Origin of the sequence: Pseudomonas cyclaminis (assembly GCF_015163715.1) — a bacterium.
Classification (GTDB): Bacteria; Pseudomonadota; Gammaproteobacteria; order Pseudomonadales; family Pseudomonadaceae; genus Aquipseudomonas; species Aquipseudomonas cyclaminis.
Genome location: NZ_JADDUM010000137.1, coordinates 1 through 85,711 on the forward strand (window position 1 = coordinate 1; position 85,711 = coordinate 85,711).

Below are 85,711 nucleotides of genomic sequence, written 5' to 3' on the forward strand. Positions count from 1 at the left end.
GGCAAGCCCGCTCACTACGGAAACCATGCCGCGTCAGACGGTGATGTTGTGCCTGGCCAGGAAGGCTACGAAGGCTTCTTCGTCCAGCACCTTGAGGCCCAGCTCGCTGGCCTTGGCCAACTTCGAACCCGCGCCCGGCCCCGCCACCACGCAGTGGGTTTTCGCCGAGACGGAACCGGCCACCTTGGCGCCGAGGCTTTCGAGTTTTTCCTTGGCCACGTCGCGGCTCATCAGCTCCAGGGAGCCGGTGAGGACCCAGGTGTGTCCAGCCTCCGGCAAACCTTCGACGACCTTTTTCTCGCTTTGCCAGTGCATGCCGAAGTCCTTGAGCTGCTGCTCGATGGCCAGGGCATGGTTCGCGTTGTCCGGGTTGTCGAAGAAGTCGCGCACAGCCTTGGCCTGCTTCTCGGGCAGCGCCTGGCGCATGTCCAGCCAGTCGGCCTTGATCACGCCCTCCAGGGTGCCGAACTTGTCCGCCAGTTTCTGCGCGGCGCCAGGGCCCACGGACGGTACGTGCAGTTTGTCGAGCAAGCCGCCCAGTGTGGTGCTGGCGGCGAACTCGGCACTGAGGTCGCCCTGATCCTGCAATTGCAGGCCACACTCGTCCGGCGACAGCAATGCGCCGATCACCTGCTGGTTGTGACTGTCTTCAAAGAAGCTGTGGATCTCGTGCGCCACTTCCAGGCCCACGTCAGGCAAGTACGTGAGCACTTCCGGCAAGGCCTGCTGCACGCGCTCCAGAGAAGCCAGGGAGCGCGCCAGCACCTTGGCGGTCTCCTCGCCCACGTCGGGGATGCCCAGGGCGTAGATAAAGCGCGCCAGAGTCGGCGCCTTGCTGTTTTCGATGGCGGCGATCAGCTTCTTGCTGGAAATATCGGCGAAGCCTTCCAGGTCGATGATCTGCTCGTACTTGAGCTTGTAGAGGTCGGCTGGCGAACCGATGAGTTTTTCATCCACCAGCTGCTCGATGGTCTTGTCGCCCAGGCCGTCAATGTCCATGGCCCGGCGCGAGACGAAATGAATGATCGCCTGCTTGAGCTGCGCCCCACAGGCCAGGCGCCCGACGCAGCGGTACACCGCGCCTTCACTGATGGTTTCCTTGCCCTTGCTGCGCTTGACCAGTTGCGTGCGCTCCACGTGGGAGCCGCACACCGGGCAACGCTCGGGGATCGGCACCGCGCGGGCATCGGCCGGACGGCGCTCAAGCACCACGGACACCACTTGCGGGATCACATCACCGGCGCGGCGGATGATCACCGTATCGCCGATCATCACACCCAGGCGCGCCACTTCGTCCATGTTGTGCAAAGTGGCGTTGGACACGGTCACACCGGCGACCTTGACCGGCTTCAGGCGTGCCACCGGGGTGACGGCACCGGTGCGGCCGACCTGGAATTCCACGTCGAGCAACTCGGTGAGTTCTTCCAGGGCCGGGAATTTATGGGCGATGGCCCAGCGCGGTTCACGGGCACGGAAACCCAGCTCACGCTGGGCAGCAATGCTGTTGACCTTGAAGACAACGCCGTCGATTTCATAGGGCAGGCTGTTACGCCGCTCGCCGATATCCCGGTAGTAGTCGAGGCAGTCCTGAATACCCTTGGCCAGCTTCAACTCGTGGCTGATCGGCATGCCCCATTTCTGCAACTGTTGCAGGTTGCCAATATGGGTGTCGCTGATGTCCGTGGTGACGCCATAGCAGCAGAATTCCAGGGGGCGGCTGGCGGTGATCTTCGAATCCAACTGACGCAGGCTGCCGGCGGCGGCGTTGCGCGGGTTGGCGAAGGTCTTGCCCCCCACTTCCAGCTGCGAGGCATTGAGCCGCTCGAAACCGGCCTTGGACATGAACACTTCGCCGCGCACTTCCAGGGTCGCCGGCCAGCCGGTGCCATGCAGCTTCAGCGGGATGTTGCGCACCGTGCGCACGTTGACGCTGATGTCCTCGCCCGTGGTGCCATCGCCACGGGTGGCGCCGCGTACCAGCTCGCCATCCTGATACAGCAGGCTGACCGCCAGGCCGTCCAGCTTGGGTTCACAGCTGTATTCCACCTCGGCACCGGCGCCAAACAGGTCGCCCACCGGCAGGTCGAGACCCTCGGTGACCCGGCGATCAAACTCCAGCATGGTGGTTTCATCAAAGGCGTTGCCCAGGCTGAGCATCGGAATCTCGTGCTTGACCTGAGTGAACGCCGACAACGCAGCGCTGCCGACCCGCTGCGTCGGCGAATCCCGCGTGACCAGGTCCGGATGCTCGGCTTCCAGGGCCTTGAGCTCGTGGAACAGCCGGTCGTACTCGGCGTCCGGAATGCTCGGCTCGTCGAGGACGTGGTAACGGTAGTTGTGCTGATCCAGTTCAGCGCGCAGTTCGAGGATGCGGGTATGGGCGGCGGTCATGGGTGTTCTCTCATAAAGCAAAAGAGCAGCCGAAGCTGCTCAATATGTTAGTGCACGGATTCTACAGACAACGCTTAAGATCGAACCTCAGCGTTTCTGTGTCAGGGCGCGACGCTCGAACTCGACGATGCGCTGACGGTAGTGTTCGATGGTCTGGGCAGTCAGGACGCTGCGTTGGTCGTCCTTGAGCTCGCCATTGAGTTCCTGGGACAGCTTGCGGGCTGCGGCCACCATCACGTCGAACGCTTGTTTCGGGTGACGCGGGCCTGGCAGGCCAAGGAAGAAGCTCACCGCCGGCGTGCTGAACAGGTCGATGTCGTCCAGATCGAAAGTGCCCGGCTTGACCGCGTTGGCCATGGAGAACAGCACTTCGCCGTTGCCGGCCATGCTTTCGTGCCGGTGGAAGATATCCATCTCGCCAAAACGCAGGCCGCTTTCGAGGATGTTCTGCAACAGCGCGGGGCCTTTGAAGCCGGCGGCGTCGCGGCAGATCACGCTGATCACCAGGACTTCTTCGGCGGCCGGCTGATCATTGACCGACTGGCGTGCGGCGCTGCTGGTCTTGCCGACGTTTTCGTCCGGGAAATCATCGTCGCGGCTGCTGAAGCTCGGGCCTTCGTCGACGTCGAGGTTCAGGTCACCCTGATGGGGCTCGGCCACACCGGCGTTGGCACGTTTGCCACGCTTGGAAGACGGTTCCCGGGCTTCACGCAACGGCGCGCTCATCGACGGCAAGTCGTGTTCGTCCAGTTGCGGCTCTTTATGGGTATCCAGCACACGGGGCGGCCCCAGCAGCTCGGCGCTGCCGTCGTCATCGGGCAAGTTGGACAGGTTGCGGTCCAGACGGAACTTGAGCTTGCCCTTGCCACCGCGCATGCGGCGCCAGCCATCAAAAAGAATACCGGCAATGACAATAATGCCGATGACGATCAGCCACTCGCGCAGACCGATTTCCATGTAATCCCGTGCCTCTAATAAAAAATGCTGAAAAATAAGGGGTTTAGCACCGTGCAAACCGCTTTAAAACGTGGCGCCAACTCTATGTTCTGACTGACGTTTTGCCCACGCACACGAAAAATTGACATTAAACTAGCACGACCAAAGATAACTTTACACCGTCTGTCAAAATGCCTTGAACAAATATGTCCATTTGCCACTTTCCCTAGACCAGTAAATCACCCTTCAACGCGCTGAAAACTTTCTGTGAAGGCGTAACTCAAGATTCCACCATCGCCATCGCTTCTTCGACATCCACCGCGACCAAACGCGAACAGCCCGGTTCATGCATCGTCACCCCCATCAACTGATCAGCCATTTCCATGGCGATCTTGTTGTGGGTGATATAGATGAACTGCACGGTCTGGGACATCTCTTTGACCAGTCGTGCGTAGCGTCCAACGTTAGCGTCATCCAACGGTGCGTCAACTTCGTCGAGCATGCAGAAGGCGCCGGGTTCAACTTGAAGATGGCAAATACCAGGGCCAATGCGGTCAGGGCTTTTTCGCCGCCGGACAACAAATGGATGGTGCTGTTCTTCTTGCCCGGAGGCCGCGCCATGATCGTTACCCCTGTATCGAGTAGATCTTCGCCCGTCAGTTCCAAGTAAGCGCTGCCACCGCCGAAAACTTTTGGGAATAACGCCTGTAAACCGCTATTAATCTGATCAAAGGTATCTTTGAAGCGGTTACGGGTTTCCTTGTCGATCTTGCGGATCACGTTTTCCAGGGTGTCCAGGGCTTCGACCAGATCAGCGTCCTGGGCATCCAGATAACGTTTACGCTCGGACTGCTGCTGATATTCATCGATGGCCGCGAGGTTGATCGCGCCCAGGCGCTGGATACGTGCAGCAATGCGCTCAAGTTCCTCTTCAGCGTCTTTCTCGTTGGCCTGGGCGGTCAGGGTGTTGAGCACGCCGTGCAGGTCGTAGCCGTCTTCCAGCAACTGGTCTTGCAGGGTTTTGCGGCGCACGGTCAGGGCTTGCCATTCCATGCGCTGTTGTTCGAGCTGGCCGCGGATCAGTTGGGATTGCTGCTCGGCCTGGGTCCGACGCTTTTCCGCATCGCGCAATTCGCGGTCGGCGTCTTCCAGGGCGATCTGCGCGGTCTTGAGTTCTTCGTCGACGGTCATGCGCTTGTCGAGCAACTCTTCGAGCTTGAGGCGCAGCTCTTCCAGCGGCGCCTCGCCCTCCTCCAGATTAAGGCTCAATTGCTCGCGCTTTTCGGTGAGGCGTTCGGATTGCATCTCCAGGCGCTCAAGGGCCTGGCGTGTCGAATCGTGCTGGGCACGCAGCGAGCCGAGGCGTACCGCCAGTTGGTGCGCGTGATCCTTGTGCTGCCGGGCTTCCTGGCGCACGCGGTCAAGGCGTTCGCGCAGGCTGTCGCGCTGGGCCAACAGCAGTTCGCGCTGCTCGGTGTCGAGGGCCATGCTGTCGAGGGCTTCCTGCAAGTGCAGGCGCGCTTCGCCGATCTGTTCGTGTTCCAGGGCGCGTTGCTCGCCCATCTCGGCGACTTCTTCATCAAGACGGGTGCGGCGCAGGGTCAGTTGCTCGGCTTTGGCTTTGCTCGCCGACAGTTGCGCCTTGAGTTCGCCTTGCTGGCGCGCCTCGTCCTGCAATAGACGGCGCAGGTGTTCGCGGCCGGTCTCTTGCTGGCGCTGGGTGGCGCGCAGGGTCTGCAATTCAGTTTCCAGGCGCTCGAGGGTGGCTTCGCGCTCTTCGCGCTCGGCGATCAGGCTGACGATTTCCTGACCACGGGCCAGAACACCGCTCTCTGCTTCACTGGCGCGGCGCACCCGCAAAAAGTGCCGGCCGACCCAGTAGCCATCGCGGCTGATCAGGCTTTCGCCGGCCGCCAACTGACCGCGCTGGGCCAGGGCCTGCTCCAGGGAATCCACCGGTTTGACCTGACCCAGCCATGGCGACAGGTCAATCGCCGCCTCGACCTTATCCAGCAGGCTGCCCGGCACACGCGTGCCATCGGCGGCGGGGCTGAGCAATCGCAGATCGCCCTGGGCGAACCCGGCCAGGTCAAAACCGCCGAAGTCATCCACCAGCACTGCTTGCAGATCGGCACCGAGCACGGTTTCCACCGCCAGTTCCCAACCGGCTTCGACCTTCAGGCCTTCCGCCAGGCGTGGGCGCTCGGCCAGATGCTGCTCGCGCAGCCATTCGGCGGTGCCGGTGCCTGGGTCCAGCGCGGCTTGCTGCAGGGCTTCAAGGGACGCCAGCCGTCCGTTGAGCCGTTGCAAATCGCCCTGGGCCTGTTGCTGCGCCTGGGTCGCCTGTTGCAGCTGCTGACGCAATTGCTCCAGGCGCTCCACTTGCTGTTCTTCACTGGCTTCCAGCTCTTCGAGGGTCATCTCGCTTTCGGCGAGCTGCTCGCTGAGGTCCATGATCGCCGCGTCTTCCGGGTCGGCGGCGAGCAGCACACGCTCTTCCTGCAGACGACGCTGACGCTCGGCCAGGCGCTCCATGCTGGTCTCCAGTTGCTGGATGCGCGACTGCTGCACCTCGGCCTGGCGACGCGGTTCGGCCGATTGCAGGTTGAAAGCGTCCCACTGCTCCTGCCAGCCGTGCATGGTGGTTTCGGATTCTTCCAGTGCGGCGGCGGCCTCTTCGGCGGCGGCGCTGGTGATTTCCTGCTCGGGGGTGAGCATGTCCAGCTCTTCGCCCAGCGTCAGCAGCAAAGTGCGGTCGTGGCCCAGGTGGGATTCAGTCTCCAGGCGCGCGCGTTCGGCTTCCTTGAGATCATCCTGCAACTGGCGCAGGCGCTGCTGGCCGTGCTGGATGCTTTGCTCGACGCGGGCGATATCGCCGCCCACCGAATAGAAGCGGCCTTGCACCAGATTGAAGCGTTCGGACAGATCATGGTGCCCGTCGCGCAGGCGCTCGATGCTCGCGTCTGCGTTGCGCTGCTCGGCCACCAGTGCTTCGAAACTGATTTCCTGGGTGCCGATGATCGCTTCACGCTGCCCCACTTGCTCATTCAGCGCCTGCCAGCGCAGGGCCGAGAGTTGCGCCTTGAGCTGGCGTTCTTCGCCTTTGTATTCCTGATACTTTTCGGCCGCCTGGGCCTGGCGGTGCAGGCGTTCCAGCTGACGCTCCAGCTCATCACGCAGGTCGGTGAGGCGGGCGAGGTTTTCATGGGTACGGCGGATGCGGTTTTCGGTCTCGCGGCGGCGCTCCTTGTACTTGGAGATGCCGGCCGCTTCTTCGATAAAGTTACGCAAATCTTCGGGCTTGGCTTCGATCAGCTTGGAGATCATGCCCTGCTCGATGATCGAGTAGCTGCGTGGGCCCAGGCCGGTGCCGAGGAAGATATCGGTGATGTCGCGTCGACGGCACTTGGTGCCGTTGAGGAAGTAGCTGTTCTGGCTGTCACGCGTGACTTTGCGGCGGATGGAGATTTCCGCGTAGGCCGCGTATTCGCCAATCAGGGTGCCGTCGGAGTTATCGAACACCAGCTCGATACTGGCCTGGCTCACCGGCTTGCGGCTGGTGGAGCCGTTGAAGATGACGTCGGTCATCGACTCGCCGCGCAGGTTTTTGGCCGAGCTCTCGCCCATCACCCAACGTACGGCGTCGATGATGTTCGACTTGCCGCAACCATTGGGCCCGACCACCGCCGCCATGTTACTGGGGAAGTTCACCGTGGTCGGGTCGACGAAGGATTTGAACCCCGCCAGCTTGATGCACTTGAGCCGCACGCTTAGGCGTCCGCCAACGCTGCGATGACCAGCGAGCTGCTGCGCTGGCAGTAAGCCGACAGCACCTGGCGAATCTGCGGCACGTCACGGGCCAGTACGGCGGCGAGCAGTTGCTCGAACAGCGCCAGGTACTCGCTCATGGACGCCTTGCGCTGATCCAGGGCCAGGTAATAGGCGCGGTTCATCGCCGGTTGCAGGTTCTCGACGGTTTCCTGCAGGTACGGGTTATTGGCAAAGGGGTACGCGGCGCGCATCACGTTGAAGCATTCTTCGACGAAGGCGCGGATGTCCTCACGCTCGAAATTGGTCACCAGGCGCTGTTGGATCTGCACGAACGGCGCCATGTCGGCCTGGGTCTGCCAGCCTTCAGCGACGGCATTGCCGAGCAGGATGTACAGCTCGCTCATCAGCGTGCACAGGCTCTGGACCTTGTGTGCGGTGAGTTCGGTCACGTGGGCACCACGGCGCGGCAGGATCGCGATGAGGTGGCGCCGTTCGAGGATCAGCAAGGCTTCGCGCACGGACCCACGGCTGACATTCAGCGCCAGCGTGACTTTCTGTTCCTGGATGCGTTCCCCAGGCTTGAGATCGCCGCGAATGATGCGTTCGGCGAGGTGGTGAGCGATTTGCTCGGCGAGACTGTCCGGCGCCTTGAACGTCATGTTTTCCCTTCAAAATCTTCTATCGGTACAAGCGCGGCAGTGTAGCGCATTGGCTGGCTGATGGCGCTACGCCCACCGTGGCGAATTTGGCATGAAACAAGCAGCGGTTGAGCAGCGCCAGCCCGCAAAAAACGCCGGTTCTAGAAGACTGGACCATAATTGAATGTGTTGTGATCGCATTTTCTTGACCCTTAGGTCAGAAAACCATTGACCGAAAAGTCAGACATGACTAGATTCGGCGCAAAGCGGTTAACAACAATAATGAGTCTGCGAGGCCTTCCGTGATCCAGTTTTTACTCAACCAGGAACTCCGTAACGAGCACGCCCTGGACCCCAACCTGACCGTGCTCAACTATCTGCGCGAGCACGTGGGCAAATCCGGTACCAAGGAAGGCTGCGCCAGCGGCGACTGTGGTGCGTGCACCGTGGTGGTCGGCGAGTTGCATCGCGACGATCAAGGCGTCGAGCAGATTCGTTACCGCAGCCTTAACTCGTGCCTGACCTTTGTGTCGTCGCTGCACGGCAAGCAACTGATCAGTGTCGAAGACCTCAAGCACCAGGGCCAACTGCACAGCGTGCAGCAGGCCATGGTCGAGTGCCACGGTTCGCAGTGCGGCTTTTGCACTCCCGGGTTTGTGATGTCGCTGTTCGCCCTGCAAAAGAACAGCGCGCCCCAGACAGCCAAAAAGCCCACGAAGCCCTGGCCGGCAACCTGTGCCGCTGCACCGGCTACCGTCCGATTCTGGCCGCCGCCGAACAGGCCTGCTGCAACAAACCCGTGGATCAGTTCGACAGCCGCCAGGCCGAGACCATCGCGCGCCTCAAAGCCATTGCGCCGACCCAGACCGGCGAACTCAACAGCGGCGACAAACGCTGCCTGGTGCCACTGACCGTGGCCGACCTGGCCGACCTCTATGACGCCTACCCCCAGGCCCGCCTGCTGGCCGGCGGCACCGACCTGGCGCTGGAAGTCACCCAGTTCCATCGCACGCTGCCGGTGATGATCTATGTCGGCAACATTGAAGAAATGAAGCGCATCGAAGCCTTCGACGACCGCCTGGAAATCGGCGCCGCCACCGCCCTGTCCGACTGCTACACCGCGCTGCACCACGAATACCCGGACTTCGGCGAGTTGCTGCACCGCTTCGCGTCCCTGCAAATCCGCAACCAGGGCACCTTGGGGGGCAATATCGGCAACGCCTCGCCCATCGGCGATTCGCCGCCGCTGCTGATCGCCCTCGGCGCGCAGATCGTGCTGTGCAAAGGCGATGTGCGCCGCACCCTGGCCCTGGAAGACTACTTCATCGATTACCGCGTGACCGCACGTCAGGACAGCGAATTCATCGAGAAAATCATCGTGCCGAAGGGCCACGCGCTGTTCCGGGCGTACAAGGTTTCCAAGCGCCTGGACGATGATATTTCCGCCGTGTGCGCAGCCTTCAACCTGAAGCTCGACAACGGTGTGATCCGCGAAGCACGCGTGGCCTTCGGCGGTATGGCCGCCACGCCAAAACGTGCCAAGAGCTGCGAAGCCGCATTGGTCGGCGCCACCTGGAACGCTGCCACCGTGGAAAAAGCCTGCGCCGCCCTGGCCGAGGATTTCACCCCGCTGTCGGACTTCCGCGCCAGCAAGGAATACCGCCTGCTCAGCGCGCAGAACCTGCTGCGCAAATACTTCATTGAGCTGCAAACGCCGCACATCGAGACTCGGGTGACCGCTTATGTCTAACCATCACACCGTGGAAAAAACCCAGGCCGAACTCGCCGCGCTGTTCGCCCAGGACCTGACCTCCGGAGTCGGTCGCAGCGTCAAGCATGACAGCGCCGCCAAGCACGTCAGCGGTGAGGCGCAGTACATCGATGACCGCCTGGAATTCCCCAACCAGTTGCACCTGTATGCGCGCATGTCCGACCGCGCCCACGCCCGAATCATCAGCATCGACACCGCGCCCTGCTACGCCTTCGAAGGCGTGCGCATCGCCATCACCCACGAAGACGTGCCGGGCCTGAAAGACATCGGCCCGCTGATGCCCGGCGACCCGCTGCTGGCCATCGACACGGTGCAGTTTGTCGGCCAAGTGGTGCTCGCCGTAGCCGCCCGGGATTTGGACACCGCACGCAAGGCCGCCATGGCCGCCGTGATCGAATACGAAGACCTGGAGCCGGTGCTGGATGTGGTCGAGGCGTACCGCAACAAACACTTCGTGCTCGACAGCCACACACACCAGCGCGGCGATTCGGCCGGCGCACTGGCCACGGCGAAAAACCGTATCCAGGGCACCCTGCACATCGGTGGCCAGGAGCACTTCTACCTGGAAACCCAGATTTCCTCGGTGATGCCCACCGAAGACGGCGGCATGATCGTCTACTGCTCCACGCAAAACCCCACCGAAGTGCAGAAACTGGTGGCCGAAGTGCTGGATGTGTCGATGAACAAAATCGTCGTCGACATGCGCCGCATGGGCGGTGGTTTCGGCGGCAAGGAAACCCAGGCCGCGAGCCCGGCGTGCCTGTGTGCCGTCGTGGCGCGCCTTACCGGCCAGCCGACCAAGATGCGCCTGCCGCGCGTGGAAGACATGCTGATGACCGGCAAGCGCCACCCCTTCTATATCGAATACGACGTGGGCTTCGACGACAGCGGCCGCCTGCATGGGATCAACCTGGAGCTGGCCGGTAACTGCGGCTGCTCGCCGGACCTGTCCAACTCGATTGTCGACCGAGCCATGTTCCACGCCGACAACTCGTATTACCTGGGCGACGCCACGGTCAATGGCCATCGCTGCAAGACCAACACCGCGTCCAACACCGCCTACCGTGGTTTCGGCGGTCCCCAGGGCATGGTCGCCATCGAAGAAGTGATGGACGCCATCGCCCGCCATCTGGCGCTGGACCCGCTGGCGGTGCGCAAGGCCAACTACTACGGCAAGACCGAGCGCAACGTCACCCACTACTACCAGACTGTCGAGCACAACATGCTCGAAGAGATGACCGCCGAACTGGAAGCCAGCAGCCAATACGCCGAGCGCCGCGAAGCGATCCGCCTGTACAACGCCCACAGCCCGATCCTGAAAAAAGGCCTGGCACTGACGCCGGTGAAATTCGGCATCTCGTTCACCGCCAGTTTTCTCAACCAGGCCGGTGCGCTGATCCATATCTATACCGACGGCAGCATCCACCTGAACCACGGCGGCACCGAGATGGGCCAGGGTTTGAACATCAAGGTCGCGCAAGTGGTGGCTGAAGTGTTCCAGGTGGAAATCGACCGCGTACAGATCACCGCCACCAACACCGACAAGGTGCCCAACACCTCGCCGACCGCGGCCTCCAGCGGTGCCGACCTGAACGGCAAGGCTGCACAGAATGCCGCCGAAACCATCAAGCAGCGGCTGGTGGAGTTTGCAGCGCGCAAGTACGACGTGAGTGAGGCGGACGTGGAATTCCACAACGGCCATGTGCGCGTGCGCGACCAGATCCTGACCTTTGAGGCGTTGATTCAACAGGCGTATTTCGCCCAGGTCTCGCTGTCGAGCACCGGCTTCTACAAAACCCCGAAAATCTTCTACGACCGCAGCCAGTCACGCGGGCGGCCGTTCTATTACTTCGCATTCGGCGCGGCCTGCTGCGAAGTGATCGTCGACACCCTCACCGGCGAATACAAAATGCTGCGCACCGACATCCTGCATGACGTGGGCGCCTCGCTGAACCCGGCCATCGACATCGGCCAGGTGGAAGGCGGCTTTATCCAGGGCATGGGCTGGCTGACCATGGAAGAGTTGGTGTGGAACAACAAGGGCAAGCTGATGACCAACGGCCCGGCCAGTTACAAGATCCCGGCGGTGGCGGACATGCCGTTGGACCTGCGGGTGAAGCTGGTGGAAAACCGCAAGAACCCGGAAGACACGGTGTTCCATTCCAAGGCTGTGGGTGAGCCGCCGTTCATGCTCGGGATTGCGTCGTGGTGTGCAATCAAGGATGCGGTGGCGAGCCTGGGTGACTATCGCCATCAACCGAAGATTGATGCGCCAGCGACGCCGGAGCGGGTGTTGTGGGGGTGTGAGCAGATGCGCAAGTTGCAGGCGGTCGTGCCGGTTGAAACCGAAACCGAGATGGCTCCGCTTTAGGACCGAGGCGCTGCCATCGGAGGCAAGCCTCCTCCCACATTTTGAGATGTGAATACCATCAAATGTGGGAGGGGGCTTGCCCCCGATGACGGCCTGACAGACACCACAAGAGGTGACTATGAACAACTGGATCAGCGCCCTCGCCGACCTGCAAAACCAGGGCGAACCCTGCGTACTCGTCACCATCATCGAGGAGCTCGGCTCCACGCCGCGCAATGCCGGTTCGAAGATGGTGATCAGCGCCGCGCAGACCTTCGACACCATCGGCGGTGGGCACCTGGAATACAAGGCGATGCAGATCGCCCGGGACATGCTCGTGCGCGGCCAGCAGAACACCCATCTGGAGCGCTTCAGCCTCGGCGCCAGCCTGGGCCAGTGCTGCGGTGGCGTGACCGTGCTGCTGTTCGAACCCATGGGCCAGGTGCAGGCACAGATTGCGGTATTTGGCGCCGGCCACGTAGGCCGCGCACTGGTGCCACTGCTGGCGAGCCTGCCGTGCCGCGTGCGCTGGATCGATTCCCGTGATCAGGAGTTCCCGGAACATATCCCCCAGGGCGTGCGTAAAATCGTCAGCGAAGAACCGGTCGACGAAATAGCCGACTTGCCCGCGGGCAGTTACTGCATCGTCATGACCCACAATCACGCGCTGGACCTGGAACTCACCGCCGCCCTGCTCAAGCGCAACGATTTCGCTTATTTCGGCCTGATCGGCTCCAAGACCAAACGCGTCAAATTCGAACATCGCCTGCGTGACCGTGGCTTCAATGCCGCGCAATTGCAACGCATGCGCTGCCCCATGGGCCTCACTGAGGTGAAGGGCAAATTGCCAGTGGAGATTGCCATCTCCATCGCCGGCGAAATCATCGCCACCTATAACGCCAATTTCGGCCAGCACACCGCGAGCGCCGAACCGATTGCCAAACTGCTGCCGGTGTCACGCCGCAGCCAAGCCACGAATTGAGATCACCATGCCTTTGACTCGCAAAGCCTACCGCGCCGCCATCCTGCACAGCATCGCCGACCCCGCCATCGTTGGGATCGAAGCGTCCTATGAGTATTTCGAAGACGGCCTGCTGGTGATCGACAACGGCCGGATCAGCGCCGTCGGCCATGCTGGCGACCTGCTGCCGACCTTGGCCGCCGACATCGAAGTCACCCATTATCAGGACGCGCTGATCACCCCCGGCCTGATCGACACCCATATCCACCTACCGCAAACCGGCATGGTCGGCGCCTATGGCGAGCAACTGCTGGACTGGCTCAACACCTACACCTTCCCGTGTGAACGCCAATTCGCCGACAAGGCCCACGCCGAGGAAGTCGCGGATATTTTCATCAAGGAACTGCTGCGCAACGGCACCACCACGGCGTTGGTGTTCGGCAGTGTGCATCCGCAGTCGGTGAACTCGTTCTTCGAAGCGGCCGAGAAACTCGACCTGCGCATGATCGCCGGCAAAGTGATGATGGACCGCAACGCGCCGGACTACCTCACCGACACCGCCGAGACCAGCTACCAGGAAAGCAAGGCGCTGATCGAACGCTGGCACGGCAAGGGCCGTCTGCACTATGCCGTCACGCCCCGCTTTGCGCCGACCAGTACGCCGGAACAACTGGCGCTGGCCGGGCAACTGCTGGGGGAATACCCGGACCTGTACATGCAGACTCATATCAGTGAGAACAAGCAGGAAGTCGAGTGGGTTAAAGAGTTGTTCCCGGAACGCAACGGCTATCTGGATGTGTACGACCACTACAAATTACTGGGCGAGCGCTCGGTGTTTGCCCATGGGGTACACCTGTGTGATGACGAGTGCGCACGGTTGGCGGAGACCGGCTCGGCGGTGGCTTTCTGCCCGACGTCGAACCTCTTCCTCGGCAGCGGGTTGTTCAACCTGCCGATGGCCGAAAAGCATCAGTTGAATGTTGGCCTGGGTACGGACGTGGGCGGCGGCACCAGTTTCTCGCTGCTGCAAACGCTGAACGAAGCGTACAAGGTCATGCAGTTGCAGGGTGCGCGGTTGAGCCCGTTCAAGTCACTGTACCTGGCGACACTGGGTGGTGCGCGGGCGCTGCGCCTGGAGGACAAGATCGGTACGTTGCAGCCTGGGACGGATGCGGACTTTTTGGTGCTGGACTACAACGCTACGCCGCTGCTGAGCTATCGCTTGAAGCAGGCGAACAACATCGCCGAGACGTTGTTTGTGCTGATGACCCTGGGAGACGATCGGACGGTGTTGCAGACGTATGCGGCGGGGCAACTGGTGCACCAACGCTAAAACAAATGTGGGAGGGGGCTTGCCCCCTCCCGCATTTGATTGGGTTTACAACTTTATAGAAGAGCGCCCCGGCTTCTTGGTCTGCAACAAATGCGAAAACACTGCATGCAGATCATCCGACGCACTTTCCTCATCGAGGTTGAGCTTGCTGTCGATGTGATCCATGTGATGCATCATCAAATTCACCGCCAGTGTCTCGTCCCGCGCTTCAATCGCGTCGATCAACTGGGTGTGCTCATCGTAGGAGCAGTGCGAGCGGTTGCCGCTTTCGTACTGGGCGATGATCAATGACGTCTGGGACACCAGGCTGCGCTGGAAGCTGATCAGCGGCGCGTTCTTCGCCGCCTCGGCCAGCTTGAGGTGGAATTCGCCGGAGAGGCGGATACCCGCACCGCGATCACCACGGGAGAAACTGTCGCGCTCGTCGTTGACCATCTGGCGCAGCTCGGCCAGTTGTTCGGCGGTAGCATGCTGTACCGCCAACTCCGTGATCGCCCGCTCCACCAGGCGCCGGGCCAGGAATACCTGGCGTGCTTCCTCGACGCTTGGACTCGCCACCACCGCACCGCGATTGGGCCGCAGCAGCACCACGCCTTCATGGGCCAGGCGCGACAGGGCGCGACGAATGATGGTGCGGCTCACGCCGAAGATTTCGCCCAGTGCCTCTTCGCTCAATTTGGTGCCGGGCGCCAGGCGTTGTTCGAGGATGGCCTCGAAGATATGCGCATAGACAATATCGTCCTGGGTTCCGCTGCGACCGGCCTTGCCGGCTCGCGGTTGTTTCTTGAGAGGTTGCAACTGTTCGTTCATGGGCACTCGGGTTTGGAGAACGGCGGCGAATTAACGGTAATACGGCAAGCGAGGGTCGCTGGCAAGTATCACCTAAAAACAGGGCACATTGTACACAACCGAATGCGCCAACACACTGTACGGCTGTTTGCGCCGGCGGCTGTATTGCAATGAGTCGTTACCTTTGAGTTTAGGCTTGAATCTGCGCCTTCACCGGCAAACACCCAGGTAAAAGGAACACCTCTCCATGACCGACGCCACCCAAGCGCCTTTGCGCCCACTGGCCGACACTTCTCCCTCGGCCATCGTCGCAGGCTTTATCGCGATGATGACCGGCTACACCAGCTCATTGGTGCTGATGTTCCAGGCCGGCCAGGCGGCCGGCTTGACCACCGCACAGATTTCCTCGTGGATCTGGGCGATCTCCATCGGCATGGCGGTATGCAGCATCGGCCTGTCCCTGCGCTATCGCACCCCGATCACCATTGCCTGGTCCACGCCGGGCGCGGCGCTGTTGATCACCAGCCTGGGCGGCGTGAGTTATGGCGAGGCCATCGGTGCCTACATCACCTGCGCGGTACTGGTGACGCTCTGCGGGCTGACCGGCAGCTTTGAAAAGCTGGTCAAGCGCATTCCTGCCTCACTGGCGGCAGCCTTGCTGGCGGGGATCCTGTTCAAGATCGGCAGCGAGATTTTCGTCGCGGCGCAGCATCGCACCGGCCTGGTGCTGGGGATGTTCTTCACCTACCTGATCATCAAACGCCTGTCGCCACGGTATGCGGTGCTGGCCGCGCTGGTGATCGGCACCGCGCTGTCAGGGCTGATGGGGTTGCTGGATTTCAGCGGCTTCCACCTGGAAGTGGCGACGCCGGTCTGGACCACGCCGCACTTCTCGCTGGCGGCGACGATCAGCATCGGTATTCCGCTGTTCGTGGTGGCGATGACCTCGCAGAACATGCCTGGCGTCGCGGTACTGCGCGCCGACGGCTATAACGTGCCCGCCTCGCCACTGATCACGGCCACCGGCCTGGCCTCGCTGGTGCTGGCACCGTTCGGCTCCCACGGCATCAACCTGGCGGCGATCAGCGCCGCGATCTGCACCGGGCCCCATGCCCACGAAGACCGCAACAAACGCTACACCGCCGCCGTGTGGTGCGGGGTTTTCTACGGGATTGCAGGCGTGTTCGGCGCCACATTGGCGGCATTGTTCGCAGCACTGCCCAAGGAACTGGTGCTGTCGATTGCGCCTTGGCATTGTTTGGCTCGATCATCAATGGCTTGAGTATCGCCATGAATGAGCCGAAGGAACGGGAAGCGGCGCTGATCACCTTTATGGTCACCGCGTCAGGCTTGACGTTGTTTTCCATCGGGTCGGCGTTCTGGGGGATTGTGGCGGGGGTGTTGACGCTGCTGATTCTGAACTGGCGCAAGGCATAAAAAAACGCGACCCTCAGGTCGCCGTTTTTTTCAGTATCACTTAGCCGCGTTGATCGGCTTTTCCGGATACCACACGTCCAGCAACGGGCTGACTTCAGCCTTGGTCAGCTCGGAACGGGTTTTCAACCAGGCTTCGACGGCAGCACGCTGCTCTTCGGAGACCGAGCCACGCTTCTGCAGGCAAACCAGACCGAAGTCATCGCCGCCAACATAGCCAAGACCGTTGGCTTCCATGGCTTCTTTGATGAATGCTTCGAGGAAAGCGTCGATAGCTTCTTCACTCAGGCCTTCGTTGAAGTCCAGGTTCAGTTCGAAACCCAGCTCTTGAAATTCATCAACGCACAGTTTTTTGCGCAGACGCTGGGAACGGTTAGTCGCCATTGGAACAATCCTCATAAGTAATAACGGGCGGCACTTTAGCAGTTTAAGGCGGCGATTGCCCGACTCTCTGGGACAGGCGGTGCAATGCCTGCAAAAAAACGCCGATTTCCAGCGATGGTTCAGCTACAAGTGCGCTCACCTTGGGGCATAATGCCGACACTTTCATGACCAATGAGGGATTTTTCTTATTTACCCCTCGCCTTTTTCACCCTCCTCAGCAGTAGGGTTTTACTTCTTATGATCAAATCTTTGCGTTCAGTATTTTTTGCCGGTTTTATTCTGCCACTGGCTTTTTCCGTCTCCGCCGCCCCCGTCAACACCACCCTGCCGCCAAATGTCCAGCAGGCACTTGCCAAAGCCAAGCTGCAAAACACCGCCTTGTCCCTGGTCATGATTCCTCTGAATGGCCCCGGCACCCCCACGGTTTTCAATGCTGACGTCTCGGTGAACCCCGCCTCGACCATGAAGCTGGTCACCACCTACGCGGCCCTGGAAATGCTCGGCCCCAACCACCAGTGGAAAACCGAGTTCTACACCGACGGCACCCTCAGTGGTGGCGTGTTGCACGGCAACCTGTACCTCAAGGGCGGCGGTGACCCCAAGCTGAACATGGAAAAACTCTGGCTGCTGATGCGTGACCTGCGCGCCAATGGCGTGCAGCAGGTCACCGGCGACCTGGTGCTCGACCGCAGCTTCTTCAACCAACCGCAATTGCCTGAATTCAATGACGATGGTAACGACGAGAACAAACCGTTCCTGGTCAAGCCGGACGCGCTGCTGGTCAACCTCAAGGCGCTGCGCTTTGTGACCCGCAACGACTCGGGCCGCGTGATCGTGTCGGTCGAGCCACCCATTGCCAGCATCCGCATCGACAACCAGGTCAAAGTCTCCAACGCCAAGCAGTGCACCGGCGACGTGCGCTACAACCCGGTCACTGCCGCCGATGGCAGCATGACAGTGACCGTCAGCGGACAGTTGGCCGAAGGCTGCAGCTCGCAGACATACCTGTCGCTGCTCGACCATGCCACCTATACCGCCGGCGCCGTGCGGGCAATCTGGCAGGAACTGGGCGGCAGCATCCAGGGTCGTGATATCCAGGCACCCGTGCCCAAGGATGCCAAGGTGTTAGCCCGCGCCTTCTCGCCGGACCTGGCGGAAATCATCCGCGACATCAACAAGTACAGTAACAACACCATGGCCCAGCAGCTGTTCTTGAGCCTCGGCGCGCAGTTTCGCAACGATGCCGACGGTGATGATGCCAAGGCCGCGCAGCGTGTAGTGCGCCAATGGCTGGCGAAAAAAGGCATTACTGCGCCGCATCTGGTGATGGAGAACGGCTCCGGCCTGTCCCGTGCCGAACGGGTCAGCGCCCGTGAGATGGCTGCCATGCTGCAAGCCGCCTGGAGGAGCCCTTACGCGGCGGAATACATCAGTTCGATGCCAATTGCCGGCACCGACGGCACCATGCGCAAACGCCTGAAGACCACGGCCATGCGCGGCGAAGCCCACGTCAAGACCGGCACGCTGAACACCGTGCGCGCCATTGCCGGATTCAGCCGCGACAACAACGGCAATACCTGGGCGGTGGTGGCGATTCTCAACGATCCGAAGCCATGGGGTGCCTCGTCGGTGCTGGATCAGGTGCTGCTGGACCTGTATCGCCAGCCTAAACTGGCAGCGGCTGCGCCTGTGCTCTAAATAACGACATCGATCCAATGTGGGAGCTGGCTTACCTGAAAGCCCCTGTTAATCAAGCCCGAAGCCGCTCCGCTTCTACCCGATCCCTGCCCGCCTGCTTGGCCACATACACAGCCGAGTCGGCGCGCAGCAACAACCCGTCAATACCTTCATCGATCCGCCAACTGGCCACGCCAAAGCTGGCGGTGACGATGCCCACCGTTTCCATTGACTCGTTGCGCAGTGACTGCCACAACTCCATCGCCAAGCTATAGGCCTGCTCCCCATCCGTGTGGGGGCACAGCACCATGAACTCCTCACCACCCAGCCGGCAGAACACATCGGTGCGGCGCAAGCGTTCGCTGATGCGCTTGCACAACTCCTGTAACACCGTATCGCCGACCGCGTGGCCATGCTTGTCGTTGATGCGCTTGAAGTGGTCAATATCGAGCATGATCACCGACAACGCCCCATTGGTCCGATTGAGTCGCACCATTTCGGCCCTAAGGCGGTCCTGGAAGTAGCGGCGGTTGTGGATCCCGGTCAGTGAGTCAGTGATGGACAGCGCACGCAACTCCTCTTCAACCCGCTTCAAATCGGAAATGTCCGACACATAGCCATGCCACAGCGTACCGCCACCCGGTAATTCTTCCGGCGTGGCCTCGCCGCGAATCCAGCGCAACCCCCGTTGCGGCAACAGCACCCGGTATTCTTCGCGCCAATGGCTCAACTGCAACGCCGACAGGCGAATCGAGGCGCGTACCCGCTCCACGTCCAGCGGGTGGATGCGCTCGAAGGCCTTCTTCGCGTCCTGCTGCAACACCCCGGTTTCGATTTCATAAATGTCGCGCATGCCATCGCTGGCATAGATAAACCGCCAGTTTTCCTGGGGTTCAAGGGTGAACTGAAAGATCCCGCCGGGCACATGGGCGCTGAGTTTCTTGAGCAGCCGGTCGCGGGCCGCCAACGCTTCGTAAACCCGTTTCTGCTCGGTAATGTCCAGGTAGATCGCCAGGTGCCCGATCCACAAACCGTGATCATCCAGCAGCACAGTGGCCAGCATGTTCACGGTCAATTGGCTGCGATCCTCGCGCACCAAGGTCCATTCGCGGGCTTCGTGCAGGTTGTCGGGGCTCTCCACCAGCATCGCCTGGCTGGCAGGGATTCGCTTGCCCAGGGCCACGCTCAGGCTGGCAGCACGGGCTTCCAGTTCCGGCGCCAGGTGCAGGCTTTCCAGGGTCAATTTGCCCACAACCTGCTCGGCGCAGAACCCGAGCATCTGCTCGGCACCGGCGTTGAAGGTATTGATAACACCGCGCAAGTCGGTGGCAATGATTGCCACCTGGGTCGCAGCATTCAGCACGCTGCGCAATTGGCCGTGGGCAGCGCGCAACTCCTGCTCACGCACACGCAACTGCACAGTGCGCTGCTCCACCAGCTTCACGGCGCGCTGACGCTGACTGACCAGCACATAGAGCAAGGCGCTGAGCAACAGGCTGAGCAAGCCGCCCATGGTCAGGACGGTGGTCAGGGAGGAATGGTTGGACTGGTCGAACACCTGGCTCGGACGCAGGGTCAGGGCATACACATGGTCACCCAGGGTAAGGCGCCGCGCACCGAGCAGGTCGCTGCTTCCCACGGTATTGCCGGACTCATAGAGCACGCGCTTCTGCAGGTCGGAAGTGTCGACGATCTGCATCACCAGGTTGTCCCGTTCCGGCTTGGGCAAACCATCGGCCACTAACTGGCGCATGCTGATCACCGCCATCACGTAGCCAAAGGGCTCATTCTGGGACTGATCGGAAGTGGGCAGGTGGCTGACCGGCGCCACCAGCAACACACCGGTGGCGTAGGCAGGCTCGACGCCGACCAGTTGCATGGGCTGGGACACCGCCAGCTTGCCGCTCTTTTGTGCACGTTCAAGGGCTGAACGCCGCAGGGGTTGGGCCAGCAGATCAAACCCCAGGGGCGAACCCAGCAGGCTTTGGGTCTGACTGTAGAGCACCGGCACGTATTCATCGCGTTCGAGCGCCGGAGCCAGCTCACCGGCAGTATTCAATTCACGGATGACAAAAGACACGCCGCGCTGCTGGGACACCTCGTGTTCAAACTGGCTGCGCTGCTCGCGAAACACCCGCGGCGCCCAGGAGTAGGCACGGGTGCGCAACAGTAAAGGCTGGGCGAAACCATCGAACTCTTCGCGAGACACGTCGTCGGAATTGACGAAAAACCGCCGAAGGCTGTTGAGGCGCTGCTCCTGATCTTCGAAGCGTTCCTGCAGACGGGTATAGCGCTCGTTGACCAACAACTGAAAACGCTGGCGCACCTGTTGTTGATAGAGGTCCGAGGCCGCCCAGGCGACAATGAGCGTCAGCGCAGCGCCGGCCAGAAACACCACCAATGCCACCAGCCAAGCCGACGCCTGTTCACTGATAAAACCTAGTATTTTCGGGCGAACGGCTTGCATCGGCATAAGCAACACTCACAACGCCAGCGTGCGGGGGTGTCACTTTGGCTAGGCCTTAAGTTATAGCCATCGGCCCAGGGTTTGACCAGCGCAAAAAAGCCGCAAGACCGGAATAAACCAGGCTTGCGGCTTTAGGCTGTTGGTTATCCGCGAGCCGTGATTTTCCAGGCGCGGTGGATCTTGGCGTTGCGCGCAAAATCCGGGTCGAGGGTCTTGTCGCTGATTTCCTCGACGGCGTAGCGTTCGCTGAGGTTGTCTTCCAACACAAACTTGCGGAAGTTGTTGGAGAAATACAGCACGCCACCCGGGGCCAGGCGCGCCATGGCCAGGTCCAACAACTGCACGTGGTCACGCTGCACGTCGAAGATACCTTCCATGCGCTTGGAGTTGGAGAAGGTCGGCGGATCGATGAAGATCAGATCGAACTCATCACGACTGGCTTCCAGCCACGCCATCACGTCGCCCTGCTCCAGGCGGTTCTTGTCGGAGAAACCGTTGAGAGAGAAGTTGCGACGCGCCCAGTCCAGGTAGGTCTTGGACAGGTCGACGCTGGTGGTGCTGCGGGCGCCACCCTTGGCTGCGTGCACGCTGGCGGTAGCGGTGTAGCAATACAGGTTGAGGAAGCGCTTGCCGGCCGCTTCCTTCTGAATACGCATGCGCATCGGGCGGTGGTCGAGGAACAGGCCGGTGTCCAGGTAATCGGTGAGGTTGACCAGCAGCTTCACGCCACCTTCACTGACTTCAGTGAACTTGCCTTGGGCGCTCTGGCGCTCGTACTGCTTGGTGCCGCTCTGGCGCTCGCGACGCTTGACCACCACACGGCTCTTGTCGATGTTCAGCGCCTGGGGAATAGCCGCCAGGGCATCGAACATGCGTGCGGAGGCTTTTTCCGGGTCGATGGACTTCGGCGCGGCGTATTCCTGTACGTGCACCCAATCGTGGTAGAGGTCGATGGCCATGGAGTATTCCGGCATGTCGGCGTCGTACACACGGTAGCAATCCACGCCTTCACGCTTGGCCCACTTGCCCAGCAGCTTGAGGTTCTTCTGCAGGCGGTTGGCGAACATCTGCCCGCCTTCGCTCAGGCGCGCCTGCTCGACCACGGGGGCCGGGGCTGGCTTGATCGGATTGCCGTTCTTGTTGTACTGGCGCTCTTGTGGCTCGACCGGGGCCTGATCGTAAGCGGCTTGCTCACGTTCGGCCTGGCGCTGCTCCGGGGTGCGGCGCTCGCCGGTGACAAACTGGTCTGGGTTGACCTTGATCAGCAGCAGTTTGCACGGCAAGGCGCCGTTCCAGAACGAATACTGCTTGTGGCTGCGGATGCCCATGCGCTTGCCCAGGTCCGGCGCGCCGGTGAACACCGCCGCCTCCCAACCCATGCACGCCTGGCGCAGACGCTCGCCGAGGTTCTGGTAGAGGTACAACAGGCTGGCTTCGTCACCCAGGCGCTCGCCGTAGGGTGGGTTGCAGATCACCAGGCCTTTCTGGTTCTGGTCCGGGCGCGGCTCGAAAGTGCCGACTTCGCCTTGGTACACCTTGATCCAATGGCTCAGGCCAGCACGCTCGATGTTATTGCGCGCAGGCTGGATCAGCCGTGGATCAGCTTCGTAGCCACGCACCCACAGCGGGGTTTTGTTCATGCCGATGGCGGCACGTTCAGTGGCCTCGGTGTGCAGTTTCTTCCACAGCGCCGGCACGTGGCCGAGCCAGGTGGTGAAGCCCCACAGTTCGCGGTTGAGGTTGGGCGCCATGTCGGCGGCAATCATCGCGCCTTCGACCAGGAACGTGCCCACGCCGCACATCGGGTCGGTCAGCGCGCCGCCTTCGGCAGCGATGCGCGGCCAGCCGGCACGGATCAGGATCGCGGCCGCCAGGTTTTCCTTCAGCGGTGCTGCGCCCTGCTGCAGGCGGTAGCCGCGCTGGTGCAGGCTGTGGCCGGAAAGGTCGAGGGAGAGAATCGCTTCGCCACGGTCCAGGCGCAGGTGGATGCGCAGGTCCGGGTTGATCTTGTCGATGGACGGGCGCTCGCCGGTCGGGGTGCGCAGCTTGTCGACGATTGCATCCTTGACCTTCAGCGCGCCGAAGTGGGTGTTGTCGATGCCCGAGCCGTGACCGCTGAATTCCACGGCCAGGGTGCCGTCGCTGACCATATGGTCGGCCCACTCGATATCCAGCACGCCATGGTAAAGGTCTTCGGCGTCCTTCATCGGGAAGCGCTTGAGCACCAGCAGCACACGGTTGGCCAGGCGCGACCAGAGGCACAGGCGGTAGGCGGTTTCCATGTCGGCCATGCCGCGCACGGCCGAGGTGTGCTCGCGGGCTTCCTCAAGGCCAAGCCCGACGGCTTCCTCGATCAGCAGGCCTTCGAGGCCCTTGGGGCAGGTGAGGAAGAGTTCAAAACGGTCCGACATGGGGCAATCCAAGCTTTTCAGCAATAAATGAACGGGCGACGCATCGCCGGCTCGGTTTTCAATCAAGCACTTTTCTTGAAGAGTGCCCGCGTGGCACGAATGTGCCGTCCCACCCCGTCTGACGGGCCCTTAAGCCTTTATTGACGGGGCAGAGTGAATTTTTGAAGCAACAAAAAGAAATATTCCGACCCTTCGTCGAATAGTAACCGACCGCAACAGGGGGACATTCTCACTAAAGGATTAAACCTGTCCTCTTTGCAGGGTGCATCATAGCTGGCTTTGCCGCACAAATGGGGCGAAAAGCCATCCCAGCTTATGGCTATAGCATCGTTATCGTTACGTGCTTATGACAAAACGATCATTGAATCCATGTGACCTATTGGTTAGAACTCAACACAGGTTGGCGCCGTAACGACGTCGACACTTAGGCTCGCCACGCCGGCAGCGAGCCCACCAACGGCAGAAAAACTCTGCCCGGCCTCAGACGAGGCCGAAGGATATCAAGACAGTCAACAAGTGAGGGAAACACCCTATGAGAAGACTTAAGCGTGATCCGTTGGAAAGAGCATTTTTACGCGGATATCAATATGGCGTTCATGGCAAATCCCGTGAGCTTTGCCCATTTACTCTACCGTCGGTACGCCAAGCCTGGATCAACGGCTGGCGAGAAGGACGTGGCGACAACTGGGACGGTATGACTGGCACTGCGGGAATCCACAGACTCAACGAACTTCACGCCGTCGGCTAATCAAGGGCACTTAATTCCGACACCACCACGAATATGTAACGACTTAACCACGCACGTCCTATCCGGGCGGCGGGCTTCGGCCCAGGGGGCTCCTTTATGGAGCCCTTTTTAATGGGCGATCCTTCAACGCAATGCGGCGATGGCATCCACCGACTGACGAATCAGCGCCGGGCCCTTGTAGATAAAGCCGGAGTACAGCTGCACCAGGCTTGCGCCGGCGGCGATCTTCTCGGCCGCGTGCCTGCCTTCGGTAATACCACCCACCGCAATAATAGGCAGACGCCCGGCCAGCTCAGCAGCCAGCACCTTGACGATGTGAGTACTCTTGTCCCGCACCGGCGCACCTGACAAGCCACCCGCTTCATCGCCATGGGCCAACCCTTCCACGCCGACACGGCTGAGGGTGGTATTGGTGGCGATCACTGCGTCCATACCGGAATCCACCAAGGCCTGAGCCACAAGCACGGTTTCTTCGTCGCTCATGTCCGGGGCGATCTTGATTGCAAGCGGTACGCGCTTGCCATGGCGCAGGGCCAAGTCTTCCTGGCGCTGACGCAACGCTTCGAGCAATTGCTTGAGGGAATCACCGAACTGCAAGCTGCGCAGGCCCGGCGTGTTGGGCGAGCTGACGTTGACGGTGACGTAGCTGGCGTGGGCGTAGACCTTGTCCAGGCAGATCAGATAGTCATCGACTGCACGCTCGACCGGTGTATCGAAATTCTTGCCGATATTGATGCCCAGGATGCCCTTGTACTTCGCTGCCTCAACCCGCGACAGCAGGTGATCGACGCCGAGGTTGTTGAACCCCATGCGATTGATGATCGCCTCCGCTTCCGGCAAACGGAAAATACGCGGCTTGGGGTTACCCGGTTGCGGTCGCGGCGTCACAGTGCCGATCTCGACAAAACCAAAACCCAGTTGTGCAAAACCATCAATGGCCGCGCCGTTCTTGTCCAGGCCGGCGGCCAGTCCGACCGGGTTAGGGAAGTCGAGCCCCATTACCGACACCGGCATCTTTGCCGGGGCCTTGCATACCAGGCCATTGAGCCCCAGACGGCCACCGGCACCGATCAGGTCCAGGGACAGATCGTGGGAGGTTTCCGGGGAGAGTTTGAACAACAGCTGGCGGGCCAGGGTATACATGGGCGGGCTAGACTCGGATGGCGGCGAAAGGTGGCGGCGATTATAGCCGGGGTGACGGGGTGCACGCGAGGCGTGCCGCCCAAACGTCAATAACGCTGCTCTACCAAAGCCTCATAACGCCCCCAGACTTTTTCTGCATAGCGCATGCGCAGCGCCTCACGCAGTGGTCCGGGACCTGGCCCGACGTTGTAGGACCCCACCGCCGTCCAGTTGTAACCAAAGCGCTGGATGAACTCGACCAGGATCGACGCCGCCACTTCCACCGACAGGCAGGGTTCACTCAACAGCCGCTCTTCGGTGATGCCCTGCTTGAGCAAACGAGGCAAGTGGATGCTGTTGATCTGCATCAGGCCAATATCCCGGGTGCCATTACTGTTGGCGCGATTCACCGCGTCTGGGCGATAGCCCGACTCCACGGCAGCGATCGCTTGCAGCAACTCCGGTTCGATATCGTAGCGACGGGCGGTTTCCTCCCAGCAAAAGGCCAGCGCCTGATTGCTACTCATCAAGACCCCAAGCAACAGCACTGCGCGCCACACCTTACCCATGGTTGACTTGACCACAGGCCGAACACACATGCTCCAGCTGCCCGGTGCGACCTTGAACTGGCGACACGGCCCTCACCGGGCAGGTAAAGCGGTACCCTCGACCGTATATCGTCTTGATAAACCCCTTGTCTGCACCCAGGTGCTTGCGCAACGAATAAATGCACCGCGTCAGCGACTCTTCGGCGACGTCCCCCTGGGGCCAGGCCAGCTCCAGCAATTGGTCCTTAGTCATCAGCACGCCACCTGATACCAGCAGCAACCGCAACACATGCCACTCCTTGGGTGGCAACTGCACATCAGTGCCCTCGCCAGTGAGGCGACCATCGCCATGCAGGGTCCACTGGGAAAAAACTTGGGAAGTCACCGTCACCCCATCACTCACGACGGCCATATCTACCTCGGCATCCGACTACTGACATTGAAGTCCCTATTTCCACTACGGCTCTAGCGCCCATCTCACAACTATAAAAACCTGCCTTGCAGTCCACCGTAAGAAAAAGCCATGCATTCAGGATTTTTCAGAGCCTGTCCGTAGGACTTTTCTCTACCCGCCAGCGGCTCCCCACCCCTCGTAAACTTCATGCAGCTCAACCCCCAGCCGGTCCTCCAACTGCACCAGCTCACCCATGGCGAACAACAGGCCATCAACCCGTAACTCCACACAGTGAATAACCTCAGGCGCTAACGGCAACACCTTCCCAGACGCAAAGGCTGCCAGGCGCCTGCGACTGACCCGTTGTTCCTGTAGAAGAATTTCCAAATGCATGGGTTAACACCTTATTCACGGAGAGATATCGCGACCCGGACGTACAAATGCACGCTGCACACGCTCGTATTGAGCCGCCGTCAACGGGGGCGGACCAAGGCCTGATCCCGGCGACTTCAACTCGCTGTCCACGGCCCTCGCCTGAATTACAAACAGGCGCACCTTGGCGGACCCCGACGCTACCGCGCTACGGCCCGGCTCGCGAACCTCACGGCTAAACGCGCCCAGCCACAGGCGCTTGCCCTGTGGCACCCGCACCACGCTGCTGATACCCACCCGCCCGACCGCAGCCGGTTTGCCACCCTGCCCTGCTTCGCTCAGTTGGCGACTATCCTCAACGTGGAGCAGCATCTCGATCTGGTTCGCTTCGGCGAAACGCGGCAGCACGCTGACCTGTGCGCCATAACGTACGGGCCTCCAGTCGGCTGAGTCATCTCCGGGACGGGGCAGGTAAAAGGTGTGGTTGTCCTGAAACACCGCCGGCACGTTCTCCTGGGTGAGAATCACCGGTAACGTCGTCACCCTCGCTCTGCGCTGGCGCTCCAGAGTGGCGATTTGCGCCATCAGACGGTTATCGTCCAGCGGCGCCATAATTCGCGTGGCCTGAGTCTTGGCGTCCTTATCCCAGGCTGGGTCGAGCTTTTTCAGTTCGTCGCCATCGACATCCACCATCCATAACGAAACCTCCACAGACCGCTTGGGTGTGTCCAGTTCTGCCACCAGTCGCTCGATGACACTAAGCTGCGCAGGTTTGCCCTTGATCAGCAGGCTGTTGGTATCCGGGTAGGCGATTACGGCCAGACTCTTGTCTGCCAGCGGCCCCTTCTGTTCGGCCGCCAGTACGGTTTCGATCGTCGACGCGATTCCCGGCACGATGATCTTTTCGTTGCCCATCCCGTACTCGCGGTCTGCCACATGCGTATTGAGTACCTGCACCACTGCAAACGCCTGGGTGCCTACACTTAAATCGGCACGCTCGCGGTCCATCAATTGGGCCAGGTGCAACACGTGGTCGACATAATTCGGCGGGCCGGACACGTAAAACGTCCGTGCGCCCCTCACCCGCAGCGGATAGCGTGTTTCATCAATCCCGGCGCGACGCATGAGGCTGCGAAACCTGTCAACGGAGATATGCCGCAACGCCACTGCCGAGCTTTTTTCCTCACTTGCGTCATAGAGATAAAGCACCTGGCCATCGCTGTACCAGATCAAGCCGTATTGCAATGCAAGCGTCTCCAGCGCGTGTTGAGGCGTATCGAGGTCAATGAGCTCACTGATGCGCGTGCGCGCTACGTCACGGCTCACAACGATGGGGAGGCCTAAAGGCGCGGACAAGACTGTAAAGACGGTGTGCAAGCTTTCGTCCTGCGCCTGATAGGTCTCCCCCCAGGCACCGTTGCTGCCCAGCATCAATGCGGCAAGCAGAAACCAGAAGCGGGGCATCATTGCGGTGAAATCAGCGTACACCTTGGGTTTCCTGGCCGGTCTGGCAGTGAGAAGCGGCCATACTGAGAGGCCGCCCACTTTCAATCTTGATGGAAAGTTGACGGCCTACCGTCCTTGTCGGCCCGTGGCATGTGCCTTGCTTTGCACTCTGTATCAGAGCGCACTCCAACGGCGGAGCGGGCTTACGGACAAAGGCGTCGTTACCCGCAATGGCCTTGCATCGCCATCTGAGGGAACGACGCTTTTTTTTGAAAGAAAAGGTAGGTGTTGATGAACGATTCGGTAGGCAGCAGCCCGACGAACGACCCGCTGGCGTGGGTCAACGGCAGTGATGCTCCGGAAAAGAGCAGCCTCGACCTGGGCTTCATGGCTTTGAGCGATTGCGCCTCACTGGTGGTGGCCGCCACCCAGGGCTTCGCGCAACCCTACGGCCTGACACTCAACCTCAAGCGCCAAACGTCGTGGGCCAACCTGCGGGACAAACTGGTCAGTGGTGAACTGGACGCCGCCCACAGTCTGTATGGGCTGATCTATGCCGTTCACCTGGGCATTGGCGGCGTTGCGCCCACCGACATGGCCGTGTTGATGGGATTGAACCAGAACGGTCAAAGCATCAACCTGTCCCATGGCCTGCAACAGCAAGGAGTGGTCACTCCTGAGGCGCTTGACCGTCACGTGCACCAAAGCCGAACAAAACTGACCTTTGCCCAGACCTTTCCCACAGGTACCCACGCCATGTGGTTGTACTACTGGCTGGCGAGTCAGGGCATTCATCCGTTACAGGATGTGGACAGCGTGGTGGTACCGCCCCCGCAAATGGTCGCGCACCTGCAAGCCGGGCGCATTGATGGCTTTTGCGTCGGAGAACCCTGGAGTGCCAGCGCAGTTGCGCAAAATCAGGGTTTTACCCTGGCAACCACCCAAGCGATCTGGCCGAACCATCCGGAAAAAGTGCTCGGCTGTACCCAGGCCTTCGTCGACCAATACCCCAACACTGCCCGTGTGTTGGTCATGGCCATCCTCGAGGCCAGCCGTTTTATTGAAGAAAGTACCGAAAACCGGCGTTCCACCGCGCAATTGCTCAGCGGCCGCGAATACCTCGACGCGCCCCTCGACTGCATCGAACCCCGTCTGCTGGGTATTTATGACGACGGCCTGGGCAACCACTGGCAGGATCCCCATGCCCTGCGTTTTTTTGCCGGTGGCGAAGTGAACCTGCCGTACCTCTGCGATGGCATGTGGTTCATGACCCAGTTTCGACGCTGGGGCCTGCTGCGCGATGACCCTGACTATCTGGGCGTCGCCCGCCAGGTCCAGCAATTGGCGCTCTATCGCCAGGCGGCCGATGCCTTGGGCATCACCGCGCAAAGCCAGGACATGCGCAGCAGCCAGTTGATCGACGGCAAGGTCTGGGACGGCTCGGATCCCGTCGGCTACGCCCACAGCTTCCGGCTGCATGCCCTCGCCGACCACGCCAACCGCCAAGCCTTGCGCTGACAGGAGCACATCTATGCTGCGAATCCTGTTGATCAATGACACCCCGCGCAAGGTCGGGCGCCTGCGTACAGCACTGATCGAAGCCGGCTTCGAGGTGATCGATGAGTCCGGACTGACCATCGACCTGCCCGCACGCGTCGAAACAGTGCGCCCAGATGTAATTCTGATCGATACCGAGTCACCGGGCCGCGATGTGATGGAGCAAGTGGTGCTGGTCAGCCGCGACCAGCCCCGGCCGATCGTGATGTTTACCGATGAGCATGACCCGAATGTGATGCGCCAGGCCATCAAGTCCGGAGTCAGTGCCTACATCGTCGAGGGCATACAGGCCCAGCGCCTGCAACCCATCCTCGACGTGGCCATGGCCCGCTTTGAAAGCGACCAGGCCTTGCGCGCCCAGCTTCAGGAGCGCGATCAGCAGTTGGCCGAGCGCAAGCGCATCGAGTTGGCCAAAGGTATGTTGATGAAAATGAAAGCCTGCAATGAGGAAGAGGCCTATACCCTGATGCGCCGCCAAGCCATGAGCCGCCAGCAGAAACTGATCCAGGTGGCAGAGCAGATTATCGCCATGAGTGAGTTGCTCGGCTAAACACTCGTAGGAGGTTGGCGCAGGACTTGCTAAGTAATCATCACAGGTAACCAACGGCGGTTGCCCCTCCACGACAAAGACGTCGCACATCCGGTTTGCCCTCGCGAACCCGGTGGCGGCGTTTTTTCGTTTTGGCCCCAGCAGCACGGGGCCGGTGGGGCGGCCTTAGCCGGCTGTTCCATCACCAGGCCTTCTTACAAGACTCCCAACCGTTGAGGTGCGTGATGAAATCAAGCTTCTGGAAATCCGGGCACACCCCGACCCTGTTTGCCGCGTTCCTGTATTTCGACCTGAGCTTCATGGTCTGGTACTTGTTGGGCCCGCTGGCGGTGCAGATTGCCGCCGACCTGCACCTGACCACGCAACAGCGGGGCCTGATGGTGGCGACGCCGATCCTGGCGGGCGCTGTGTTGCGCTTCTTGATGGGCATGCTGGCGGACAAGCTGTCGCCCAAGACAGCCGGGCTGATTGGCCAGGTGATCGTGATCGTGGCGTTGTTCGGCGCTTGGAAACTAGGGGTTCACAGCTACGAACAAGCCTTGTTGCTGGGGCTGTTCCTCGGCATGGCCGGCGCATCCTTTGCTGTGGCGTTGCCGCTGGCGTCCCAGTGGTATCCAGCCGAGCACCAGGGCAAGGCCATGGGCATCGCCGGGGCCGGTAATTCGGGCACGGTGTTCGCGGCGTTGCTGGCCCCGGTGCTGGCGGCGGCGTTCGGCTGGAGCAACGTGTTCGGCTTTGCGCTGATCCCGCTGATCCTGACCCTGATCGTCTTCGCCTGGCTTGCAAAAAATGCCCCTGAGCGGCCAAAAGCCAAGTCCATGGCTGATTACTTCAAGGCCCTGGGCGACCGCGACAGTTGGTGGTTCATGTTTTTCTACAGCGTGACTTTCGGTGGGTTTATCGGCCTGGCCAGCGCCCTGCCCGGCTATTTCAACGACCAATACGGCCTGAGCCCCATGACCGCCGGCTACTACACCGCCGCCTGCGTGTTCGGTGGCAGCCTGATGCGCCCTCTGGGCGGCGCACTGGCCGACCGTTTCGGCGGGATTCGCACGCTGCTTGGCATGTACAGCGTCGCGGCCATCTGCATTGCGGCAGTCGGCTTCAACCTGCCCAGCTCCTACGCGGCGCTGGCTCTTTTCGTCTGCACCATGCTCGGTCTGGGCGCGGGCAATGGCGCGGTATTCCAGTTGGTGCCCCAGCGTTTTCGTCGTGAGATCGGCGTGATGACCGGCCTGATCGGCATGGCCGGCGGCATCGGCGGCTTCGCCCTGGCGGCGGGCATGGGTGCGATCAAGCAGAGCACCGGAAGCTACCAATTGGCCCTGTGGTTGTTCGCGAGCCTGGGCGTGTTGGCCTGGTTCGGCCTGCATGGCGTCAAGCGGCGCTGGAGGACCACCTGGGGCTCGGCAGCCGTGACCGCCGCGCGCGTCTGATGAGCCTGCAACTGAGCGTCGCCCACGCCAGCGCCATCGGCCCACGGGCGGAAAACCAGGACGCGCTGCGGGTGGTGACCCCCGCCGCGGAACTGGCGGCGAGCAAAGGCTACCTGTGCGCCCTGGCCGACGGCGTGAGCCAGTGTGCCGACGGTGGCCTGGCCGCCCGCTCTACCTTGCAGGCCCTGGCCCTGGATTACTACGCCACGCCGCAAACCTGGGGCGTGGCCCAGGCACTGGAGCGCTTGCTGCTCGCACAGAATCGCTGGCTGCAGGCCAATGGCGTGGTCAGCCGCTGCTGACCACCCTCAGTGCCCTGGTCTTTCGCGGGCAGCGCTTCACCCTGGCCCATGTCGGCGATTGCCGGGTGTATCGCTGGCTGGACGGCGAGTTGCAGCGCATCAGCGAAGACCATGTGTGGGAGCAGCCGGGCATGCAGCATGTGCTCAAGCGCGCGCTCGGCCTGGATCAGCATCTGGTACTGGATTTTCTCGACGGTCAATTGCGCGAGGGTGAGTGTTTCCTGCTGCTCAGCGATGGCGTGTGGGCGACCCTGGGCGATCACAGCATCAGCGCGATCCTGCGCGAACAAAGCGACTTGGACCTGGCGGTAAACACTCTGGTCAACGCCGCGCATCTGGCAGGTAGCCAGGACAATGCCAGCGCGCTGTTGGTGCGTGTCGACACCCTCGGCGAAGCCACCCTCGGCGATGCTTTGGTGCAGTTGCAGCAATGGCCCTTGCCACCGATGCTCAAAGCCGGGCAACACTTTGAAGGCTGGCAAGTGGACGCCGTGCTGGCGCAAAGCAGGCAGTCATTGTTGTACCGGGTACGCGACGCCCAGCAGCAACCCTGGCTGCTCAAAACCCTGCCCTTGAGCCGCGACGATGACAGCGACGCCGGCCAGGCATTGCTGTCGGAAGAGTGGTTTTTGCGGCGGGTCGCCGGTCGGGCGTTTCCTGAAGTCCATGCGGCCAGCGGGCGTCAGCATTTGTACTACGTGATGCGTGAATATCCAGGGCAGACCCTCGCCGAGCTGTTTCAGCGGCAAGGCCCGCTGCCCCTGGCGCAATGGCAGGGCGTGGCCGAGCGCTTGCTGCGCGCAGTGGGCATGCTGCATCGACGGCAGATTCTGCACCGCGATATCAAGCCGGAAAACCTGCTGCTGGGGGATGACGGTGAATTGCGCGTGCTGGATTTCGGTCTGGCCTACTGCCCCGGCCTTTCAGAGGACCGCGCCCATGTGCTGCCTGGCACCCCTAGTTTTATCGCGCCCGAAGCGTTTAATGGCGACCGTCCTACGCCGCAGCAGGATTTATACAGCGTAGGCGTCACCTTGTATTACCTGCTGACCGGGCATTACCCCTACGGAGAAGTCGAAGCCTTCCAACGGCCCCGGTTTACCCAGGCGGTCAGCGCCAGCCGTTATCGCCCCGACCTGCCGGACTGGCTACCGCTGAGCCTGGAACGGGCCGTGGCCGCTCAACCCGCACAACGCTACGAAACCGCCGAAGAGTGGTTGCGGGTATTGGAGCAGGCGGATCGCCAGGAATTGAGCATTCGCCCCCGGCCGTTGCTGGAGCGAGAGCCGTTGAAGGTCTGGCGAACCCTGGCGCTGCTGTCGATGTTGCTCAATCTGGTGCTCCTCTACTCACTCTTTCACAGCTGACGCAGTCTCAACGCGAGGGAAAACACATGAACGCAAAAGTCTGGCTGGTGGGCGCAGGCCCTGGCGACCCGGAGTTGCTGACCCTCAAGGCCGTACGGGCCATGAACGAAGCCGATGTGGTGTTGATCGATGATCTGGTCAACCCGGCCGTGCTGGAGCACTGCGCCGAGGCTCGCGTGATTACCGTGGGCAAACGCGGCGGCTGCCGTTCCACACCGCAGGACTTCATCCACCGCCTGATGCTGCGTTATGCCCGCCAAGGAAAATGCGTAGTTCGGCTCAAAGGCGGCGACCCGTGCATTTTCGGACGGGGTGGCGAAGAGGCTATATGGTTGCGCGAGCGCGGCGTCGAGGTGGAGTTGGTCAATGGGATCACCGCTGGGTTGGCGGGAGCGACGAACTGCGCGATTCCTCTGACGTTACGCGGTGTCAGCCGAGGCGTGACCCTGGTCACGGCGCACACTCAGGACGACAGCCGGCTTAATTGGCGTGCGCTGGCTGAGGGTGGCACGACATTAGTGGTGTATATGGGGGTGGCCAAGCTGGAGGAGATTCGCCAGCAATTGCTCGAAGGTGGGATGGCAGCGGATATGCCGGTGGCGATGATAGAAAATGCATCACTGCCCCAGCAGCGCGAATGCCGCAGCGAGCTGTCGCGGATGCACGAGGATGCCCATGCCTTCGCGTTGAAGAGCCCGGCAATCCTGGTGATCGGCAGCGTTGCCGCCACGGAGCAGGCTGCCCACTTTGCAGCAGAGGCCAGTGCCTGAGGCAAATTCCAGGCGAAAAAAAGCCCGGCCTGAGCCGGGCTTTTTTCTACTCAGTAATTACTGAGCTTGAGCTTCAACCGACGCTTCTACGCGACGGTTAACAGCACGACCTGCTTCAGTTGCGTTGTCAGCAACTGGGCGGGATTCGCCGTAACCAACAGCAGTTACACGGCTAGGAGCAACGCCGTCTTTAACCAGGACTTGCTTAACAGCGTCAGCACGACGCTGGGACAGCTTCTGGTTGTAAGCGTCTGGACCTACGGAGTCAGTGTGACCAGCAACTTCTACGTTGGTAGCTGGGTACTGAGCCATGAAGTCGGCCAGGTTTTTCACGTCGCCGTAGCTGTTAGGCTTAACAGTGGCTTTGTCGAAGTCGAACTTAACGTCCAGCTCAACACGAACAACCTGAGCAACTGGAGCTTCTGGCTCTGGAGTTGGCTCTGGAGCTGGTGCTGGGGTAGGAGCTGGAGCAGCTGCGCCAGCGTTACCGCCGAAGTTTACGCCCAGGCCGACCAGTGCGGAGTAGTCCCACTTGCCGTTGTCCAGACCGTAGTCAGCTTCAACACCGGCACGAGCGTACAGGTTGTTGGTGAAGTAGTACTTCACGCCAGTACCAACGGTAGCGAAGGTAGTCTGGTCGCGACCGCTGTGGCCGTCAGCTTTAACGTTGCCACGGCTCTGGTGGCCGAAACCGCCTTCTACGTATGGACGCAGGCTGTCAACGCCAGCTTGACCGAAGTGATACTGGGCAACCAGGCTGCCGGTATCGCCTTTGATCTTCTGGTTACCAGTACCGTCGTTCGAACGGGTGTGGTTGGTTTTGTCGTAGGACAGGTTCAAGGACAGGTCGTCGGTCAGGAAGTAACCGATGCGAGCGCCAGGATTGAAGCCGTCTTCGATGTGCTTGACGCTATCGTTGTACTGCTTCTTGTAGAACAGCTCGCCTTCAACTGCGCCTTGGCCTTGTGCCAGAACGCCGAAAGAAGTTGCGGCAATAAGAGAACCAATGGCCAAGCCCAAGGTGTTTTTCAGTTTCATCCGTTAAATCCCCATCTGGTGATTGTAAAGCAGTCCCACAAACCGGGGGACAACTCGGCGACAAGTCTAACAGAACTTGCCTACACGTAAGAGATATTTGCCACGCACTAAGTTTCAGTCTCGCCCGCAAATTTCTCACGTAATTTATCTAGAGCACGTTTGTAACGCATTTTTGTAGCACTCAAACCCATGTGCATGATGTCAGCGATTTCCTGGAATTCCAGCTCTGCGACAAAACGTAGCACCAGAATTTCCCGATCAATCGGGTTCACATACACCAGCCAGCGATCGAGCCCGCCCTTCTCCTCGGGTGCCGGCGCCTTCTCTTCGGTCGCCTCCTCAAGGGGGTCCAGACTCAGAGCGTCCATCAAGCGACGCTTTCGCCGTTCCTTCCGATACTGCGTGATGCACTCGTTGTACGTGATGCTGTACAGCCATGTCTTGAACTTCGATTTGCCCTCGAAGTTCTTCAGGCCGTACAGCACCTTTAGCATCACTTCCTGACAGACATCGTCCGCATCTCTATCGTTCCCTAAATACCTTGAACAAACGTTGAACAGAGTGCGTTGATACCTGCGCATCAATTCTTCGTACGCGCGAGTTACGTGAAACAGCTCCGTGTGCGAGCGCGCGACCAACTCCTCATCAGAGAGCTCACGGGGGTCGTAGCGCGTGGACAGCGTTTGGGCTTTATTCAAAACAAGTCGTGCCGACAGTCAGGTCAATGTCCGCTACAGCCCGGTCAGCCGGGTTTGCGGCGGCGTACATTAGCAGGGTTTGCCGGGTTAGCGGCTACTGACCTGCTGCTCCAGGAGAATCCGATTGGACAACGACACCAGGTCACCGTCATCGGTCAGCACTGTCGTCTTGACTGTGCCGATCTCTTCGATTTGCCCTTCGACCTCGCCTACACGCACCTGTTGCCCTACCTGATACAGCTCACGCACATAGATTCCCGCAAGAATCTGGCCGGCAATTTCCCGGCTTCCCAAGCCCATGGCCAGCGCAACGGCCAGACCAACGGTAATCAAAACGATCACAATCACATGGTTGAGCAGGTCAGTCTTGACCTCCAACTGGCTGATCGCGACCGAAATACTGATGATGATCACCAGCCCCTGAGCGATCCGCCCCAGGCCAGCAGCATAGTCCAGCCCCACGCCTTCGGCAGCGCCGCGCACCAGCCCATTGGCCAGTTGCGCCAGCAGAACACCTACCAGCAGCACCAGCGCACCGCCGAAAACCTTCGGCAAATACAGCGCCAGCATGTCGAGCGTAGCTGAAACTCGCTCAAGTCCAAGGGATTGAGCCGCAGAAACCAGAAAAATCAGCAAAACGAACCAATAAACGATCTTGCCGATCAACGTGGAGATCGGCACTTGCAGCCCGGCGCGCCCCAGCAGCTTGGTCAGGCCGGTGCCTGCCATCAGGCGGTCGAGGCCGAGTTTTGCAAGCAATTTGGACAACAGGGTGTCGAGCAGCTTGGCGACGACAAAGCCCAGCAATACCAGGACCAGCGCACCAAAGAGGTTGGGAATGAAATTCGCCACCTTGGTCCACAATGCGGTCATCGCGGTGACCAGGCTCTGGGTCCAGAGATCAAGTTCCATATTCAATCAGCCTTATCAGCAGTGCGAGCAAGAGGTTTACGACGAGAAACAGGCGATACGTGGGCCGAACCGTTGTTCAGGGCCATCATCAATGCCGGCACCCAGCGGCCGAGCAGACCGAACAGGTCACCCGCGCCCACCTGGCGGTTAGCGGTTTTCAACACGCGGCCCAGGCAGGCATCGTCGTCGCGGTTGGACGGCGAGGCATTGAGCATGTCACGTAAAGACTGTTCGAACGGATCGTGCATATAGACCTCTCGCAAGTGATTTAAAAGACGAGGGTAAAATTCCTGGGGTCACATATGACCCTTCCTACGTTCAGCTGATATTCAGCTCAAACCCAGCGCAATCGTCGAAACAGCCACCATTGTCCGAGCGCTACCGACACCATCAACAGGCACGCCACCATGAATCCGTAAGGGCTCCCGGAGAACGGTATACCGCCCACATTTATACCCAGCAGGCCCGTCAAAAAGCTCATCGGCAGGAAGATCCCGGTGATGATCCCGAAGCGGTACATGGTGCGGTTCATGCGCACGCTGAGGCGTCTATCTTCGGCCTCCAGCACAAGCCCCACGCGCTCGCGGGTCAATTCGAGCTCTTCCAGATAGCGAGTCAGGCTGTTGTTCAATTCGTTCCAGTAGTCGGCATCGTCGTCGCAGAACCACGGCAATTTGATCCGAGTCAGCTGGGCAAAAATATCCCGCTGCGGCGCCAGAAACCGTTTGAGCCCGGCCGCTCGCCGGCGTATCTGCAGCACGCTGCCGTGCTCCGGGGTGTACCGTTCGTCGGTATCGAGTTTTTCTTCCTCGGTATCCACGATTTCAGACAGGTCCGTGACCAGATCCTGCACCTTATTGGTCAGGTACTGCGCCATATAAAGGATGAGTTCGGACGCGGTTTTCGGCCCCTTGCCCTCTGCCAGTTGCACCAGCAGTTCATCGGTAGCCCGCAACGGGCGAAGACGCAGCGAAATCACACGGCTGGAGGCAGCGAAGATACGCACCGAAACCATGTCTTCCGGCTCCGCGCCGGGGTTGAGGTTAACCCCACGCAGGAACAGCAGCAGCTCGGCCTCCGGCAGCGGCAACAGGCGCGGACGGGTGTTTTCCTCCAGCAACAGGTCGCAGGCGAATTCGCTCAGGCCACTGGATTTACGCAGCCAGGTCTGCGTTTGCGGGTGGCTGCGATCCCAATGCAGCCACAGGCTTTCCTGAGGCTGCAGTTGCAAGTCATCCAGCTCAGTCCGGGCAATCGAACGCGCACCGCCTTTACCGTCCAGCACCAGGGCATGCACCAGGCCCCACTGCGCGTTTTCTTCCTCGAACATCCTCACCCCGTCGTTTATTGCGGTTTATTCAGGCATTTTCAACGGACTTGGCGACACGATCACGCCATTATTGTCCGCATAGATGTACTCACCCGGACGGAATGTCACGCCGGCAAACGTGACCACCACGTTCAGGTCACCGATACCGCGCTTGTCGGTCTTCATTGGATGGCTGGCCAGGGCCTGCACGCCAAGATCGGTCTGGGCGATGACATCGACATCACGGATGCAACCGTAGATCACCAGCCCTTCCCAGCCGTTTTTCGCAGCCTTTTCGGCAATCATGTCGCCCAACAAAGCACGCCGCAAGGAACCACCCCCGTCGACCACCAGCACCTTGCCGGCGCCCGGCTGGTCGGCTTGCTCCTTGACCAACGAGTTGTCTTCGAAGCACTTGATGGTGACGATCTCGCCACCGAAGGAGTCTCTGCCGCCGAAATTGCTGAACATCGGCTCGACCACCTGCACCAGTTCCGGGTAGGCGTCGCACAGGTCGGGGGTCACGTAATGGTTCATCGAAAAATTCCTTTCTGCCAAAGAAGTGTCTTTCAAAGAAGTACCGGTCGAAGCGGACGGGGAACATCCCATTCGCTTCGCCGCAACGCAAGAGCCACTGCGCGACTGAATATGACCAGAAGCGTTCAGCGCGTCATATCTTAGCCGCAACCTTGCACGAGCGAAACGCCCTTGGCAGAGCGCTGCGTCAAACCGTCGCCAGCACGTCGGCCGGGGCGCCAAACAAAGGTGTGAGCGGGTCTTTCAACCATTGCGCCACCAGTGGCCATACTTCGGCTTGGGCGGCCTTGCTTACAAGCATTTCCACATGCCCGAAATCATCGGTAAACCCTTGCTGGCGCCCCAGGCAAAGGTATTGGCGATGCTCAGAACCGATTTGCTCGAACAGCTTGCGACAGGCCCAGTCAGGGTCCTGATGATCACCGGCGGCACTGACAGCCAACAGCGGCACATCGACTTCTGCCAGGCCTTTCCACCAGTCCTGTTTACCTTCGCCAAAGCGTCCAAACAGGCCATTCCAACGCATGGCTTCGATCAGCACGCCCGCCGGTTCGTCCTCCGGGCCGCGTTTGAGGCGTGAGCCGGACAGCTCCCCAAAGCGTTTCAGAAGCAATCGACCGGTCCATTCCACCGGAGGCAGTTTCAGGGGCCAGTGGGTGCGACTGACCTGGCAACCAAACAAGGCCACCGACGCCACTGCCGGCGCGCCCAGGTGCTGACCACCCAGCGCCGCTGCCAAGGCTGTACCGCCCAGGGAGTGGCCGATCCAATGGGGGACCTGGGCACTTTGCTCGCGCACAAACGCGCCGATGGCCGGCAAATCATAGCGCGCATAGTCGGCAACCCGATTTTTCGCATAGTCATGGTTGCGCTTGGACAAGCCATGGCCGCGCATTTCCGGGATCCACACATCAAACCCCTGGCGCGCCAGATAAGCGCCCAGGCCGATGCCTTTGGGTGAATACCAGAAGCGCCGGTTGGAAAAACTGCCGTGCAACAAAATAACCGGAATGCCCCGGTTTTCCGGGACATCGGCCAGACCCAAACGGGTAACCGCCAGCTCGACGGTGCCGTCGGGGCTGTTACCGGGTTTGAGGCGGTACACGTCTTCACTCAGGTCGCCACGACGTTCAGCGCTGATCAGGGCGACGGGAAACAGGTTGCTGCTGCTTTGCATAATGCTCTTGCACAAAAAAGGGCGGCGTCCGCAAGGATTCCCGCCCTGTACAGATAAGAATGCCGTCACCCATAACGAGTGACCGGCACTTTTGACGTAACGACCTTAGACGGACGCTTGGCCTTCCGCCAGGAAGAACCAGGTTTCCAGCACGGAGTCGGGGTTCAGCGAGACGCTTTCGATGCCCTGTTCCATCAGCCATTTGGCCAGGTCCGGGTGGTCGGAAGGGCCTTGGCCGCAGATGCCGATGTACTTGCCAGCCTTGTTACAGGCCTGGATAGCGTTGGCCAGCAGCTTCTTGACCGCAGGATTACGCTCGTCGAACAAGTGGGCGATGATCCCCGAATCGCGGTCCAGGCCCAGGGTCAACTGGGTCAGGTCGTTGGAGCCGATGGAGAAGCCGTCGAAGAACTCCAGGAACTCTTCGGCCAGAATGGCGTTGGACGGCAGTTCGCACATCATGATCACGCGCAGGCCGTTTTCGCCACGGGACAGACCGTTTTCAGCCAGCAGGTCGACCACTTGGCTCGCTTCGCCCAGGGTGCGGACGAACGGCACCATGATCTCGACGTTGGTCAGGCCCATCTCGTTGCGTACACGTTTCAGCGCACGGCATTCCAGCTCGAAGCAATCACGGAACGCTTCGCTGATGTAACGCGAGGCGCCGCGGAAACCCAGCATCGGGTTTTCTTCTTCCGGCTCGTAGAGCTTGCCGCCGATCAGGTTGGCGTATTCATTGGACTTGAAGTCCGACAGGCGCACGATGACTTTTTTCGGGTAGAACGCCGCCGCCAGGGTGCTGATGCCTTCCACCAGCTTCTCGACGTAGAAGCCCACCGGGTCGTTATAACCGGCGATGCGCTTGTCGACGCTTTCCTTGATGTCCAGCGGCAGGCCGTCGTAGTTCAGCAGGGCCTTGGGGTGCACGCCGATCATGCGGTTGATGATGAATTCCAGGCGGGCCAGGCCCACACCGGCGTTCGGCAACTGTGCGAAGTCGAAGGCACGGTCCGGGTTGCCGACGTTCATCATGATCTTGAACGGCAGGTCCGGCATGGCGTCGATGGAGTTCTGCTTGATGTCGAAGCCCAGCTCACCTTCGAAGATGAAACCGGTGTCGCCTTCGGCGCAGGATACGGTCACGCCCTGACCATCTTTGAGCAGTTGGGTGGCGTTGCCGCAACCCACGACGGCCGGAATCCCCAGCTCACGGGCGATGATCGCCGCGTGGCAGGTACGGCCGCCGCGGTTGGTGACGATGGCGCTCGCACGCTTCATCACCGGTTCCCAGTCCGGGTCGGTCATGTCGGAGACCAGTACGTCACCTGGCTGGACCTTGTCCATTTCGGACACGTCCTTGATGATCCGCACCTTGCCGGCGCCGATGCGCTGGCCGATGGCACGGCCTTCCACCAGCACGGTGCCGGTTTCTTTCAGCAGGTAGCGCTCCATGACGTTGGCCGAAGTGCGGCTCTTCACGGTTTCCGGGCGGGCCTGCACGATGTACAGCTTGCCGTCGTCACCGTCTTTGGCCCATTCGATGTCCATCGGGCACTTGTAGTGCTTTTCGATGATCATGGCTTGCTTGGCCAATTCGCTGACCTCAGCGTCGGACAGACAGAAACGTGCGCGCTCGGCCTTGTCCACATCAACGGTCTTGACCGAACGACCGGCCTTGGCCTCGTCGCCGTAGATCATCTTGATCGCCTTGCTGCCCAGGTTGCGGCGCAGGATGGCCGGGCGGCCGGCTTCAAGGGTGTGCTTGTGTACGTAGAATTCGTCCGGATTGACCGCGCCTTGTACGACGGTTTCGCCCAGGCCGTAGGCGCCGGTGATAAACACCACGTCACGGAAGCCTGACTCGGTGTCCAGGGTGAACATCACGCCGGCGGTGCCGGTTTCCGAACGCACCATGCGCTGCACACCGGCAGACAAAGCCACCAGCTTGTGGTCGAAACCTTGGTGTACGCGGTAGGAAATGGCGCGGTCGTTAAAGAGAGAGGCAAACACTTCCTTGGCGGCGCGGATCACGTTTTCTACGCCACGGATGTTAAGGAAGGTCTCTTGCTGACCCGCGAAGGACGCATCCGGCAAGTCTTCGGCGGTGGCGGAGGAACGCACGGCAACGGCCATATCCGGATTGCCGGCCGACAGAGCGGCGAAGGCGGTGCGGATTTCTTCGTTGAGCTTCTCGGGGAACTCGGCGTCCATGATCCACTGGCGGATCTGGCTGCCAGTCTTGGCCAGGGCGTTGACGTCATCGACGTCCAGGGCGTCCAGCGCGGCGTGGATCTGAGCGTTGAGGCCGCTCAGTTCGAGGAAATCGCGGTAAGCCTGGGCCGTGGTGGCGAAACCACCGGGCACCGACACACCTGCGCCTGCAAGATTACTGATCATCTCGCCGAGGGATGCGTTCTTGCCCCCTACGTGCTCTACATCATGGACGCCGAGCTTATCGAGGGAAACTACGTACTCTACCAAGGTGATCTCTCCACTTTCTGTGTTGGAAAAGCTCAGGACGCCGGCTGCTCAGTAGGAGCGTTCGCCAGCGCTTGTGGCCTGGACCTGGAAAATAAGTGAGAATGCGGCCCACTGCGGGACGGCAAAATCGCGCCTATCATATCCAAGATTCGCCATCAGCTTAAGGCCCAGGGCTCAAATGAAACGATCTGCTTTCTTTATCTCCGACGGCACCGGCATCACAGCCGAAACATTGGGTCAAAGCCTGCTCGCGCAGTTCGAAAACATTACCTTCGCCAAATTCACGCGGCCCTATATCGACAGCGTGGATAAAGCGCGGGCCATGGTACAACAAATCAATCTGGCGGCTGAAAAAGACGGTTTTCGGCCGATCATTTTCGACACCATCGTCAATCAAGACATCCGTGAGATTCTCGCAACGTCGAATGGTTTCATGATCGACATTTTCTCGACCTTCCTGGCGCCACTGGAGCAGGAGTTGAGTGAACACTCCTCCTACTCCGTCGGAAAGTCCCATTCCATTGGGCATAACTCCAACTACATGGAGCGTATCGAGGCGGTGAACTTCGCCCTCGACAACGACGATGGCGCCCGCACGCACTACTACGACAAGGCCGACCTGATCCTGGTGGGCGTGTCGCGCTGCGGCAAAACGCCTACCTGTCTGTACATGGCCATGCAATTCGGCATCCGCGCAGCCAACTACCCGTTGACCGAAGACGACATGGAACACCTGACGCTGCCGGCCGCCCTGCGCGCCCACTCCCACAAGCTGTTCGGCCTGACCATCGACCCGGACCGCCTGACGGCCATCCGCAACGAGCGCAAGCCCAACAGTCGCTACTCAAGCTATGCCCAGTGCGAGTTCGAAGTGCGCGAAGTAGAAAATCTGTTCCGTCGCGAGAATATTGCGCACATCAATTCCACGCATTTTTCGGTTGAAGAGATTTCAGCGAAGATTCTGGTGGAGAAAGGCGTGGAGCGGCGCTTCAAGTAATATTTTCTGCCTGGCACTTTTGTGGTGAGCGAGCTTGCCTCGCGCGGGGCAAGCCCGCTCACACAAAGATCAAGGCCTACAGGTGAAACCGTCCACCACCCTGCCCCAACGCCGTCGCCAGCGCGTCAAACCCCGCCCGCAACAACTGATCATCGCCTGACGTATTGCAGATACTCGCTCGAATGAACTGCGGCACCGCCGTCTGCCCCACGGCGAATGCCTCGGCGGTGGCGATCAGGTAGTTGTTCTGCTTGAGCTCCGCCTCGATTTCCGACGCACGCCACGGCTCGGGCACTTCAATCCAGAAGTGCGGGCTGTTGAGGTGAGTGCGGTATTGCAGGCCTTCGAGCAGGTCACGCACCAAGGCTTTACGCCGGCTGATCTCATTGATCTGCTGGCGCAGCAAGTACTCCGCCGTGCCGTTTTCGATCCACTGGGTGGCCAGTTCCAGGGTCACCGGCGTGGCCATCCAGCAGGTTGAGCGCAAGGCAGCCGAGATCCGGCTGACCAGCGCCGGCGGTGCATGCACATACCCCACGCGCAGTCCGGCGGACACCGCCTTGCTCAGGCTACTGATCAAAATCGTACGCTCGGGGGCGAAATGGCTGAGAGGCGGCGGCCGATCTTCTACCAATACACCGTGGGCTTCGTCCTCCAGGATCAGCAGATTGTGCTCGCGGCACACCTTGACCAGCGCCTCGCGGCGCGCCACCGATAACACGGCGGTGGTGGGGTTCTGGATCGTCGGCGTGCAGTACAGCGCCGAAATCCGGTGGTTTCGACAGACTTCATCCAGCGCATTCGGCAGCACGCCCTCGTCATCCATCTCCAGGCCGATCAGGCGTATGCCGAGCATGCGCGCTGCGGTGATCAGGCCTGGGTACGTCAGTTGTTCGGTCACCACCGTATCGCCGGCCCGCAGCAGCGCCATCATCGCGCAGAGCAGGCCGTGCTGGCCGCCATTCACGCAAATGACCTGTTCAGGGATGGGATGAAAGTCACGCTGCACCAACCATTGCGCACCGGCTTCGCGGTAGCGCGGCAGGCCAGCGTCCGGGGTGTAGGCGCTGATGTCCTGGAGAAACTTGGCGTTGGTCGACAGGGTTTGGAAGCTCTGGGCCAGGAAGGTGGTCTCCTGCCCGGGGATATGCATGTTGCGGCTCATATCGAAGTACTGGCGCGGCTCCTCGCTGACGTTGCGAAAGCCTTCATCGCGCTGGCGCTCCATCCCACGCTTGCGCACGAATGTTCCGTCACCAACGCGGGCGACAACCAAACCCAGGCGTTCCAACTCACCGTAGGCCCGGCTGATGGTGCCAATGGTCACCCCCAGATTGTCGGAAAGCACCCGATGGGGCGGCAGTTTTCGTCCTGGTTCAATCAAGCCTTCGAGGATGCCCCGTTCCATGACATCGGACAGGCGCTTGTACTTCACGCCCTGACCGTTGGACAACCCCTCACGCATAATTGACACCATGTCAATATTTGTTTTGACAGCCATCTTTCGCCCTAATAGTGTGCTTTTACGGGTTCAATCGCCGAATTTAATAACTTATTACAAGTTCAATATAGAGTTCAATTTCGGCTCAGGGAAGCAATAAACGATGCCAATGTCCGCCGTTATCGAAAACACCGCCAAAACCAAAACCCAAAAACAGTGGCTGGCCGGGCTGATCACCAGTGTGATGTTCCTGATCGTGTGCCTGAGTTGGGGCACGACCTGGCTGGGCATCAAGATCGCCGTGGAAAGCGTGCCACCGCTGACCTCCGCCGGCCTGCGCTTCCTCATCGCCTTCCCGCTGTTCCTGTGTTTCGCCATGGTGCGCCGCGAGCCGATCCTGTTTCCCCGCGAAAGCCGCTGGTTCTTCGTGTTCGTGACCCTGTCCTACTTCAGCGTGCCCTACTACCTGCTCAACTATGGCGAGATGCATGTCTCGTCCGGCCTGACCGCCCTGCTCTTCAGTTGCATGCCGGTATTCATCCTGATTTTCTCCGCGCTGTTCCTGCGCGAGCGCATCTACTTTTCCCAGGTGGTCGGCATCGGCATCGGCTTCGGCAGCCTGTACATGATCATTCGCAGCCAAGGCCTGCACCTGGACCACGCCGAGTTCTTCGGGGTGCTGGCGATCCTGACGGCCGCGATCATGCATGCCTTGTGCTACGTGATTACCAAGCAGAAAGGCAGCGCCATCAGCGTCATCACCTACAACACCCTGCCCATCGGCATCGCCGGCCTGATGCTGTTCGTCGCCGGGCTGTGGTTTGAAACACCCACCTTTGAAGACATCACCCTGCGTTCCTGGAGCGCCCTGTTCTACCTCGGTCTGGTGGCCTCGGTGGGCGGGTTCATCGTGTACTTCATGCTGCTCAAGCGCTTGAGCCCGATCATCCTGTCGTTCGTGTTCATTATCTTCCCGGTGTTCGCGGTGATCATCGGCGCCTGGTACGAAGGCGTGGCGATTTCCCGCGACCTGATGCTGTACTCAGCCATCCTGCTGGCCGGTTTTGCGATCACCAAGTTGCCCATTGAAAAACTCATGGCCAAGAAAAATTGACCACCAACCAACGCGAGAGAAACATGGAAGTCCTCCGCCCCACCGCCCTGGAACAGATCTACGCCCACGCCAGCCGCAGCTATCCCGAGGAATGCTGCGGCTACGTCTTCGCCGATGGCAGCGTGTACCTGGGCAGCAATATCCAGAATGAACTGCACCACAAAAACCCCGAGATGTACCCACGCAGCGCGGCCAACGGCTACACCTTCTCGGTGGCCGACACCCTGCTGTTGAACAAGGCGTTTCGCAGCGACAACCCCGTGGTGGTGATCTACCACTCTCACCCGGACGTCGGCGCCTATTTCAGCGACGAGGACCAGGACAAGGCGCTGTTCCAGGGTGAGCCGATCCACCCCGTGAGCTACCTGGTGGTCGATGTTCGCCAGGGCCAGGCCCTCGGCTCCAAGCTGTTTGCCTGGGATGGCACACAGTTCGCCCTTCAACCCTTCAACGACCTGCACACGGAGTTGTCCATGAACGCTGTCTCTTTCCCCGATATCCTGGTTCGCGTGGCCAAGCTGCCGGAATCGACCCTTGAGAGCACCGGATCGACATTGCGCGAAGTCATTGAAAACCTCTGCAACAGCCACCCGCAGTTGCGCCCGCATCTGTTTCACGAAAAGAACAACCAGCTCAAGGAACACTTCCTGTTTACCGCCGAGGAAGAGCTGATCGATGCCGACGAACCGTTGCCGGAAAAAGCCAGGATCGAAGTGCTGCTCGCCACCTCAGGCGGCATTGACGTCGACACCCTGAGCAACGAAGAAGTCCAGCGCTACGTGCGCCACATCACCCTGCCCGGCGTCGGCCGCGAAGGTCAGTTGAACCTCAAGAAAGCAAAAGTGCTGATCATCGGCACCGGCGGCCTGGGCTCGCCCATCAGCCTGTACCTGGCGGCGGCCGGCGTCGGCACTGTGGGTCTGGTGGATTTCGACGTGGTGGAAAGCAGCAACCTGCAACGCCAGATCGTCCATGGCAACAGCACCCTCGGTATGCCCAAGGTCGAATCCGCCAGGCAACGCCTGCAAGACCTCAACCGTCATATCCAGATCAACGCCCACGACACCGCGCTGAATGCCGATAACGCCCTGGAACTGGTGGGCGCCTATGACCTGGTGATCGACGGCACCGACAATTTCGACACCCGCTACCTGGTCAATGACGCGTGCGTCCAGCTTGGAAAACCCTTGGTATATGGCGCCATCTACCGTTTCGACGGGCAGATCAGCGTGCTCAACTACAAGGGCGGGCCGTGCTACCGCTGCCTGTTCCCCAGCGCACCGCCCGCAGAACTGGCGCCCAATTGCAGCGCCGGTGGCGTGATCGGCGTGCTGCCCGGCGTGGTCGGGATGATCCAGGCGACCGAGGCCATCAAGCTGCTGATCGGCATTGGCGAGCCGCTGTCCGGGCGTTTGATGCGTTTCGATGCGCTGGCGATGAAATTCAGCGAAATCCGCTTCAAGCGCGCGCCGACTGCCGTGCTGTTCCGAACTGCGCCACAGTGAAACGGCCGCGCCAGCCGTGTGCGCCGACGCCCTGCCCAGCGCCCCGTCACTGGCCGAAGAACGTTACATCAAGCCCCGCGTCCTCAAGCAACTGCTCGAACACCCGCGCAGCGCCGACGTGCTGCTGGACGTGCGCGACGCCAGTGAGCTGGAGGTGTGCAAGTTACCGGGGGTGGTGCACATTCCCCTCGCCGAACTGGACGGTCAACTCGACCGTCTCAACCGCGACAACACCCATTACCTGATCTGCTATGCCGGCACCCGCGCCGAGCAAGCGGCCGGTACGCTGCTGGCGGCGGGTTTTGCCAACACCAAAGTCCTGCAAGGTGGCATGAAACATTGGGTTCGCGACGTCGAACCTGACATGCCCTTGTACTGAGCCGAGGACCGACTGATGTTGCATAACTCGATCCTCGAGGCCATCGGCCACACGCCCATCGTGCGCCTGGCGCAGTTTTCCGAAGACCTCGGCATCGAGGTCTACGCCAAGCTCGAATCCCTCAACCCCGGTGGCAGCCACAAGGCGCGCATCGCCTTGGGCATGATCCTCGACGCCGAGCGCCGGGGCGTGCTGATGCGTGATTCCGGGCAAACCATCATTGAGCCCAGCGGCGGCAATACCGGCATCGGCCTGGTGATGGCCGGCAATGTGCTGGGCTACAAAGTGGTGCTGGTAATCCCCGACAACTACAGTGCCGAAAAGCAGAAGCTGCTGCGCCTGTACGGCGCCAAGGTGGTGCTGTCGGACAGCCGCCGGGGCAACAATTCCCATGGCGAAAAGTGCATGGAGCTGCAGCTGGAAAACCCCAGCTACGTGATGCTCAACCAGCAACGCAACGGCGCCAACCCGCAGACACACCGCGACACCACCGCACCGGAAATCCTCCGCGCCTTTGGCGAGCGCCGTGTGGACTACTTTGTCAGCGGCATCGGCACCGGTGGCCATATCACCGGTATCGGCGAAACCCTCAAAGCCGCCTGGCCGGCGATACGCGTCATGGGTGTGGAACCGGAGGAATGCGACCTGCTGAAAAACCAGCACGCGCCGCACCATATCCAGGGCCTGTCGATTGGCCTGATCCCGAGCATCCTCAACCTCAATGTGATCGACGGCATGCTCAAGGTGTCGCGCCAGGACTGCATCGACATGATGAAACGCATCATGCGCACCGACGCCATCAGCCTGGGCCTGTCCTCCGCTGCCAACATGGTTGCCATCGCCAGGCTCGCCCCCGAACTGCCGCCCGAAACGGTGGTGTTGACCATGGTCTACGACAATGCCGACAGCTACCTGCCCAGTTTTGAATAACCGGTTTTCCAACCAGCCAGAATGCGGGGGTGCCTCCATGGGTGGCTTTATCGACATGCAACAGCTGCATGATGAGTTGCTCACCCAGCTCATCAAGACCCTCACGCCTGCGCAGATGAAGCAGTTGGAACCGCACCTGGCGCCGCTGATCCAGAACGCCGCCCAGGCGGTGGCCGAAGACCTGATCGCCTACGCCTACCGCGACCCGGCATCACGCGGGCGCGGCGAGCTGATCCTGGAATCCTATGCCTCGTTCAAGGCGGTGCTGTATTACCGCCTTGCACACCTTGTGTGGAATTTCCCCGACCAGACCAACGGAGTGTTCTCACGCATCGCCCTCACGCTCAGCAACCAGGGCAAGGTGCTGTCCGGTGCGGAGATTCACCCGGCGGCGCGCATCGGCCGCCGCTTTGTGCTGGATCACGGCTACGGCACCGTGATCGGTGAAACCTGCGAGATCGGCCACGACTGCTACATCCTCTGCGGCGTGACCCTTGGCGCCCGGGGCATCGCCAACAACCCCGACGGCAAGCGCCATCCACGCCTGGGCAACAACGTCGAAGTCGGCTCCGGCGCACGCGTGCTGGGGTACGTGTTGATTGGCGACAACGTGTTTATCAGCCCGTCCTGCGTGATCACCCAGGACGTGCCCGCCGGGACCAAGGTCAAGGTGGTGAACCAGATCCAACTGCAAAAAAACGATGAATCGGACCACAGCAACTACCTCGGCGCCTTCGCCCTGGAAGAGCGCTTGCATGTGGTCGGCGAGGTCAATGCCAGCCACAAGGTCACGGTGCTGGACGCCGACTTCCACCCTCTGCCGGGGCTGATGCTGGAACCGACGGTGAAGGAGCGTCACCACCTGCAGTTTCGCCTGCACCGCGTCGAAGCCGGCAATCAACTGCCACGCCTGCCGCTGAACCTGAAAATCTGCGGCCCGGAATTTGAAATCACCCTGCTTTCCCCCCCTGGCTTGAGTGCAATGGTGCGCCACCTGTTGCAAGCCAGCCCACTGATCGTCGGAGGTTGAACATGTCTGTGCACACCATGGAAACCCTGGCGCTGTTTGACAGCGCGCCCTACCAGAACGCCTTCAGCGCCCGGGTGATTGCCGTCAGCGAACACGGCATTGCCCTGGAACACACGTTGTTCTATCCCACCGGCGGCGGACAGCCAGGCGACACCGGCCGCTTGACCCTGGCCGACGGGACGCAGGTGGCCGTGACCGGCACCGTACGCGACCCGGTGCTGCGTTCGATCATCTGGCATCAGGTGGAACACTGCCCCGAGCAGTTGACCGCCGGGGTCCAGGTCGATGCCGGCCTCGATTGGGAACGACGCTATCAGCACATGAAAATGCACACCTGCCTGCACTTGCTGTGCTCGATCATCGATGCGCCGGTGACGGGTTGCAGCATCAGTGCCGACAAGGGCCGCCTGGATTTCGACCTGCCGGAAATGACCCTCGACAAAGACAGCATCACCCGCGACCTCAACGCGCTGATCGAACAGGCTCACCCGGTGAAAACCCTGTCGATGGCCGCCACGGAATACTCCACCCTGCTGCAGATCACCCGTACCCAGGCGGTCGCGCCGCCGGTGATCCAAGGCTCGGTACGGGTAATTGAAATTGCCGGGATCGACATCCAGCCGTGTGGCGGCACCCATGTGATCAACACCGAGGAAATCGGCCGGGTGTTCTGCGAAAAAATCGAGAAGAAGAGCAAGCACAACCGCAGGGTGATCCTGCGGTTTGAGTGAACTCGATTCAAAATATGGGAGGGGCTGGCCCACTCCCACATTGACCGAGTTGCTTTCTAGATCACGAACAGGTCCATGAAGCGGTTCACCGGTGTGGCCTCAAGCTTCGCCGGGTCTTTGCACAAGGCAAAAATCTCGGCGCTGCGCTGCGCCGTGAACCGCGTGGCCAGGTTGGCTTTGAACTTGTCCTCCAACAGCGGAATGCCATCCACCCGACGGCGACGATGGCCGATGGGATATTCCACCGCGACCTGTTCAGTGCTGGAGCCATCCGTGAAGAACACCTGCACCGCATTGGCGATGGAGCGTTTGTCGGCCTCCAGGTATTCGCGGCTGTAACGCGGGTCTTCAATGATCACCATCTTGTCGCGCAGCGCGTCGATGATCGGGTGGGCAGCATGGAATTCATCTTCATACTGCTCGGCCACCAGATTCCCGAACGCCAGGGGCACGGCGGTCATATATTGAAGGCAGTGGTCGCGGTCGGCGGCGTTGGCCAATGGGCCGACCTTGGAGATGATGCGGATTGCCGACTCGTGGGTGGTGATCACGATGCGCTCGATGTCGGACAGCCGATTTTTCACCTGCGGATGCAGGATCACCGCCGCTTCGCAGGCCGTTTGCGCATGAAACTCGGCGGGGAAGCTGATCTTGAACAGCACGTTCTCCATCACATAGGTGCCGTACGCCTGGGACAGGCTGAATGTGCGCTGGTCCTCGGGCTTGAGCGCCAGGTCCTTGTTGGTGTGGCTGAACAGCACATCGTAAAAGCCCCACTGCGGCGCGCTTAATACGCCGGGGATGCCCATCTCGCCACGCAGCGCGATATCCGCCAGGCGCACGCCACGACTCGATGCATCGCCCGCCGCCCAGGATTTGCGCGAGCCGGCATTCGGCGCATGGCGGTAAGTGCGCAGCGCCTGTCCGTCCACAAACGCGTGGGACAAGGCCGCCAGCAGTTGCTCACGGTTGGCGCCCATCAGCTTGGCGGTGACCGCTGTCGACGCGACTTTCACCAGCAACACATGGTCGAGACCGACACGATTGAAGGAGTTTTCCAGCGCGATCACGCCCTGGATTTCGTGGGCCATGATCATCGCTTCCAGCACCGCACGCACGGTCAGCGGCGCATCGCCATTGGCCACGCGTTTTTGCGACAGGTGATCGGCCACGGCGAGGATGCCGCCAAGGTTATCCGAAGGATGGCCCCATTCGGCGGCGAGCCAGGTGTCGTTGTAGTCGAGCCAGCGCACGATACAGCCGATGTCCCACGCCGCCTTGATCGGGTCCAGGCGAAACGACGTGCCCGGCACCCGCGCACCAAACGGCACCACTGTACCCTCGACGATCGGCCCCAGGTGCTTGGTGCACTCTGGAAACCGCAGGGCCAGCAGGCCGCAGCCGAGGGTGTCCATCAGGCAGTTGCGCGCGGTGTCCAGCGCGGCTGGGGAGTCGATCCGGTAGGTGAGGACGTAGTCGGCAATGTCCTGCAGGACCTGGTCGTAATCGGGGCGGTTGTTCTGGTCGACGTTGGCGCTCATGGCAGATCTCCAAAGTGGGTTAGGGTTATTGCATCCTCAGGGTCAGGGTTGATCGTTTCGCAGGTCTGAATGCCTGTTTATGACTGTGGGAGGGGGCTTGCCCCCTTCCACACGTGTGTGTGCAGGGTTTTAGAAGGCGTCGCCGGGCACACGCACGAAGCCTTCCATCAACACCCGCGCACTGCGGCTCATGATGGCTTTCTTCACCACCCATTCGCCGTTCACCTGGGTGGCTTCGGCCCCCACGCGCAACGTGCCCGACGGATGCCCGAAGCGCACCGCATTACGCTCAATGCCGCCTGCGGCGAGGTTGACCAAGGTCCCGGAAATCGCCGCCGCCGTGCCAATCGCCACCGCCGCCGTGCCCATCATCGCGTGATGCAGCTTGCCCATGGACAGTGCGCGCACCAGCAAGTCCACATCGCCAGCCTTGATCGCCTTGCCGCTGGACGCTACGTAATCCGCAGGCTTGGCCACAAACGCGACTTTCGGCGTGTGCTGGCGCTGGGCGGCTTCGTCCAGGTGTTTGATCAGGCCCATGCGCAACGCGCCATAGGCCCGCACGGTCTCGAACATGGCCAGGGCCTTGGGGTCGCCATTGATCGCGCCTTGCAACTCGGTGCCGGTGTAGCCGAGGTCTTCGGCGTTGATGAAGATCGTCGGGATACCGGCATTGATCAGCGTGGCCTTGAAGGTGCCGACACCGGGCACTTCGAGGTCGTCGATCAGGTTGCCGGTGGGGAACATCGAGCCACCGCCGCCCTCTTCTTCTGCCGCCGGGTCCATGAACTCCAACTGCACTTCGGCGGCCGGGAAGGTCACGCCGTCCAGTTCGAAGTCACCGGTTTCCTGCACTGCGCCATCGGTAATCGGTACGTGGGCGATGATGGTCTTGCCGATATTGGCCTGCCACACACGCACCACGGCCACGCCGTTGTGCGGGATGCGGGCCGGGTCGACCAGCCCGGCGCTGACGGCGAACGAGCCCACCGCCGCCGACAGGTTGCCGCAGTTACCGCTCCAGTCGACAAAGGGCTTGTCGATGGAGACCTGCCCGAACAGGTAGTCCACGTCGTGCCCGGCGCGGGTGCTTTTGGCCAGGATCACGCTTTTGCTGGTGCTCGACGTGGCGCCGCCCATGCCGTCGATTTGTTTGTCATAGGGGTCGGGGCTGCCGATCACCCTCAGCAGCAAGGCATCGCGTGCCGCGCCCGGTACCTGCGCCGAGGCGGGCAGGTCCTGGAGGCTGAAAAATACGCCCTTGCTGGTGCCGCCACGCATGTAGGTGGCGGGGATCTTGATTTGCGGTGCGTGTGCCATGGTCGTCCTCTTAAGCGGTCGCCGCCGATTCCAGGAAGTCCTGGGCAAAACGTTGCAACACGCCGCCCGCCTCGTAGATCGACACTTCTTCGGCGGTGTCGAGGCGGCAGGTCACCGGCACTTCGACACGCTCGCCATTCTTGCGGTTGATCACCAGGGTCAACTGCGCACGCGGGGTGCGCTCGCCGACCACGTCATAGGTTTCGCTGCCGTCGATCAGCAAGGTGTGACGGTCGGTGCCCGGCAAAAACTCCAGGGGCAACACGCCCATGCCTACCAGGTTGGTGCGGTGGATGCGCTCGAAACCTTCGGCGGCAATCGCCTCCACACCGGCCAGACGCACGCCCTTGGCCGCCCAGTCGCGGGACGAGCCCTGGCCGTAGTCGGCGCCGGCGATGATGATCAGCGGTTGCTTGCGCTCCATGTAGGTTTCGATGGCTTCCCACATCCGCGTGACCTGGCCTTCCGGCTCGATACGCGCCAGGGAGCCCTGCTTGACCTTGCCGTTCTCCACGACCATTTCGTTGAACAGTTTCGGGTTGGCGAACGTTGCGCGCTGGGCGGTCAAATGGTCGCCCCTGTGAGTCGCGTAGGAGTTGAAGTCGACTTCCGGCAAGCCCATTTTCGCCAGGTATTCGCCGGCGGCGCTGTCGAGCATGATCGCGTTGGACGGCGACAGGTGGTCGGTGGTGATGTTGTCCGGCAGCACCGCCAGCGGGCGCATGCCCTTGAGCGGACGCGCCCCGGCCAGCGCGCCTTCCCAGTAGGGCGGGCGGCGGATATAGGTGCTTTGCGGGCGCCAGTCGTACAGCGGCGTGACCTTGGGGCCGGTGTCTTCGTGGATCGCGAACATGGGGATATACACGGCGCGGAACTGCTCCGGCTTGACCGAAGCCTTGACCACGGCGTCGATCTCTTCGTCGCTCGGCCAAATGTCCTGCAGGCGGATTTCCTTGCCGTCGGCGTCGAGTCCGAGCACGTCCTTCTCGATGTCGAAACGGATGGTGCCGGCAATCGCGTAGGCCACCACCAGCGGCGGCGAGGCGAGGAAAGCTTGCTTGGCGTAGGGATGAATCCGCCCGTCGAAGTTACGGTTGCCCGAGAGCACGGCGGTGGCGTAGAGGTCGCGGTCGATGATCTCTTGCTGGATCACCGGGTCGAGCGCGCCGGACATGCCGTTGCAGGTGGTGCAGGCAAACGCCACCACGCCGAAACCGAGTTTATCCAGTTCATGCCCGAGCCCGGCTTCTTCCAGGTACATGGCCACGGTTTTCGAGCCGGGTGCGAGGGAAGACTTGACCCACGGCTTGCGCTTGAGCCCCAGTTTATTGGCATTGCGCGCCAACAGGCCGGCGGCGATCACGTTGCGCGGGTTGCTGGTGTTGGTGCAACTGGTGATGGCGGCGATGATCACCGCGCCATCGGGCATTTGCCCCGGCACGTCATCCCACTGGCCGGAGATGCCTTTAGCCGCCAGGTCGCGAGTGGCGACGCGGGCGTGGGGGTTGCTCGGGCCGGCCATGTTGCGCACGACGCTGGACAGGTCGAAGGTCAGGCCGCGCTCGTATTGCGCGCCTTTGAGGTCATCGGCCCACAGGCCTGTGTGGCGGGCGTATTGCTCGACGAGCGCAACCTGTTCGTCTTCACGGCCGGTAAGTTTCAGGTAGGCAATGGTTTGCTGGTCGATATAGAACATCGCCGCCGTGGCGCCGTATTCCGGGGCCATGTTGGAGATGGTCGCACGGTCGCCCAAGGTGAGGGCCGAGGCACCTTCGCCGAAGAACTCCAGCCAGGCGCCGACGACTTTCTGTTTGCGCAGGAACTCGGTCAGCGCCAGCACCATATCGGTGGCGGTGATGCCCGGCAGCAGCTTGCCGGTCAGCTCGACACGACGCTTTCCGGCAGGCGCATCCACGAGGCGCGGCCGAGCATCACGCTCTCCGCTTCCAGGCCGCCGACGCCGATGGCGATCACGCCGAGGGCATCCACGTGGGGCGTATGGCTGTCGGTGCCGACGCAGGTATCAGGGAACGCCACGCCGTCGCGCACCTGGATCACCGGGGACATTTTCTCCAGGTTGATCTGGTGCATGATGCCGTTGCCCGGCGGGATCACGTCGACGTTCTTGAAGGCCTTTTTGGTCCACTCGATAAAGTGGAAACGGTCTTCGTTGCGACGGTCTTCGATGGCGCGGTTTTTCTCGAACGCGTCAGGGTCAAAACCACCGGCTTCGACGGCCAGGGAGTGGTCGACGATCAGTTGGGTCGGCACCACCGGATTGACCTGCGCCGGGTCGCCGCCTTGCAGGGCGATGGCATCGCGCAGGCCGGCGAGGTCCACGAGGGCGGTCTGGCCGAGGATGTCATGACACACCACGCGGGCCGGGAACCAGGGGAAGTCGAGGTCGCGCTTGCGTTCGATCAACTGGCTCAGGGACGCTTTAAGGGTGGCCGGGTCGCAACGGCGCACCAGATTCTCGGCGAGCACACGGGAGGTGTAGGGCAAAGTGGCGTAGGCGCCAGGCGAGATGGCTTCGACTGCCGCTCGGGCGTCGAAGAAATCCAGGCGGCTGCCGGGGAGCGGTTTGCGGAATTCAGTGTTCATCGTCAGGACTCGGTCACGGTAGTTGCAAAAAGGAAGACCTGCGCCGATCCGAGGCTGGAATGGAATCAAAATGTGGGAGGGGGCAAGCCCCCTCCCACTTTTGACCTCATTCCAATCCTGGAATCGCCGGTCTTCAGCGACGTTCGATTGGCACGAACTTGCGCTGTTCGACGCCGGTGTACTCGGCGCTTGGACGGATGATGCGGTTGTTGGCGCGTTGTTCGAACACATGCGCGGCCCAGCCGGTAAGGCGTGAGCAGACGAAGATCGGCGTGAACAGCTTGGTCGGGATGCCCATGAAGTGGTACGCCGAGGCGTGGTAGAAGTCGGCGTTGGGGAACAGCTTCTTCTGTTCCCACATGGTTTTGTCGATGGCTTCGGAGACCGGGAACAGCACCGTGTCGCCCACTTCATCGGCGAGCTTCTTCGCCCAGCCCTTGATCACTTCATTACGCGGGTCGTTGTCTTTGTAGATCGCATGGCCGAAGCCCATGATCTTGTCTTTGCGCGCCAGCATGCCGAGGGTGCCTTCCACGGCGTCTTCGGCCGACGAGAAGCGCTCGATCATTTCCATCGCCGCTTCGTTGGCGCCGCCGTGCAGCGGGCCACGCAGGGAGCCGATGGCGGCGGTGACGCAGGAGTAAAGGTCGGACAGGGTCGAGGCGCACACGCGGGCGGTGAAGGTCGAGGCGTTGAATTCGTGCTCTGCGTAAAGGATCAGCGACACGTTCATGACCTTCTCATGCAGCTCGCTCGGTTTCTTGCCGTGCAGCAGGTGCAGGAAGTGGCCACCGATGCTCGGCTCGTCGGTCACGCAGTCGATGCGCTTGCCGTCGTGGCTGAAGCGGTACCAGTAGCACATGATCGCCGGGAAGGCGGCGAGCAGACGGTCGGTGACGTCGCGCTGCACGCTGAAATCTTTCTCGGGCTCGATATTGCCCAGGAACGAGCAACCGGTACGCATCACGTCCATCGGGTGGGCGTCGGCGGGGATGCGTTCCAGCACTTCTTTCAGGGCTTGGGGCAGGTCGCGCAGCGTGCTCAGTTTTTTGCTGTAGTCAGCCAATTCGGTTTTGCTTGGCAGTTCGCCGTACAACAGCAGGTAGGCAACTTCTTCAAACTGCGCATCGGCGGCCAGTTCACGCACGTCGTAGCCGCGATAGGTCAGGCCGGCACCGGCCTGGCCCACGGTGGACAGTGCAGTCTGCCCGGCTACCTGGCCACGCAGACCGGCACCACTCAATACTTTTGCTTCAGCCATGTTCGTTCTCCAATTTTGTAGTTATTCAGGGAGGCCGTTCGTTACTTTTTCGCGGCGAACAGCGCGTCGAGCTTCTGCTCGAAGGTGTGGTAGTCGATGCGGTCGTAAAGCTCCATGCGGGTTTGCATGGTGTCGATCACGTTCTGTTGGGTGCCGTCGCGACGGATCGCGGTGTAGACGTTCTCGGCGGCCTTGTTCATGGCGCGGAAGGCCGAGAGCGGGTACAGCACCAGGGAAACATCGGCAGATTTCAACTGTTCGGTGGTGTAGAGCGGGGTCGAACCGAATTCGGTGATGTTGGCCAGGATCGGCGCTTTCACCCGGGCGGCAAACAGCTTGTACATTTCAAGTTCGGTGATGGCCTCCGGGAACACCATGTCGGCGCCGGCCTCGATGCAGGCGGCGGCGCGCTCCAGCGCGGACTCCAGCCCTTCAACGGCGAGGGCATCAGTGCGCGCCATGATCACGAAACTGTCATCCGTACGCGCATCCACGGCGGCCTTGATGCGGTCGACCATTTCCTGCTGGGACACGATTTCTTTGTTCGGGCGATGACCGCAGCGCTTGGCACCGACCTGGTCTTCGATATGAATAGCAGCGGCGCCGAACTTGATCATAGACTTGACGGTGCGCGCCACGTTGAATGCCGAGGAACCGAAACCGGTGTCCACGTCCACCAGCAGCGGCAGGTCACACACATCGGTGATGCGGCGTACGTCGGTGAGCACGTCGTCCAGGCCGGTGATGCCCAGGTCAGGCACGCCCAGGGAGCCGGCCGCCACGCCGCCGCCCGACAGATAAATCGCCTTGAAGCCCGCACGCTTGGCCAACAGCGCGTGGTTGGCATTGATAGCGCCGACGACCTGCAACGGCTGTTCGCTGGCAACCGCGTCACGGAAACGCTGGCCGGGTGTGCTTTTATTATTCGAACTCATGACTCACCTCTATCAGGGGCGCCGTCCGGGAAATGACGGGCAATGTTGCGTTTGGACGCGCCGATATGACGGCGCATCAGCAGTTCGGCCAGTTCACCGTCGCGATCGGCAATCGCATCAAGAATGCGGTGATGCTCGGCAAAGGCCTGGCGTGGACGATTGGGGGTGGCGGAGAACTGGATGCGGTACATGCGCACCAACTGGTACAGCTCGCCGCAGAGCATTTGGGTCAGGGTGCGGTTACCGGCGCCTTGAATTATCCGGTAATGAAAATCGAAGTCGCCTTCCTGCTGGTAATAGCCGACACCGGCCTGGAACGCGGCATCCCGTTCGTGGGTGTGCAGCACCTGGCGCAGCTCTTCGATTTCAGCGTCAGTCATGCGCTCGGCGGCCAGGCGGCAGGCCATGCCTTCCAGGGACTCGCGGATCTCATACAGCTCGACCAGCTCGGCGTGGCTCAAGGACACCACTCTGGCGCCGACATGGGGCACGCGCACCAGCAATCGCTGGCCCTCCAGGCGATGGATCGCCTCGCGCAGCGGGCCACGGCTGATGCCGTAGGTGCGCGCCAGCTCCGGCTCGGAAATCTTGCTGCCGGGGGCAATCTCACCCTTGACGATGGCGGCCTGGATGCGCCGGAAGACGTTCTCGGACATGGTCTGGGAATCGTCCTGCGTCACCACCGGCGTTTGCAGCTGATCCAGCATATTGTCGACACCTTTAAAAGCAATGTGGCAAAAACTAGCTAATCGGACCTGCATAGTCAAAGAATAAATCCACATTGTCGACAATCGTCTAATAACCACCGCCACCCTCTATTGAGGCATGGCCGCCTGCCAGCGCTGGCGCCAAAAAAGCATCATGTTAGAATGCCCGCCGAATTTGCCTGACATCATTGGATGAAACGGCGCACGAGGGAGCTTGCGCAGTAATGCCAGTCGCCTTGAATTGAACATCGCACTGCATCGCCTCAGGATCTATGAGACTCAAGCCCTTTTCCCTGTTTTGCCTACTGTTCGTACCGGGCCTTGGCGTTGCCGCCGAGAAGACTGTGTATGGCCTCAACGAATACGCCCAATTGGCTGGCATTGATCTGGAAGTCGCCGCCAAGCTGGACACCGGTGCCAAGACCGCGTCCCTCAGCGCCCGCGACATCAAGCGCTTCAAGCGCAACGGCGAATCCTGGGTTCGCTTCTACCTGGCGATCGACACCGCCCATTCCCATCCCATCGAACGTCCCCTGGCCCGCGTCAGCAAGATCAAGCGCCGTGCCGGCGATTACGACCCCGATGAGGACAAGAACTACACCGCCCGTCCAGTGATTGCCCTGGATATCTGCATGGGCACCGCTTTACGCAGCATCGAAGTGAACTTGACTGACCGCAGCGCATTCCAATACCCGCTGCTGATCGGCTCCGAAGCGTTGAAACGCTTTGATGCGCTGGTCGACCCCAGTCTTAAATACGCAGCAGGCAAACCCGCCTGCGCCGCCGACGCTCATACCGCCGAGTAAACCGAATGCGCTCTCTTACCCTGCACCTGAAAATCCTGATCGCCATCCTGGTGGTGCTGGGTATTTCGGTCACCACCTACCAGATCTTCGTGCTGGGCATTCCTGTCACCGAGGACGCCACTGACGACTTGTGGAACATCGACGCCAAGGTCGAGTTCGTCGCCAACCCGAAGGACCCGGTGAAGATCCAGATGTTCGTGCCGCCGTTGAGCCGCGACTTTGTCAGCCTCAATGAGAGTTTTATCTCGAATAATTACGGGGTGAGCGTCAACCGTATCGACGGCAACCGTAAGGTCACCTGGTCTGCACGCCGGGCCAAGGGCAACCAGACCCTGTATTACCGCCTGGTACTCACCAAGCGTTACAGCGGCGAAAAAACCAAGATCAAGGGCCCGACTTTCCGCGACAGCATCGCCGTGGAGGGTCCGGAAAAGATCGCCGCCGAAGCCCTGCTGGCGCCGATCCGCCAGCACTCGGCCGACGTCGAAACCTTTATTACCGAAGCAATCAAGCGCACCAACAACCTCAACGACGACAATGTGAAGCTGCTGCTGGCTGGCGACCCTTCCGTACCGCACAAGGCCAAGATCGTCGAGTTGCTGCTGTCCATCGCCCATGTGCCGGTGGAAAAAGTCCACACCATCCGCCTGGTCGCCGACCAGCCGCAAACCCCGGAGCTGTGGCTGCGCAGCTTCAATGGCAATGACTGGCTGTACTTCAATCCGGAAACCGGCGAACAGGGCCTGCCCACCGACCGCCTGCTGTGGTGGACCGGCGATGAAAACCTGATCACGGTGGACGGCGGCAAGAAAGCCATGGTGACGTTCAGCCTGAACAACAGCGAAATGAACGCGATTCGCCTGGCCAAGCTGACCGACGAGAACACCGACGCCAACTTCCTCGAATACTCGCTGTATGGCCTGCCGCTGCAAACCCAGCAGACCTTCATGATCATGGTGATGATCCCGATTGGCGTGCTGGTGATCCTGATCCTGCGCAACCTGATCGGCCTGCAGACCCTGGGCACGTTCACGCCGGTGCTGATTGCCCTGGCGTTCCGCGAAACGCAGCTGGGATTCGGGATTGTGCTGTTTACGATCATCACGGCGTTGGGGCTGTCGTTGCGGTCCTACCTGGAACATTTGAAGTTGCAGATGCTGCCGAGACTGTCGGTGGTGCTGACGTTCGTGGTGGTGCTCATCGCAGCCATCAGCCTGTTCAGCCATAAACTGGGACTGGAACGCGGGCTGTCGGTGGCGCTGTTCCCGATGGTGATCCTGACCATGACCATCGAACGCCTGTCGATCACCTGGGAAGAGCGCGGTGCCAATCATGCGTTGAAAGTAGCGATTGGTACGTTGTTCGCTGCGTCCCTGGCGCACTTGATCATGAGCGTGCCGGAGTTGGTGTACTTCGTGTTCACCTTCCCGGCGATCCTTTTGATCCTGGTGGGCTTCATGCTGGCCATGGGGCGTTATCGCGGCTACCGCCTGACCGAGCTGGTACGTTTCAAGGCGTTCTTGAAGGCTGACTCGTAATGTTCGGCTTCTGGAAGACCTGGAAGGCCCTGGAAGCGCGGGGGATCATGGGCATCAACCGGCGCAATGCCGACTACGTGCTCAAGTACAACAAGCGCAGCCTTTACCCGATCGTGGATGACAAGATCATCACCAAGGAACGGGCGATCGCTGCCGGCATCCACGTGCCGGAAATGTACGGAGTGATCTCGACCGAAAAGGAAATCGACAAGCTCGATGAAATTATCGGCGGGCGCAGCGACTTCGTGATCAAGCCGGCCCAAGGCGCGGGCGGCGACGGCATTCTCGTGGTAGCCGACCGTTTTGAAGGGCGCTATCGCACGGTGTCCGGCAAGATCATCAGCCATGAGGAAATCGAGCATCAGATTTCCAGCATCCTCACCGGCCTGTACTCCTTGGGCGGTCACCGCGACCGTGCATTGATCGAGTACCGCGTGGTGCCCGACCAGATCTTCAAGAGCATCAGTTACGAAGGCGTGCCGGATATCCGCATCATTGTGCTGATGGGCTACCCGGTGATGGCCATGTTGCGTTTGCCGACCCGTCAGTCCGGCGGCAAGGCCAACCTGCACCAGGGCGCGATTGGCGTCGGTGTGGACCTGGCCACCGGCCTGACCCTGCGCGGCACCTGGCTGAACAACATCATCACCAAACACCCCGATACCACCAATGCGGTGGATGGCGTGCAACTGCCCAACTGGGACGGTTTCATGAAGCTCGCGGCCGGCTGCTACGAGCTGTGCGGGCTGGGTTACATCGGTGTGGACATGGTGCTGGACCAGGAAAAAGGCCCGCTGATCCTGGAGTTGAATGCGCGGCCAGGTCTGAACATCCAGATTGCCAACGACTGCGGGCTGACCTTGCGCACCCACGCGGTAGAGGCGCGACTGGAAGAACTGAAAGCCGCCGGCGTGACGGAAACTCCGGAAGAGCGAGTCAAGTTCGTGCAGGAAATGTTTGGGCATATTCCCCCTGTAGAGGGCTGATCCAGCCTTCAATCTGTCTATCCCCGACATCCCCCCTAGGAGCAAATCCTACGGGGGACTACAATCCCCTCCCCCGCGCTTGGCTGATCCACCCTCGCATGTCGACCTGTTCAGTACACCCGCTGCCCTACCGGGCCAACCCCGCCGAGTATTTTGCGGCGATTCGCCATGCCCCAGGCGCGGTGCTGCTCGACAGCGGTCGACCGGCTGCCGAACGCGGTCGTTATGACCTGCTCAGCGCCTGGCCTGAGGCGACCCTGACGGTGGATCCTGACGAAAGCGGCAGCCGCTTCCTACAGCGGTTACGGAAAAACCTTTTACAGCTGGGTGAGGCGAGATTGCCCGACGGCTATGAGTTGCCGTTTGCCGGCGGCCTTATCGGCTACCTGAGCTACGACTTTGGCCGACACTTGGAACAGCTGCCCCACCTGGCCGTGGATGATTTACATCTGCCGGATGCGCGTTTCGGGCTGTATGCCTGGGCGCTGATAAGTGATCACCTGGCGCAGACCAGCCAACTGGTATTTCACCCGGCGCTGGCCGATAGCGAACGGCAGCGGCTGATCACCTTGTTCAGCGGTGATGTTGCCGCCGCCCCTGCAAGCTTCACATTGCAGGGCCCCATGGCACCGGATCTCAGCGTCGAGGCCTATCGCCTGGCCATTGAACGCATCCAGGACTACATCCAGGCTGGCGACTGCTATCAAGTCAACTTCGCCCAGCGTTTTCGCGCACCGTGCAGCGGTGATCCGTGGGTCGCCTATTGCGCCTTGCGCGAAGCCTGCCCGACGCCCTTCTCCGGGTTCCAGAGCCTGCCGGACGACGGCGCGGTGCTCAGCCTGTCGCCCGAGCGTTTCGTGCGTATCAGCGAACGCCAGGTCGAAACCCGCCCGATCAAAGGCACCCGCCCCCGCGGAGCCACGCCTGAAGAAGACGCCGCCCACGCCACCGAACTGCTGGCCAGCCCCAAGGATCGCGCCGAAAACCTGATGATCGTCGACCTGCTGCGCAATGACCTGGGACGCAGTTGCCGCACCGGCTCGGTCAGCGTGCCGGAGCTGTTCAGCCTGGAAAGCTACCCCAACGTGCACCACCTGGTGAGCAGCGTGATCGGCGAACTGGCCGACGACAAAGACGCCCTCGACCTGATCGCCGGCAGCTTTCCCGGCGGCTCCATCACCGGCGCGCCGAAGATTCGCGCCATGCAGATCATCGACGAACTTGAACCGACCCGACGCGGTTTGTACTGCGGTTCGCTGGTGTACCTGGACGTGCGCGGCGAGATGGACAGTTCCATCGCCATCCGCAGTTTGCTGGTCAAGGATGGCCAGGTGTGCTGCTGGGGCGGCGGCGGGATCGTGGCGGATTCTGAATGGGAGGCGGAGTATCAGGAGTCGCTGACGAAGGTGCGGGTTTTGTTACACACTTTGGAAAGCCTGTAGTACACAGCTACTTCCTGGCACGTGGGCGCAACGTCCACCTGCAGAAAAAGCCTGAATCAGAAACGCTGTGGACGAGGTATGAGCCGGAGGATAGCGTCCAGCTCCGACCGTCCAACCGCCACCTGTGAAGGATCACATGAAGCGACTGCCTATTCGTCAGGAATTATTTCCGAGATTGCATCTCCACGCCACCACACCTAATATCTCCCAAAATGGGAGGGCACAACGATGCGGGTAATCGCCCTCTCCACCTTACGAATATTCTGGGAAAGCCATCCTATGTATGGCGATGCCAGAACGCCGCTGGTCGAGCTCTATCGCCATATGGAGAGGACCACTTATCCCACGCCACAAGCACTGAAGGCAGAGCTCAGGACAGCGAGCATTCTCAAAGGCGGCAGGGTTGTATTCAACGTCGGCGGCAACAAGTATCGAGTGATCATGGCGATCGATTATCAGCGACAACTTGGGTTCATCCGTTTCGTGGGGACCCACGCGCAGTACGACCAGATCAATGCGGAGACCGTGTAATGAACATCAAACCCATACATTCCCAGGAAGACCTGACGGCTGCGCTCGCAAGGGTGGAGCAGCTCTGGGGAGCGGACATCGGCTCGCCAGAGGGTGACGAGCTGGAGATTCTTGCCGTACTCATTGAAAAGTACGAAGCGGAACATTTTCCAATGCCCCCTTCGGATCCGGTGGAAGCCATTCGGTTTCGCATGGAGCAGCTCGGCATGACGGCGCGCGACCTGGAGCCATTCATCGGCACCAGCGGGCGAGTGTCAGAGGTGTTGAACCATAAGCGCAAGCTCAGCCTGTCGATGATCAAGCGGCTGCATGAAGGCTTGAGTATTCCTTATGAGCGATTGCTGGCAGAGGGATAAGCGATGGCAGGGCCGGGCCTATCGGGGGCAAGCCCTCTCCCACATTTGAAATGTATTCACAGATCAAAGTGTGGGAGGGGCTTGCCCCCGATAGAGCCATCAGCATCACAAAATGACTTACAGGCTCAACTGCCGATTCGACGCCTTGATAAACTCTTTCTTCAGATCCTCAAACGTATGCACCGCCGGAAACTGCGGAAACTCACGGATTACATTTTCCGGCGCATGGAACAGAATCCCACGGTCGGCTTCACCCAGCATGGTGGTGTCGTTGTAGGAATCGCCGGCGGCGATCACACGGTAGTAGAGCGTCTTGAAGGCCAATACCGACTGGCGCTTGGGGTCTTTCTGGCGCAGTTGGTAGCTCACCACGCGGTCGGTTTCATCGGTGATCAGGCGGTGGCACAGCAGCGTCGGGAAACCCAGTTGACGCATCAGCGGTTGGGAGAATTCGTAGAAGGTGTCGGACAGGATCACCACCTGGAAACGCTCGCGCAACCAGTTGACGAACTCGATGGCGCCGTCCAGTGGCTTGAGCGTGGCGATCACGGCCTGGATGTCGGCGAGCTTGAGGCCGTGTTCGTCGAGGATACGCAGACGTTGCTGCATCAGCACGTCGTAGTCGGGAATGTCCCGGGTGGTGGCCCGCAGCGATTCAATACCGGTTTTTTCGGCGAAGGCGATCCAGATTTCCGGAACCAGCACCCCTTCCAGGTCAAGACAGGCAATTTCCACAAGACACTCCTATTGGATGTTGTTGGTTGAGCGAGCAAAAGGACTGCCGAACTCTAGCGATTCAAGCTCCCCGCCGCAACGCAGAGCGGATTTTGATACCATCGCTCCCCTATAGAGCGCTCAGCGCCACTGACCTGTAGGAACCGTCCTGATGAACCAAGCCTTCGATGTCGCTGAACTCGCCGCGACTTACGCCAACAAATCCGCCCAGGACATTCTCAAACTGGCGTTCAGCCAGTTCGGCGATGACCTGTGGATCTCCTTCAGCGGCGCCGAGGACGTGGTGCTGGTGGACATGGCCTGGAAGCTGAACAAGAACGTCAAGGTGTTCAGCCTCGACACCGGCCGCCTGCACCCGGAGACCTACCGGTTTATCGAGCAGGTGCGTGACTTCTACAAGATCGATATCGAACTGATCTCGCCGGACCAGAGCAAACTGGAACCCTTCGTCAAGGAAAAGGGCCTGTTCAGCTTCTATAAGGACGGCCATGGCGAATGCTGTGGCGTGCGCAAGATCGAGCCGCTCCGCCGCAAGCTGTCTGGCGTGAGTGCCTGGGCCACCGGCCAACGCCGTGACCAGAGCCCAGGCACGCGCAGCCAGGTGGCGGCGCTGGAGATCGATACCGCCTTCTCCACCCCGGAACGTACCCTGTACAAGTTCAACCCGCTGGCGCAGATGAGCAGCGAAGAGATCTGGGGCTACATCCGCATGCTGGAATTGCCGTACAACAGCCTGCATGAGCGTGGGTTTATCAGCATCGGCTGCGAGCCATGCACCCGGCCTGTGCTGCCGAACCAGCATGAGCGAGAGGGTCGCTGGTGGTGGGAAGAGGCCACGCAGAAGGAGTGCGGGCTGCATGCGGGGAATATCATCAGCAAAGCCTGAAGGTGACCCCGGTAAAAAATGTGGGAGGGGCAAGCCCCCTCCCACATTTTGTTTTGTGTTGAGCACTAGAGATGTACACACACATGTAACCATCGGTGCCATTTATGTGTGCAATCTGCCTTTACCCGCACCATAACGTAACACCCTCCTCCGCTTATCGATCGCCCCGGTGAATCCACCGCTTGCAACCCAAAAATAAATAGCTGTTCAAACGGTCAATTTATATCTCTTTAAATTCAGCTATTTATTTAACTGACCTATAAAAACGAAATTACCCACGATTTTCATAGATCGAAAACTGGCACGCATGTGGCTTAAGGTGAAATGTGCTTTGTATACAATAAATACAAAACCTACATACACTTTGCCATCTGCGGTTTTCCAGCAGATGTGCTGGAGCCTGCCGGAATGCGTACAAGCCTCTCGAACAACATCGCACTGGATCTGCCCTCCTCCGCCCTGAACCCAGACGCCGCAGGCCCCGGCCCCTTGGTGCTCAGCCCACGCCTGCACAACAAAGACCTCGCGCCAACCAAGGTCGAAGGCCGGCGGTGGGGGCGCTACAGCATCTTTGCGCTGTGGACCAACGACGTGCACAACATCGCCAATTATTCGTTCGCGATAGGCCTATATGCGTTGGGCCTGGGCGGTTGGCAGATCCTGCTATCCCTGGGGATCGGTGCGGCGCTGGTGTACTTTTTCATGAACCTTTCGGGGTATATGGGGCAGAAGACCGGCGTACCGTTCCCGGTAATCAGCCGCATCAGTTTCGGCATTCACGGCGCGCAGATTCCCGCGTTGATCCGTGCAGTGATTGCGATTGCCTGGTTTGGTATCCAGACCTACCTGGCCTCGGTGGTTTTCCGCGTGCTGCTGACGGCGATTCATCCAGGGTTTGCCGACTATGACCACAACTCGATCCTCGGCCTGTCATCCCTTGGCTGGGCGTGTTTTGTGGCGATCTGGTTCGTGCAACTGGTGATCCTGGCCTACGGCATGGAGATGGTGCGGCGTTATGAAGGCTTCGCCGGGCCGGTGATTTTGCTGACCGTGGCCGCGCTGGCCGGCTGGATGTACTTCCAGGCGGGCGGCAACATTGCGTGGTCGATCCGCGAGCCGCTGAGCGGTGGCGAGATGTGGCGCAATATCTTTGCCGGTGGCGCGCTGTGGCTGTCGATCTACGGCACGCTGATCCTCAACTTCTGCGACTTCGCCCGTTCCTCGCCCTGCCGCAAGACGATCAAGGTCGGCAACTTCTGGGGCCTGCCGGTGAATATCCTGGTGTTCGCCGCCATCACCGTGCTGTTGTGCGGCGGGCAGTTCCAACTCAACGGCCGGGTGATCGAAAGCCCGACCGAAATCATCGCGGCGATCCCCAATACCTTCTTCCTCGTGCTGGGCTGCCTGGCGTTCCTGATCGTCACCGTGGCGGTAAACATCATGGCCAACTTCGTTGCCCCCGCCTTTGTGCTGAGCAATCTGGCGCCCAAGTACCTGAACTTCCGTCGCGCCGGCCTGATCAGCGCCACCGTGGCGGTGTTGATCCTGCCGTGGAACCTCTACAACAGCCCGCTGGTGATCGTGTACTTCCTCTCTGGCCTGGGCGCACTGCTGGGGCCGTTGTACGGGGTGATCATGGTTGACTACTGGCTGATCCGTAAAAGCCAGGTGGATGTGCCGCAGTTGTATAGCGAAGACCCAAAAGGCGTTTATTACTACAGCCGAGGGGTCAATTTACGCGCGGTGGCAGCGTTTGTTCCTGCAGCCGTGATCGCCATTCTGCTGGCGCTGCTGCCAGGGTTTGCCAGCGTCTCGCCGTTTTCCTGGTTGTTTGGCGCCGGTATTGCAGGGCTGCTGTACCTGCTGATCGCCAAGCGCCAGCCGTTCTACGCCGATGTCAGCGGCGAGAGTATTGCAGTCGATAACGTCAGTCATTAAACAAGGACATTCCATGCGCATCCTCGTGGTCAACGTCAACACCACCGCATCCATCACCGACACCATCGCCCAGCAAGCGCGGGCCGTGGCCTCGCCGGGCACCGAGATTGTCGGGCTCACGCCTTTCTTCGGTGCCGAATCAGTGGAGGGCAACTTTGAAAGCTACCTGGCCGCCATCGCGGTGATGGACCGGGTGATGGCCTATGACCAACCGTTCGACGCAGTGATCCAGGCCGGCTACGGCGAACATGGCCGCGAAGGCTTGCAGGAGTTGTTGAACGTGCCGGTGGTGGACATCACCGAAGCCGCCGCCAGCACGGCGATGTTCCTGGGCCATGCTTATTCGGTGGTGACCACCCTGGACCGCACCGTGCCGCTGATCGAAGACCGCCTGAAACTCGCCGGTCTGTACCAACGCTGCGCCTCGGTGCGGGCCAGCGGGATGGCGGTTTTGGAACTGGAAGAAGACCCGCTGGCCGCCATGGAAGCCATTGTGCGCCAGGCGGAACTGGCCATTCGCGAAGACAAAGCGGAGGTGATCTGCCTGGGCTGCGGCGGCATGGCGGGATTGGATGAGCAGATCAGACAACGCACGGGTGTGCCGGTGGTGGACGGGGTGACAGCGGCGGTGACGATTGCCGAGTCGCTGGTGCGGTTGGGGCTGTCAACGTCGAAGATCAGGACGTATGCGACGCCAAGGCCGAAGAAGGTTATTGGTTGGCCGAGCACGTTTGGCCACTGAAGATCAAAAATGTGGGAGGGGCTTGCCGCTCCCACATTTGGTTTATACCTGACTTTAGATCGCGCTGAACCGTTGGCCCAGTGCCTTACCGGCAAACTGCTCAATGATGAAATCCACAAACGCCCGGGTCTTGCCGGGCAGTAACTTGTGCTCGGCGTAGTAAATGGAAATATTGCCGTCGTCGACATACCAGTCCGGCAACACCCGCACTACCGCGCCGCTGTCGAGGAACGGCACGGCCATGGGCATGCTCACCAGCGCAATGCCCAAACCCTGGGCGCTGGCGCAGCAGGCGGCTTCGGAGTCGCTCATGGTCATGCCGGGCTTGAGCACCAGCGGGCGGTGTTCACGCTCGCGGCTGGTCAATTGCCAGGAGCGTACGCGGCCGGTCTGCGGTGAGCGGATGAGGATGCCGAGGCAACGCGCCAAGTCCTCCGGCGTCAGCACCGGCGGTCGCTGCGCCAGATATTCCGGCGAGGCCACCAGCACTCGGTGTGCCGGGGTCAGCTTGCGTGCCACCACGCCCTGGGGCAGCTCAAAACCACCGCCGATGGCGGCATCGAAGCCTTGGCCGATCAGGTCGACCTGGCGGTTATCAAAGTGCCAGTCCGGGCTGATATCCGGAAAGCGGCGAATAAACTCCCCGAGCAGCGGTACCACATAGCGATTGCCGAACACCGTGCCCATGCTGACCTTGAGCGTGCCCACCGGCCGTCCTTCGGCACTGGCCAGGTTGGCCACGGCGTTCTGGATGGTGGTGAGGCTGCCGCTGACTTCTTCGAGGAACAGCTTGCCCGCTTCGGTCAGCGTAAGGCGCCGGGTACTGCGCTGGAACAGCCGCACCCCGAGGCGCGCTTCCAGCTTGGCGACGCTTTTACCGACCGCCGCCGGGGTCAGGCTCAGGTGCCGCGCCGCTTCGGCAAAACTGCCGCCTTCGGCGCTGCGCACGAAGCATTCGATACTGCCAAAGCTCTCCATTTTGCCCCACTCTAAACTTTTGGTTTACACAGACTATAGCAATCACGGTCTACCGGTAGGGATAGGCGAGGTCGATACTCGGCTCCAACAACAAGGCATCCTGCCTTGAACAGCCAGGAGATCGACATGACCACACTCAACCTCAGCGGCAAAGTCGCCTTGATTCAAGGCGGTTCCCGCGGTATCGGCGCCGCCATCGTCAAGCGCCTTGCCGCGCAAGGTGCAGCCGTCGCCTTTACCTACGTCAGCTCGGCGGCCAAGGCCGAAGAACTGCAAAACAGCGTGATCAGTGCCGGCGGCAAAGCCCTGGCGATCCACGCTGACAGCGCAGACGCGACAGCGATTCGCAATGCGGTCAACACCACCGTCGAAGCCTTTGGACGCCTGGATATCCTGGTGAACAACGCCGGCGTACTGGCCATCGCACCGCTGGAAGACTTCAAGCTGGAAGACTTCGACCAGACCCTGGCAATCAACGTGCGCAGCGTGTTTATCGCTACCCAGGAAGCGGCAAAACATATGGGTGAAGGTGGCCGCGTGATCAACATCGGCAGCACCAATGCCGAGCGCATGCCGTTTGGTGGTGGCGGGCCGTATGCGATGAGCAAGGCGGCGCTGGTCGGGTTGACCAAGGGGCTGGCGCGGGACCTGGGGCCGCGGGGCATCACCATCAATAATGTGCAACCTGGGCCGGTGGACACGGATATGAACCCGGCGAACAGCGATTTTGCCGAGAGCCTGATCGGGTTGATGGCGGTGGGGCGTTACGGACATGTGGAAGAGATCGCCAGTTTTGTGGCGTACCTGGCCGGGCCGGAAGCGGGATATATCACGGGGGCCAGCCTGACCATTGATGGCGGGTTCAGCGCGTAACCCAATGTGAGAGGGGGATGTGTCAGTCAGCCTGTGCATCGACTGATACACCGTTATCGGGGGCAAGCCCCCTCCCACATTTTTACCGAGCCAGCCCAAGACATGGGTGCAGGTATCTACACATTTCGAGCGACCCTCTTACATTCTATTGAAGATGTGTAGACACCTCAGGACATGGGTGGCAAACCATAAGCCGCCAGGTCAAAGTCCGCCAGCTTGCGGATGATCTGGTCGGCGTGGTGGTACTTGCTGTCAGCCATGGCTTCATCGGGCACGGCGATGGCGGTCATATGAGCGGCCTTCGCAGCGGTAACGCCGAACGGTGAATCTTCAAACACCAGGCAATCCTGCGGCGCCACACCCAGGCGGCGGGCGGCGGTAAGGAAAATATCCGGCGCAGGTTTCGCGGCGCCCACTTCGGGGTCGTCGGCAGTAACAATGGTACCGAACAGGCTGAACCACTCGCGGTGCAACGTGGTTTTGTGGCCAAACGAATTGCGCGACGAACTGGTGCCCACCGCAATCGGAATATTGTGCGCCTTCAAATGCCGCACCAATTCCTCGGCACCGGGCATGCCCAGAGCCCTGGGAAAACGCTCACTCATCAGCGGTTCGCGAATTTCCAGAAACTCGGCCGGCGTGATCGGCAAGTCCAGGGCCTTGACCACGTAATCGGCCAGGTCCTGGGCGCCACGCCCAATAATGTGCTGTTTGATCCCCCAATCATAAGTGCGGCCGTAGCGTTCGGCGATGATCTGCGTGACTTCGGTGTAGATGCCTTCTGTGTCCAGCAACAACCCGTCCATATCGAAAATCACAGCCTTGATCGGAGCAGCGGTACGCGGTGCGTTCATCACAACAGATCCTTGGGGGAAGGACTAAAAGGATTCAGCACAATAACGGCCCCGCTTACCTGCGGGCAACCCTTTAGACTATGCCCTCCCCCTTTTGAAGCACACACAATGCTCTATCGCCTAGCTGCCGACAGCCTCGTGCTGTTCCACCTTTGCTTCATCCTGTTTGTATTATTCGGCGGGCTGCTGGCCCTCAAGTGGCGGCCGGTTATCTGGCTGCACCTACCCGCTGCCGCGTGGGGCGTGGCGGTCGAGGTTTTCCACCTGCCCTGCCCACTGACGCGCTGGGAAAATCTGCTTCGCCACCTCGCCGGTCAAGACGGCTATGGCGGCGGGTTTATCGAACACTACATTGTTGCGCTCATCTACCCAGCGGGGCTGACCCCGCAGATTCAACTGGTGTTGGGTGCCCTGGTGCTACTGATCAACATCGCGGTGTATACGCAGCTGATTCGGCGTTACGTACAGGCTTGAGACAGCCGCAGAGGTGAAGAATCAGACTCCCTCAGTCCGTTCATAGCCGCCACCATGTCCGAAGCCTTCGAAGTCCCCAGTCCCCACGAAAAACACATTGAACACACCACTGAACATGCCCACGCACGCGGAGACAATTTCGCCAGCCGCATCGCCGTCATGACCGCGCTGATGGCCACCCTCGGCGCCATGCTCAGCTACCAGGCCGGCTCCACCGAAAGCGAAGCGGCGATGGACAAAAACAACGCCGCCATCTTCAAGACCGAAGCCGCCAACCAGTGGAACTACTACCAGGCCAAATCCAGCCGTCAGAACCTGGCGGAGTTGGCCACCCATATTCCTGGCGTGGACGCCGCGCATTACAAGGATGAAATCGAACGCTACAAAAGCCAGAAGGAAGACGTGCGCCAGCAGGCAGAAAAGCTTGAGGCCACTTCGCGGGAATGGGATGAAAAATCAGAGCAGGCCTTGCACCAGCACCACCGCTGGGCCCAGGCGATGACTGCGATTCAGATCGCGATTTCGTTGGCGGCGATTACCTTGCTCACACGCAAGGAGTGGTTGAAGCGCATGGCGTATACGGCGGCGGGCGTGGCCGTGGTGTTAGGCAGCCTGGCCTGGCTGCATCTTTGATATTTTCATTTGGGCCTGCCACCTCAATCGCTATATAGTAAATATCATAGCGCCATCAAGGAGAGACCGGTGTCCGCACAACCCAAAGAAGCCGTAGGCACCGCCTACACCATTGAATCCATGCGCTACGCCCAGGCCATGACCTGGCAAGCCATCGAACAACTTGCCCAACGCATCCGCCCCGGCATGCTGGAGTCCGAGGCTCGCGAGCTGGGCAAGCAAGTTCTCGCCGAGCTCGACATGCAACGCATCTGGCACCCGCTGCTGGTGCGTTTCGGCGCCAACACCCTCAAGACCTTCAAGCAGCGCTCGGACGGCGACCCAGTGCTGGGTGAAGACGATATCTTCGTCATCGACATGGGCGCTGTGTGGCAAGGTCACGAAGGCGACGCCGGAGCGACCTTCGCCACCGGCAGCGACCCACAGATGAACGCCTGCGCCCGCGCCGCCAAAGAACTCTTCGACCGCGTTCAGGCCCGCTGGAAAAACGACCAGGTCGTCGGCCTCGAACTCTACCGCTACGCCGAAGAACAGGCCCAGGCCATGGGCTGGAAACTCAACCTCGACATCAAAGGCCACCGCGTCAGCGACTTCCCCCACGCCATTCATCGCGGCGGCGACCTGGGAGATTTCGAGCACTACCCAAATGTCGGGTTGTGGATCCTGGAGATCCAGATCGCGCACCCGAGCAAACCTTATGGCGCGTTCTACGAAGACTTACTCGCTTAACTGCCTGAGATTTAACCAGGGCGAGCGACGTATGATGGGCCCACCTTTCGAGGAAGTGCCCATGAACCTCAGCATTGTTTACGCGCTGGCGGCAGCCGCCCTGTTCGGCGCCAGTACCCCGCTTGCCAAAAATCTCGGCCTGGGTCTTTCACCGGTGCTGCTCGCCGGCCTGCTCTACCTGGGCAGCGGTATCGGGCTCGCCGGCGTGCGCCTTATCCGTGACCGCGGCTGGAAATCCTCCGGCCTCACCCCCACCGAATGGCCATGGCTGCTCGGCGCCATCGCCTTCGGCGGCATCCTCGGCCCCGTGGCCCTGATGTTCGGCCTCACCCGCACCACTGGCGCGACCGCGTCCCTGATGCTCAACCTCGAATCGGTGTTGACTGCCGTGATCGCCTGGCTGGTATTCAGAGAAAACGCCGACCGCCGAATCGTCCTTGGGATGGTCGCGATTGTGTTGGGCGGCGTGCGCTGTCATGGCCTGAAGGCGGTGGCGGCAGCCATGACTGGACAGGCCCACTGGCGGTCGCGCTCGCCTGCTTGTGCTGGGGCATCGACAACAACCTGACGCGCAAAGTGTCAGCATCGGACGCGCTGTTTATCGCAAGTACCAAGGGATTGATCGCGGGTGCAGTGAATGCCGCAGTGGCGCTCTATCTCGGCGCGCAGATCCCCGGAGCGGCACAACTCGCGCCGATCCTGCTGGTTGGATTTCTGGGGTATGGCATCAGCCTGGTCATGTTTGTATTGGCATTGCGTGGACTGGGCAGTGCACGCACCGGGGCGTACTTCTCGACCGCACCGTTCCTGGGTGCCGCGATTGCAGTGCTGGTGCTGGGGGAGTCGGTGACGGTGGCGTTCTGGATTGCCTCAGCGCTGATGGCCGTGGGCGTATGGCTGCACCTGACGGAGCGGCATGCCCATGAACATCAGCATGAGGCGACGGAACACGGGCATCGGCATGTGCATGATGAACATCATCAGCATGAGCATGGGTTTGAGTGGGATCCGGATACGCCCCACAGCCATGTACATGTGCACAGCCCGGTGAGGCATAGTCATGCGCATTTTCCGGATGTGCATCATCGGCATAGGCATTGAGAAGCGGGACGCGGATGGCTCATAGGCCAACAGAGGCCCGCTCGACAGACTGCTCCAGCGCCAGACGATAAAGGGTGGTACCCGGCAGCTCAAGCTCATCGCCCCAAGTCACATCAAGGCCCCACTCACCAACGACAACCTTGCTGAATAACGCCAAATCCCGGAGCGGCCTGAGGACTGAGAAAGTGATTATGTACTCGGCGAGATCAACGGTATGCCGCTTAGCGTCGCCCCACTCGATTTCAACAGAGTGCCTACCGGCAACCGGTCGTACAGAGGAGATGCAGCTTTTCCTGATAATGAGATAGCTCCTTTCTTCAAAAAATACTCCCCAGCACAATCTCATTACCAGCCCATGTAAATCAGCAGTCGGACGATCACACGGATTAGTTTGAGTAACTTCCTACACTTCGCTCGGAAGCAGGTGTATCCCCTTTCAAAATTGCCATACCTATAGTCATTCGGTCGCTCTAGGCGGCCGGGTTTGGCGACTCGATGACAATCCAGACGGAACATAGGCGAGGTCATTTTTCAGGCGATTACCGTTTAACGGTTTTCCGTGAAAAAGGCTTCGTTGTTTTTATATTTGTCTTAACGGAGTCACTCATGAACCAATACATAGCCCTCACCAGCAACGATAGCGCCACCCCTGCTCTTTTTGTCGACACAACAGCGCCTCTGGAGATACTGCTTGATGCCGCGACTTATCGGCTTCGTGCCGTCATACAAGTCATGGAAAACCTCGCACTACGTAGTGAAATCAGCAGTGATACCGTTGTGCTGAGCGATTTTGCGATGCTCTGTTCAATCCCTCTGCGAGATGGATGCGATTTACTCGATGTCATAGGGCGACGGATGGATGCAGCGGGTAAGTGATTTGATACTCACGGACTTTTCAGAATCTGGAAATCGCAAAGCTCGACAAACCTGTCTCCTCTTTTATTAGCAGTATGAACTGCATAGACCATAAGGGCTGGTGTGCCAGTCCATGGGGTTGTGGTTTCCGCAAGCACAAAAAAGGCTCCCCCACCTGGCTTAGGTGCGGGGCCCTGTTGAACATAAATGGCGATATGTAAATTCCGTAAAGGGCTACATGTTGAAAATAAGCGATACCCGAAGATACCTGAAACTAGCAAACCAAAAACGATATATTCGCCGAGTTATGGTTTCGGAGCAGGAATTTTATCAATTATCATTTTCGCCAACTCTTGGACGTTGACGGGGTAATTATCAGAATTAATTCCTCCATTTTCCTGCACACCGAAAATCCTAGAAGCAACCTCAGATTTTATCTTATTCTGCTCATCACCCGGCAGCGTCGCGATATATGGCGTTATTGCCCTCAAGTCCATAGATATCCTTCTATTAACATGTTCTTGACTTCTATGCTTAGCAGACTCTCGAGCAAGATAAGCCGCGGGCACCGATAACGCTATTGCCGTAAAAACTTTGAATATAGCTTGTTTCCAATCCAATCCACTGCTGAGAGATTCATATAATGCCAAACATAGAATAATCCCGGTCAGGGCCATGCATGCCAATGACCACCCTCTAAGTGCATTAGCAGATTTCCCTTCTAGCTCCGCAGTATTTGCGTAATCGATTAGCAGAATTTTGGAAGCGTTCTGACCCAGGAGCCCGTTAATTTGAGAATCGACTTCCTTACTCCGCTCCTGCGCTCCTTCCGCTATTTTTTCAGCCTTTCCAACCTCCTTAATCAGGTTATTCTTCAGCTCAAGAATTTCAGACTTTAATCTTTCTATACTGACGTTAAGATTAGACACCTCATCCAAAGACTTTTTCGAACTTTCAGAGCTCTTCCTCTTTAACTCTTCAATCTCATTATTCCCTTTCGCGATGTCCCTTTCAAATGTTTCAATTTCTGATCTAAGTTTTGTTTGGAGTTCAATAATATTCTTTTCTTGACTTGAAACACTATCATTTTCGCTAAGCGATCCATCGCTATTCCCGTGAGCAGATGAAATCATATACGGCTCAGAAAACGCTTCACTAGAATTAATTATTTCACGCAACTGGGAAGCCTTTTCCTCCAACGCTCTTGCAGTAACTCTAATTTCATCACTAAAATTATGAGCTCGGCTAATTTTCATGCCTAATGAGTGAGCATGTATTGCGGAATAGCTAGCTAAAACAATTAGCGCCTCAACATCGGGGGTAGAGGATTTAATACTATTACTAAAATTCTTGTAAATCCTTGTAAAGTTGTCGATCTCCTGGCGATTTTCTCTTGAAAGCGGCCGCTCGCCTATTTGCCTTAATAACGTATTCACCAGGTCATTGATAATACTCAGATTCTGTTTGCATATTTCTATTGGATTCATTTCACGTCCTTGCGAGCGATTTTTAGAAAATTAGTCAATTTAAATCTGGAACACAGTTTTTAATTTTTGTAGTAAAAGGTAGACGTTGGCATATGCCAATTTGCCAGCGGCAAAAATGACATCAGCACAACGCCTATTCAATTGGTTCTCTGAGTAAAGACAGCACCCGTTGGCGAGCAATCGCGAATCGGACGACGGTGTCACCCTTGGCACTGTACTCAAGCTCAATCTTCGCATCAAAACAGAGCGCCAGTCCCATGGTGGTCCCATGAGCCTATTTTCCGTACGCCAAAAAACACAAACCCCCGACTTTCTCTAGGAAAATCAGGGGTTTGCGTTTACTAAATGTGGCGGTGAAGGAGAGATTCGAACTCTCGATACAATTTCTTGTATACACACTTTCCAGGCGTGCTCCTTAAGCCACTCGGACACTTCACCGTATCTCGTCAAACAAGTTCAGTCTGTCGAGGCGCGCTAATGTAGTCGAAAGCCTTTCTGATGGCAAAGGTTTTTTTCAGAATTTTCATGCGGTTAGGCAGTTATGCAGGAATGGTCCCGGTACAGGGCAGTGATTGTGCCAATCTCGGGCAGGGTTTTGATGGTCTAGGCTGGGGGCTGTGCCCTGCTGCAGGCCATTTGCGGCCGGGGATGCGGGAAAAGTCTGACTGGCCAGTCAGTCACGGCGCTTTACCGGGGCGGGCGTGGTGGGTAACGTCTGCTGCATTCTTCTATAACAAGTCCTACAAGGAACCGCGTCATGAGTGAGTTGATTGCCTACCACCTCGAAGACGGTATCGCGACCCTGACCCTGAGCAATGGCAAGGTGAATGCCATTTCTCCGGATGTGGTCAGTGCGTTTAATACAGCGCTGGATCAGGCCGAGAAAGATCGGGCAGTGGTGGTGATCACCGGGACGCCGGGGATTTTGTCGGGTGGTTATGATTTGAAGGTGATGACGGCTGGCCCTAAAGAGGCCATCGGCCTGGTGACGTCGGGCTCGACGTTGGCGCGCCGCCTGTTGTCGCACCCGTTCCCGGTGATTGTGGCGTGCCCTGGGCATGCGGTGGCCAAGGGCGCGTTCCTGTTGCTGTCGGCGGATTACCGGATTGGTGTGGAGGGCCCGTTCAGTATCGGCCTGAACGAAGTGGCGATCGGCATGACCATGCACCACGCCGGGATCGAGCTGGCGCGGGATCGCCTGCGTAAGTCGGCGTTCCACCGCTCGGTGATCAATGCCGAGATGTTTGATCCACAGGGCGCGTTGCAGGCCGGTTTCCTCGATAAGGTGGTGGCGCCTGAAGAGTTGCACGCGGCCGCACTGGAAGCGGCGCGCCAGTTGAAGAAGATCAATATGAATGCCCACAAGCACACTAAGCTGAAGGTGCGTAAGGCTCTGCTTGAAGCCTTGGACGATGCGATTATTCAGGATCAGGGGCACAACCTGAGCTAAGCCCTACACCTGCCGTGCCAGAGCCCGACCTTGTGTCGGGCTTTTTCTTACACGTAAATCCGAAACACCTTCAACCGCTCTAGCCAGCCAGTGTCGGCACGTGTTGAAACATGCACTTAAACATCGCCTATCTCCGACCTCTACCCGGCTAATTGCCGAAGACAGTGCACATCCGTACACTGCGCCACCTTTTGTCCCGATAGGCCGTGTCGATGCTTTTTCTGCTGCGTATGTTGTTGATGGGCCTGCACTTTATGGTGGCGGGCGTGCTGGGGGTCCTGCTGGGTATCTGCCGGCCGTTCAACCCGGACAACAGCCGCCTGTGTGCGCGTCTATATGCACTGCCCGCAATGCGTATCCTGGGGCTGAACGTGAAGGCCGATATCGACTCGTTGCGCAACAAGCCCGGCACCTGTGTGGTGATCGCCAACCACCAGTCCAACTATGACCTGTTCGTGGTCGGCAATGTGGTGCCCTACCGCACGGTATGTATCGCGAAAAAGAGCCTGAAATGGGTGCCGTTGTTCGGCCAGTTGTTCTGGCTGGCGGGCAATGTGTTGATCGACCGCGGCAACGCGCACAAGGCGCGTCGGGCGATGTTGACCACCACCCATACGCTGCAACACAAAAACACGTCGATTTGGGTGTTCCCGGAAGGCACGCGCAATCTGGGCAAGGGCCTGCTGCCCTTCAAGAAAGGCGCGTTTCATATGGCGATTGCTGCGGGCGTACCCATTGTGCAGGTGTGCGTCAGCAATTACGTTGCCCATATGAAGCTCAATCGCTGGAACAGTGGTGATGTGCTCATACGTTCGTTGCCGCCAGTTCCTACAGCCGGGCTGACAGTGGATGACGTCCCGGCGTTGATGCAGGCATGTCAGGCGCAGATGGATGAGTGCATTGCGCAGATGGACCGCGAAGTGCAATCCGCCTGAACACCTTTGCGGGGCGCTTCGCCCCCCAGCAAGAGCAAGCTCGCTCGCCACACAAAGCGCACCGCAATGGCGGCTACAACGGAACGTCATTCAGGCTAAGCTGCCCAACATCTGTCCTCCTAATAAGAAGTGATCAGCACCATGGGTAGAGTTGTTGCGGCCGCCGTCTACAGCGCCGGTAAGAAAGTCACTGATATTACCCTTGATGAAGGCGCCGCCTGGGCCGCCAAGCCCGGGCACTTTGTGTGGATCGGCCTGGAAGAGCCCGACGCCCAGGAGCTGGCCAACCTGCAACGCCAGTTCAACCTGCATGAACTGGCCATCGAAGACGCGCTGGAAAAACACAGCCGCCCCAAGCTCGAAACCTTTGGCGATGCGCTGTTTATCGTCACCTATTCACCGGTGCGCGAGAACGGCAAGCTGGAGTTTATCGAGACCCATATCTTTGCCGGCAACGGCTACATCATTACCGCACGCAATGGGCACTCAGCGTCCTACGGCTTTGTGCGCCAACGCTGTGAGGCACGGCCACTGTTGTTGGAGCACGGGGAAGATTTCGTACTGTATGCGTTGCTGGATTTCGTCACCGAAAATTACCAGCCGGTCAGCGAGGCGATCCACGCCGAGATCGATGAACTGGAGCGCAACGTGCTGTGCAGCTCATTGAGCGAGCGCGATATCCAGAAGATCCACGGCCTGCGCCGCGATGTACTGCGGCTCAAGCGCTATGTGGCGCCCATGGTGGAGATCAGCCAGGAGTTGCAGAAGCTGAGTTTTCCGTTTATCGACAAGAACATGCGCCCGTACTTCCGTGATGTGCAGATCCACGTGACCCGGCAGATGGAAGACCTCACCACCCTGCGCGACATCGCCAGCCAGACTATCGAGATCGGTGTATTGCTGGAGGCTTCACGCCAGAGCGTGGTGCAGCGCAAGTTCGCGGCATGGGCGGCGATCCTGGCGTTCCCCACCGCGGTGGCAGGGATTTATGGGATGAACTTCCAGAACATGCCCGAGCTGCAATGGCACTACGGCTATTTTGCGGTGCTCGGGTTTATCGCGGTGGGGTGCACCAGCCTGTGGGCCAGTTTCAAACGCTCGGGCTGGCTTTAAGCTTTGTGCGCCACAAAGCGCATCATCCATTCCGCCACGGTGGCGCCGTGGTGGTCGCGCTCCAGGCTGGCGACGCCGTTGGTGTAGACCTTTTCCCCCAAGGTTGTCTGAAGAATCTCCAGCAGCTCACGGGAATAGTCATGGATGAATTCCGGGTGGCCCTGGAAGCACAGCACCTGGTCGCCGATGTGGTAAGCGGCGAACGGGCAAAAATCACTGGAAGCGATCACCGTGGCATTGTCCGGCAAGGTGGTGACCTGATCCTGATGGCTGATCAGCAGCGTCAACTCGGGCACCTCAGGGCTCATCCACGGGGCCTTGGCGTCGAGTTTGTAGTCATGGATGCCCATGCCCCAGCCTTTGCTGGCGCGCTCAGTCTTGCCGCCCAGCAGCAATGCCAACAACTGGTGGCCGAAGCAGATGCCGAGTAATTTATCGCCACGTTCATAGCGCTGCAGCAGGTAGGTCCTGAGGGTCTGGATCCAAGGGTCGGTGCCGAAGGAGTCGGCTTTGCTGCCCGTAACGAGGTAGGCGTCAAACACCTCGTCGTCCGACGGGTATTCGCCCTGCACCACGTTGTAGACCACAAACTCGGCGGCAATCGGCTGCTTGGAGAACAGGCGCTTGAACATCTGCCCGTAACCTTGGTACTGATCGATCAAACCTGGACGCAGGATATCGGTTTCCAGGATGCAGACGCGTAGCGACATAAAAAATACCTGACACGGCGATGGGAATATTGAACACCCAGAGCCTGCCTTGAAACACCCCTTCAAGGCAAGCCCCTCCCTTGATCACCGAAACACTTCGCTCCTCGCCGCTTTCTCCAGCAACAACACCGGCGGCGCAAACCGCTCACCGTACTGTTCAGTCAAGTAGCGCGCCCTGGCAATGAAATCATTCAAACCGTACTGATTGATAAACTGCAACGCCCCGCCGCTCCACGCCGCGAAACCAATCCCAAAGATAGAACCGACGTTGGCATCAGCCGTGGACATCAACACGCCCTCCTCCAGGCAGCGCACGGTTTCGATGGCCTGGATAAACAGCAATCGGTCGCGCACATCCTGCGCTGAAATCCGCTGGCCGGGCCGTTCAAAGCGGTGCTTCAACTCGGGCCACAAGTACTTCTGCCCTCCTGCGGGGTACTCGTAAAAACCACCACCTGCCGCCTTGCCTGTGCGCTTGTACTCATTCACCAACAGATCGATGACCGCCGTTGCCGGATGCCCAGGCACCGACTTACCTTCGGCTTGCAGATCCTTCGCCGCCTGCTGTCGGATATGGCTCATCAGGCTGAGGGACACTTCATCGGACACCGCCAGCGGCCCCACCGGCATACCGGCCTTGCGCGCCTCGGTCTCGATCATCGGCGCAGCCACACCTTCACCCAACATGGCGATGCCTTCGTTGGTGAACGTGCCAAACACCCGCGAGGTGAAAAAGCCGCGACTGTCGTTGACCACAATCGGAGTCTTCTTGATTTGCAGGACGAAATCGAACCCTCGGGCCAGGGTTTCATCCGAGGTCAGCGCGCCCTTGATGATTTCTACCAGGGGCATCTTGTCCACCGGGCTGAAAAAATGCAGGCCGATAAATTTGCCTTGATCCGGCACGGCCTTGGCCAGGCCGCTGATGGGCAAGGTGGAGGTATTGGAGGCGATTACCGCATCGGCGCCGACCACGCTCTGGGCGACGGCTGACACCTTGGCCTTGAGTTCGCGGTCTTCAAAGACGGCTTCGATGATCAGGTCGCAGCCCGCCAAATCAGCATCCAAGCCCGTAGGATAAATTCGCGCCAAGGTGGTTTCCCGCTGCTCGGCGGTCAATTGCCCACGGCCAACCTTCTTGTCCAGCAGCGCGGCCGAGTGAGCCTTGCCCTTCTCGGCGGCAGCGAGGTTGAGGTCCTTGAGCACCACCTCGATCCCCGCACAGGCACTGGCATACGCAATTCCCGCCCCCATCATCCCGGCGCCCAGCACACCCACTTTGCGCGTCACGTACGGTGCAAAGCCCTGAGGCCGCGAGCTGCCGGCGTTGATTTGATTGAGCTGGAACCAGAAGGTGCCGATCATGTTTTTCGCCACTTGCCCGGTGACCAGCTCGGTGAAGTAACGGGTTTCGATCAGGTGCGCGGTGTCGAAGTCCACCTGGGCGCCTTCAACGGCGGCACAGAGGATTTTCTCCGGGGCCGGGAAACAGCCGTTGGTTTTGCTGCGCAGGATCGACGGCGCAATCGCCAGCATCTGCGCGACTTTTGGGTTTGAGGGTGTGCCGCCGGGAATCTGGTACGTCTTATTGTCCCAGGGTTGTTTAGCCTCTGGATTGCCGAGAATCCAGGCGCGGGACTTGGCCAGCAGCTCATCGCGGCTCACCGCCAACTCGTTGATCAACCCGGCCTGCAGCGCCTGTTGCGGCCGTACTTTTTTACCTTCCAGCAAATACGGCAGGGCTTTTTCCAATCCCAGCATGCGCACCATACGCACCACGCCACCGCCGCCCGGCAGCAGGCCGAGGGTAACCTCCGGCAAGCCAAGCTGCACCGATGTGTCGTCCAGCGCGACGCGGTAATGACACGCCAGGCAAATCTCCCAGCCACCGCCCAGGGCTGCACCATTGATTGCAGCCACCACCGGCTTGCCGAGGGTTTCCAGGCGACGCAACTGCGCCTTGAGCAGCAGCACGCTCTCGTAGAAATCCTGGGCCTGGGCCTTGTCGACCTTGATCAGTTCATTGAGGTCACCGCCGGCGAAAAAGGTCTTCTTGGCCGAGGTGATAATTACACCGACAATGTGGTCCTTTTCCGACTCCAGGCGCAGAACGGTGGCGGCCATGGCCTCGCGGTAAACACTGTTCATGGTGTTGGCGCTCTGGCCAGGCATGTCGAGGGTCAGCACCACGATCTGGTCCTGGCCTTTTTCGTAACGAATGGCATCGGTCATCGGAAATTCCTTAGGCTCAGAGGCGTTCGATAATCGTGGCGATGCCCATGCCACCGCCAACACACAGGGTGGCCAGGCCGTAGCGCTGCTGGCGCACTTCAAGCTCGTCGAGCAAGGTGCCAAGGATCGCGCAGCCCGTTGCCCCCAACGGATGGCCCATGGCGATGGAACCGCCGTTGACGTTGACCCGTGCGGCATCGATGCCCATGTCCTTGATGAACTTGAGCACCACTGAGGCAAAGGCTTCATTGACCTCGAACAGATCGATGTCTTCCACGCGCAAACCGGCCTTGGCCAGGGCTTTTCGGGTGGCTGGCGCGGGGCCAGTAAGCATGATGGTGGGGTCGGTGCTGGTGACCGCCGTGGCGACAATGCGCGCCCGGGGTTGCAGGCCCAACTCGCGACCCTTCGCTTCGGAGCCGATCAACATCAGTGCGGCGCCATCGACAATGCCGGAGCTGTTACCTGGGGTATGTACATGGTTGATGCGCTCCACATGGCTGTAGACCCGCAGTGCAGTGGCGTCGAAGCCCATCTGTCCCATCATCTCGAAGCTGGGCTTGAGCTTGCCCAGGCCGTCGAGCGTCGAGTCGCCACGGATAAATTCGTCATGGCCCAGCAGCACAATCCCATTTTGGTCCTGCACCTCGATCAGCGACTTGCTGAAGGAACCGTCGGCACTGGCCCTGGCCGCTTTCTGCTGGGACTGTAGGGCAAAGGTATCGACATCTTCGCGACTGAAACCCTCCAAGGTGGCGATCAGGTCCGCGCCGATGCCTTGGGGCGTGAAGTGACTGTGCAGATTGGTCTGCGGGTCCAGCGCCCAGGCACCGCCATCACTGCCCATGGGCACGCGGGACATGGACTCGACACCGCCGACCACGACCAGGTCCTCAAAGCCGGAGCGCACTTTCATCGCGCCCAGGTTGACTGCTTCAAGGCCCGAGGCGCAGAAACGGTTGACCTGTACGCCCGCGACGCTGACGGCCCAGTCCGCTACCAGGGCCGCCGTCTTGGCGATGTCCGCGCCTTGGTCGCCCACCGGGGTCACGCAGCCGAGCACGATGTCATCGACTTGCTGGGTATCGAGGTCGCTGCGTTGCGCCAGCGCCGTAAGCAAACCCGCCACCAGGTTCACCGGCTTGACGCTGTGCAGGGCACCGTCCGCCTTGCCCTTGCCTCGGGGCGTGCGGATCGCATCAAAGATCAAAGCTTGGGTCATGACATCCTCGAACCATTGCGCAGTAGTGCCCTTACCTTAGGCCCGATTGACACGGTTTCAATGACGGATGCGCTCATTGCTTTTGACCCCCACGCTCGGACGAACGGTAGGTCCCTAAGCGCCCAAGCCGATTAATCGTTTTAGCTGTCTAGCCAAGGCATTGGCGCCAAGATGGCGTTCTGCCTCATGCGTTTTTAAGCTGAAATACTGATTAGCTGATATGAAATGGATCTAAGCCGCGCAGAACGAGGGCTCTAAGGTTCAATCAGTAAGAGGTTGCTGCCGGGTTTTGCTGGAGCAGCTGTAAGAAAAGTGACACGTCATAGCGCCATACTGAAATAAAACGGCACGTATTTGACGCTCAGGAATAACAACAAAAGGCAGTCAGCCATGTTCAAGCACTCGAAAGTACGTCAGGCGGGACTTATTCTTTTCGCCACCACACTGATTCTGATCTTGCCCAACTTGACCAAAGTCATTGGGTGACCCCTTATCCTCCGCATTTTTTGCATCAGGATTGCAGTTTTTTGGCAGCACCTGCCGGGACTTCGTGCATAGCGACCCCGTTGCAGGGGCTGCCTTTTTACGGGCGCTTTTCCGGTATCGTGAGCCCTATCGCCAATTAACACAGGGCCTCTGACTTGAAACCGATCATCGCACTCCTCGCCTTGCTGCTCGCCCTACCCGCTGCTGCGGCGCAATTGACCATCGAGTTGGACCACAGCCGCAAGACCTGGCAGACCGCCGACTTGCTCAAGCACCCGGATGCGCAGACGGTGCAAATCATCGATGACGTCTCCTACAAACGCAGCATGACCTATCGTGCAGTGCCGCTGGCGGTGCTCCTACCCGGCCTTACACCACAGAGTCATCTGCAAGCCGTTGCCCTGGATGGCTTCGCTGCCGAACTCAACGCCGCACCGCTGCTGGAACAACACGGCGCCCGCGCCTGGCTGGCGGTGGAAGACCCCGCTCAACCGTGGCCCGCCCTGGGCGAAGGCAAACATAGCGCCGGGCCGTTTTACCTGGTGTGGACCGACCCGCAAACCGGGCATATCAGCCCTGAGCAGTGGCCGTTCCAAGTCTCGGCAATCAAACAATTAAAGACCGTGGCGGAGCGGTTTCAGGCGCTGTTGCCCGACCCGAAACTGGCAACGAATGATCCCATCAACCAGGGCTTTGCACTGTTCCAGAAAAACTGCCTGGCCTGCCACCGTCTCAATGGCGCGGGCGATGCGCAGGTGGGTCCGGATCTGAATATCCCCTACAGCCCCACGGAATATTTCAGCGCAGATTTCCTCAAGCGCTATATCCGTGACCCACAGAGTCTGAGGCATTGGCCACAGGCGAAGATGCCAGCTTTCGCTGCCAGTGTGTTGCCTGACAGCGAGCTGGATTTATTGGTGGGCTATTTGAAGCATATGGCGAGCCGTAAGCAGCAGCCGTGAAGCAAGTGAACTGGCTGGTTAGGTTGAGCGAGCTGTTTGTGGTGAGCGGGCTTCTGTGGTGAGCAGGCTTGCCCCGCGCTGGGCT

Annotated in this window: 65 protein-coding genes, 1 tRNA gene and 7 pseudogenes; 37 read left to right on the forward strand and 36 right to left on the reverse strand. The window is 60.1% G+C overall.

The window, feature by feature from the left end; genetic code table 11:
* Positions 1-33 precede the first annotated feature (33 nt).
* The 4 genes and pseudogenes from ligA to IQK56_RS17330 all read right to left on the reverse strand — a co-directional run bounded on the left by ligA (position 34) and on the right by IQK56_RS17330 (position 7,757).
* The gene (gene ligA / locus IQK56_RS17315; RefSeq protein ID WP_150761594.1) at positions 34-2,391 is read right to left on the reverse strand and encodes an NAD-dependent DNA ligase LigA; all 2,358 of its coding nucleotides are present in this window, start codon (positions 2,389-2,391) and stop codon (positions 34-36) included.
* 87 nt (positions 2,392-2,478) lie between these two features.
* A complete protein-coding gene (gene zipA / locus IQK56_RS17320; RefSeq protein WP_150761593.1) occupies positions 2,479-3,348 on the reverse strand; it encodes a cell division protein ZipA in 870 nt (289 codons plus the stop codon).
* 259 nt (positions 3,349-3,607) lie between these two features.
* Positions 3,608-7,095, reverse strand: a pseudogene (gene smc / locus IQK56_RS17325) (chromosome segregation protein SMC).
* 2 nt (positions 7,096-7,097) lie between these two features.
* Entirely contained in the window at positions 7,098-7,757 is a 660-nt protein-coding gene (locus IQK56_RS17330) for a GntR family transcriptional regulator (protein WP_099582685.1), read from the reverse strand.
* Between the two features lie 281 nt (positions 7,758-8,038).
* Here IQK56_RS17330 and xdhA point away from each other — a divergent pair.
* From xdhA to guaD, 4 genes and pseudogenes are all read left to right on the forward strand, one after another.
* A pseudogene (gene xdhA / locus IQK56_RS17335) lies at positions 8,039-9,486 on the forward strand (xanthine dehydrogenase small subunit).
* A complete protein-coding gene (gene xdhB, locus IQK56_RS17340) occupies positions 9,479-11,878 on the forward strand; it encodes a xanthine dehydrogenase molybdopterin binding subunit (protein ID WP_193901764.1) in 2,400 nt (799 codons plus the stop codon). The pseudogene xdhA and the gene xdhB overlap by 8 nt, the downstream one beginning before the upstream one ends.
* A 118-nt stretch (positions 11,879-11,996) precedes the next feature.
* Positions 11,997-12,839 carry a xanthine dehydrogenase accessory protein XdhC gene (xdhC, locus tag IQK56_RS17345; RefSeq protein ID WP_122306686.1) on the forward strand — a complete coding sequence of 281 codons (843 nt, stop codon included), beginning with the start codon at positions 11,997-11,999 and terminating at the stop codon, positions 12,837-12,839.
* A gap of 7 nt (positions 12,840-12,846) precedes the next feature.
* Positions 12,847-14,151: a guanine deaminase gene (gene guaD, locus IQK56_RS17350; protein WP_193863359.1), complete on the forward strand. Its 1,305-nt coding sequence runs from the start codon at positions 12,847-12,849 to the stop codon at positions 14,149-14,151.
* Between the two features lie 45 nt (positions 14,152-14,196).
* On the opposite strand, the gene IQK56_RS17355 is transcribed toward guaD, so the two are convergent.
* Complete coding sequence (locus tag IQK56_RS17355) at positions 14,197-14,961, reverse strand: GntR family transcriptional regulator (RefSeq protein WP_193863357.1); 765 nt, start codon at positions 14,959-14,961, stop codon at positions 14,197-14,199.
* Positions 14,962-15,187: 226 nt separating this feature from the next.
* Here IQK56_RS17355 and IQK56_RS17360 point away from each other — a divergent pair.
* Positions 15,188-16,377: pseudogene (locus IQK56_RS17360) on the forward strand (benzoate/H(+) symporter BenE family transporter).
* 36 nt (positions 16,378-16,413) lie between these two features.
* On the opposite strand, the gene IQK56_RS17365 reads toward IQK56_RS17360, so the two are convergent.
* Positions 16,414-16,758 carry a YggL family protein gene (locus IQK56_RS17365; protein WP_016979277.1) on the reverse strand — a complete coding sequence of 115 codons (345 nt, stop codon included), beginning with the start codon at positions 16,756-16,758 and terminating at the stop codon, positions 16,414-16,416.
* A gap of 237 nt (positions 16,759-16,995) precedes the next feature.
* On the opposite strand from IQK56_RS17365, the gene dacB reads away from it, so the two are divergent.
* Positions 16,996-18,456, forward strand: a complete 1,461-nt coding sequence (gene dacB, locus IQK56_RS17370) for a D-alanyl-D-alanine carboxypeptidase/D-alanyl-D-alanine endopeptidase (protein ID WP_150676335.1) — start codon at positions 16,996-16,998, stop codon at positions 18,454-18,456.
* Positions 18,457-18,508: 52 nt separating this feature from the next.
* Here the strand turns inward: dacB and IQK56_RS17375 are convergent, their stop codons facing one another.
* Both IQK56_RS17375 and rlmKL read right to left on the reverse strand, forming a co-directional pair.
* Positions 18,509-20,908: a sensor domain-containing diguanylate cyclase gene (locus tag IQK56_RS17375; protein ID WP_193863355.1), complete on the reverse strand. Its 2,400-nt coding sequence runs from the start codon at positions 20,906-20,908 to the stop codon at positions 18,509-18,511.
* 137 nt (positions 20,909-21,045) lie between these two features.
* Complete coding sequence (gene rlmKL, locus IQK56_RS17380) at positions 21,046-23,313, reverse strand: bifunctional 23S rRNA (guanine(2069)-N(7))-methyltransferase RlmK/23S rRNA (guanine(2445)-N(2))-methyltransferase RlmL (protein WP_099582693.1); 2,268 nt, start codon at positions 23,311-23,313, stop codon at positions 21,046-21,048.
* A 532-nt stretch (positions 23,314-23,845) separates the two neighbouring features.
* On the opposite strand from rlmKL, the gene rmf reads away from it, so the two are divergent.
* Positions 23,846-24,061 carry a ribosome modulation factor gene (gene rmf / locus IQK56_RS17385; protein WP_002553055.1) on the forward strand — a complete coding sequence of 72 codons (216 nt, stop codon included), beginning with the start codon at positions 23,846-23,848 and terminating at the stop codon, positions 24,059-24,061.
* A gap of 123 nt (positions 24,062-24,184) precedes the next feature.
* Here the strand turns inward: rmf and IQK56_RS17390 are convergent, their stop codons facing one another.
* From IQK56_RS17390 to sctC, 5 genes are all read right to left on the reverse strand, one after another.
* Complete coding sequence (locus IQK56_RS17390) at positions 24,185-25,204, reverse strand: quinone-dependent dihydroorotate dehydrogenase (RefSeq protein ID WP_122306690.1); 1,020 nt, start codon at positions 25,202-25,204, stop codon at positions 24,185-24,187.
* Between the two features lie 86 nt (positions 25,205-25,290).
* A complete protein-coding gene (locus IQK56_RS17395; protein ID WP_191629755.1) occupies positions 25,291-25,752 on the reverse strand; it encodes a transglycosylase SLT domain-containing protein in 462 nt (153 codons plus the stop codon).
* The gene (locus IQK56_RS17400) at positions 25,745-26,143 is read right to left on the reverse strand and encodes a winged helix-turn-helix domain-containing protein (protein WP_122306691.1); all 399 of its coding nucleotides are present in this window, start codon (positions 26,141-26,143) and stop codon (positions 25,745-25,747) included. Before IQK56_RS17400 ends, IQK56_RS17395 begins: the two co-directional genes overlap by 8 nt.
* Positions 26,144-26,296: 153 nt before the next feature.
* Positions 26,297-26,518, reverse strand: a complete 222-nt coding sequence (locus tag IQK56_RS17405) for a FliM/FliN family flagellar motor switch protein (protein ID WP_122306692.1) — start codon at positions 26,516-26,518, stop codon at positions 26,297-26,299.
* Positions 26,519-26,533: 15 nt separating this feature from the next.
* Positions 26,534-27,961, reverse strand: a complete 1,428-nt coding sequence (sctC, locus tag IQK56_RS17410; RefSeq protein ID WP_193863363.1) for a type III secretion system outer membrane ring subunit SctC — start codon at positions 27,959-27,961, stop codon at positions 26,534-26,536.
* 273 nt (positions 27,962-28,234) lie between these two features.
* Here sctC and IQK56_RS17415 point away from each other — a divergent pair, with 273 nt between their 5' ends.
* The 5 genes and pseudogenes from IQK56_RS17415 to cobA all read left to right on the forward strand — a co-directional run bounded on the left by IQK56_RS17415 (position 28,235) and on the right by cobA (position 33,925).
* Entirely contained in the window at positions 28,235-29,461 is a 1,227-nt protein-coding gene (locus IQK56_RS17415; protein WP_122306693.1) for a CmpA/NrtA family ABC transporter substrate-binding protein, read from the forward strand.
* A 13-nt stretch (positions 29,462-29,474) separates the two neighbouring features.
* Complete coding sequence (locus tag IQK56_RS17420) at positions 29,475-30,050, forward strand: ANTAR domain-containing response regulator (protein ID WP_112196449.1); 576 nt, start codon at positions 29,475-29,477, stop codon at positions 30,048-30,050.
* A gap of 224 nt (positions 30,051-30,274) precedes the next feature.
* On the forward strand, positions 30,275-31,486 hold the full coding sequence (locus IQK56_RS17425) for a nitrate/nitrite transporter (protein WP_099582699.1): 1,212 nt from the start codon (positions 30,275-30,277) through the stop codon (positions 31,484-31,486).
* Positions 31,486-33,155: pseudogene (locus IQK56_RS17430) on the forward strand (bifunctional protein-serine/threonine kinase/phosphatase). The gene IQK56_RS17425 and the pseudogene IQK56_RS17430 overlap by 1 nt, the downstream one beginning before the upstream one ends.
* Before the next feature lie 26 nt (positions 33,156-33,181).
* A complete protein-coding gene (gene cobA, locus IQK56_RS17435; protein ID WP_150676340.1) occupies positions 33,182-33,925 on the forward strand; it encodes a uroporphyrinogen-III C-methyltransferase in 744 nt (247 codons plus the stop codon).
* Positions 33,926-33,982: 57 nt separating this feature from the next.
* On the opposite strand, the gene IQK56_RS17440 is transcribed toward cobA, so the two are convergent.
* The 8 genes from IQK56_RS17440 to ppsA all read right to left on the reverse strand — a co-directional run bounded on the left by IQK56_RS17440 (position 33,983) and on the right by ppsA (position 42,077).
* On the reverse strand, positions 33,983-34,963 hold the full coding sequence (locus IQK56_RS17440; protein WP_122306696.1) for an OmpA family protein: 981 nt from the start codon (positions 34,961-34,963) through the stop codon (positions 33,983-33,985).
* A gap of 107 nt (positions 34,964-35,070) precedes the next feature.
* On the reverse strand, positions 35,071-35,661 hold the full coding sequence (sigX, locus tag IQK56_RS17445) for an RNA polymerase sigma factor SigX (protein WP_099582702.1): 591 nt from the start codon (positions 35,659-35,661) through the stop codon (positions 35,071-35,073).
* An 87-nt stretch (positions 35,662-35,748) separates the two neighbouring features.
* Entirely contained in the window at positions 35,749-36,573 is an 825-nt protein-coding gene (locus IQK56_RS17450) for a mechanosensitive ion channel family protein (RefSeq protein WP_003175519.1), read from the reverse strand.
* A gap of 2 nt (positions 36,574-36,575) precedes the next feature.
* Positions 36,576-36,821, reverse strand: coding sequence for a hypothetical protein (locus tag IQK56_RS17455; RefSeq protein WP_025854229.1), 246 nt, complete (start codon positions 36,819-36,821; stop codon positions 36,576-36,578).
* An 86-nt stretch (positions 36,822-36,907) separates the two neighbouring features.
* Positions 36,908-37,903: a zinc transporter ZntB gene (locus IQK56_RS17460; protein WP_193863344.1), complete on the reverse strand. Its 996-nt coding sequence runs from the start codon at positions 37,901-37,903 to the stop codon at positions 36,908-36,910.
* Between the two features lie 24 nt (positions 37,904-37,927).
* Positions 37,928-38,419: a ribonuclease E activity regulator RraA gene (gene rraA / locus IQK56_RS17465; protein ID WP_017527456.1), complete on the reverse strand. Its 492-nt coding sequence runs from the start codon at positions 38,417-38,419 to the stop codon at positions 37,928-37,930.
* 187 nt (positions 38,420-38,606) lie between these two features.
* A complete protein-coding gene (locus IQK56_RS17470) occupies positions 38,607-39,596 on the reverse strand; it encodes an alpha/beta fold hydrolase (RefSeq protein WP_193863342.1) in 990 nt (329 codons plus the stop codon).
* Positions 39,597-39,701: 105 nt separating this feature from the next.
* Entirely contained in the window at positions 39,702-42,077 is a 2,376-nt protein-coding gene (gene ppsA / locus IQK56_RS17475; protein ID WP_122306698.1) for a phosphoenolpyruvate synthase, read from the reverse strand.
* Between the two features lie 178 nt (positions 42,078-42,255).
* Between ppsA and ppsR the strand changes: the two genes are divergently transcribed.
* On the forward strand, positions 42,256-43,074 hold the full coding sequence (ppsR, locus tag IQK56_RS17480; protein WP_003193298.1) for a posphoenolpyruvate synthetase regulatory kinase/phosphorylase PpsR: 819 nt from the start codon (positions 42,256-42,258) through the stop codon (positions 43,072-43,074).
* A gap of 76 nt (positions 43,075-43,150) precedes the next feature.
* On the opposite strand, the gene IQK56_RS17485 is transcribed toward ppsR, so the two are convergent.
* Positions 43,151-44,575, reverse strand: coding sequence for an aminotransferase-like domain-containing protein (locus IQK56_RS17485; protein WP_122306699.1), 1,425 nt, complete (start codon positions 44,573-44,575; stop codon positions 43,151-43,153).
* Between the two features lie 160 nt (positions 44,576-44,735).
* Between IQK56_RS17485 and IQK56_RS17490 the strand changes: the two genes are divergently transcribed.
* The 5 genes and pseudogenes from IQK56_RS17490 (at position 44,736) to IQK56_RS17510 (ending at position 50,204) form a co-directional block, all read left to right on the forward strand.
* The gene (locus IQK56_RS17490; protein WP_160385034.1) at positions 44,736-45,629 is read left to right on the forward strand and encodes a DMT family transporter; all 894 of its coding nucleotides are present in this window, start codon (positions 44,736-44,738) and stop codon (positions 45,627-45,629) included.
* A gap of 23 nt (positions 45,630-45,652) precedes the next feature.
* Positions 45,653-47,513, forward strand: a pseudogene (gene moeB, locus IQK56_RS17495) (molybdopterin-synthase adenylyltransferase MoeB).
* A 15-nt stretch (positions 47,514-47,528) separates the two neighbouring features.
* The gene (locus IQK56_RS17500; RefSeq protein WP_122306013.1) at positions 47,529-48,443 is read left to right on the forward strand and encodes a PLP-dependent cysteine synthase family protein; all 915 of its coding nucleotides are present in this window, start codon (positions 47,529-47,531) and stop codon (positions 48,441-48,443) included.
* A gap of 37 nt (positions 48,444-48,480) precedes the next feature.
* Positions 48,481-49,473, forward strand: coding sequence for a serine O-acetyltransferase (locus IQK56_RS17505; RefSeq protein WP_122306012.1), 993 nt, complete (start codon positions 48,481-48,483; stop codon positions 49,471-49,473).
* A gap of 2 nt (positions 49,474-49,475) precedes the next feature.
* Entirely contained in the window at positions 49,476-50,204 is a 729-nt protein-coding gene (locus IQK56_RS17510) for an alanyl-tRNA editing protein (protein ID WP_122306011.1), read from the forward strand.
* A gap of 56 nt (positions 50,205-50,260) precedes the next feature.
* On the opposite strand, the gene prpD is transcribed toward IQK56_RS17510, so the two are convergent.
* From prpD to IQK56_RS17540, 6 genes and pseudogenes are all read right to left on the reverse strand, one after another.
* Positions 50,261-51,745 carry a 2-methylcitrate dehydratase gene (gene prpD, locus IQK56_RS17515; protein ID WP_122306010.1) on the reverse strand — a complete coding sequence of 495 codons (1,485 nt, stop codon included), beginning with the start codon at positions 51,743-51,745 and terminating at the stop codon, positions 50,261-50,263.
* Positions 51,746-51,874: 129 nt separating this feature from the next.
* Positions 51,875-53,065, reverse strand: coding sequence for a 2-methylaconitate cis-trans isomerase PrpF (gene prpF / locus IQK56_RS17520; protein WP_150761581.1), 1,191 nt, complete (start codon positions 53,063-53,065; stop codon positions 51,875-51,877).
* A gap of 10 nt (positions 53,066-53,075) precedes the next feature.
* Positions 53,076-55,669, reverse strand: a pseudogene (gene acnD, locus IQK56_RS17525) (Fe/S-dependent 2-methylisocitrate dehydratase AcnD).
* A 133-nt stretch (positions 55,670-55,802) separates the two neighbouring features.
* Positions 55,803-56,930 carry a bifunctional 2-methylcitrate synthase/citrate synthase gene (prpC, locus tag IQK56_RS17530; protein ID WP_122306007.1) on the reverse strand — a complete coding sequence of 376 codons (1,128 nt, stop codon included), beginning with the start codon at positions 56,928-56,930 and terminating at the stop codon, positions 55,803-55,805.
* Positions 56,931-56,971: 41 nt separating this feature from the next.
* Positions 56,972-57,865 carry a methylisocitrate lyase gene (gene prpB, locus IQK56_RS17535; RefSeq protein ID WP_099582716.1) on the reverse strand — a complete coding sequence of 298 codons (894 nt, stop codon included), beginning with the start codon at positions 57,863-57,865 and terminating at the stop codon, positions 56,972-56,974.
* Complete coding sequence (locus IQK56_RS17540) at positions 57,862-58,572, reverse strand: GntR family transcriptional regulator (protein WP_150676349.1); 711 nt, start codon at positions 58,570-58,572, stop codon at positions 57,862-57,864. The genes prpB and IQK56_RS17540 overlap by 4 nt, the downstream gene beginning before the upstream one ends.
* A gap of 272 nt (positions 58,573-58,844) precedes the next feature.
* On the opposite strand from IQK56_RS17540, the gene rloA reads away from it, so the two are divergent.
* The 6 genes from rloA to IQK56_RS17570 all read left to right on the forward strand — a co-directional run bounded on the left by rloA (position 58,845) and on the right by IQK56_RS17570 (position 64,231).
* Positions 58,845-59,378: a retropepsin-like aspartic peptidase RloA gene (gene rloA, locus IQK56_RS17545; protein ID WP_150761579.1), complete on the forward strand. Its 534-nt coding sequence runs from the start codon at positions 58,845-58,847 to the stop codon at positions 59,376-59,378.
* A 5-nt stretch (positions 59,379-59,383) separates the two neighbouring features.
* Entirely contained in the window at positions 59,384-60,916 is a 1,533-nt protein-coding gene (rloB, locus tag IQK56_RS17550) for an osmotic stress tolerance membrane protein RloB (protein WP_122306004.1), read from the forward strand.
* Positions 60,916-61,902 carry an alpha-L-glutamate ligase-like protein gene (locus IQK56_RS17555; protein ID WP_027603666.1) on the forward strand — a complete coding sequence of 329 codons (987 nt, stop codon included), beginning with the start codon at positions 60,916-60,918 and terminating at the stop codon, positions 61,900-61,902. The genes rloB and IQK56_RS17555 overlap by 1 nt, the downstream gene beginning before the upstream one ends.
* A 98-nt stretch (positions 61,903-62,000) precedes the next feature.
* Positions 62,001-63,344, forward strand: coding sequence for an aminodeoxychorismate synthase component I (pabB, locus tag IQK56_RS17560; protein ID WP_150676350.1), 1,344 nt, complete (start codon positions 62,001-62,003; stop codon positions 63,342-63,344).
* 228 nt (positions 63,345-63,572) lie between these two features.
* Positions 63,573-63,875 (forward strand): type II toxin-antitoxin system HigB family toxin, encoded by a 303-nt coding sequence (locus tag IQK56_RS17565; RefSeq protein WP_122306002.1) that lies wholly within the window; start codon positions 63,573-63,575, stop codon positions 63,873-63,875.
* Positions 63,875-64,231 carry a helix-turn-helix domain-containing protein gene (locus tag IQK56_RS17570; RefSeq protein ID WP_122306001.1) on the forward strand — a complete coding sequence of 119 codons (357 nt, stop codon included), beginning with the start codon at positions 63,875-63,877 and terminating at the stop codon, positions 64,229-64,231. Before IQK56_RS17565 ends, IQK56_RS17570 begins: the two co-directional genes overlap by 1 nt.
* 117 nt (positions 64,232-64,348) lie before the next feature.
* Here the strand turns inward: IQK56_RS17570 and thrH are convergent, their stop codons facing one another.
* Positions 64,349-64,966 (reverse strand): bifunctional phosphoserine phosphatase/homoserine phosphotransferase ThrH, encoded by a 618-nt coding sequence (thrH, locus tag IQK56_RS17575; RefSeq protein WP_099582722.1) that lies wholly within the window; start codon positions 64,964-64,966, stop codon positions 64,349-64,351.
* A gap of 151 nt (positions 64,967-65,117) precedes the next feature.
* Here thrH and IQK56_RS17580 point away from each other — a divergent pair, with 151 nt between their 5' ends.
* The 3 genes from IQK56_RS17580 (at position 65,118) to IQK56_RS17590 (ending at position 68,532) form a co-directional block, all read left to right on the forward strand.
* Entirely contained in the window at positions 65,118-65,852 is a 735-nt protein-coding gene (locus tag IQK56_RS17580) for a phosphoadenylyl-sulfate reductase (RefSeq protein WP_032887556.1), read from the forward strand.
* A 408-nt stretch (positions 65,853-66,260) separates the two neighbouring features.
* Positions 66,261-67,790 carry an NCS1 family nucleobase:cation symporter-1 gene (locus IQK56_RS17585; RefSeq protein WP_193862445.1) on the forward strand — a complete coding sequence of 510 codons (1,530 nt, stop codon included), beginning with the start codon at positions 66,261-66,263 and terminating at the stop codon, positions 67,788-67,790.
* Between the two features lie 13 nt (positions 67,791-67,803).
* On the forward strand, positions 67,804-68,532 hold the full coding sequence (locus IQK56_RS17590) for an aspartate/glutamate racemase family protein (protein WP_150761575.1): 729 nt from the start codon (positions 67,804-67,806) through the stop codon (positions 68,530-68,532).
* 54 nt (positions 68,533-68,586) lie between these two features.
* Here the strand turns inward: IQK56_RS17590 and IQK56_RS17595 are convergent, their stop codons facing one another.
* Positions 68,587-69,510, reverse strand: a complete 924-nt coding sequence (locus tag IQK56_RS17595; protein ID WP_193862446.1) for a LysR family transcriptional regulator — start codon at positions 69,508-69,510, stop codon at positions 68,587-68,589.
* A gap of 126 nt (positions 69,511-69,636) precedes the next feature.
* On the opposite strand from IQK56_RS17595, the gene IQK56_RS17600 reads away from it, so the two are divergent.
* A complete protein-coding gene (locus IQK56_RS17600) occupies positions 69,637-70,383 on the forward strand; it encodes a 3-oxoacyl-ACP reductase family protein (RefSeq protein WP_032887548.1) in 747 nt (248 codons plus the stop codon).
* Between the two features lie 167 nt (positions 70,384-70,550).
* Here IQK56_RS17600 and IQK56_RS17605 read toward each other — a convergent pair whose 3' ends face one another.
* The gene (locus IQK56_RS17605; protein ID WP_122305997.1) at positions 70,551-71,237 is read right to left on the reverse strand and encodes an HAD-IA family hydrolase; all 687 of its coding nucleotides are present in this window, start codon (positions 71,235-71,237) and stop codon (positions 70,551-70,553) included.
* 108 nt (positions 71,238-71,345) lie between these two features.
* On the opposite strand from IQK56_RS17605, the gene IQK56_RS17610 reads away from it, so the two are divergent.
* The 5 genes and pseudogenes from IQK56_RS17610 to IQK56_RS17635 all read left to right on the forward strand — a co-directional run bounded on the left by IQK56_RS17610 (position 71,346) and on the right by IQK56_RS17635 (position 75,050).
* Complete coding sequence (locus IQK56_RS17610; protein ID WP_122305996.1) at positions 71,346-71,711, forward strand: DUF2784 domain-containing protein; 366 nt, start codon at positions 71,346-71,348, stop codon at positions 71,709-71,711.
* Positions 71,712-71,765: 54 nt separating this feature from the next.
* Entirely contained in the window at positions 71,766-72,344 is a 579-nt protein-coding gene (locus IQK56_RS17615; protein WP_150761572.1) for a DUF4337 domain-containing protein, read from the forward strand.
* Between the two features lie 69 nt (positions 72,345-72,413).
* Complete coding sequence (locus IQK56_RS17620; protein WP_193862447.1) at positions 72,414-73,073, forward strand: M24 family metallopeptidase; 660 nt, start codon at positions 72,414-72,416, stop codon at positions 73,071-73,073.
* Positions 73,074-73,134: 61 nt separating this feature from the next.
* A pseudogene (locus IQK56_RS17625) lies at positions 73,135-74,174 on the forward strand (DMT family transporter).
* A 606-nt stretch (positions 74,175-74,780) separates the two neighbouring features.
* On the forward strand, positions 74,781-75,050 hold the full coding sequence (locus tag IQK56_RS17635) for a short-chain dehydrogenase (RefSeq protein WP_193862449.1): 270 nt from the start codon (positions 74,781-74,783) through the stop codon (positions 75,048-75,050).
* A 284-nt stretch (positions 75,051-75,334) separates the two neighbouring features.
* Here the strand turns inward: IQK56_RS17635 and IQK56_RS17640 are convergent, their stop codons facing one another.
* Both IQK56_RS17640 and IQK56_RS17645 read right to left on the reverse strand, forming a co-directional pair.
* Positions 75,335-76,516: a hypothetical protein gene (locus tag IQK56_RS17640; RefSeq protein WP_193862450.1), complete on the reverse strand. Its 1,182-nt coding sequence runs from the start codon at positions 76,514-76,516 to the stop codon at positions 75,335-75,337.
* Between the two features lie 348 nt (positions 76,517-76,864).
* Positions 76,865-76,954 (reverse strand) — tRNA-Ser (locus IQK56_RS17645).
* A 319-nt stretch (positions 76,955-77,273) separates the two neighbouring features.
* On the opposite strand from IQK56_RS17645, the gene IQK56_RS17650 reads away from it, so the two are divergent.
* The 3 genes from IQK56_RS17650 to IQK56_RS17660 all read left to right on the forward strand — a co-directional run bounded on the left by IQK56_RS17650 (position 77,274) and on the right by IQK56_RS17660 (position 80,014).
* Positions 77,274-77,966, forward strand: coding sequence for a crotonase/enoyl-CoA hydratase family protein (locus IQK56_RS17650; protein WP_032887461.1), 693 nt, complete (start codon positions 77,274-77,276; stop codon positions 77,964-77,966).
* Positions 77,967-78,178: 212 nt separating this feature from the next.
* Entirely contained in the window at positions 78,179-78,901 is a 723-nt protein-coding gene (locus IQK56_RS17655) for a 1-acylglycerol-3-phosphate O-acyltransferase (RefSeq protein WP_193862451.1), read from the forward strand.
* A 141-nt stretch (positions 78,902-79,042) separates the two neighbouring features.
* Positions 79,043-80,014 (forward strand): magnesium and cobalt transport protein CorA, encoded by a 972-nt coding sequence (locus tag IQK56_RS17660; RefSeq protein ID WP_122305989.1) that lies wholly within the window; start codon positions 79,043-79,045, stop codon positions 80,012-80,014.
* Here IQK56_RS17660 and IQK56_RS17665 read toward each other — a convergent pair.
* The 3 genes from IQK56_RS17665 to IQK56_RS17675 all read right to left on the reverse strand — a co-directional run bounded on the left by IQK56_RS17665 (position 80,011) and on the right by IQK56_RS17675 (position 84,178).
* Positions 80,011-80,724, reverse strand: a complete 714-nt coding sequence (locus IQK56_RS17665; protein WP_122305988.1) for an amidotransferase — start codon at positions 80,722-80,724, stop codon at positions 80,011-80,013. The genes IQK56_RS17660 and IQK56_RS17665 overlap by 4 nt on opposite strands.
* An 84-nt stretch (positions 80,725-80,808) precedes the next feature.
* On the reverse strand, positions 80,809-82,956 hold the full coding sequence (locus IQK56_RS17670; protein WP_193862452.1) for a 3-hydroxyacyl-CoA dehydrogenase NAD-binding domain-containing protein: 2,148 nt from the start codon (positions 82,954-82,956) through the stop codon (positions 80,809-80,811).
* A 16-nt stretch (positions 82,957-82,972) separates the two neighbouring features.
* Positions 82,973-84,178: an acetyl-CoA C-acetyltransferase gene (locus IQK56_RS17675; protein WP_193862453.1), complete on the reverse strand. Its 1,206-nt coding sequence runs from the start codon at positions 84,176-84,178 to the stop codon at positions 82,973-82,975.
* 641 nt (positions 84,179-84,819) lie between these two features.
* On the opposite strand from IQK56_RS17675, the gene IQK56_RS17680 reads away from it, so the two are divergent.
* Positions 84,820-85,626 carry a c-type cytochrome gene (locus IQK56_RS17680; RefSeq protein WP_193862454.1) on the forward strand — a complete coding sequence of 269 codons (807 nt, stop codon included), beginning with the start codon at positions 84,820-84,822 and terminating at the stop codon, positions 85,624-85,626.
* The last annotated feature ends 85 nt before the right edge of the window (positions 85,627-85,711 follow it).

What these genes read in the sequence shown, in the direction of transcription:
- ligA (WP_150761594.1), bottom strand. Translation starts at nt 2,391, where the DNA reads ATGACCGCCGCCCATACCCGCATCCTCGAACTGCGCGCTGAACTGGAT.
- zipA (WP_150761593.1), bottom strand. Translation starts at nt 3,348, where the DNA reads ATGGAAATCGGTCTGCGCGAGTGGCTGATCGTCATCGGCATTATTGTC.
- IQK56_RS17330 (WP_099582685.1), bottom strand. Translation starts at nt 7,757, where the DNA reads ATGACGTTCAAGGCGCCGGACAGTCTCGCCGAGCAAATCGCTCACCAC.
- xdhB (WP_193901764.1), top strand. Translation starts at nt 9,479, where the DNA reads ATGTCTAACCATCACACCGTGGAAAAAACCCAGGCCGAACTCGCCGCG.
- xdhC (WP_122306686.1), top strand. Translation starts at nt 11,997, where the DNA reads ATGAACAACTGGATCAGCGCCCTCGCCGACCTGCAAAACCAGGGCGAA.
- guaD (WP_193863359.1), top strand. Translation starts at nt 12,847, where the DNA reads ATGCCTTTGACTCGCAAAGCCTACCGCGCCGCCATCCTGCACAGCATC.
- IQK56_RS17355 (WP_193863357.1), bottom strand. Translation starts at nt 14,961, where the DNA reads ATGAACGAACAGTTGCAACCTCTCAAGAAACAACCGCGAGCCGGCAAG.
- IQK56_RS17365 (WP_016979277.1), bottom strand. Translation starts at nt 16,758, where the DNA reads ATGGCGACTAACCGTTCCCAGCGTCTGCGCAAAAAACTGTGCGTTGAT.
- dacB (WP_150676335.1), top strand. Translation starts at nt 16,996, where the DNA reads ATGATCAAATCTTTGCGTTCAGTATTTTTTGCCGGTTTTATTCTGCCA.
- IQK56_RS17375 (WP_193863355.1), bottom strand. Translation starts at nt 20,908, where the DNA reads ATGCCGATGCAAGCCGTTCGCCCGAAAATACTAGGTTTTATCAGTGAA.
- rlmKL (WP_099582693.1), bottom strand. Translation starts at nt 23,313, where the DNA reads ATGTCGGACCGTTTTGAACTCTTCCTCACCTGCCCCAAGGGCCTCGAA.
- rmf (WP_002553055.1), top strand. Translation starts at nt 23,846, where the DNA reads ATGAGAAGACTTAAGCGTGATCCGTTGGAAAGAGCATTTTTACGCGGA.
- IQK56_RS17390 (WP_122306690.1), bottom strand. Translation starts at nt 25,204, where the DNA reads ATGTATACCCTGGCCCGCCAGCTGTTGTTCAAACTCTCCCCGGAAACC.
- IQK56_RS17395 (WP_191629755.1), bottom strand. Translation starts at nt 25,752, where the DNA reads ATGGGTAAGGTGTGGCGCGCAGTGCTGTTGCTTGGGGTCTTGATGAGT.
- IQK56_RS17400 (WP_122306691.1), bottom strand. Translation starts at nt 26,143, where the DNA reads ATGGCCGTCGTGAGTGATGGGGTGACGGTGACTTCCCAAGTTTTTTCC.
- IQK56_RS17405 (WP_122306692.1), bottom strand. Translation starts at nt 26,518, where the DNA reads ATGCATTTGGAAATTCTTCTACAGGAACAACGGGTCAGTCGCAGGCGC.
- sctC (WP_193863363.1), bottom strand. Translation starts at nt 27,961, where the DNA reads ATGCCCCGCTTCTGGTTTCTGCTTGCCGCATTGATGCTGGGCAGCAAC.
- IQK56_RS17415 (WP_122306693.1), top strand. Translation starts at nt 28,235, where the DNA reads ATGAACGATTCGGTAGGCAGCAGCCCGACGAACGACCCGCTGGCGTGG.
- IQK56_RS17420 (WP_112196449.1), top strand. Translation starts at nt 29,475, where the DNA reads ATGCTGCGAATCCTGTTGATCAATGACACCCCGCGCAAGGTCGGGCGC.
- IQK56_RS17425 (WP_099582699.1), top strand. Translation starts at nt 30,275, where the DNA reads ATGAAATCAAGCTTCTGGAAATCCGGGCACACCCCGACCCTGTTTGCC.
- cobA (WP_150676340.1), top strand. Translation starts at nt 33,182, where the DNA reads ATGAACGCAAAAGTCTGGCTGGTGGGCGCAGGCCCTGGCGACCCGGAG.
- IQK56_RS17440 (WP_122306696.1), bottom strand. Translation starts at nt 34,963, where the DNA reads ATGAAACTGAAAAACACCTTGGGCTTGGCCATTGGTTCTCTTATTGCC.
- IQK56_RS17450 (WP_003175519.1), bottom strand. Translation starts at nt 36,573, where the DNA reads ATGGAACTTGATCTCTGGACCCAGAGCCTGGTCACCGCGATGACCGCA.
- IQK56_RS17455 (WP_025854229.1), bottom strand. Translation starts at nt 36,821, where the DNA reads ATGCACGATCCGTTCGAACAGTCTTTACGTGACATGCTCAATGCCTCG.
- IQK56_RS17460 (WP_193863344.1), bottom strand. Translation starts at nt 37,903, where the DNA reads ATGTTCGAGGAAGAAAACGCGCAGTGGGGCCTGGTGCATGCCCTGGTG.
- rraA (WP_017527456.1), bottom strand. Translation starts at nt 38,419, where the DNA reads ATGAACCATTACGTGACCCCCGACCTGTGCGACGCCTACCCGGAACTG.
- IQK56_RS17470 (WP_193863342.1), bottom strand. Translation starts at nt 39,596, where the DNA reads ATGCAAAGCAGCAGCAACCTGTTTCCCGTCGCCCTGATCAGCGCTGAA.
- ppsR (WP_003193298.1), top strand. Translation starts at nt 42,256, where the DNA reads ATGAAACGATCTGCTTTCTTTATCTCCGACGGCACCGGCATCACAGCC.
- IQK56_RS17485 (WP_122306699.1), bottom strand. Translation starts at nt 44,575, where the DNA reads ATGGCTGTCAAAACAAATATTGACATGGTGTCAATTATGCGTGAGGGG.
- IQK56_RS17500 (WP_122306013.1), top strand. Translation starts at nt 47,529, where the DNA reads ATGTTGCATAACTCGATCCTCGAGGCCATCGGCCACACGCCCATCGTG.
- IQK56_RS17505 (WP_122306012.1), top strand. Translation starts at nt 48,481, where the DNA reads ATGGGTGGCTTTATCGACATGCAACAGCTGCATGATGAGTTGCTCACC.
- IQK56_RS17510 (WP_122306011.1), top strand. Translation starts at nt 49,476, where the DNA reads ATGTCTGTGCACACCATGGAAACCCTGGCGCTGTTTGACAGCGCGCCC.
- prpD (WP_122306010.1), bottom strand. Translation starts at nt 51,745, where the DNA reads ATGAGCGCCAACGTCGACCAGAACAACCGCCCCGATTACGACCAGGTC.
- prpF (WP_150761581.1), bottom strand. Translation starts at nt 53,065, where the DNA reads ATGGCACACGCACCGCAAATCAAGATCCCCGCCACCTACATGCGTGGC.
- prpC (WP_122306007.1), bottom strand. Translation starts at nt 56,930, where the DNA reads ATGGCTGAAGCAAAAGTATTGAGTGGTGCCGGTCTGCGTGGCCAGGTA.
- prpB (WP_099582716.1), bottom strand. Translation starts at nt 57,865, where the DNA reads ATGAGTTCGAATAATAAAAGCACACCCGGCCAGCGTTTCCGTGACGCG.
- IQK56_RS17540 (WP_150676349.1), bottom strand. Translation starts at nt 58,572, where the DNA reads ATGCTGGATCAGCTGCAAACGCCGGTGGTGACGCAGGACGATTCCCAG.
- rloA (WP_150761579.1), top strand. Translation starts at nt 58,845, where the DNA reads ATGAGACTCAAGCCCTTTTCCCTGTTTTGCCTACTGTTCGTACCGGGC.
- rloB (WP_122306004.1), top strand. Translation starts at nt 59,384, where the DNA reads ATGCGCTCTCTTACCCTGCACCTGAAAATCCTGATCGCCATCCTGGTG.
- IQK56_RS17555 (WP_027603666.1), top strand. Translation starts at nt 60,916, where the DNA reads ATGTTCGGCTTCTGGAAGACCTGGAAGGCCCTGGAAGCGCGGGGGATC.
- pabB (WP_150676350.1), top strand. Translation starts at nt 62,001, where the DNA reads ATGTCGACCTGTTCAGTACACCCGCTGCCCTACCGGGCCAACCCCGCC.
- IQK56_RS17565 (WP_122306002.1), top strand. Translation starts at nt 63,573, where the DNA reads ATGCGGGTAATCGCCCTCTCCACCTTACGAATATTCTGGGAAAGCCAT.
- IQK56_RS17570 (WP_122306001.1), top strand. Translation starts at nt 63,875, where the DNA reads ATGAACATCAAACCCATACATTCCCAGGAAGACCTGACGGCTGCGCTC.
- IQK56_RS17580 (WP_032887556.1), top strand. Translation starts at nt 65,118, where the DNA reads ATGAACCAAGCCTTCGATGTCGCTGAACTCGCCGCGACTTACGCCAAC.
- IQK56_RS17585 (WP_193862445.1), top strand. Translation starts at nt 66,261, where the DNA reads ATGCGTACAAGCCTCTCGAACAACATCGCACTGGATCTGCCCTCCTCC.
- IQK56_RS17590 (WP_150761575.1), top strand. Translation starts at nt 67,804, where the DNA reads ATGCGCATCCTCGTGGTCAACGTCAACACCACCGCATCCATCACCGAC.
- IQK56_RS17595 (WP_193862446.1), bottom strand. Translation starts at nt 69,510, where the DNA reads ATGGAGAGCTTTGGCAGTATCGAATGCTTCGTGCGCAGCGCCGAAGGC.
- IQK56_RS17600 (WP_032887548.1), top strand. Translation starts at nt 69,637, where the DNA reads ATGACCACACTCAACCTCAGCGGCAAAGTCGCCTTGATTCAAGGCGGT.
- IQK56_RS17605 (WP_122305997.1), bottom strand. Translation starts at nt 71,237, where the DNA reads ATGAACGCACCGCGTACCGCTGCTCCGATCAAGGCTGTGATTTTCGAT.
- IQK56_RS17610 (WP_122305996.1), top strand. Translation starts at nt 71,346, where the DNA reads ATGCTCTATCGCCTAGCTGCCGACAGCCTCGTGCTGTTCCACCTTTGC.
- IQK56_RS17615 (WP_150761572.1), top strand. Translation starts at nt 71,766, where the DNA reads ATGTCCGAAGCCTTCGAAGTCCCCAGTCCCCACGAAAAACACATTGAA.
- IQK56_RS17635 (WP_193862449.1), top strand. Translation starts at nt 74,781, where the DNA reads ATGAACCAATACATAGCCCTCACCAGCAACGATAGCGCCACCCCTGCT.
- IQK56_RS17640 (WP_193862450.1), bottom strand. Translation starts at nt 76,516, where the DNA reads ATGAATCCAATAGAAATATGCAAACAGAATCTGAGTATTATCAATGAC.
- IQK56_RS17650 (WP_032887461.1), top strand. Translation starts at nt 77,274, where the DNA reads ATGAGTGAGTTGATTGCCTACCACCTCGAAGACGGTATCGCGACCCTG.
- IQK56_RS17655 (WP_193862451.1), top strand. Translation starts at nt 78,179, where the DNA reads ATGCTTTTTCTGCTGCGTATGTTGTTGATGGGCCTGCACTTTATGGTG.
- IQK56_RS17660 (WP_122305989.1), top strand. Translation starts at nt 79,043, where the DNA reads ATGGGTAGAGTTGTTGCGGCCGCCGTCTACAGCGCCGGTAAGAAAGTC.
- IQK56_RS17665 (WP_122305988.1), bottom strand. Translation starts at nt 80,724, where the DNA reads ATGTCGCTACGCGTCTGCATCCTGGAAACCGATATCCTGCGTCCAGGT.
- IQK56_RS17670 (WP_193862452.1), bottom strand. Translation starts at nt 82,956, where the DNA reads ATGACCGATGCCATTCGTTACGAAAAAGGCCAGGACCAGATCGTGGTG.
- IQK56_RS17675 (WP_193862453.1), bottom strand. Translation starts at nt 84,178, where the DNA reads ATGACCCAAGCTTTGATCTTTGATGCGATCCGCACGCCCCGAGGCAAG.